The organism is Salmonella sp. SAL4457 (assembly GCF_046548235.1).
In the GTDB taxonomy this organism is placed as follows: domain Bacteria; phylum Pseudomonadota; class Gammaproteobacteria; order Enterobacterales; family Enterobacteriaceae; genus Salmonella; species Salmonella enterica.
Genome location: NZ_JBGDZO010000005.1, coordinates 237,604 through 352,946 on the forward strand (window position 1 = coordinate 237,604; position 115,343 = coordinate 352,946).

Below are 115,343 nucleotides of genomic sequence, written 5' to 3' on the forward strand. Positions count from 1 at the left end.
TTCCACTCGCGCCTCCGACCAGGGGCCGAACGCCGGTAAGTGGGATAACAGCCCGGTGATGGAAGAAATTCTTGCGCTGCGCCATGAACTGGCGCAACTGCTGGGCTTCGAAAATTATGCCCATGAATCGCTGGCCACCAAAATGGCGGAAAATCCGCAGCAGGTGCTCGATTTCTTAACCGATCTGGCGAAACGCGCCCGTCCGCAGGGGGAAAAAGAGCTGGCCCAGCTGAGCGCCTTCGCCAAAGCCGAATTTGGCGTTGAGGAACTGCAACCGTGGGATATCGCGTACTACAGTGAAAAGCAAAAACAGCACCTGTACAGCATCAGCGATGAGCAGCTACGTCCGTACTTCCCGGAAAACAAAGCCGTGAATGGCCTGTTTGAAGTGGTGAAACGTATTTACGGCATCACTGCCAAAGAGCGTACTGACGTTGATGTCTGGCACCCGGAAGTGCGTTTCTTTGAACTGTATGACGAAAATAACGAGCTGCGCGGCAGCTTCTACCTTGACCTGTACGCGCGCGAACACAAACGCGGCGGGGCGTGGATGGACGACTGTGTCGGCCAGATGCGTAAGGCGGACGGCACATTGCAAAAGCCGGTCGCTTATCTGACCTGTAATTTCAACCGTCCGGTGAACGGTAAACCCGCTCTGTTTACCCATGACGAAGTGATCACCCTGTTCCACGAGTTTGGTCATGGCCTGCATCATATGCTGACCCGCATTGAGACCGCCGGGGTCTCCGGTATCAGCGGCGTGCCGTGGGACGCCGTCGAACTGCCAAGCCAGTTTATGGAAAACTGGTGCTGGGAGCCGGAAGCGCTGGCGTTTATCTCCGGCCACTATGAAACCGGCGAGCCGTTGCCGAAGGAACTGCTGGATAAAATGCTGGCGGCGAAAAACTATCAGGCGGCGCTGTTTATTCTGCGTCAGCTGGAGTTCGGTCTGTTTGATTTCCGTCTGCATGCGGAATTTAACCCGCAGCAAGGAGCGAAAATTCTTGAGACGCTCTTTGAAATCAAAAAACAGGTCGCCGTGGTGCCGTCACCGACATGGGGCCGCTTCCCACATGCGTTCAGCCATATCTTTGCTGGCGGCTATGCGGCAGGCTACTACAGCTATCTGTGGGCCGACGTACTGGCGGCGGACGCTTATTCCCGCTTTGAGGAGGAAGGCATTTTCAACCGTGAGACCGGTCAGTCGTTCCTTGATAACATCCTGACTCGCGGTGGTTCTGAAGAGCCGATGGAACTCTTTAAACGCTTCCGTGGCCGTGAACCACAGCTGGACGCGATGCTGGAGCATTACGGGATTAAAGGCTGATTTTACGTGCAAATCTGCTTAATGGATGAAACGGGCGCCACAGACGGCGCCTTATCTGTTCTGGCTGCCCGCTGGGGACTGGAGCATGACGAAGACAACCCGATGGCGCTGGTATTGACGCCGCAACATCTGGAGCTGCGCAAGCGCGACGAACCGAAGCTCGGCGGCATTTTCGTCGATTTTGTCGGCGGCGCGATGGCGCACCGGCGTAAGTTCGGCGGCGGGCGCGGCGAAGCGGTGGCGAAAGCCGTCGGTATCAAAGGCGATTATCTGCCGGATGTGGTTGATGCCACGGCCGGACTGGGGCGCGATGCGTTTGTGCTGGCATCCGTCGGTTGCCGCGTGCGGATGCTGGAGCGTAATCCGGTGGTCGCCGCGTTGCTCGAAGACGGCCTGACGCGCGGCTACGCCGATGCGGGCATTGGCGGCTGGCTTCAGGAGCGTTTGCAGCTGATTCATGCTTCCAGCCTGACGGCGTTGACCGATATCACGCCGCGCCCGCAGGTGGTCTACCTCGATCCGATGTTTCCTCACCGGCAGAAAAGCGCGCTGGTGAAGAAAGAGATGCGGGTGTTTCAGTCGTTGGTGGGGCCGGATCTCGACGCCGACGGACTGCTGGAACCGGCGCGTCAGTTGGCGACCAAACGCGTGGTGGTCAAACGTCCCGATTATGCGCCGCCGCTGGCGGATGTCGCGACGCCCAACGCCATCGTTACCAAAGGGCATCGGTTTGATATTTATGCCGGAACCCCTCTGACGGAGTAACGGATTGCCCGATGGCGCTACGCTTATCGGGCCTACGATTCTCAATTATTTGTAGGCCGGATAAGGCGTAAGCCGCATCCGGCACTGAGTATTACTGTTCGGTACCTGGCGTATTAATCATTCGGTTTAACCACGGCACCATAATGGCCATCACCACGGTGACCGCCAGCGTTACCAGACCAATTTTGCTAAAGACGCCGGTATAAATTGGCAGCGTCTGCAACGGATCGGTGATGTTTTCCGGTACGGCAGTGAAGGTCGCCACATAACCGCCGAGCAGGAAGGCGGCGGCCTGGGTCAGGAACCACATTCCCAGAATAAAACCCATCAGATGCTGCGGCACCAGAGCGGCGACCATTGCCAGCCCCAGCGCGCTAATCAGCAGCTCGCCCAGACTCTGGAACAGATACACCAGCACGATAAACCACGGCGACGTCAATCCTTGCGCATCGGCAAACCACATCCCGGCGGCGGCGGCGGTCAGAAAACCCAGCGCGCAGAGGAACATACCGAGCGTAAACTTCATCGGCATAGTCAGATCTTTGCCTTTGCTACCCAGTCGGGTGTAAATCGCTGCCAGTACCGGACTGGCGACGACCACCCAGAATGGGTTCAGCGCCTGAAAACTCACCGGGTTAATGGCGAATCCAAGAATTTCATGATGCACGTTATTAATCGCAAAGAAGTTCAGCGAGGTAGGCATCTGCGCATACAGAATGTAAAACAGCACGGCTTCAATCATCAGAATAAACGCCACGAACATTTTATTGCGGCCGGTTTTATCCAGACGAAACGCTTCGCGAAAGAAGAAAATAGTGACGACGATAGAAAGGACGATGAGCACCAGATTGGCAATCTTAACGTTGTGCATCAGCCAGGCGCAGAGGAAAATCATGACGACGGTGCCGAGTAGTACCAGCAGCAAATTGCGAAAACGTAGCGGTTTATGATCCGGTTCAGAACCGATATTTTTCACCATGCCACGGCAGGCGAAGTACACCAGAAGCGCAACAATTAAACCAGCGCCGCACAGATTATAGGTCACCGCATAGCCAAATTTATCGGCAATCACCGGCGCCAGCGATAGCGATAACAAAGAACCGATGTTAATCGACATATAAAACAGGGTGAAAGCGCCATCCAGCCGGGGATCTTTAGGCTGATAGCATTTAGAGAGCAGGCTAGCGGGATTGGCTTTAAATAACCCGTTGCCCACGGCAATCGTACCCAGTGCGATAAAAATCAGATCGGGATTTAATAGCGACATGCCGGTCATAAAATAGCCAATCGCCAGCACAATCGCGCCCAGGACCAGGGTGCGTTTAGTCCCTAACAGATGGTCGCCAACATAGCCGCCGATGGAGATCAGGCCATAAACCAGCGCCGCAAAAGCGCCAAAGGTAATAAAGGCCTGCTCCTGAGAAAAACCCAATTGTTTAACGAAAAAGACCGCCAGGATGCCCTGGACGCCGTAATAGCCAAATCGTTCCCATAATTCTACAAAAAAGATCATGAAGAATGGACGAGGTTGCTGCAGCAAGCCCGTAGGTGCAGTTGTATTCATATTCCTTCGCCTTTTAATGCCATCCCGAAACGTATGAGCGCGTATATCAAAACGCGCCGAAAAGACTTACCCTGATATAGACTGCGGTTATTAGCCTGATCAATAGGTTATTATACAAATGATACGCAAACTAATTAGTGGATCACACTAATTATGTTTGGTGTGATGGAATGATGTACTGAGTACTGCGAAGAAGGGGGGATAAACAAAACGCCCACATAAGCGGGCGTTGTTGTTGATAGCCGGAATTTGCCTGATGGTTCAGGCCAACCTGATTGACTATAGACCAGACGCGGTCTTAGCCGCCAGCCGGTACGGCAAGTATTACTCTTCTTCGTCGCGTAGCGGCACAATCAGCATGTCAACGTGAACGGTGTTGATCAGCTGGCGCGCAGAAGACATCAGTTTGCTCCAGAAGTCCTGGTGATGACCGCAAACGACCAGATCCATATCGTATTTCTTGATGGCATCAACCAGCACCTGGCCCAAATCGCCGCTACCGCTCAGGGTTTCAGTGATAGGGTAGCCAGCGTTGGTAGACAGCTCGGTCAGCGCGTGGTGGGTTTCTTCGGAGATACGTTTCTGCATATCGCCCAGATTGACGTCAATCAGACCGGTGTACAGGTCAGAATAGTTCACATCAACGTGGATGAGGGAGATTTTCGCGTTGTAGGGGCGCGCCATAGAGACCGCTTTTTCAACCAGAACTTTACTTTCCGGGGAGAGATCAACTGCGATAAGAATGTGTTTATAAGCCATAGTGTTACTCCTTCCATAAGTTGTCGATGACCATTGAGCTACTGGCGTTTCTTATGCCGCCGCGTCACCCGCGTCCTGCGAACTCTATGCGCGGGGCTAGCTCAGCCGTTTACCATAACTATCCTTACATTATAGCGACCAGGATAATCCGTCAATCTGCCTTGCTTGCCAGTTAGTTAAACAAAATTTTCAGGGAATTGCATTGATAGTGATTAACCTTCTGGTAAAAAAATTAACTGATCTCCTACAATGTGTATAAGAGCCGTTCGAATGCGGAGCGCTAATATGGACGGCTTTCGTAGTACTCTTTCACTGATTGTCTGGCAGGGTATCGGGGAGCGGTAGTCCCGGAGAGGAACTCCGTGGGCGGGTCGCCGGGGAGGAGATATGATAAGCACCGTCTCACTATTCTGGGCTTTATGTGTCGTTTGCATTGTTAATATGGCGCGCTATTTCTCATCGCTACGCGCACTGTTAGTGGTACTTCGTGGTTGCGATCCTTTGCTCTATCAATATGTCGATGGCGGCGGCTTCTTTACCACGCATGGTCAGCCCAACAAACAGGTGCGCCTGGTATGGTATATCTACGCTCAGCGCTATCGCGATCATCATGATGAAGAATTTATTCGCCGTTGTGAACGCGTGCGCCGCCAGTTTCTGCTGACCAGCGCGTTATGCGGTTTGGTGGTGGTGAGCTTGATTGCGCTCATGATTTGGCACTGAATGAAAAAAGCGGGCCAGTTTCCTGACCCGCTCATGTTAGATAAGCCTCCCGGATGACAGGCCTGTGTTGCTTCATCCTGACAGGCCGGATTAGCGACAGCGCTATCCGGCCCATTTGGCTTAAATAATCTTCAGGGAAAGCCAGTACAGCACGCCGGAAAGAATAATCGCCGCCGGTAACGTAAATACCCAGGCCATCAGAATGCTGGTCACGGTTTTACGCTGCAACCCGCCGCCATCAACGACCATGGTTCCCGCCACTGAAGAGGAGAGTACGTGAGTGGTAGAAACTGGCATACCGGTGTAGCTGGCAAGACCGATAGAGACTGCCGCCGTCATCTGTGCCGACATTCCCTGCGCATACGTCATGCCTTTTTTACCAATTTTCTCGCCGATAGTGGTCGCCACGCGACGCCAGCCGATCATCGTACCAATACCCAGCGCCAACGCCACTGCCATAATGATCCACACTGGCGCATACTCAATGGTGCTTAACATATCGGTCTTCAGCTTTTTCAGCAGGCGCTGGTCATCGCTGCTTACGCCAGGCAATTTCACGACTTTGTCGGTCGTGTCGGAAATGCACAGCATAATGCGACGCAACTGACTACGCTGTTCAACGCTTAACTTGTCGTAGCTTTCCACGTTTGCCAGCATCCCTTTCGCACGGTTAAGCGCGTTAATGGTGTTAGCCGGATGGCAGTGGAATTCAGTCGGTTCAGTCGCGCCCGGTTCCGGAGACGGAATCAGTTGGTCAACGCCGGTGACGGCTTTCAGCAGGTCAGGACGCTGCTCAAAGTACGTTTCGACATTGTTGATAGCATCGCGCGTACGGGTGATTTCGTAGCTGGAGGCATTCATATTGACCACGAAACCCGCAGGCGCGACGCCAATCAGCACCAGCATGACCAGGCCAATGCCTTTCTGACCATCGTTCGCGCCATGCGAAAACGCCACGCCGATAGCGGAGAGGATTAGCGCGATACGCGTCCAGAACGGCGGCTTTTTCTTGCCGTCTTTCTTTTCACGTTCGGCTGGCGTCAGGTGGATACGGGCGCGTTTCTTAGTACCGCTCCAGTAGCGGCGCAGCAAGAAAATCAGACCGCCGGCGAATACCAGACCGACAATAGGGGAGATAATGAGTGAACCGAAAATATTGATAACTTTCGGGATGTTAAGCGCATCCACCACTGACGTGCCGGTCATCATCGCATTGGTTAAACCGATGCCGATAATGGCGCCAATCAGCGTATGGGAACTGGACGCCGGCAACCCGAAATACCAGGTACCGAGGTTCCAGATAATCGCCGCCAGCAACATGGAAAAGACCATAGCGAGGCCGTGCGCGGAACCCATGTTGAGCAGGAGATCCGTCGGTAGCATATGCACAATGGCATACGCCACGCTGAGACCCCCCAGCAAAACGCCAAAAAAGTTAAACACCGCCGCCATGACAACCGCCAGCTGCGAACGCATCGCACGGGTGTAAATCACGGTTGCGACTGCATTGGCTGTGTCATGGAAGCCGTTAATCGCTTCGTAGAACAGCACAAAAGCCAGAGCAAGCAATAATAAAAGCCCGGTATGTAAATCCAGGCCAGCAAACAAATGTAGCATAGGACGTTACGCCATTTTGAGGACATGAACGCGGCGCATTATCAGTGACTTTGGCGGCGCGGGCAAAGTGAAATATAGACTTTTTTTGATGTACTTCGTGCTTTGTTTGATATCACTAAAGAATTATCTTATATATTTCAGATAAATACCATTTTCAGGCGCTTTTCGCGCTGGTGCGACCACTGAGGAAACTTTACAATTCCCGCCCGAATTTGAGAGAGGAAGGCGACGTGGAAAGGTTTGATGCCGTTATTATAGGCGCTGGCGCAGCGGGCATGTTTTGCGCCGCGCAGGCAGGACAGGCGGGTAGCCGCGTGCTGCTCATCGATAATGGCAAGAAGCCAGGACGTAAAATCCTCATGTCCGGTGGTGGACGCTGCAACTTTACTAATCTTTATGTTGAGCCTGCTGCGTATTTGAGCCAGAACCCCCATTTTTGCAAATCAGCATTAGCCCGCTATACCCAGTGGGACTTTATCGATCTGGTCGGCAGGTATGGGATAGCCTGGCATGAGAAAACGCTGGGACAGCTTTTTTGCGATGATTCCGCCCAACGCATTGTCGATATGCTGGTTGCCGAGTGCGACAAAGGCGGCGTAACGATGCGCCTGCGTAGCGAGGTATTGAGCGTCGAGCGTGATGAGTCGGGTTTCATACTGGCGTTGAACGGCGAGACGGTGACTACGCAAAAGTTGGTGATTGCCAGCGGCGGCCTGTCGATGCCGGGGCTTGGCGCATCACCGTTTGGCTATAAAATCGCCGAACAGTTTGGTCTCAAGGTGTTGCCGACGCGCGCCGGGCTGGTGCCCTTTACGCTACATAAGCCGCTGTTAGAACAGCTCCAGACGCTGTCTGGCGTCTCTGTGCCCTGCGTGATTACCGCCCGCAATGGCACGGTATTTCGGGAAAACCTACTTTTTACCCATCGTGGGCTGTCCGGCCCCGCCGTTTTACAGATTTCCAGCTACTGGCAACCGGGCGAGTTAGTGAGCATTAACTTATTGCCGGACCTCTCGCTGGAAGATGTTCTCAATGAACAGCGTAACGCGCACCCGAACCAGAGTCTGAAGAACACGCTGGCGATGCATCTGCCGAAACGGTTGGTGGAGTGTTTACAACAGTTGGGGCACATCCCGGATGTATCGCTCGGACAGTTGAACGTTCGTGACCAGCAGGCGTTGGTTGACACGCTTACGGCCTGGCAAGTGCAGCCTAACGGCACCGAAGGCTATCGGACAGCGGAAGTGACGCTGGGCGGCGTGGATACAAACGAACTATCATCGCGGACTATGGAAGCGCGCCGCGTGCCGGGTCTCTATTTTATCGGCGAAGTGATGGACGTCACCGGCTGGTTGGGCGGCTATAACTTCCAGTGGGCGTGGTCGAGCGCCTGGGCCTGCGCGCAGGATTTGGCGGCAAAACGCTAAGTACCATTACAAACAATAAGCGAATAGACATCCCGGACAGAGGTGTTAGTATCGATTTATAGCAGTTATGAGTATGCGTGTTTCATTTACGGCCAGGAACGCTGATGATGACAACATTACTCCCTCTTTTCCGGGTACCTACATCATTCACTCCCTTTGACGGCGAGCGCTTCATCGGCGTCTGTTCGTCGTCTGGCCCCTTTTCTTTTTTCATTCTTATCCCGAATGGAAACCCCCGCTGAGCGCACGCCCGGCGGACTTTGTGACACGCATGGTTAGACAACAGGGATTACGGCGGGTCGATTATGGACAAAATGAAGCGTCATCTGGTGTGGTGGGGAGCGGGGATTCTTGTGGCGGTGGCCGCGATAGCCTGGTGGATGCTGCGCCCTGCGGGAATACCGGAGGGGTTTGCCGCCAGCAACGGCAGAATTGAAGCCACCGAAGTGGATATTGCCACTAAGATTGCCGGGCGTATTGATACCATCCTCGTTTCGGAAGGGCAGTTCGTTCGTCAGGGCGAGGTGCTGGCGAAAATGGATACCCGCGTATTGCAGGAGCAGCGGCTGGAGGCGATTGCGCAGATTAAAGAGGCCGAGAGCGCAGTTGCCGCCGCCCGCGCCTTGCTGGAGCAACGCCAGAGTGAAATGCGCGCCGCGCAGTCGGTCGTCAAACAGCGGGAAGCTGAGCTGGACTCCGTCTCTAAACGTCACGTGCGTTCTCGCTCGCTGTCGCAGCGTGGCGCGGTATCTGTACAACAGTTAGATGACGATCGCGCGGCGGCGGAAAGCGCGCGCGCCGCCCTGGAGACCGCCAAAGCGCAGGTATCTGCGGCAAAAGCGGCGATTGAAGCGGCGCGTACCAGTATTATCCAGGCGCAAACGCGCGTGGAAGCGGCGCAGGCGACCGAGCGGCGTATTGTCGCCGACATCGACGACAGCGAATTAAAAGCGCCGCGCGATGGACGCGTGCAGTACCGCGTTGCGGAGCCGGGCGAAGTGTTATCGGCTGGCGGCCGGGTGTTGAACATGGTCGATCTCAGCGATGTTTATATGACATTTTTCCTGCCGACCGAACAGGCGGGGTTGTTGAAGATCGGCGGCGAAGCGCGACTGGTGCTGGACGCCGCGCCGGATCTGCGTATTCCGGCGACGATCAGTTTTGTCGCCAGCGTGGCGCAGTTCACGCCCAAAACCGTGGAAACCCACGATGAACGACTGAAGCTGATGTTCCGCGTCAAAGCGCGTATTCCGCCAGAGCTACTGCGACAGCATCTGGAATATGTCAAAACCGGTTTGCCGGGAATGGCCTGGGTTCGTCTGGATGAGCGCGTGCCCTGGCCTGACGCTCTAAGCGTGAGGCTGTCGCAATGACGTCGCTGAAGCTGGTGCCTGTTCCTCCCGTGGCGCAGCTTGAGGGGGTGAGCCAGCATTACGGAAAAACAGCCGCGCTGAACAATATCACGCTGGACATTCCCGCCCGTAGTATGGTCGGGCTGATTGGTCCGGACGGGGTGGGTAAGTCGAGCCTGCTGTCGCTGATTTCTGGCGCGCGGGTGATTGAGCAAGGGAACGTTATCGTCCTGGGCGGCGATATGCGCGATGCGAAACATCGCCGCGACGTCTGTCCGCGCATCGCCTGGATGCCGCAGGGGCTGGGGAAAAACCTTTATCACACGCTATCGGTTTATGAGAACGTCGATTTTTTCGCTCGTCTCTTTGGTCATGACAAAGCTGAACGCGAAGCGCGTATTACCGAGCTGCTGAACAGCACCGGCCTGGCGCCGTTTCGTGACCGTCCTGCCGGGAAGCTGTCCGGTGGGATGAAACAAAAGCTGGGGTTGTGCTGTGCGCTGATTCATGACCCGGAATTGCTGATTCTTGATGAGCCTACCACCGGCGTGGACCCGCTCTCCCGCGCTCAGTTCTGGGACTTAATCGACAGTATCCGCCAACGGCAGACCAATATGAGCGTGTTGGTCGCAACGGCCTATATGGAAGAGGCGGAGCGTTTTGACTGGCTGGTGGCGATGAATGCGGGCGAGATACTGGCAACCGGCAGCGCGCAGCAACTGCGGGCAAAAACCCATAGCGCGACGCTGGAACAGGCGTTTATCGCCCTGTTGCCAGAAGCGCAGCGCCAGGCGCATAAGCCAGTGGTGATCCCGCCGTATCACGCTGAGCAGGAAGAGATTGCCATTGAGGCGAAAGATCTGACCATGCGCTTCGGTAAGTTCGTCGCGGTTGACCATGTTAATTTCCGCATTCCGCGCGGCGAGATTTTTGGCTTCCTCGGTTCAAACGGTTGCGGCAAATCGACCACCATGAAAATGCTGACCGGTCTGCTTCCCGCCAGCGAAGGCCAGGCCTGGCTATTTGGCCAGCCGGTAGACCCGAACGACATCGATACCCGTCGCCGGGTTGGGTATATGTCGCAGGCTTTTTCGCTCTATAACGAACTCACCGTGCGGCAGAATCTGGAACTTCATGCCCGCCTGTTTCATATTCCGCCAGCGGAGATCCCGGCGCGCGTCGCGCAGATGATCGAACGCTTTATGCTAACGGAGGTGGAAGATACGCTCCCCGCTTCGTTACCGCTCGGTATCCGCCAGCGTTTATCGCTGGCGGTAGCGGTGATCCATCGCCCGGAAATGCTGATTCTTGATGAGCCAACGTCCGGCGTTGATCCGGTCGCCAGGGATATGTTCTGGCAGCTTATGGTCGATCTTTCGCGTCAGGATAAGGTGACGATTTTTATCTCGACCCATTTTATGAACGAAGCGGAACGTTGCGACCGAATGTCATTGATGCACGCCGGTAAAGTGCTCGCCAGCGGTACGCCGCAGGAATTGGTGCAACAGCGGGGCGCGGCCAATCTGGAGGCGGCGTTTATTTCCTGGCTACAGGAAGCTGCGGGAGCGGCGCCTGAAACCCCAATACCGCCATCCCAGACGCCCGCCGCGTCAGGTAAACCGTCGCGGCAGGGATTGAGCTTCCGGCGCTTGTTCAGCTACAGTCGCCGCGAAGCGCTGGAGCTACGCCGCGATCCGGTACGCTCGACGCTGGCGCTGCTGGGAACGGTAATTCTGATGCTGATTATGGGCTATGGCATCAGTATGGACGTGGAGAACCTGCGTTTTGCCGTACTCGACCGCGATCAAACCGTCAGCAGCCAGGCATGGTCGCTCAATCTGGCGGGATCGCGCTATTTTATCGAACAGCCGCCGCTCGCCAGCTATGACGAGCTTGACCGGCGGATGCGTTCGGGAGAGTTGGCGGTTGCCATTGAGATCCCGCCTAATTTTGGCCGCGATATTGCTCGCGGTACGCCAGCGCAGATTGGCGTCTGGGTGGATGGCGCTATGCCCAGCCGCGCCGAGACGGTGAAGGGGTACGTTCAGGCGATGCACCAAAGCTGGCTGCAGGAGGCGGCGAGTCGTCAGCCGAACCCGGTTAAACAGACCGGGCTGCTCAACATTGAAACGCGCTATCGTTATAACCCGGATGTGAAAAGTCTGCCCGCTATCGTTCCGGCGGTCATTCCGCTGCTGCTCATGATGATCCCGTCAATGCTTAGCGCCCTGAGCGTGGTGCGGGAGAAAGAGCTGGGGTCGATGATTAATCTGTACGTAACGCCGACGACACGCAGCGAATTTTTGCTGGGTAAACAACTGCCGTATATCGCGCTGGGTATGCTGAACTTCTTGCTACTGTGCGCGTTGTCGGTCTTTGTGTTCGGCGTGCCGCTGAAAGGCAGCTTTCTCACGCTTACCCTCGCGGCGCTGCTTTACGTCATCATCGCCACCGGTCTGGGGCTGCTGATCTCCACGTTTATGAAGAGCCAAATCGCCGCTATTTTTGGGACGTCGATTATTACCCTCATTCCGGCAACACAATTTTCCGGCATGATCGATCCGGTGGCTTCGCTGGAAGGACCGGGAAGATGGATCGGCGAGATCTACCCGACCAGCCATTTTCTGACGATCGCACGCGGGACGTTTTCCAAAGCGTTGGATCTGTCCGATCTCTGGCCGTTATTTATGCCGTTACTGATTGCCGTCCCGGTGGTGATGGGTCTGAGCATTCTGCTGCTGAAAAAACAGGAGGGGTAATGCACGGATTACGTAATATTTATAACCTCGGCGTCAAAGAACTGCGCAGTCTGCTGGGCGACAAAGCGATGCTGTCGCTGATCGTCTTCGCCTTTACGATTTCGGTTTACTCCTCCGCTACCGTCCTGCCCGGTTCGTTGCATCTTGCCCCTATCGCCATCGCCGATATGGATCAGTCGCAGTTGTCGAACCGTATTGTGAATAGTTTTTACCGCCCGTGGTTTCTGCCGCCGGAGATGATTACGGCAACGGAAATGGATGCCGGACTGGATGCCGGACGCTATACCTTTGCGGTCAATATTCCGCCGAATTTCCAGCGTGATGTGCTGGCCGGACGTCAGCCTGATATTCAGGTTAACGTCGATGCGACGCGCATGAGCCAGGCGTTTACCGGCAACAGTTATATCCAGAATATTATTAGCGGCGAGGTCAACAGCTTTGTGGCGCGCGCGCGGGGAGATAACGTTCAGCCGGTGTCGCTGGAGATTCGGATGCGCTTTAACCCAAATCTGGACCCGGCGTGGTTTGGCGGCGTGATGGCGATTATCAACAACATTACCATGCTGGCGATAGTGCTGACCGGATCGGCGCTGATCCGCGAGCGAGAACACGGCACGGTAGAGCATCTGTTGGTGATGCCGGTCACGCCCTTTGAGATCATGATGGCAAAAGTGTGGTCGATGGGGCTGGTCGTGCTGGTGGTTTCCGGTTTGTCTTTGATGCTGATGGTGAAAGGCGTACTTGGCGTACCGATTGAAGGATCGATCCCATTGTTTATGTTGGGCGTGGCGCTGAGCCTGTTCGCCACCACTTCAATTGGGATTTTTATGGGCACCATCGCCCGTTCGATGCCGCAACTGGGGTTATTAATGATTCTGGTACTGTTACCGCTACAAATGCTTTCCGGCGGTTCCACGCCGCGCGAAAGTATGCCGCAGGCGGTGCAGGATATTATGCTGACCATGCCGACGACGCATTTTGTCAGTCTTGCCCAGGCTATTCTTTATCGCGGCGCAGGTTTGAGTATCGTCTGGCCGCAGTTCCTGACCCTGCTGGCGATAGGCGGCGTGTTCTTCCTGATAGCGCTGTTACGCTTCAGAAAAACGATTGGCACAATGGCGTAAACATTATTGCCGGATGGCGGCTGCGCCTCATCCGGCCTACAAACGACGACGTGCGAACGTAGGCCGGGCAAGCGAGGCCCCCCCGGCAAGGCGCTGGGGCGTTAGTCTTCTTTCGGCAAACACTGCAAGTGGCCGTGGCGCACGCCGCGCTGGGCGATAACATCATCGGCAAAATGCTGTACGTCGCCCATATCGCCCTTCAGAACGGCGATCTCCAGACAGTCATCGTGGTTGATATGGACGTGCAGCGTGGCGACGGATAAATCATGATGATGATGCTGGGTGGAGACGATGCGGCTGGCTAAATCCCGTTTCTCATGTTCATAAACATATGAAAGTACCGCGAAACCCTGTGTGCCGTGTTCTTGGGTGGCCTCCTGCGCCAGAGCGCCGCGCAGAATATCACGGATCGCTTCGGAGCGATTGTTATAGCCGCGTCGCTGGCTCAGGCTGTCCAGCGTTTCCAGTAAATCGTCATCGAGGGTGATGGTGACACGTTGCATCTGACTTAAACCTTTTGGTATGGCGCGTCGGCGCATGGGAAGCTCCGCATTTTGTAACACACGTCCGCCGCCAGAGGGAAAATTAATGTGTCATAACGCTTTTGTTATCGTCTGCGGCGTCAGCGTAAACGGTGTGGGGGTACAGACTGCCAGACTGAGCGTATCGAGCTGACACTGGCTGACCGACAAGGCAGAGGGCAACGTGCTGTCCACGCTGACGATTTGCCAGGCGCTGCCGCCGCGTTGTTTTACGATGGCTTCTTTACGCGTCCAGATACGCCAGAATGCCGCCAGTTGTTGCTCCGGACGTTCCGCTTCCATTTCAGCATGTTCGCCGAGGCTGAATACCGCATTTGCCAGCGAACGCCAGTTATCGCGCGGGCGGATCACTTCAATATCGCAGCCGACTTCACCTTCGTCGCTAAGCAACAGAGCAATAGTGTCGCCGCTATGGCTGAGGTTAAACCACAGCGGCGTTCCGGCGGAAAAAGCCGGTTTACCCTGTTCGCCATACACCATCTCCGGTAGCGGCGAGAGCGCACGGGAAAGCAGCACGCACCCGGCCAGCCAGCTTGCCCGGCGAACGCCCTGCGGCGCCTGAGCGATTAACGCGTCGGGCAATTGACCTGCGCTTAATGTTGACACTTTTCCCAGAACGACCTGGTACATATCAGGACCAACGTTGCCTATGAAGAAGAGGAGATTGTAGCATCTGTCGCCTCATCCCGGTAAACGGCTTTTCGGTCGGCCTGGCCCCAGTAAGATCGCCAGTTTGCTGCCGCCTTTAGTGGTTTCCATCCAGATTTTGCAGACGCTGGTCAAAGGAACGGACAAGAGCATCCCGACCGGGCCTAATAGCCATCCCCAGACCAGTAACGAAAGAAATACCACCAGCGTGGACATTCCCAGACGATGGCCCATCATGCGTGGCTCCATAATGTTGCCAATCACCATATGGACCACCAAAAAGAGCGCGCCGACCAGTACGCACTCGTAAAAACCGTTAAATAACAGCGCCTGAATCATGGGGGGAACGGCGGAAATCACCGAGCCGATATTAGGAACGTAATTGAGCAAAAAGGCCAGTACGCCCCACATTAGCGCAAACTGAATACCCATTAACGCCAGCCCCAGCCAGATAATCGCGCCCGTCCATAAACTGAGCAGCGTTTTCAGCGCCAGATAATGCGAGACGCCTTTCAGGGCGCGGTGCAGGCCGGCAATATGAATTTGTGGATTGTTTAGCGCGAAACGTAATTTATAAGGCACGTGGCGCACCTCAAATAGCATAAAAACCACGGTCATCACCAGCAGCACAATGCTTGCCATCGCGCCCGATACGCCGGTCATTAATGTTGTGGTGAAGAGCATGATTTTATCGGAATCCATCCCGCGGAGCATACGTTCCGGCGACATATGTAAATTCAGGAAGGGCATTAACTCCTGAAGGTGTAAGACTTTACGCGTCAGCTCCTTGCTGTATTTAGGCAGCATAGCGATAAATTCATTAAGCGATGCGGCAAGTACACCCACCAGCGCGGTAAGCACGATCAGCATGACGACCACCACGATAGTAATCGCCAGTGGTCGCTTCACGCCCCGACGAATAAACCAGGTCACTAATGGATTAAGAACAATGGCGAAAAAGAGCGCCAGCAAGAGTTGTACAATAATATCCGCCGCGGCATGAATCCCGGCGAGAATAATAACCAGGGAGGCCAGTTTCAGCAGAATATGCATACCCGTTTTGTCGGGTTGAGCGGTTGCCATGAAGTTTTCCTTGTTGTGTTTTTTTCTAAGTGTAGCGGCTGCCCTGATACCGATAATCTGAATCTCACTACTGATTTTCACCGCGCGCCATGATAGAAAAGAAAACATGTTGTAAAAATGCGGTGATACTCATGCCCGAACCCGTCGCTGAACCGGCGCTAAACGGATTGCGCCTCAATCTGCGTATTGTCTCCATTGTGATGTTTAACTTTGCCAGCTACCTGACTATCGGCCTGCCGCTCGCCGTCTTGCCCGGCTATGTGCATGATGCGATGGGATTCAGCGCGTTCTGGGCGGGGCTTATTATCAGCCTGCAATACTTCGCCACTCTGTTAAGCCGTCCCCATGCCGGACGGTATGCGGATGTATTAGGGCCGAAAAAAATCGTTGTCTTTGGCTTATGCGGCTGTTTTTTAAGCGGACTCGGCTACCTGCTGGCGGATATCGCCAGCGCCTGGCCGATGATCAGTTTGTTGCTACTGGGGCTGGGTCGCGTGATTTTGGGGATTGGGCAAAGTTTTGCCGGCACCGGTTCGACACTGTGGGGCGTCGGCGTCGTCGGGTCGTTGCATATTGGTCGGGTTATCTCCTGGAACGGTATCGTCACCTACGGCGCAATGGCGATGGGCGCGCCGCTGGGCGTGCTGTGTTATGCCTGGGGCGGGTTACAGGGACTGGCGCTAACGGTGATGGGCGTGGCGCTGTTCGCGATACTGTTAGCGCTTCCACGTCCGTCGGTGAAGGCGAACAAAGGCAAGCCGCTACCGTTTCGCGCGGTGCTGGGGCGTGTCTGGCTGTATGGTATGGCGTTGGCGCTGGCCTCGGCAGGGTTTGGCGTCATCGCGACGTTTATTACCTTATTTTATGATGCTAAAGGCTGGGATGGCGCCGCCTTTGCGCTCACGTTATTTAGCGTCGCGTTTGTCGGCACGCGTTTGCTGTTCCCTAACGGCATCAATCGCTTAGGCGGGTTAAATGTCGCCATGATCTGCTTTGGCGTGGAGATTATTGGTCTGTTACTGGTGGGGACGGCAGCCATGCCGTGGATGGCAAAAATCGGCGTTTTACTCACGGGGATGGGGTTTTCGCTGGTCTTTCCGGCGCTGGGCGTGGTGGCCGTCAAAGCCGTGCCGCCGCAGAACCAGGGTGCGGCGCTGGCGACCTATACCGTCTTTATGGATATGTCTTTGGGGGTTACCGGGCCGCTGGCAGGGCTGGTGATGACCTGGGCGGGCGTGCCGGTGATTTATCTGGCGGCGGCCGGGCTGGTAGCGATGGCGCTATTGCTGACCTGGCGCTTAAAAAAACGGCCTCCGTCTGCACTGCCGGAGGCCGCACCATCGTCGTAAAGGTTACTTAATAACCAACGTATTGATGATGTTTTCAGCCGTGGTTTGCGCTTTTTGCTGATTGTCCGCAGGCAGCGTGACCTGAATCGTCAGCAATTGGTTATCCACTTTGCCCAGCACGATGGAGGAGTACGCCGTCTGGCCCTTCGCGGAGATAATGCTGTCCAGTTGTTGCAACGTATGGCCTTTGAGCTCAATAGACTTATTGGTGACGACCTGAAGCTGCGGGTCGCGGTTACGCTGTTGCTCAAGCAGGCGGTTCGCCAGCACCGGCAACGCTTCATCGGTATTATCGCCGACGATAACAATCACCGCTTTCTGGCCCGTCGGGTCAGAATAAACGTGCATATTATTCGCCTGGGTGCCCAGCTTACCGCTTTGATCGGTCATATCCGCCGGCAGCGAGAAACTGAGTTTGCCATCCATCAGGCTGATGGGCTGACCGGAGGCCTGGCTTTCCGCGGCGGCGCTTTCTGCCGACGCTTTTGTATCGTTGTTATCACAGGCCGCAAGCCCCATAACCAGCAGGCCAATACCGGCATATTTAACCAAATTGCGCATTGACTTCTTCCTTTCGATAAACGGCCATAACGGCTCATTCGCTCATCTTATCACAACTCGGAAAACGAACCTTTAACTTGCCGGTAATGGGGAAATTTCAGATTTATCTGCCAGCTTTTTCAGCAACATATTCAGTAGAACGCCGTACATCGGCAGGAAGAAAATAATGCTGATGAGCACCTTAAAGCAATAATCCACCAGCGCAATTTCCATCCAGTGCCCGGCCATAAAGGCATCGGGGCTTCGCCAGAACGCAATGAAGAAAAAGGCAAGGGTATCGCTGATATTGCCAAACAGCGTTGAAGCGGTCGGCGCCAGCCACCAGCGACGATTTTGGCGCAGGCGGTTAAACACATGGACATCAAGGATCTGTCCCAGCACGTAGGCCATAAAGCTGGCGGCGGCGATACGGGCGACAAACAGATTAAAGTCCGCCAACGCGGCAAAACCTTGCCAGGCGCCCATATAGAACAGCGATGAAACCACATATGACACCAGCAGCGCAGGGATCATGACGGCGAAGATAATGCGGCGCGCCAGCGGTGCGCCAAAAATACGCACGGTAAGATCGGTGGCGAGAAAAATAAAAGGAAAACTAAACGCGCCCCAGGTCGTGTGGAAACCAAAAATAGTGATGGGGAGCTGCACCAGATAGTTACTGGAAATGATCACCAGTAAATGGAATAGCGATAGCCAGAACAACGCTTTTACGCGCTGTGATTGTGTAAACGGAGTCATATTGTGACCTTTTTGTTGGATGGGGTGAGGGAACCCAATAAAGAACCGCCGCATAATACTGTTTTGCGCTGGCATTGCAATGGCTAATTTTCACGCAATCGTTAACCTGCCTGGCTTACTGACGAAGATGGGCGTAAAATATCGCCGTTTTTCTACCATTGAGACGAAGATGAGCGATCTGTTTTCCTCCCCTGACCATACGCTTGACGCCCTGGGGCTGCGTTGCCCTGAACCAGTAATGATGGTGCGCAAAACGGTGCGCAACATGCAAACTGGCGAAACATTGCTGATTATCGCCGACGATCCGGCGACGACGCGTGATATTCCGGGGTTCTGTACCTTTATGGAACACGATTTGCTGGCGCAAGAGACGGAGGGTCTGCCGTACCGCTATTTATTGCGTAAAGCGCATTAACCGCACGGCAGATAACATTCTGATTAGAAGCTTTCCCAGTTCGCCTGTTCTGCGGCGGGCTGCGGCGTTAAACCTTTGCTTAACGGCGTCGGCGACGCCTCCCGACGAGGCTGTTTCTGGATGCGGAACGCGGCGACCGCCTGACGAAGTTCGTTAGCCTGATCTTCCAGCGCCGCCGCCGCTGCTGCGGATTCCTCTACCAGCGAGGCGTTTTGCTGCGTCACGCTGTCCATTTCCGATACCGCCTGCGCCACCTGCTCAATGCCTTTGCTTTGCTCATCGGAGGCAGAGGCGATTTCGCCCATAATATCGGTCACGCGAGTCACGGCGTTGACGATCTCTTTCATGGTTTCTCCCGCTTCGCGTACCTGCGTAGAGCCGGTATCAATGCGCGACACGGAGTTTTCAATCAGTACTTTGATCTCTTTGGCGGCCTGCGCGCTACGACTGGCCAACGTGCGTACCTCTCCGGCCACGACCGCGAATCCTCGCCCCTGTTCGCCGGCGCGGGCGGCTTCTACCGCGGCGTTCAGCGCCAGGATATTAGTCTGGAAGGCGATACCGTCAATCACGCTGGTGATGTCCACAATTTTTTCCGAGCTTTCGGCGATATCGTTCATGGTGCTCACTACGTTATCCACCACGCGTCCTCCTTTACGCGCGGTTTCTGATGCGGTTTTCGCCAGACCCGTCGCCTGTCGTGCGTTATCGGTGTTTTGCCGTACCGTGGCGGTTAACTGTTCCATGCTGGCGGCGGTCTCCTCCAGCGCCGAGGCCTGCTGTTCGGTACGGGAAGAGAGGTCGCTGCTGCCGGCGGAAATTTCGCCTGCGCCAGTATAGATAGAGTCTGCGTTATCGCGCACCGCGCTGACGGTACGGATTAACGACTGCTGCATCGTTTTGAGACCGGCAGCCAGTTGGCCCATTTCACTGCGTCCTTCGGCCTCTATCTCATGGGTAAGATCGCCGTCGGCGATAGTTTGAATGTGCGCCATAATCCGTTGCAGCGGGCGGAGTAGAACGCGTTGCAGCCCCAGCCAGATAAACGCCAGTACGATGAGCACGATAAGTAGAATTATCCCCAGCGTCCATTGCATCTGGGTAAAACTGCTCTGATTCTGATCGCTGGCTAATTTTATTAATTGCGCATTTTGAGAGAGCCACTTGTCATATACCTGCTCCATGTCATCCTGCGCTTTTTGCGCGTCAAGGTTGCCATAGGCGGCGTAATTATCGGCTTTAAGATAGTGGATAGACTGCTGCAAAACGTCATACATCTGCTTAAAGCTGGCTTCGGCCTGGGCATCCAACGCCGGATCTTTGCCTGCGATCGCTTCGGAGTTCACGTAGTTGTTGAAATGTTTTTCCGCTTCGTTGAGCGACGCGCCAGCGTTGGTTAACAGCGTGTTCATGGCGTCCAGCGAGGCGGGATCGCGCTGATTTTTTAACATGCGTATCGCCACGCGGTTAATGGTGACGCGTGTTTCGATCAATGTCTGAAAACTGCCGCCCAGTTCCTGTTGTTGGTAACTCAGTGCGCTCGCATTCTGGAAATTCAGCCGATCGCTGCTGACGGCGGAATAAAACAGTATTCCTGTCACCAGCAATAAGGCGCTAAATATGCCCAGCGTCGCGATAACGCCGGTGATGACTTTGATATTTTTCATAGTGCCTAACATTCCTTATTTTGTAGACGGTATGATCAATATCGGTTGGATAAAAATTAACCTTACATCAAATCACTCTATTTCTGATTAATGGTTTGATAAGTAATAGAAAATAAATAATTTTCGCGTGAATAATATGTACAAAGAAAGGAATACCGCGGGATAACCCGGCGACACGACGCCGCCGGGCGGGAGAAGATTAGTTTTTACGCAGCAAACGTAGCGCGTTGGCGGTCACCAATACCGTGGCTCCCGTATCCGCCAGGATTGCCAGCCATAGCCCGGTAAAACCCAGTAGCGTCGTCACCAGGAAAATAGCTTTCAGCCCCAGCGCAATGGTGATGTTCTGCCGGATATTCGCGTGGGTAGCGCGCGCCAGCGTAATCATCTGCGCTAACCCGCGCAGACGGTTATGAGTAAGGGCGGCGTCAGCCGTTTCCAGCGCGACGTCAGTACCGCTGCCCATCGCAATTCCGATACTGGCGGCTTTCATCGCGGGCGCATCGTTAATGCCGTCGCCCACCATGGCCAGCGGCGCTTGTTGGTTAAGGGCGGTGACTGCCCGCACCTTGTCTTCCGGCAGTAGCCCGGCTTTAAACGCCAGATCCAGCTCGCCGGCAATCGCTGCCGCCGCCCGTGGGTTATCGCCGGTCAGAATCACACCGTTAACGCCTAACTGATGCAGTTCGCGGATGGCGTCGCGCGCATCGTCACGCAACGTATCCTGGAGGGCGAGGACGCCAAGTACGGTCTCGTTACGCAGCACCAGAACCACCGTCTGCCCGGCGTTTTCCAGTTCGCTAATTTGCCCGGCAAACGCTGCCGTAGGCTGTTTTCCCGCCGCGCAAATCAGAATACGTTCGCCGTTAACCTGCGCTTCAATTCCGGTGCCGGCCAGCGTTCGCTGCGATTCCGCCGTCGGGATCGCCAGATCGCGTGTCTGCGCTTCGCGGACAATAGCCTGCGCCAGCGGGTGCGTAGCGCCTTGTTCTACGGCTGCCGCCAGCGCCAACAGTTCAGCCTCGCTGATACCGCTTGCCGGATGAATCGCCGTCACCCGTGGTTTACCAATGGTCAACGTACCGGTTTTATCAAAGGCGACCTGCGTGATACGGCCCAGTTGCTCCAGCGCTGCGCCGCCTTTAATCAATGCGCCGCGCCGTGCCGCCGCCGCCAGCCCGGAGGTAATGGCCGCGGGCGTGGAGATCACCAGCGCGCACGGGCAACCGATGAGCAGCAGCGTCAGCCCTTTATAAATCCACTCCTGCCAGCCGCCATCGAACATCAGCGGCGGAATAAGCGTCACCAGCAGCGCGATGACCATAATGACTGGCGTATAGATGCGGCTGAAACGGTCAATAAACCGCTCAATGGGCGCACGGCGCTCTTCCGCCTCTTCAATCAGCGTCAGGATACGGTCAATCGCGCTGGCGCCAGGTTCAGATAGCACCTCCAGGGTGACGAGACGGTCAACGCTGGTCGCGCCTGCCGGGACTTTGTCGCCCGTTGCGCGCTCCACCGGGATAGACTCGCCGGTGAGCGCGCTTTCATCAAAGCTGGCGAAACCGGAAACCAGTTTACCGTCGGCGGGTAAACGCCCCCCGGCGGCGACTTCGATAATATCGCCCGGTCGCAGGGTATTAATCGCGACCTCTTCCCGTACGCCGTCGCGCAGACGGGTCGCCGTTTCCGGTTTAAGCGCCATTAACGCGCTGACGCCTTTACGGGCGCGGCTGGCGGCCCATCCTTCCAGGCGCTCGCCGATGAGGAACAGCAGCAATACCATTGCCGCCTCCGCCGTCGCGCCAATAAACAGCGCGCCAATGGCGGCGACGCTCATCAGCGTTTCAATAGCGAACCAACTGCCGCTTTTCATCAGCCGCAGCGCCTGGCGGGCAATAGGATACAGACCGACCAGGGTGGTGGCGATAAAGGCCAGTTGGCCGAACGGGTGGTTAAATTGCTCCAGCCCCCAGCTTATCGCCATCATAATGATCAGCGTAATAAGCGGCAGGTTCTCTTTAAGACGAGATTCAGGCGCGGCGTCGCGCGAATCTTCGCTACGCAAGGTATAACCCGCCTTCTGTACGGCGCGTTCAATTTGCGCGCGGAGGTCGGCGTCGGCATCGACCACTAACTTTTCGGTGGCGAACAGCACTTGCGCCTGGTTGACGCCGCGAATTTGGCGGACCGCATTCTCCACTTTTCGGGCGCAGGCGGCGCAGTCCATGCCGGAGATTTTCCAGGTATAGCGCGTGCCTGCCACGGCAGTAGAAACAGGCGCGCTGGACGCGCAATGTTCTTCGCAGCAGCAGCTATCGGCCTTCTGTATCGCCGGGGCTAATCTGAAGGAGGTAAAGGGCGGGACTTTTTTGCCATCGGTATCAGGGGTCGACATAACGTCCTCCGGTTGATGATAATTTTCTCATTAACCGGAGGATACACTCTGGAGTCGACTCCAGAGTCAAGCGCTATTATTTACAGGTACAGCGAGCGAACGATCAGGAAGTGTCCGGCAAAGTAGCAGGCGGCGGCAATCGCGTTATCCGCCCGGAAACGGCGGCGGTAATGGCTACCCAGCCAGACGATATTGCCGATAAACAGCAGCGTCGCGCCGGTAAAGGCCGAAAGGGCTGGCGCCGTTGGGCGGAAGAACCACAGTTCGCCCGCCAGCCAGACCATGACCAGAGTCATGGCGATAAAAGTACATACCGGCCAGCGTAGCTCCTCCAGTCGCGTCCAGATAACGGCGATAAGCAACGCGCCGACTATCAGTAACGCCAGCGGCAGCGGCCAGAAGAACGACAACGTCATTTGGCTGGCAAAATAAATGGTGTAGAGCAGATGCGATAAGAAAAATGCCCCGACGGCGTACAGCAGGCGTTGACGCGGCAAGAGCGTTAACGCATCGCCGACCAGCGAGGCGCACAGTCCGGCCAACACAAGATAACTGATGGCGTCAAACATCGGCGCTTGCCAGGCCAGTAACAGCAATAGTAATAACGTGACGGGCTTAAAAACCCAGCGTTGCCAGGCTGGCCCGCGATAGGAGGCGTCCACATACAGCCATGCGGACAGGCAGACAGCGATAAACGACCAAAGCATCTTAATTCCTTGAATTCGTTATTTTTTCGCAAACGGTATGCTTGCGGCTCTATTATTCAGTGTAGAGGCCGTGACGGTCAGATGACAACACTATAACGGGCAGGGTATGCTTATTTCCGCATTTTCTGACAGGTTAACAGTATGAGTAAGCCACCGCTTTTCTTCATTATAATCATCGCATTAATCGTAGTTGCCGCGTCGTTTCGCTTCGTTCAGCAACGGCGGGAAAAAGCCGCTAATGAGGCGGCGCCGTTACAGCAAAAGCAGGTCGTGGTCAGCAATAAACGGGAGAAGCCGGTTAACGACCGACGCTCTCGCCAGCAGGAAGTGAGCCCGGCGGGAACCAGTATGCGCTATGAGGCCAGTTTTAAGCCGCTCAATGGCGGTCTGGAAAAAACTTTCCGTTTACAAGCGCAGCAGTACCACGCTTTGACGGTGGGTGATCAAGGTACGCTGAACTATAAGGGAACGCGGTTCGTCGGGTTTGTTAGCCGTACCCCGGATAACGAATAAACCGTCATCCGGCAGCAAACGTTATTTTTTGTTCTTAAACTTCTTCTGCCAGACCAGCAGCTCAAACACGCCGAACAGGAAAATGCGGATTTTTTCTCCCGTCGTCATCTGCGGACCCTCTTTCGGTATCGTTGATTTCAGCAGCGCCAGTTGCATACCGTGCATCAGCGCCATGAACACCAACGCCACGTTGACGAAGATATTGAGCGGGCGCGGGAAGGGATGCACCAGATTAAGAATCAAAAATGCCCACACGAAGAGCATTAATAAGCGGCCCAGATTAATCAACATCATTTTCTCCTTGCGCGTCGCGCTGATACAGACGATAAGCGACCTGTCCGGCCACCTTTTCTCGATACAATGCCCAGTTCGCCGGAACGGGCGGCAGACCGTTTTCCACCTCGCTTTCTACGTAGATTAGCGCGTCGTCGGCCAGCCATCCCTGGGTTTCCAGCAATTGTAACGTCTCTTCCAGCAGCCCTTTACGAAACGGCGGGTCGACAAAGACGACGTGATGCGGCGTCCCCGGCTGGCTGAGGAAGGTCAGAGTATTGGTATTGACGACGCGAGCATTGTTGGCTTTCAGCGTCGCCAGATTTTTTTGCAACTGCTGCGATACGGCGCGATCCATTTCCAGTAACGTTGCCTGGGCCGCATAACGTGATAGCGCTTCCAGACCCAGCGCGCCGCTGCCGGCAAAGCAATCCAGACAATGGGCGTCTACCATTACCGGAGCCAGCCAGTTAAATAACGTTTCGCGCACGCGATCGGTGGTGGGACGCAGACCCGGGCTGTCCGGAACCGGTAATTTACGGCCACGCCATTGCCCGCCAATAATGCGGATTTGGCCGCTGCCAGAGTGAGTCGGTTTTTTCATTTCTCTTGCTCGAACCGCCTGTTGCAAGTTATTCCAGGCGGTGATGTGAATTAAGTTAAGTGATAGACTATTTCATCATTTTTTTAGCTTCCATGTATATAGCGCCGCGAGGGGTGTAGTCGCAGATGGCAAAACAGAAAAAACGTGGCTTCTTTTCCTGGTTGGGCTTCGGTGATAAAGAGCAGAAGCAGGAACAGACCGAAGAACAGCAGATTGTTGAGGAACAACGACCGGTTGAGCCCCCTGTTGAAACGGCGGCAGACGTAGACGCGCAAACGCCCGCGCACAGCAAAGCAGAAACAGAAGCCTTTGCGGAAGAGGTGGTGGACGTTACTGAGAAAGTTCAGGAGAGCGAAAAACCGCAGCCGGTAGAGCCGGAGCCCGCGGCGGCCATTGAGATGGCAGCGCCGCAGATCGCGGTGGAACGCGAGGAATTGCCGCTGCCGGAAGAGGTCAAAGACGAGGCTATCTCGCCGGAAGAGTGGCAGGCCGAAGCGGAAACCGTAGAGGTCATTGCCGCGGTAGAAGAAGAGGGCGAAAACGCGGCGAAATTCACCGACGAAGAGCTGGAAGCGCAGGCGCTGGCCGCTCAGGCGGCGGAAGAGGCGGTGATGGTTGTTCCGCCGGCGGAAGAAGACGAGCCGGTGGAAGCGATCGTTCAGGAGCAGGAAAAACCGACTAAAGAAGGTTTCTTTGCCCGCCTGAAACGCAGTCTGCTGAAAACCAAAGAAAATCTCGGTTCCGGATTTATCAGTCTGTTCCGCGGCAAGAAAATCGACGATGATTTGTTCGAGGAGCTGGAAGAGCAGTTGCTCATCGCTGATGTCGGGGTGGAAACCACGCGTAAGATTATCGCTAATCTGACGGAAGGCGCCAGCCGCAAACAGCTTAAAGATGCCGAGGCGCTGTATGGTCTGTTGAAAGACGAGATGGGCGAGATTCTGGCGAAGGTAGACGAACCGCTTAATATTGAAGGTAAAACGCCTTTTGTTATTCTGATGGTTGGCGTGAACGGCGTGGGTAAAACCACTACTATCGGTAAACTGGCGCGCCAGTTTGAGCAGCAGGGTAAATCAGTGATGCTGGCGGCGGGGGATACTTTCCGCGCGGCGGCGGTCGAACAGCTACAGGTCTGGGGACAGCGTAACAACATTCCGGTTATCGCCCAGCATACCGGCGCGGACTCCGCCTCGGTGATTTTTGACGCTATCCAGGCCGCGAAGGCGCGTAATGTGGATGTGTTAATTGCCGATACGGCAGGGCGTCTGCAGAACAAGTCGCACCTGATGGAAGAGCTGAAAAAAATCGTTCGCGTCATGAAAAAGCTGGACGAAGAAGCGCCACATGAAGTTATGCTGACCATTGACGCCAGCACCGGACAGAACGCGGTAAGCCAGGCCAAACTGTTCCATGAAGCGGTAGGCTTAACCGGTATTACCCTGACCAAGCTGGACGGTACGGCGAAAGGCGGGGTGATTTTCTCGGTAGCTGACCAGTTTGGCATTCCTATCCGTTACATTGGCGTGGGCGAACGTATCGAGGATTTGCGTCCGTTTAAGGCGGACGATTTTATTGAGGCACTTTTTGCCCGAGAGGATTAACAATGATTCGCTTTGAACATGTCAGCAAGGCCTATCTCGGCGGGAGACAAGCGCTGCAGGGAGTGACATTCCATATGCGGCCAGGCGAGATGGCGTTTCTGACCGGCCACTCCGGCGCGGGGAAAAGTACCCTGCTGAAGCTAATCTGTGGGATTGAGCGGCCCAGCGCCGGCAAAATCTTCTTCAGCGGGCATGATATTACGCGCCTGAAAAACCGCGAAGTGCCGTTTTTGCGCCGCCAGATTGGGATGATTTTCCAGGATCACCATCTGCTGATGGATCGCACGGTCTATGACAATGTGGCGATACCGTTAATCATTGCTGGCGCCAGCGGCGATGATATCCGTCGTCGTGTGTCGGCGGCGCTGGATAAGGTTGGACTACTGGACAAAGCGAGAAACTTCCCGATTCAACTCTCCGGAGGCGAACAACAGCGCGTGGGCATCGCCCGCGCGGTGGTCAATAAGCCAGCGGTATTGCTGGCGGATGAACCGACCGGGAACCTGGACGACGCGTTGTCGGAAGGGATTTTACGTCTGTTTGAAGAGTTTAACCGCGTAGGGGTGACGGTACTGATGGCGACGCACGATATTGGACTTATCTCCCGTCGTTCCTATAGGCAGCTCGTCCTGAGCGATGGACATCTGCATGGAGGCCTGGCCAATGAATAGGCGCGACGCGATTAACCAAATCAGGCAGTTCGGCGGACGGCTGGATCGACTGCGTAAGTCTCGCGGCGGAACAGGCGGCGGGCGCAACGCGCCAGGACGCCAGAAGCCGACGCCGAAACCAAACTCACGTAAAACAAATGTCTTTAATGAACAGGTGCGCTATGCCTGGCACGGCGCGCTGCAAGATCTGAAAAGCAAACCGCTGGCGACGTTTCTGACGGTGATGGTGATCGCCATCTCCCTGACGCTGCCCAGCGTCTGTTACATGGTCTATAAGAACGTCAACCAGGCGGCGACTCAGTATTATCCGTCGCCGCAGATCACCGTTTATCTGCAAAAAACGCTGGATGATGACGCGGCGGCGCGGGTTGTTGGGCAGCTTCAGGCCGAGCAGGGCGTTGAGAAGGTCAACTACCTGTCCCGTGAGGACGCGCTGGGAGAATTCCGCAACTGGTCGGGTTTTGGCGGCGCGCTGGATATGCTGGAAGAGAACCCGCTACCGGCGGTGGCGGTGGTGATCCCCAAGCTGGACTTCCAGAGTACCGCCTCGCTTAATACGCTGCGCGACCGTATCTCGCAGATTAACGGCATTGACGAAGTCCGCATGGATGATAGCTGGTTTGCGCGCCTGGCGGCGCTCACCGGGCTGGTGGGCCGCGTGTCGGCGATGATCGGCGTGCTGATGGTCGCGGCGGTCTTTCTCGTTATCGGCAACAGCGTGCGCCTGAGCATTTTTGCCCGTCGCGATACCATTAACGTGCAAAAGCTGATTGGCGCGACCGATGGCTTTATCCTGCGTCCGTTCCTCTATGGCGGCGCGTTGCTCGGTTTTTCCGGCGCGTTTCTTTCACTGATATTGTCTGAAATTTTGGTGATGCGTTTATCATCGGCGGTGACTGAAGTGGCGCAGGTCTTCGGCACGAAGTTTGATCTCAATGGCTTATCGTTCGATGAGTGCCTGTTGCTGCTGCTGGTCTGTTCCATGATTGGCTGGATCGCCGCCTGGCTGGCCACGGTGCAACATTTACGTCACTTTACTCCCGATTGATAAAATCGTGGTATAATCTTTCCCTGCAATGGGCTTCCGTTCGCAGGGAAAGAGTCCCTGTTGTCTCTTCCCCGCGCATCATCTTTATGTCACAAGATTTGTGCAAATTATGCACAGTGTTACATTGAACTTGTGGATAAAATCACTGTCTGATAAAAGAGTGGGTGATATTCTCGTTGCTCATCGGCTTTGGCACGGTTGTTGCTCGCTGACGGTGCCAGGCAATACTGATTGAGAGGATTTGAATGACCAAAGAAATGCAAAATTTAGCTTTAGCCCCTGTTGGCAACCTGGAATCTTATATCCGGGCGGCGAACGCGTGGCCGATGTTATCGGCTGACGAGGAGCGGGCATTGGCTGAAAGGCTGCATTACCAGGGCGATCTGGAAGCAGCTAAAACGCTGATCCTGTCTCACCTGCGCTTTGTTGTTCATATTGCTCGTAACTATGCGGGCTATGGTCTGCCGCAGGCGGATTTGATCCAGGAAGGCAACATCGGCCTGATGAAAGCCGTACGCCGTTTCAACCCGGAAGTAGGCGTGCGTCTGGTCTCCTTCGCCGTACACTGGATTAAAGCAGAAATTCACGAATACGTGCTGCGTAACTGGCGTATCGTTAAAGTCGCAACCACGAAAGCGCAGCGTAAGCTGTTCTTTAATCTGCGTAAAACCAAGCAGCGTCTGGGCTGGTTTAATCAGGATGAGGTTGAAATGGTGGCGCGCGAACTGGGTGTTTCCAGTAAAGACGTGCGTGAGATGGAGTCGCGTATGGCGGCGCAGGACATGACGTTTGACATGTCTTCGGACGATGAGTCCGACAGCCAGCCAATGGCGCCGGTGCTGTATCTGCAGGATAAATCGTCTAACTTTGCCGACGGCATTGAAGACGATAACTGGGAAGAGCAGGCCGCCAACCGACTGACCGATGCGATGCAGGGGCTCGACGAGCGTAGCCAGGATATTATCCGCGCTCGCTGGCTGGACGAAGACAATAAGTCTACGTTGCAGGAGCTGGCCGATCGTTACGGCGTCTCCGCTGAGCGTGTGCGCCAGCTTGAAAAGAACGCCATGAAAAAGCTTCGCGCTGCGATCGAAGCGTAATCTTCGCGAATTGCCAATGAACCCTCGAATGTGAATTCGGGGGTTTTGTTTTTTGTAGGCCGGATAAGGCGTTTACCCTGCCATCCGGCAACACGTTTGCCCGATGGCGCTTCGCTTATCGGGCCTACGGGCCCTTCCTCTCCCCCACCGACACAAATCTGTTATCTGGATGTAAATTTAGCTATTCCAAAATAATAAAAATCGGGTATGTTTTAGCAGAGTATGCTGCTAAAGCACGGGTAGCTAGCCAATAATCGAAATAAAGTGCTGAACAATAACACCACAACACACGTAACAACCAGAATAATGGGGATTATCAGGATGAATATGAAGGGTAAAACGTTATTGGCAGGATGTATCGCCCTGTCATTAAGCCATATGGCATTCGCAGAGGACATTAAAGTCGCGGTTGTCGGCGCGATGTCCGGTCCGGTGGCGCAGTATGGCGACCAGGAATTTACCGGTGCGGAGCAGGCAATTGCCGATATCAATGCGAAAGGCGGTATTAAAGGCGATAAGCTCGTCGCGGTGAAATATGACGACGCCTGCGACCCGAAACAGGCGGTAGCTGTCGCTAACAAAGTGGTGAACGACGGCATCAGGTATGTTATCGGACACTTATGCTCCTCTTCCACACAGCCAGCCTCTGATATCTACGAAGACGAAGGCATCCTGATGATAACCCCGGCGGCGACCGCGCCGGAGCTGACCGCACGCGGCTATAAGCTGGTTTTGCGCACCACCGGTCTGGACTCTGACCAGGGGCCAACGGCGGCAAAGTATATTCTGGAGAAGGTAAAACCGCAGCGCATCGCGATTATCCACGATAAGCAGCAGTACGGCGAAGGGCTGGCGCGCGCGGTGCAGGACGGTCTGAAGAAAGGCGGCGTTAACGTCGTATTCTTTGACGGCATCACCGCCGGCGAAAAAGATTTCTCCACTCTGGTAGCGCGTCTGAAAAAAGAGAATATCGACTTTGTCTACTACGGCGGTTATCACCCGGAAATGGGGCAGATCCTGCGCCAGTCCCGCGCCGCAGGGCTGAAAACCCAGTTTATGGGGCCGGAAGGGGTGGCGAACGTGTCGCTGTCTAACATCGCCGGAGAGTCAGCGGAAGGCTTACTGGTCACCAAACCGAAGAACTACGACCAGGTCCCGGCGAACAAACCGATTGTGGATGCTATCAAAGCCAAGAAACAAGATCCTAGCGGCGCGTTTGTCTGGACCACCTACGCCGCGCTGCAATCGTTGCAGGCGGGTCTGAACCAGTCTGACGATCCGGCGGAAATTGCCAAATACCTGAAAGGCGCCACGGTCGACACCGTAATGGGACCGCTGTCGTGGGATGAGAAAGGCGATCTGAAAGGATTTGAGTTCGGCGTGTTTGACTGGCATGCGAATGGTACGGCGACAGACGCCAAGTGATTTTCCTGGCGCCTTTCGCGCTGCAGGTGCGTTGGCTACGTTATTCAACCCCGGTCACTTACTTATGTAAGCTCCCGGGGATTTCATAACTTGCCGCCTGCCTGCAACGCGAAATTCTTGGAAAATTGCGAGGTGGTTTTTATCTTTTCTCCCGGCATGTAGGCCGGATAAGCGTCAGCGCCATCCGGCTTTCTTTTAGCGCTTCTCCCAGCCGTCATGCTGTGCGGTAAAACCTAACGCCTGCATAAACGCGGCCATCACGCTGCGGTCTTCAACACCGACATCCGCCATCCACCACGACGAGACGTTGGGATTATCGCGGATGACTTCTTCTACCAGGTATTGCCCGACGCCGCGGCGACGGGTGATTTCACGCACGCGTAAGGAATCCAGCGCGCCCTGCGTTCCGCTCAGCGTCACTCTTACGGCGCCCAACAAACGCTCGTTAAACCGCGCGGCATAAATCCGGTGCGTTTCATCTACGCTTAATGAGGAGGCGGAATATTCCGGCCAGATTTTGCCCAGATCGATCTGATCCTGAGCGCTAAAGTGTTCTAAACGAAGAATAGTCAGCTTCATCGACGGCTTGTCCCGATTTCAAAAGATGCGATCAGTGTACCGAAACAGGCAGGCCAGATGCTTTCTCTTTTTTGTGTCATTTACCAGGTTATTAATTTTTTAACAACGATAATTACAGTTTGAAGCATTAGAGAATGGAAAACAGGCAGCATAATTCCCTGAATGCTAGTGAATTATTCCGCTTAATATGCCGTTATTTTATGCTGACAAGCGTGCTTTTTTTTGTTTATCTATAGCGAAAAGCAGAATATTATCTTTTCTTAATAGACTGAAAAATAGAGATTTTAATCTTATTATGCTTTAAATGCTGCGCTAACTCATTAATGAGTCAGTAAAAAGCGCACCATTTATAAAAAGTACAGTCTGCTTTTTAACCAGCAAAAAACAAAACATATAACATCACGAATGGGGATACAGGCACATGAAACGGAAAGCGAAAACAATAATCGCAGGGATTGTTGCATTAGCAGTCTCGCAGGGGGCAATGGCAGATGATATTAAAGTCGCCATAGTCGGGGCGATGTCCGGCCCGGTAGCGCAATGGGGCGATATGGAATTTAACGGCGCGCGCCAGGCCATTAAAGACATCAACGCTAAAGGCGGTATTAAAGGCGATAAGCTGGTCGGCGTAGAGTACGATGATACCTGCGATCCAAAACAGGCGGTGGCGGTGGCCAACAAAATCGTTAACGACGGTATTCAGTACGTTATTGGTCACTTGTGTTCTTCTTCTACTCAGCCAGCATCCGATATCTATGAAGATGAAGGTATTCTGATGATCTCTCCGGGGGCGACTAACCCGGAGCTGACCCAGCGCGGCTATCAGTACATTATGCGTACCGCCGGCCTGGACTCCTCCCAGGGGCCAACGGCCGCGAAATACATCCTGGAAACGGTGAAGCCGCAGCGCATCGCTATCATTCACGATAAACAGCAATACGGCGAAGGACTGGCGCGCTCCGTGCAGGATGGCCTGAAGCAGGGCAATGCCAATATTGTCTTTTTTGATGGTATTACCGCCGGTGAAAAAGATTTCTCCGCCCTGATTGCCCGCTTGCAAAAAGAGAATATCGACTTTGTGTATTACGGCGGCTACTACCCGGAAATGGGGCAGATGCTGCGCCAGGCGCGGGCTAATGGCCTGAAAACGCAATTTATGGGGCCGGAAGGCGTAGGTAACGCGTCGCTGTCCAATATTGCGGGCGGTGCGGCGGAAGGCATGTTGGTGACGATGCCAAAACGTTATGACCAGGACCCGGCGAATAAAGCGATTGTCGAAGCGCTGAAAGCCGACAAGAAAGATCCCAGCGGTCCGTACGTCTGGATCACCTACGCCGCCGTCCAGTCACTGGCGACCGCAATGACGCGTAGCGCCAGCCATGCTCCGCTGGATCTGGTGAAAGATCTTAAAGCTAACGGGGCTGATACCGTTATTGGGCCGCTGAAATGGGATGAAAAAGGCGATCTTAAGGGATTTGAATTTGGCGTCTTCCAGTGGCACGCCGACGGCTCGTCAACCGTCGCGAAGTAATGCCAGAAGATAAGTTATCCCACCGCCCGCACGCCGGGCGGGTTTAAAAAGGTTACCTTATGTCCGAGCAGTTTCTCTATTTCTTGCAGCAGATGTTTAACGGCGTCACGCTGGGGAGCACCTACGCGCTGATTGCTATCGGTTATACGATGGTGTACGGCATTATCGGCATGATCAACTTCGCTCATGGCGAGGTGTATATGATCGGCAGCTACGTCTCTTTTATGATCATCGCCGCGCTAATGATGATGGGAATAGACACCAGTTGGCTCCTGGTGGCCGCCGGATTTATCGGCGCGATTATTATTGCCAGCGCCTACGGCTGGAGTATCGAGCGAGTCGCTTACCGGCCCGTGCGCAACTCCAAGCGCCTGATTGCCCTGATTTCCGCCATCGGGATGTCCATCTTCCTGCAAAACTACGTCAGCCTGACGGAAGGTTCGCGCGACGTGGCGTTACCCAGCCTGTTTAACGGCCAGTGGATTGTGGGCAGCAGCGAAAACTTTTCCGCGTCCATCACCACCATGCAGGCGGTTATCTGGATAGTCACCTTTCTGGCTATGCTGGCGCTCACCATTTTCATTCGCTACTCCCGGATGGGCCGCGCCTGCCGCGCCTGCGCGGAGGATCTAAAAATGGCCAGCCTGCTCGGCATTAATACCGACCGCGTCATTGCGCTAACGTTTGTTATCGGCGCGGCAATGGCGGCGGTGGCGGGCGTGCTACTCGGTCAGTTCTATGGCGTAATTAACCCCTACATCGGTTTTATGGCCGGGATGAAAGCGTTCACCGCGGCGGTGCTGGGCGGTATTGGCAGCATTCCGGGCGCGATGATCGGCGGTCTGATTTTGGGCGTCGCCGAAGCGCTCTCGTCTGCATATTTAAGTACCGAATATAAAGATGTCGTATCGTTCGCTCTGCTGATTCTGGTACTGCTGGTGATGCCGACCGGTATCCTGGGGCGTCCGGAGGTAGAGAAAGTATGAAACCGATGCATATTGCGATGGCTCTGTTCTCTGCGGCGATGTTCTTCGTTCTGGCTGGCGTCTTCATGGGCGTACAACTGGAGCTGGACGGCACCAAACTGGTGGTGGATACCGCCGCCGACATCCGCTGGCAGTGGATCTTTATCGGTACGGCAGTGGTTTTTTTCTTTCAGTTGCTGCGTCCGATGTTCCAGAAAGCGGTGAAGCACGTCTCCGGACCGAAGTTTATTCTGCCGGCGATCGATGGCTCTACCGTTAAGCAAAAGCTGTTTCTGATGGCGCTGTTGGTTATCGCCGTGGCGTGGCCGTTTATGGTGTCGCGCGGTAGCGTGGATATCGCCACTATGACCATGATTTATATCATCCTCGGTCTGGGGCTGAACGTGGTGGTGGGGCTGTCCGGCCTGCTGGTATTGGGCTACGGCGGCTTTTACGCCATCGGCGCTTATACCTTTGCGCTGCTCAACCACTATTATGGTTTGGGTTTCTGGACCTGCCTGCCGCTGGCGGGACTGGTCTCCGCCGCCGCCGGTTTCCTGCTCGGCTTCCCGGTACTGCGCCTGCGCGGCGACTATCTGGCGATTGTGACGCTCGGCTTCGGCGAAATCGTCCGTATCCTGTTGCTCAACAACACGGAAATTACCGGCGGCCCGAACGGCATCAGCCAGATTCCCAAACCGACGCTGTTTGGTCTGGAGTTTAGCCGCAACACCCGCGAAGGCGGCTGGGATACCTTCAGCAATTTCTTTGGCGTGAAGTACGACCCATCCGACCGGGTCATTTTCCTCTATCTGGTGGCCCTGTTGCTGGTGGTCTTGTCGCTGTTTGTCATTAACCGCCTGCTGCGTATGCCGCTGGGCCGGGCGTGGGAAGCGTTGCGTGAAGATGAGATCGCCTGTCGCTCATTAGGTTTAAGCCCGACGCGCATCAAGCTGACCGCTTTTACTATCAGCGCCGCGTTTGCCGGTTTCGCCGGGACGTTGTTTGCCGCCCGCCAGGGCTTTGTCAGCCCGGAATCTTTCACCTTCGCCGAATCCGCCTTCGTGCTGGCGATTGTGGTGCTGGGCGGAATGGGCTCGCAGTTCGCGGTGATCCTGGCGGCGGTTCTGCTGGTGGTGTCGCGCGAGTTGATGCGCGACTTCAACGAATACAGCATGTTGATGCTCGGCGGTTTGATGGTGTTGATGATGATCTGGCGCCCGCAGGGATTGCTGCCGATGACGCGTCCGCAGTTGAAGCTGAAAAGTGGTCAGGCGAAAGGAGAGCAGGCATGAGTCAGCCATTATTAGCGGTTAACGGCCTGATGATGCGCTTTGGCGGTTTGCTGGCGGTCAACAATGTATCGCTGGAATTGCGTGAGCGGGAAATTGTGTCGCTGATTGGCCCTAACGGCGCGGGTAAAACGACGGTGTTTAACTGCCTGACCGGTTTTTATAAGCCGACAGGCGGTACGATCATGTTGCGCGAGCGGCATCTGGAAGGATTGCCGGGCCAGCAGATCGCCCGCATGGGCGTGGTACGTACTTTCCAGCATGTGCGTCTGTTCCGTGAAATGACGGTGATTGAAAACCTGCTGGTGGCGCAGCACCAGCAATTGAAAACGGGCCTCTTTTCCGGCCTGTTGAAAACGCCCGCTTTCCGCCGCGCGCAAAGTGAAGCGCTGGACCGCGCGGCGACCTGGCTTGAGCGTATTGGCCTGCTGGAACATGCCAATCGCCAGGCCAGTAATCTGGCCTACGGCGACCAGCGCCGGCTGGAGATTGCCCGCTGCATGGTGACGCAGCCAGAAATTCTGATGCTCGACGAACCGGCGGCTGGCCTTAACCCGAAAGAGACCAAAGAGCTGGATGAGCTGATTGCCGAACTACGTAACCATCACAACACCACCATATTACTGATTGAACACGATATGAAGCTGGTGATGGGCATTTCCGATCGCATTTACGTGGTGAACCAGGGCACGCCGCTGGCGAACGGCACGCCGGAAGAGATCCGCAACAACCCGGACGTCATCCGCGCTTATCTGGGTGAGGCATAAGATGGAAAAAACGATGTTAACGTTTGAAAAAGTCAGCGCCCACTACGGCAAGATTCAGGCGCTGCACGACGTCAGTCTGCACATCAACCAGGGGGAAATCGTTACCCTGATTGGCGCTAACGGCGCGGGGAAAACGACGCTGCTTGGCACCTTGTGCGGCGATCCGCGCGCCTCCAGCGGACGGGTGGTGTTTGACGGTAAAGACATCACCGACTGGCAGACGGCGAAAATCATGCGTGAAGCGGTGGCGATAGTGCCGGAAGGGCGGCGCGTCTTCTCGCGGATGACGGTAGAAGAGAACCTGGCGATGGGCGGTTTTTTTGCCGAGCGCGATCGGTTTCAGGAGCGTATCAAGTGGGTGTACGAGCTGTTTCCGCGCCTGCATGAGCGCCGTATCCAGCGAGCGGGCACCATGTCCGGCGGCGAACAGCAGATGCTGGCGATTGGCCGCGCGCTGATGAGCCAGCCGAGGCTATTGCTGCTGGATGAACCGTCGCTGGGGCTGGCGCCGATCATCATCCAGCAGATCTTCGACACCATTGAGCAGTTGCGCGAGCAGGGTATGACTATCTTCCTTGTCGAGCAGAACGCCAACCAGGCGCTGAAGCTCGCCGACCGCGGTTATGTGCTGGAAAACGGCCACGTAGTGCTATCCGATACCGGTGATGCGCTGCTGGCGAACGAAGCGGTGCGCAGCGCCTATCTGGGCGGTTAGACTGTGCCAGGGGGAAGCGCGTGCGCCGCCCCCCGGTAACGGCAAGCGGTAAAATTTTTCAAAAGAGCCTGATGGCTCTTTTTTTGTACATGTTTGTTGTACAATAAACATGTACAACTGGGGAGGTGTTTATGCGTACGGTTAACTATAGCGAAGCGCGGCAAAATCTGGCCGAAGTCCTGGAAAGCGCGGTAACGGCGGGCCCTGTCACCATCACGCGTCGTGGGCATAAGTCCGCAGTGATCATCAGCGCCGAGGAGTTTGAGCGTTATCAGACGGCGCGAATGGATGATGAGTTTGCTGCCATTATGGCGGTTCATGGCAATGAGCTCAGGAAGCTGGCGGATAAATGACCCTACAACTTATCTCAGCGGAAGAGATAATTCAGTTTCACGACAGGCTTCTCCGCGTTACGCCTGGTGTAACAGGCATGCCTGATCCTGGCCGCGCGGAAGCGCTAATGTATCGGGTACTCAATCAAATCGAATATGAAGGGGTGACCGACGTGTGGCTGCTGGCGGCAATGCATTTGCTCACTATATCCCGTGGGTATATCTTCAATGATGGTAACAAACGCACCGCCTTATTTATTACGCTGCTGTTTTTAAAGCGTAACGGGATCTCACTCGCTGCGAATCCGGATTTTGTCGATATGACAGTCGATGCGGCGGCAGGGCGGCTTACGCTGGAACAAATTGCCGTTCGCTTACGTGCCTGAGACGTTAATCCCGGCGACGCTCCGCCTGGTTGGGTTACGGCATGTGCGCCGCCCCCGAGAATAATGTCGTACCTATCCGTGCCGTAGCTCCCACTTTTCTTTTCCGGCGCTTTCACTGCCTTGCCATCTCTCTGTCGCCTTACTATCTTTTTTTTGTAATAAAAAAGTTATTTTTCTGTCATTCGAGCATGTCATGTTACCCCCGCGAACATAAAACGCGTGATATCGCGCATCCCGGCACAAAAAGAGAGATAACCGATGATATCGTTACGACATACAGCTTTAGGACTGGCGCTGAGTCTGGCATTTACGGGTCAGGCGTTGGCCGTCACCACTATTCCATTCTGGCATTCAATGGAAGGGGAGTTAGGCAAAGAAGTTGATTCACTGGCGCAACGTTTCAACCAGGCCAATCCGGATTACAAAATCGTTCCGGTCTATAAGGGGAACTATGAACAGAACCTGAGCGCCGGGATCGCGGCATTCCGTACCGGCAACGCGCCGGCAATATTGCAGGTTTATGAGGTTGGGACAGCGACCATGATGGCCTCGAAAGCCATTAAGCCGGTTTATGAAGTGTTTAAAGACGCCGGTATTAACTTTGACGAGTCCCAGTTTGTACCAACCGTTGCAGGCTACTACACCGATGCTAAAAGCGGGCATCTGCTCTCCCAGCCCTTTAACAGCTCCACGCCGGTACTGTACTACAACAAAGACGCCTTTAAGAAAGCCGGTTTAGATCCGGAACAGCCGCCGAAAACCTGGCAGGAGCTGGCTGACTATACCGCGAAACTGAGAGCGGCAGGCATGAAATGCGGTTACGCCAGCGGCTGGCAAGGTTGGATCCAACTGGAAAACTTCAGCGCCTGGAACGGTCTCCCCTTCGCCAGTAAAAACAATGGTTTTGACGGTACAGATGCGGTGCTGGAGTTTAATAAGCCAGAGCAGGTGAAACATATCGCGCTGCTGGAAGAGATGAATAAAAAAGGCGATTTTAGCTATGTTGGGCGTAAGGACGAGTCTACCGAGAAGTTTTATAACGGTGACTGCGCGATGACAACCGCGTCCTCCGGTTCGCTCGCCAATATCCGCCAGTATGCCAAATTTAACTATGGCGTGGGTATGATGCCGTACGACGCTGATATCAAGGGCGCGCCGCAAAACGCCATTATCGGCGGAGCCAGTCTATGGGTCATGCAGGGTAAAGATAAAGAAACCTATACCGGCGTCGCCAAATTCCTCGACTTCCTGGCAAAACCGGAAAACGCTGCTGAATGGCATCAAAAAACCGGCTACCTGCCGATTACCACCGCCGCCTACGAGCTGACCCGCGAGCAGGGTTATTACGATAAAAACCCCGGTGCGGATATCGCCACTCGCCAGATGTTGAATAAGCCGCCGTTACCCTTCACCAAAGGCTTGCGTCTGGGCAATATGCCGCAGATTCGTACCATCGTGGACGAAGAGCTGGAAAGCGTCTGGACCGGGAAGAAAACCCCACAACAGGCGTTGGATACCGCGGTGGATCGCGGGAATCAGTTACTGCGTCGTTTTGAGAAAGCGAGCAAATCTTAAGTGTATAAGTGCCTGATGGCGCTGCGCTTATCAGGCCTACAGCGTTTGTAGGCTGGATAAGGTGCTTGCACCGCCATCCGGCACCTTCCAGGAAAAGAATCTTCATGTCATCATCCCGTCCGGTGTTCCGCTCGCGCTGGCTGCCGTATTTACTGGTTGCTCCGCAGTTGGTTATCACCGTTATTTTCTTTATCTGGCCTGCGGGCGAAGCGCTGTGGTATTCGCTGCAAAGCGTCGATCCGTTTGGTTTTTCCAGCCAATTTGTCGGGCTGGAGAATTTCGTCGCGCTTTTTCACGACAGTTATTATCTCGACGCCTTCTGGACGACGATTAAATTCAGCGCGTTGGTCACGTTTAGCGGCCTGCTGGTCTCATTGTTTTTCGCCGCCCTGGTGGATTACGTGGTGCGCGGCAGCCGTTTTTATCAGACGCTGATGCTGCTGCCCTATGCCGTCGCGCCCGCCGTCGCCGCCGTATTGTGGATTTTCCTGTTTAACCCGGGGCGGGGATTAATCACCCATTTCCTCGGCGAATTCGGCTATGACTGGAACCACGCGCAAAACAGCGGTCAGGCGATGTTCCTGGTGGTATTTGCGTCAGTATGGAAGCAGATTAGTTACAACTTTTTATTCTTCTTTGCCGCGCTGCAATCCATTCCCCGCTCGCTGGTGGAAGCGGCGGCCATTGACGGCGCCGGGCCGATTCGTCGTTTCTTCCGGCTTTCTTTGCCGCTTATTGCGCCGGTCAGTTTCTTCCTGCTGGTGGTCAACCTGGTGTATGCCTTTTTCGACACCTTCCCGGTGATCGACGCCGCGACCGCCGGCGGGCCGGTACAAGCCACCACGACGCTGATTTATAAGATTTATCGCGAAGGGTTTACCGGCCTGGATCTCTCGGCGTCCGCCGCGCAGTCGGTGGTGTTGATGTTCCTCGTCATCATTCTGACGGTGGTGCAGTTCCGCTATGTGGAAAGTAAGGTGCGTTACCAATGATAGAGAATCGTCGCGGGCTGACAATATTCAGCCATACCATGCTGATTCTGGGGATCGCGGTCATTTTGTTTCCGCTGTATGTCGCGTTTGTCGCGGCGACGCTGGACGACCGCGCGGTGTTTGAGACGCCGATGACGCTGCTTCCCGGCACGCAGTTACTGGAGAATATCAAAACTATTTGGGTCAACGGCGTCGGTGTTAATAGCGCGCCATTCTGGCTGATGATGCTTAACAGTTTCATTATGGCGTTCAGCATTACGGTAGGCAAAATCACGGTATCTATGCTTTCCGCATTCGCCATCGTCTGGTTTCGTTTTCCCCTGCGTAACCTGTTCTTCTGGATGATTTTTATCACCCTGATGTTGCCGGTTGAAGTGCGTATCTTCCCGACGGTGGAAGTGATCGCCAACCTGAAAATGCTCGACAGCTATGCCGGTCTGACGCTACCGCTGATGGCGTCCGCTACCGCCACTTTCCTGTTTCGTCAGTTCTTCATGACGCTTCCGGATGAACTGGTGGAGGCGGCCCGTATTGACGGCGCGTCGCCGATGCGCTTTTTCCGCGACATCGTGTTGCCGCTGTCAAAAACCAACCTGGCGGCGTTATTCGTCATCACCTTTATCTACGGCTGGAACCAGTATCTGTGGCCGCTGTTGATTATCACCGACGTGAATCTTGGCACTGCCGTAGCGGGTATCAAAGGGATGATCGCCACTGGCGAAGGTACCACGCAATGGAACCAGGTGATGGCGGCAATGCTGCTGACTCTGATTCCCCCGGTCGTAATTGTGTTAGCCATGCAACGGGCGTTTGTGCGTGGTTTAGTGGACAGTGAGAAATAAAAATGGCTGGTTTAAAACTACAGGCAGTAACCAAAAGCTGGGACGGCAAAACCCAGGTCATTCAACCGCTGACGCTGGACGTGGCGGATGGCGAATTTATCGTGATGGTCGGGCCGTCCGGCTGCGGCAAATCAACGTTGTTGCGGATGGTGGCCGGTCTGGAACGCGTGACCAGCGGCGATATCTGGATTGATCGCAAACGGGTCACCGAGATGGAGCCCAAAGATCGCGGCATCGCGATGGTATTTCAGAACTATGCTCTCTATCCCCATATGAGCGTAGAGGAGAACATGGCGTGGGGACTGAAAATTCGCGGTATGAGCAAAGCGCATATTGAAGAACGTGTGCGGGAGGCGGCGCGCATTCTGGAGCTGGACGGCCTGCTTAAACGCCGTCCACGCGAGCTTTCCGGCGGTCAACGGCAGCGCGTGGCAATGGGGCGCGCGATCGTCCGCGAGCCGGCAGTCTTTTTATTCGACGAACCGCTCTCTAACCTCGACGCCAAGCTGCGCGTGCAGATGCGTCTGGAGTTACAACATCTGCATCGTCGCCTTCGTACCACCTCGCTCTATGTTACTCACGATCAGGTAGAGGCGATGACGCTGGCCCAGCGGGTGATGGTGATGAATAAAGGCGTCGCAGAACAGATTGGCACGCCGGTAGAGGTGTATGAAAAACCGGCCAGTCGCTTCGTGGCGAGCTTTATCGGCAGCCCAGCGATGAATCTGTTGGACGGCGTTATTAGCGCTTCCGGCGACCGTTTCGAATTGCCTGGCGGTCTGGCGTTGCCGATAGGTGCGGACTATCGGGGTCATGCCGGACGTAACATGACGCTGGGTATCCGCCCGGAGCATATTGCGTTAAGCTCGCAGGCGGAAGGCGGCGTGCCGTTAACGGTAGACACGCTGGAGATTCTGGGCGCGGATAATCTGGCGCATGGGCACTGGGGCGATCAGAAACTGGTGGTGCGGTTGGCGCATCAGCAGCGCCCGGCGGCGGGCAGTACGCTATGGCTGCATCTGCCGGAACATCAGCGGCATCTTTTTGATGGCGAAACAGGACAACGTGTATGAGTAACTGGCCTTATCCCCACATTGTCGCCCATCGCGGCGGCGGTAAACTGGCGCCGGAAAACACTCTGGCGGCGATTGACGTGGGCGCGCGATACGGGCACACCATGATTGAGTTTGATGCCAAGCTGTCGAAAGACGGCGAAATTTTCCTGCTGCATGACGATAACCTGGAGCGCACCAGCAATGGTTGGGGCGTGGCGGGCGAGTTGAACTGGCAGGATTTATTGCGTGTGGACGCTGGCGGTTGGTTTAGCGGCGAATTTAAAGGCGAGCCGCTGCCGTTGCTCTCGCAGGTGGCGGAGCGCTGCCGTAAACACGGCATGATGGCGAATATTGAGATCAAACCGACAACGGGGAGCGGAAGGCTAACAGGACGTGTCGTGGCGTTGGCCGCCCGCGAACTGTGGGCCGGGATGACACCGCCGCTGCTTTCTTCCTTTGAGATAGAGGCGCTGGAAGCGGCGCAGGCGGCAGCACCTGAACTGCCGCGCGGGTTACTGCTGGATAAATGGCGTGAAGACTGGCGTGAACTGACGACCCGTCTGGGCTGTGTTTCCCTCCATCTCAACCATAAATTACTCGATGAGACGCGAGTGCAAGAGATTAAAGCCGCGGGTCTGCGGATTCTGGTGTATACCGTCAATCAGCCCCAGCGGGCGGCAGAGCTGCTGCGCTGGGGCGTGGATTGTATCTGCACCGATCGCATTGATGACATCGGCCCTCACTTTCAGTTTTAAGGGCCGTCAGTTTTAAGGGCTGATGGTTTTCAGCGGGATGTCAGGCTGCGGCGTCCCGCTGTCCTGCTGCAACATTGGCTGGGAATGGTTTAGCATCCGGTCCGGATTTCCGCTGCCGCTGAGCATTCCGCCCTGCGTATTGGGCAGCGTTTGCTGACCGAGCATACCGTTGCCCGGCTGTCCCTGCTGAACCCGCTGCGTATTGGCATTCAACTGCGACTGTAGATTTTGCTGCTGGCTGCGCGCCTGCGTTTGCATCTGTTGTTTCAACATACCCTGCTGCTGAATCTGCTGCGTTTGCATCTGCGTCTGCATACGCTGCTGGCTGGGAATCTGATAACCTGGCTGATTAGGATTATTCATAGTGTTAATTGGCTGGGCCAATACAGCAAAGGGTAACAAAGCCGTAATAAGTAGTAAGCGTTTCATTGTCGTCTCCTCCCGATGAGGCCTCTTTTTAAGTGTACCTCTATTTCGCCATGATGATGATTTTTTAAGCGTTGTAGACCAGGATTAAACGGGACATACACCCATTTATCTGGAGAAAAACAACGATGAAACCAACGTTTATGCGCTGGGTGGCGATTGCCGCTCTGCTGGCTGGGGGGACGTTTAGCGCGGTGGCCAATCCTCCCGTCGCGCCGCCAGTCTCCTATGGTGTTGAAGAAGATGTCTTTCATCCTGTACGGGCGACGCAAGGGATGGTGGCCTCGGTGGATGCAATGGCGACGCAGGTTGGCGTGGATATCTTAAAGCAGGGCGGTAATGCCGTGGATGCCGCCGTGGCCGTGGGCTATGCGCTGGCTGTCACGCATCCGCAAGCCGGGAATCTGGGCGGCGGGGGATTTATGCTGCTGCGCACTAAAGATGGCGCTACCACGGCGATCGATTTTCGTGAAATGGCGCCGGCTGCCGCGACCCGTGATATGTTCCTCGACGATCAGGGTAACGCCGATGCGAAAAAGTCGCTGACGTCGCATCTGGCATCCGGTACGCCTGGCACCGTGGCGGGGTTCTCGCTGGCGCTGGAGAAATATGGCACGATGCCGCTGAATAAAGTGGTGCGTCCGGCGATGAAGCTGGCGGAAGAGGGTTTTGTGGTTAACGATGCGCTGGCCAACGACTTAAAAACTTACGGCAGCGAAGTGATCCCCAACCATGAGAACAGCAAAGCCATTTTCTGGAAAGACGGCGAGCCGCTGAAAAAAGGCGATAAGCTGGTCCAGAAGAATCTGGCGAAAAGCCTGGAAATGATTGCCGAAAACGGCCCGGCTGCGTTTTATAAAGGGGCGATTGCCGACCAGATTGCCGGGGAAATGCAGAAGAGCGGCGGTCTGATGACCAAAGAGGATTTAGCCAGCTATAAAGCCGTTGAGCGTACGCCAATCAGCGGTGACTATCGCGGGTATCAGGTTTTCTCCATGCCGCCGCCGTCCTCGGGCGGTATTCACATCGTACAGATCCTTAATATTCTTGAAAACTTCGACATGAAGAAGTACGGCTTTGGCAGCGCCGATGCCATGCAAATCATGGCGGAAGCGGAAAAATACGCCTACGCTGACCGCTCAGAGTATCTGGGCGATCCGGACTTTGTGAAAGTGCCGTGGCAGGCGCTGACCCACAAAGCCTATGCGAAAACGCTGGCCGATCAAATTGATATCAACAAGGCCAAACCTTCCAGCCAGATAAAACCGGGCAAGCTCGCCCCGTATGAAAGCAACCAGACCACCCACTTCTCGGTGGTGGATAAAGACGGCAATGCTGTGGCGGTGACCTATACCCTGAACACCACCTTCGGCACAGGAATTGTGGCGGGAAATACCGGTATTCTGCTGAATAATCAAATGGATGATTTTTCTGCTAAACCCGGTGTACCTAATGTTTATGGCCTGGTGGGCGGCGATGCTAACGCAGTCGAACCAAAAAAACGTCCGCTGTCGTCGATGTCGCCCACTATCGTCGTTAAAGAGGGCAAAACCTGGCTGGTGACCGGCAGTCCTGGCGGGAGTCGAATCATCACTACCGTGCTGCAAATGGTAGTGAACAGCATTGATTTCGGCATGAGTGTCGCCGAAGCGACCAACGCGCCGCGCTTCCATCATCAATGGTTGCCGGACGAACTGCGGGTAGAAAAGGGCTTCAGCCCCGATACGCTAAAGTTGCTGGAACAGAAAGGGCAGAAAGTGGCGCTGAAAGAAGCGATGGGCAGCACCCAAAGTATTATGGTTGGACCGGATGGCGAACTGTATGGCGCGTCTGACCCGCGTTCCGTGGATGATTTAACGGCGGGATACTGATTTTTAATTCCAGGCCCGGTGTCAGACACCGGGCTATTTGCAGATTATGCTGTGAGTAATCGGGCTGGATTATCAATACAAAGCTTGCGCAGAGTATCGTTGTCTACTCCGCGAGCAGCCAGATAGGCGAGGAAGACATTCGGGACAAACCCCCAGCCATTTCCGCCATTTTTCGCCCACATCTGTTTGAGAAAAACATCATGGCTTAAAACGATTTGGTCGGCGTAACCCAGTGCAATCAGATTCGCTACTGCATCTGCGGTCTCCTGAACGCCCGGCGCGACACCTTCTTTTGGGAAGGTGATGTCCAGACCAATCATGTCAAATTCAAGCCATACGCCACGGTCGAGCATTTTACGTTGATAGACGACATCTTTTCCTGAAGGGTCCGAATGCGCCAGCGAGACTTTTGCCGGAGAGACGTTCATTTCTTCCAGCACGATATCCAGCACCTCATCACCCAGTCGCAGCCACCCTGGCATATGGATATTCATCGCCGTATGGGGGTTGTTACATTGTGCCAGAGACGCTGCCCGCAGGCTGTTACGCTCCGCTTGGGTAAACGCGGGAGATACGCCGATTTCACCGATCATGCCAGCGCGAATATCCGTCTCGCCAATACCCTGATTCAGTTCTTTATCAATGAGTGAGGCTAACAGCTCAACAGGTTTATGGATCCGAGTGCTTTCAAATTTCTCCAGATAAGGTCCGGATGACGCAACGATATTCAAACCCGTTTTTAAGGCAACTTCTCGTAGCGCTGAGGCGTCCCGTCCAATGGATTCTGAACCGGTGGCGTCGACAATCGTCCTGCCGCCTAAAGACATAAAGTTATTGATTTCGAAGATAACATCATCAATCTCTTTGCGGTCCATGTTATCGGCGCAGCAGTATGGGTCGTGTTTCAGCCCCCACTGCAGGTCAGCACTGACTTTCTTTCCCACCAGTTGCTGTGAAAAAGCATAATGTGGCTCGTCTACGACCGAAGACAGATCGTTAAACAGATGTTCATGCGGTAGCGTCAGCCCCATATCCGTATGCGCCACCGGGCCTGTTACGGTTTGCAGGAAACCTTTCATTCTGACACCTCCATTCTTTGCGCCATTTTGGATGCTCTGTATTCAGGGATGGTGGTCACAATCGCACCGACTAACGCGAACAGCGTACCGATGATGGTGACCAGGTAGACCGTATTGCCTAATGAAGGGATCAATTCATCAATTAGCACTGAGCCAAGCAGTTGGCCTGCTGTTGACGCTACGCCCAGCATCAATAGCCCTAAGCCTCTCACCAGAATCGCCATTAGCCCGATGGACAGCAGACCCAGCGGACCACCGAGATACATCCACCATGTATCGGGTAACTGAATGGTGACATGGCCTAATGCGATACGTATCGCCAGCGCCGCGCCCAGGACACAAAAGCCGACGATGAAGTTCCATGTAATGGACACCAGCATGGAGCCCGTTGCCTCGGCGACTTTCGCATTCCCCGCAGGCTGCCAGCCAGCGAGTAACCCTGCCAAAAAGGGGAGGATAGCGAGCAGGATAAACGAGGTTGAGTGCCACTGTGGCGACACGACAAAAATGGTGGCGATAACGGCGAACAATGCGCCAGTAATGCGCCATGGCGTAAAATATTTCTTCTCCTCCACACCGATGCCAAAACGGTCGCACAGCAGGCCGGAAAGAAGCAGGGCAGAAATTAATGCCGTTTGAAAGGTGGCAACGCCCAGCGCGCTGGCGGATGCGCCTTCAGAAAATACGACCATCGCCCCGCATAATCCTGCAAACCAATTCCATAGCGGGATTTTTCTCTTTTTAATCAGAGTAGGGATTGAGGCGAATTGCTGGCGTGTTTCTTTGCGCGCAATAATAATAAAAAACATGACGACCAGACCGCTGGCAAACGAGATTACTGCGCAAGCATTACCGTCTTGTAACCAATGTCCTAACTGCCCATTAACGGCAGACTGCATCGGGGAAAGCATACCGGCTAAGATGGTGGCAAGCATCAGTAAGGGGGTTGAGTACTTATTCTTGTTCATACATCAATCCTTATATTTTATAAAAGGAGTAACTTTCGTTACTCCATTGTTTTTTATTTTCTGGCGATGAATTGAAGCGTGTTGACCCACAGGTCGGTATAAAATGGCCATGACATAAACTGCTGGGTTCCCCAGTGTGGGGAGCAGTCACTCATAAAGCAGGCGGTTTTACCCTGTTGGTATTCACCGAACACTAACAATGGGTCATTATTTATTGTTAATACGACATCGGCATCGTCTCTGGCGACGGCCTGGTTATATCCAAGAAATACCGGATAATCTGAGAACCCGTTAACAACAGGATGTTCAGGTGAGACAGCCTCAGCACAGATACCCTCGGGCTTTTCTACCCGGTCATCGCCATCAAGCATAATAACTGGCAGAACCTCAGCAAGAACGGTGTTCTTATAATTGGCTTTTGCCTCAATACCCATAAATGACAGATAACCGCCAATCATGAGTAGTCCACCGCCATTTTTGACGTACTCTTTAATGGACTCCAGAGCGTTTGGTTTTATTTTTAGCTGATAAAATGTCTCGTTTTGCAACAGGAAGGTATTACTACCAATGTCGCTAATAACAATCACATCGTAACGGTTTAATTCGTCAATACTCTCTGGAAAGGCAATTTGTACCGTGTGGGCAGGCATGTAATCAATATCAACGCCGCCTTTCCTCAGGCATTCCAGTAACCATGTAGCGCCTTCTTCATATTTACTGGAGGTGAAACTGTCATAACCTTTTGAATGAATCATATGAATATGCCAGGATTCTCCAATAAAGAGCACCTTTAGTTTTTTCTGCGTATTGTTCATAGTCTGCTCCTTGATTTAGTGAGTAGAGATAGTTTGTTTGTAATGTGAACCCTGAATACGATGAAGAACGGAGTCGTTTTCCGGCATATCAGAGGCATTAGGCGTTTCAACCGCAAGTGAGGCAAATGCGCTGGCGTAGCACAATGCGGATGCCAGTGACTTTCCTTTTGCAAGGCCAGATGCGAGGGCGCCATTGAAAGCGTCACCCGCTCCCGCAGTATTTTTTACAACTGCCGGAAATGCCGGAGAATAGATGAATTGTGTGCCATCATAAGCAAGCGAACCTTTGCTACCTAATGTAATAATGGTATTTTTGACGCCTTTCTGGTGAATAATTTTGGCCGCGCATTTGGCTGATTCGATATCATTAACCGCCATATTGGCCAGCAGGCCTGCTTCCGTTTCATTTGGCGTAATATAGTCAATGTTATCAATGATGGTGTTAACCATGTCATTGTATGGCGCTGGATTGATAATGACCGGTATGTCATTTTTTTGTGCGAGACGAATTGTTTGCTGCAGCGCTTCGTAATTCGTCTCCAGTTGGACAAGAACAATATCTGAATGAACAATGGCTTCTTTCTGAATGGTGATTTCATCAGGGGAAATTGTCATGTTGGCGCCAGGGTAGATAGCGATGACGTTATCTCCGGTATCTCCATTCACCATGATGGTTGCTGTACCTGTTTGTGTTTCTTTGGTCTGGTAGATAACACTTTTATGGATTTTTGATGAGTTTATAAAATTAATGGCGTAATCGCTAAAATGGTCTGAGCCGACTTTAGTAATAAAATGCACATCAGAATCGGCATAGCTTGCTGCTAATGCCTGATTACATCCCTTACCGCCGGGTGAAAAAATAAATTTATCGGCCAGCAATGATTCTCCCGTTGAGGGTAATCTCGGTAGATAACTGATGATATCAACATTGAACGAGCCAATAACACATACATTATTTTTCATGGCAGAGAGACCTTTTTTTATTTTCTGCGCTGATTCATATTTTTCCAGCACATAAGCAATTTCATTTTTTGCGACGTTATCAAGAGAATCAAGGGTAATAAATGCACCACCATGACAGCGAGTAAGATATCCCTGTCCGGCAAGTTCATTGAGATCTGAACGAATAGTTTCCTTTGTTACCTTGAGACTTTTCGCCAGATTTGAAACTTTTACAACTCCCGAAATACTGAGTTCCTTCAATATTCTATGATGGCGTTCAAATTTCATTTTTTACCTCACCGTGGTTAAATTAGTCCCGGGAGGAGTATATTGTTGTGATTGTCACCATAAAGTGATGGCAGAAACCAAAAAAAAACAAAAATGTAATATTAATATTGCTAAAATTACGAAAAAAACGGTGATAAAGCTTAAAGCGGCAATAACCATGAAATTCAGATGGTTATTGTTTTGATATAGGGGAAGTAGGTTGCAATAACTGGAATGTTGTGAAGGTTTGTGACGTTTCGCCCCACAGGGTGGGGCGGGGAAGCGCTATTTCACGCGCGCCATAAAGTACGCATCAACGTACTCACCGTTGCGCAGGCCGTATTTCTTACCGGTGCCTTCGATTTCAAAGCCGTACTTCTTATACACCGCCACGGCGGGCTCGTTATCAACAAACACCGTTAACTCAATACGGTCAACGCGCAGCCAGTTATCGCACATGTCGATCATGGTGCGGATCAGCGCGCTGGCAATGCCACGATTGTGCCACCGGGCATCCACGCAGATACCAAAATCGGCCACGTGGCTGCGGCGAGGGCGTTGGGTGACCTGAATAGAAAGATGGCCAACGACAATATCGTCAATGCAGGCAACCAGTTGTTTAACCCCGGCTTGCTCGGTTAGCCGCGCCTGCCACATTTCGAGGGAAGGATGAGGAACCTGTAGCGTGTTGTGGTACACCTCCGGCTGGGCGTGGATCTGACGAATGGCGTCGTAATCTTTCGGTTCAGCGTGGCGTATCACTATTTCACTCATTCCTTATCTCCTGCAGGGTTAATTGTGTATTTACACTCGCTGAGAAAGAAAATTCCGTCAACCGCATTTTTTTTGCAAAAAGAAGTAGACAACTGCGAATGAGAATGATTATTATTGCCTTGCATTCAGGGGAACCCCTACGGAGAACCTGAAAGCACGACATTGCTCACATTGCTTCCAGTATTATTTTGGCCAGCTTTTGCTGGCTTTTTTTTTGGTTTTGTTTCAGCCTGGCTTACTTGTCATTTTGTCCCCGGGAAGTGTTCGTGCTCCTCACGTACATTTAGTACGCTCCGGGCCCTGCGCGCTTGCCGTGAACAAACTGACCGCGACGCCGACGCCCGATCTTGAGGCATCTGCTTTTGTAGGCCCGAAAAGGCAACGCCGCATCCGGCAAAGAATCCAACATTCAGTCTCCTCACGCTTTGCGCTATGGTGTAGACAATCATCTTCAAAAGGATCGTCTCATGACCTTACACTGCGCATTTATTGGATTTGGCAAAAGTACCACCCGTTACCATCTCCCCTATGTTCTGAATCGGAAAGATACCTGGCATGTCGCGCATATTTTCCGTCGTCACGCTAAACCGGAAGAGCAGGCGCCGCACTATTCACATATTCACTTCACCAGCGATCTGGATGAGGTGTTGGGCGATCCGCAGGTAAAGCTGGTGATCGTCTGTACCCATGCTGACAGCCATTTCGAATACGCTAAACGCGCGCTGGAAGCGGGTAAAAATGTGCTGGTTGAGAAACCTTTCACGCCGACGCTGGCGGAGGCAAAAGTGTTGTTCGACCTGGCGCGAAGCAAAGGACTGACCGTTACGCCGTATCAGAATCGGCGTTTTGATTCCTGTTTTCTCACGGCTAAAAAAGCGATTGAGAGCGGGAAACTGGGCAAGATTGTCGAAATTGAAAGCCATTTCGATTATTACCGCCCGGTAGCAGAAACCAAACCGGGCCTGCCGCAGGACGGCGCTTTCTACGGACTTGGCGTCCACACCATGGATCAAATTATTTCGCTATTTGGCCGCCCGGATCATGTCGCGTATGACATTCGTAGCCTGCGTAATAAAGCGAATCCGGATGACACCTTTGAAGCGCAACTGTTTTATGGCGATTTGAAGGCTATCGTTAAAACCAGCCATCTGGTGAAAATCGACTATCCGAAGTTTATTGTTCACGGCACCAAAGGTTCGTTTGTGAAATACGGTATCGATCAACAAGAAACCAGCCTGAAAGCGAACATTATGCCTGGCGAGCCGGGTTTTGCCGCTGACGAATCCGTCGGTGTGCTGGAGTATGTCAATGACGACGGCGTTACGGTGAAAGAAGAGGTGAAACCGGAAACGGGTGACTATGGTCGCGTCTATGATGCGCTGTACCAGACGTTGACCGTCGGTACGCCTAATTACGTCAAGGAATCTGAAGTTCTTACCAACCTGGAAATCCTCGAACGTGCTTTCGAACAGGCAACGCCTGCGACGATAACCCTCGCTAAATAGCCCTTACAGACTCCTCTGCGCTTATTCATATTTTTTGAACAGAGGAGTCAATTTTCACCCTCTATGATCCCGGACGGAATGAGTCCACACTTATTCCATCGAAAACATCTGGGGGTGAACACAATGATCTACTTACGCAAAGCAAACGACCGCGGTCATGCGAATCATGGCTGGCTTGACTCCTGGCATACCTTTTCTTTTGCCGATTATTACGATCCGAACTTTATGGGGTTCTCGGCGCTGCGTGTGATTAACGACGATGTGATCGACGCAGGCCAGGGTTTCGGCACGCATCCGCATAAAGACATGGAAATTTTGACCTATGTACTGGAAGGCGCTGTAGAACACCAGGACAGTATGGGCAATAAAGAACAGGTTCCGGCAGGTGAATTCCAGATTATGAGCGCCGGGACCGGCGTTCGCCACTCCGAGTACAACCCGAGCAAAACGGATCGTCTGCGGCTGTACCAGATCTGGATCATTCCGCAAGAAACCGGCATCACGCCGCGCTACGAACAGCGTCGCTTCGACGCCGCGCAGGGCAAGCAACTGGTGCTTTCGCCAGATGCTCGCGATGGTTCGCTGAAGGTCCACCAGGATATGGAGCTGTACCGCTGGGCGCTGCTCAAAGATGAGCAGTCGGTGCATCAGATTGCCGCTGAGCGCCGCGTCTGGATCCAGGTGGTAAAAGGTAACGTGACCATTAACGGTACTAAAGCCACCACCAGCGACGGCCTGGCGATTTGGGATGAGCAGGCAATCTCGATTCATGCCGACAGCGACAGCGAAGTGTTGTTGTTTGACTTGCCGCCAGTCTAAAAATACACGTCATCCTTCAAGCTGCATCTGTGTTGGCTTTATTACTCGGCCCATCCATAGGCCTCGCCCCTTCGGGGCCGCTGCGAGCAGCGTTCAAATCTGCTCCCGGCAGATTTGTCGCTCACCCCGGTCGCGTACTTAATGTACGCTCCCGGGGATTTACTGAGGGACATCCTTGTCCCTCACCAGAGGCAACCTTCGGTTGTTCAAATTCGTTCCTGACGAATTTGTCACTGCCTCGCCGCCTTGATGCAACTCGAATGATTTTGTGTATTTCTCACAATAAAAAACTCCTTTTTTTCTCTGCGAAGGTTCACGCACGTCCGTGGTAAACTGGGCAAATCTATCCCTTTTATACCTTTCAGGACGATGAAAAAGAAAAGACCCGTACTTCAGGATGTAGCCGACCGCGTGGGCGTGACCAAAATGACGGTCAGCCGTTTTTTGCGTAATCCGGAGCAGGTCTCCGTCGCGCTGCGGGGTAAAATTGCGGCTGCGCTTGATGAGCTCGGGTACATTCCTAATCGCGCGCCTGACATTCTTTCCAACGCCACCAGCCGCGCCATTGGCGTTCTGCTGCCGTCTTTAACCAACCAGGTCTTTGCGGAAGTGTTACGCGGCATTGAGGCCGTCACCGATGCCCACGGGTATCAGACCATGCTGGCGCACTACGGCTATAAACCGGAGATGGAGCAGGAGCGCCTGGAATCGATGCTCTCCTGGAATATCGACGGCCTGATCCTCACTGAGCGTACCCATACGCCGCGCACCTTAAAAATGATCGAAGTCGCCGGGATTCCGGTGGTGGAACTGATGGACAGCCAGTCGCCGTGTCTCGATATTGCCGTTGGTTTTGACAACTTCGAGGCCGCCCGTCAGATGACCGCCGCGATTATCGCGCGCGGTCATCGTCATATCGCCTATCTGGGGGCGCGCCTCGACGAACGTACTATCATCAAGCAGAAGGGCTATGAACAGGCGATGCGGGACGCCGGTCTGGTTCCTTACAGTGTGATGATGGAGCAATCTTCATCCTACTCTTCCGGTATCGAACTCATGCGCCAGGCGCGACGTGAATACCCACAGCTTGACGGTATTTTTTGCACCAACGATGACCTGGCGGTGGGGGCGGCCTTCGAATGCCAGCGCCTGGGGCTAAAAATCCCGGACGACATGGCGATCGCCGGGTTCCACGGTCATGACATCGGCCAGGTGATGGAACCGCGTCTGGCAAGCGTCCTGACGCCGCGCGAGCGAATGGGCAGCATTGGCGCGGAGCGTCTGTTGGCCCGCATTCGCGGCGAAACGGTCACGCCGAAAATGTTAGATTTAGGTTTCACCTTGTCACCGGGCGGATCTATTTAGTCTGACAACTTTGAAGTAGCTCACACTTATTCACTTTTGGCACGAATGGTCATTGCGTCGTGAATGGTGCGGTTGGACAATGTTACCGATAACAGTTACCCGTAACAAATTTTGCAACTTGTAGAGTGGGGGCCCGCTTTGAGCACGACTAATCATGATCACCACGTTTACGTTCTGATGGGCGTATCAGGCAGCGGTAAATCCGCTGTCGCAAGCGCCGTGGCGCATCAGCTTCATGCCGCGTTTCTGGACGGCGATTTTCTGCATCCGCGCTGCAATATTGAAAAAATGGCTTCCGGCGAGCCGTTGAATGATGATGACCGCAAACCGTGGTTACAGGCGCTGAACGACGCCGCTTTCGCGATGCAGCGTACCAATAAAATCTCGCTGATCGTCTGCTCCGCACTGAAAAAACACTATCGCGACCTGCTGCGCGAGGGAAACCCGAACCTCTCCTTTATCTACCTGAAAGGTGATTTCGACGTCATTGAAAGCCGTCTGAAAGCGCGCAAAGGTCATTTCTTCAAAACCCAAATGCTGGTGACGCAGTTTGAAACGCTGCAAGAGCCGGGTGCCGACGAACGCGATGTTCTGGTGGTGGATATCGACCAGCCGCTGGAAGGCGTCGTGGCGAGCACCATTGAGGTCATCAATAAAGGCAGTACGCTGTGAGTACATTAACACTGGTTTTAACCGCCGTCGGTTCCGTCTTACTGCTGCTGTTTTTGGTGATGAAGGCGCGTATGCACGCCTTCGTCGCGTTAATGGTCGTCTCGATGGGCGCGGGGCTTTTTTCAGGGATGCCGCTTGATAAAATCGCCGCGACCATGGAAAAAGGGATGGGCGGCACGCTGGGATTCCTGGCGATTGTGGTCGCGCTGGGGGCGATGTTCGGCAAGATTCTGCATGAAACCGGCGCGGTCGATCAGATAGCCGTCAAGATGCTTAAATCCTTTGGCCATAACCGCGCGCACTATGCGATTGGCCTGGCCGGGCTGATTTGTGCGCTTCCGCTGTTCTTTGAAGTGGCGATTGTGCTGCTGATAAGTGTGGCATTCTCTATGGCGCGTCATACCGGCACAAACCTGGTGAAGCTGGTCATTCCGCTGTTTGCGGGCGTGGCGGCAGCCGCGGCGTTTTTGTTGCCTGGGCCTGCGCCGATGCTGCTGGCTTCTCAGATGCATGCTGATTTCGGCTGGATGATCCTGATTGGGCTGTGCGCCGCCATTCCTGGCATGATTATCGCCGGGCCGCTGTGGGGGAATTTTATCAGCCGCTACGTTGAGCTGCGTATTCCTGACGACATTACCGAGCCGCATCTGGGTGAAGGTAAAATGCCTTCTTTCGGCTTCAGCCTGTCGCTGATCCTGCTGCCGTTGGTGCTGGTAGGGCTGAAAACGATCGCCGCGCGTTTTGTGCCGGAAGGTTCCACCGCTTACGAATGGTTTGAGTTTATCGGTCACCCCTTCACTGCGATTCTGGTCGCTTGTCTGGTAGCGATTTACGGCCTGGCGATGCGCCAGGGGATGCCGAAAGACAAAGTGATGGAAATCTGCGGCCACGCGCTGCAACCGGCGGGCATTATCCTGCTGGTGATTGGCGCAGGCGGGGTGTTCAAACAGGTACTGGTTGACTCCGGCGTCGGCCCGGCGCTGGGCGAAGCGTTAACCGGTATGGGACTGCCGATTGCCATTACCTGCTTTGTGCTGGCGGCGGCGGTGCGCATCATTCAGGGTTCCGCGACTGTGGCGTGTTTAACCGCGGTTGGTCTGGTGATGCCGGTCATTGAGCAACTGAATTTCTCCGGCGCGCAGATGGCGGCGCTCTCTATCTGTATCGCCGGCGGTTCAATTGTGGTTTCTCATGTTAACGACGCCGGCTTCTGGCTGTTCGGTAAATTTACCGGCGCGACCGAAGCGCAGACGCTGAAGACCTGGACGATGATGGAAACTATCCTCGGCATGGTCGGCGCGATTGTCGGGATGATTGCTTTCCAACTGCTGAGCTGAGTCTTGTTGCTCGGTGGCGCTGTGCTTACCGGGCCTGGAAACGGGCACATATCGACACCGTAAGCCGGGTAAGGCGTAATCGCTACCCGGTTTTTTATTGAGGTGTGCATGGCAATCGCCCAACGACATTTTGCCTCGCCATGTTTCAGTACGCGCATAAAAGCAGGAAAATTTCTACGCTGATCCATAATTAGGATCAATAAAACAGCGACGGAAATGATTCCCTTCCTAACGCAAATTCCCTGATAATCGCCACTGGACTTTCTGCTTGCGCGGTAAGGCAGGATAAGTCGCATTACTGATGGCTTCGCTATCATTGATTAATTTCACTTGCGACTTTGGCTGCTTTTTGTATGGTGAAGGATGCGCCACAGGATACTGGCGCGCATACACAGCACATCTCTTTGCAGGAAAAAAACGCTATGAAAAATGTTGGTTTTATCGGCTGGCGCGGAATGGTCGGCTCTGTTCTCATGCAACGCATGGTAGAGGAGCGCGATTTCGACGCTATTCGCCCTGTTTTCTTTTCTACCTCCCAGTTTGGACAGGCGGCGCCCACCTTCGGCGACACCTCCACCGGCACGCTACAGGACGCTTTTGATCTGGATGCGCTAAAAGCGCTCGATATCATCGTGACCTGCCAGGGCGGCGATTATACCAACGAAATTTATCCAAAGCTGCGCGAAAGCGGATGGCAGGGTTACTGGATTGATGCGGCTTCTACGCTGCGCATGAAAGATGATGCCATTATTATTCTCGACCCGGTCAACCAGGACGTGATTACCGACGGCCTGAACAATGGCGTGAAGACCTTTGTGGGCGGTAACTGTACCGTTAGCCTGATGTTGATGTCGCTGGGCGGTCTCTTTGCCCATAATCTCGTTGACTGGGTATCCGTCGCGACCTATCAGGCCGCCTCCGGCGGCGGCGCGCGCCATATGCGCGAGCTGTTAACCCAGATGGGTCAGTTGTATGGCCATGTCGCCGATGAACTGGCGACGCCGTCTTCCGCAATTCTTGATATTGAACGCAAAGTTACGGCATTGACCCGCAGCGGCGAGCTGCCGGTTGATAACTTTGGCGTACCGCTGGCGGGAAGCCTGATCCCCTGGATCGACAAACAGCTCGATAACGGCCAGAGCCGCGAAGAGTGGAAAGGCCAGGCGGAAACCAACAAGATTCTCAATACTGCCTCTGTGATTCCGGTTGATGGTTTGTGTGTGCGCGTCGGCGCGCTGCGCTGTCACAGCCAGGCGTTCACCATCAAGCTGAAAAAAGAGGTATCCATTCCGACGGTGGAAGAACTGCTGGCGGCACATAATCCGTGGGCGAAAGTGGTGCCGAACGATCGTGATATCACTATGCGCGAATTAACCCCGGCGGCGGTGACCGGCACGTTGACTACGCCGGTTGGTCGTCTGCGTAAGCTGAACATGGGGCCAGAGTTCTTGTCGGCGTTTACCGTAGGCGACCAGTTGTTATGGGGCGCCGCCGAGCCGCTGCGTCGAATGCTGCGCCAGTTGGCGTAGTGGCTATTGCAGCGCTTATCGGGCCTGCGTGTGGTTCTGTAGGCCGGATAAGGCGCGTCAGCGCCGCCATCCGGCGGGGAAATTTGTGTTAAACCAGGGGTGCATCGTCACCCTTTTTTTGCGTAATACAGGAGTAAACGCAGATGTTTCATTTTTATCAGGAGTTAAGCAGAGCATTGGCTATTCTTTAAGGGTAGCTTAATCCCACGGGTATTAAGCCTAACCTGAAGGTAGGACGACGCAGATAGGATGCACAGTGTGCTGCGCCGTTCAGGTCAAAGAAGTGTCACTACCTGATGTTGAATTCAGTGAGATGGAGTGACGCCACAAAACAGGATGACAAACCATGTCCAGTCGTATCGATAGAGACGTGATTAATGCGCTAATTGCAGGACATTTTGCGGACCCTTTTTCCGTACTCGGAATGCACCAGACCCAAGCCGGACTAGAAGTTCGCGCCCTCTTACCTGACGCCACCGACGTATGGGTGATTGAACCCAAAACCGGACGTAAAGTCGGCAAACTGGAATGTCTCGACGCTCGCGGTTTTTTCTGCGGCGTTTTACCCCGACGTAAAAATTTCTTTCGCTATCAGCTCGCCGTGACCTGGCACGGACAGCAGAACCTCATCGACGATCCTTACCGTTTTGGTCCATTAATACAGGAAATGGATGCCTGGCTATTGTCGGAAGGCACCCACCTGCGTCCTTATGAAACGCTGGGCGCGCACGCCGATACGATGGATGGCGTCACCGGCACCCGTTTCTCCGTCTGGGCACCTAATGCTCGTCGCGTTTCGGTTGTCGGGCAATTCAACTATTGGGATGGGCGTCGCCACCCGATGCGTCTGCGCAAAGAGAGCGGTATTTGGGAGCTGTTTATCCCCGGCGCGCATAATGGACAACTGTATAAATTCGAGCTGCTTGATGCGAATGGTAATCTGCGCATTAAAGCCGATCCCTATGCTTTTGAGGCGCAGATGCGTCCGGAAACGGCGTCGATGATTTGCGGACTGCCGGAGAAAGTGACGCCAAGCGAAGAACGACAAAAAGCCAATCAGTTTGATGCGCCGATCTCGATTTATGAGGTGCATTTAGGTTCATGGCGCCGCCATACGGATAACAATTTCTGGCTGAGCTATCGTGAGCTGGCGGATCAGCTTGTGCCTTACGCCAAATGGATGGGCTTTACTCACCTTGAACTCTTGCCGGTCAACGAACATCCGTTTGACGGCAGTTGGGGCTACCAGCCGACCGGACTCTACGCGCCGACCCGCCGCTTTGGTACGCGGGACGACTTCCGCTATTTCATCAATGCGGCCCATGCGGCGGGCCTTAACGTCATTCTCGACTGGGTGCCGGGCCATTTCCCGTCCGATGAATTTAGCCTCGCGGAGTTTGACGGCACCCACCTCTATGAGCACAGCGACCCGCGCGAGGGCTATCACCAGGACTGGAATACGCTGATCTACAACTATGGTCGTCGTGAAGTCAGTAATTATCTGGTGGGCAACGCCCTGTACTGGATGGAGCGTTTTGGGATTGATGCGCTGCGTGTCGATGCGGTGGCCTCTATGATCTACCGCGACTACAGCCGCAAAGAGGGCGAGTGGATACCGAACGAGTTCGGCGGTCGTGAAAACCTGGAAGCCATTGAGTTTCTGCGCAATACCAACCGCATTATTGGCGAGCAGGTGCCCGGCGCGGTCAGCATGGCGGAAGAGTCGACAGACTTCGCTGGCGTGACGCGTCCACCGGAAACGGGCGGCCTGGGGTTCTGGTACAAGTGGAATCTGGGCTGGATGCACGACACGCTGGACTACATGAAGCTGGACCCGGTGTACCGCCAGTATCATCACGACAAGCTGACCTTTGGTATGTTGTACAACCATACCGAAAACTTTGTTCTGCCGCTGTCGCACGATGAGGTGGTTCACGGCAAGAAATCCATTCTCGATCGTATGCCGGGCGATGCGTGGCAAAAATTTGCCAACCTGCGCGCCTATTATGGCTGGATGTGGGCCTTCCCCGGCAAGAAACTGCTGTTTATGGGGAATGAGTTTGCCCAGGGACGCGAGTGGAACCATGACGCCAGCCTCGACTGGCACCTGCTGGAGGGGGGCGATAACTGGCACCACGGGGTTCAGCGTCTGGTGCGCGATCTCAACCACACCTATCGCCACCATAAAGCGTTGCATGAGCTGGATTTCGATGCTTACGGCTTTGAGTGGCTGGTGGTCGATGACAATGAACGCTCGGTACTGATTTTTGTACGCCGTGATAAAGCCGGTAACGAGATCATCGTCGCCAGCAACTTTACGCCCGTGCCTCGCCACGACTACCGCTTTGGCATCAACCAGCCGGGACGCTGGCGTGAAATTCTCAATACTGATTCGATGCATTATCACGGTAGCAACACCGGCAATGGCGGCGTGGTGCACAGCGATGAGATCGAAAGCCATGGCCGTCAGCACTCTCTTAACCTGACGTTACCGCCGTTGGCGACGATCTGGCTGATGCGGGAGGGGGAATGACGCAGCTTGCGATCGGCGAAGCAACGCCGCATGGCGCAACGTATGACGGTCATGGCGTGAATTTCACGCTCTTTTCCGCCCATGCGGAGCGCGTAGAGCTGTGCGTTTTTGATTCCCGAGGGAATGAGCGTCGCTATGACCTGCCAGGACGTCGCGGCGATGTCTGGCATGGTTATCTGGCAGGCGCCAGGCCAGGTTTGCGCTATGGCTACCGCGTACATGGCCCGTGGCAACCAGCGCAGGGGCATCGGTTTAATCCGGCGAAGTTACTGCTTGACCCTTATGCGCGCCGGGTCGAGGGCGAACTAAAAGATCAGCCGCTGTTGCACGGCGGACACGATGAACCGGACTACCGCGATAACGCGGCGGTGGCGCCGAAAAGCGTGGTAATCAGCGACCATTATGACTGGGAAGATGACGCCGCGCCGCGCACGCCGTGGGGAAAAACGGTCATCTATGAAGCACATGTCAAAGGGCTTACCTACCTGCATCCGGAACTCCCCCAGGAGATACGCGGTACCTATAAAGCGCTCGGTCATCCGGTCATGGTGGCGTACTTCAAACAGCTTGGCATTACGGCGCTGGAACTGTTGCCGGTGGCGCAGTTTGCCAGCGAGCCGCGCCTGCAACGTATGGGGCTGACCAATTATTGGGGTTACAACCCGATGGCGATGTTCGCGCTGCATCCCGCCTGGGCCAGTTCGCCCGAGACGGCGCTGGACGAGTTTCGCGATGCGGTGAAAGCGCTGCATCGCGCGGGGATTGAGGTCATTCTGGACATCGTATTAAACCATAGCGCCGAGCTGGATCTGGACGGTCCAACCTTCTCCCTGCGCGGAATTGATAACCGTAGCTATTATTGGATAAGGGACGATGGCGATTATCACAACTGGACGGGGTGCGGCAACACGCTCAATTTAAGCCATCCCGGCGTGGTGGAATACGCGTGCGAGTGTTTGCGCTATTGGGTGGAAACCTGTCATGTCGATGGTTTTCGTTTTGATTTGGCGTCCGTCATGGGGCGCACGCCGACGTTTCGCCAGGATGCGCCGCTGTTCGCCGCGATTAAAGCGTGTCCTGTGTTATCAACGGTCAAGCTGATTGCTGAACCGTGGGATATTGGCGAGGGCGGCTATCAGGTCGGGAATTTTCCGCCACCATTTGCCGAGTGGAACGATCATTTTCGCGATGCGGCCCGCCGATTCTGGTTGCCGCGTAACCTGACGACCGGGGAGTTTGCCTGTCGTTTCGCCGCTTCCAGCGATGTGTTTAAACGCAATGGCCGCGCGCCCGGCGCCTCTGTCAATCTGCTCACGGCGCATGACGGTTTTACGCTCCGGGACTGCGTCTGTTTCAATCAGAAACACAATGAGGCGAACGGTGAGGAAAATCGCGACGGCACCAACAGCAATTACAGCGACAATCATGGTAAAGAAGGATTAGGCGGTCCGCTTGATTTAATGGAGCGGCGGCGCGACAGCATTCATGCCCTGCTGGCGACGCTACTGCTCTCTCAGGGAACGCCGATGCTGCTGGCAGGCGATGAACACGGCCATAGCCAGCACGGCAACAATAACGCCTACTGTCAGGATAATGCCTTAACCTGGCTGGACTGGCAGCAGGCAAATCGTGGGTTAACCACGTTTACCGCCGCGCTGATTCGTTTGCGTCAGCAGATACCGGCTTTAACCGGCAATAGCTGGTGGGAAGAAGGCGATGGCAACGTGCGTTGGCTAAATAAAAATGCGCAACCCTTGAGTGCGGATGAGTGGCAAAACGGGCCTAAGATGATGCAAATTCTGTTGTCGGACCGTTTTCTGATTGCGATAAATGCCACGCTTGAGGTGACAGATATAGTTTTACCCGAAGGGGAATGGCGCGCCGTTCCCCCATTCGCTGGAGAGGATAATCCGGTGATAACGGCGGTCTGGCAGGGACCTGCGCATGGACTGTGTGTGTTCCAGAGAGGATAAAAAAGGAGTTAATCATGGTGAGTTTAGAGAAGAACGATCGTGTAATGTTGGCGCGCCAGCTGCCATTGAAATCTGTTGCCCTAATCCTGGCCGGCGGCCGCGGCACGCGTCTAAAAGATTTAACGAACAAACGCGCCAAACCAGCCGTCCACTTTGGTGGGAAGTTCCGCATCATCGATTTCGCCTTATCTAATTGTCTGAACTCCGGGATTCGCCGTATCGGCGTGATCACTCAGTATCAGTCCCATACGCTGGTGCAGCATATTCAGCGCGGCTGGTCACTGTTTAGCGAAGAGATGAACGAATTTGTCGATCTGCTGCCAGCTCAACAGCGTATGAAGGGCGAAAACTGGTATCGCGGCACGGCAGACGCGGTGACCCAGAACCTGGATATTATTCGTCGCTATAAAGCGGAATATGTCGTCATCCTGGCAGGCGATCATATCTATAAGCAGGACTACTCGCGTATGTTGATCGATCACGTTGAAAAGGGCGCGCGTTGCACGGTGGCCTGTATGCCGGTGCCGATCAAAGAAGCGACGGCGTTCGGCGTGATGGCGGTCGATGAAAGCGACAAGATTATTGATTTTGTCGAAAAACCGGCGAATCCCCCCGCAATGCCTGGTGACGCCAGCAAAGCGCTGGCCAGTATGGGCATTTACGTTTTTGACGCCGATTACCTGTATGAATTGCTGGCGGCAGACGATAAAGATGACGCGTCCAGCCACGATTTCGGTAAAGACATTATCCCCAAAATCACCCGCGAAGGTATGGCTTACGCGCATCCTTTCCCGCTCTCCTGCGTGCAGTCCGATCCACAAGCCGAACCGTACTGGCGCGATGTAGGTACGCTGGAAGCTTACTGGAAGGCGAACCTGGATTTAGCCTCGGTGACGCCGGAGCTGGATATGTATGACCAGAACTGGCCTATCCGTACGCATATGGAATCGCTACCGCCTGCGAAATTCGTGCAGGACCGCTCCGGTAGCCACGGTATGACGCTGAACTCGCTGGTCTCCGGCGGCTGCATTATCTCCGGTTCGGTGGTGGTGCAATCTGTGCTCTTCCCACGGGTGAGAATAAATTCTTTTTGTAATATTGATTCGGCAGTGTTGTTACCTGAGGTTTGGGTAGGGCGCTCCTGCCGTTTACGTCGCTGTGTTATTGACCGTGCCTGTATTATCCCGGAAGGCATGGTGATTGGTGAAAATGCGGAAGAGGACGCTCGTCGTTTCTACCGTTCAGAAGAAGGTATTGTACTGGTCACGCGTGAAATGCTGCGCAAACTGCAGGTCAAACAGGAGCGATAATGCAGGTTTTACATGTATGTTCAGAGATGTTCCCCCTGCTGAAGACTGGGGGGCTGGCGGATGTGATAGGCGCGTTGCCTGCGGCACAAATTGCGGATGGTGTTGATGTTCGCGTTCTGCTTCCAGGGTTTCCCGATATCCGTCGGGGGATACCCGATGCGCATGTGGTGAGCCGCCGCGATACTTTCGCAGGTAAGATATCGCTGCTGTTCGGGCATTATAACGGCGTGGGCATTTATCTGATCGACGCGCCGCATCTGTACGAGCGTCCAGGCAGTCCCTATCACGATACGAATTTATATGCCTATACCGATAACGTGCTGCGCTTTGCCCTGTTAGGGTGGGTCGGCTGTGAAATGGCCTGCGGACTTGATCCATTCTGGCGCCCCGACGTGGTGCACGCCCATGACTGGCACGCCGGGCTGGCGCCCGCCTATCTGGCGGCGCGCGGGCGGCCGGCGAAATCGGTCTTTACCGTACACAACCTGGCCTATCAAGGCATGTTTTATGCAAAGCATATGGATGACATCGAACTGCCGTGGTCATTCTTTAATATGCATGGGCTGGAGTTCAACGGACAACTCTCCTTTTTGAAGGCCGGTTTGTACTATGCCGACCATATTACGGCGGTGAGCCCGACCTATGCGCGTGAAATTACCGAACCGCAGTTTGCTTATGGTATGGAAGGCCTGCTGCGTCAGCGTCATCTGGAAGGGCGCTTGTCCGGCATACTGAACGGCGTGGATGAGAAGATCTGGAATCCGGAATCCGATCTGCTGCTGGCGTCGCGCTACACGCGCGATACCCTGGAAGAGAAGGCGGAAAACAAACGTCAGCTACAAATTGCGATGGGGTTGAAGGTTAACGACAAAGTGCCGCTGTTCGCCGTGGTAAGCCGTCTGACCAACCAGAAAGGTCTGGATCTGGTGCTGGAGGCGTTACCGGGGCTGCTGGAGCAGGGCGGGCAGTTGGCGCTACTCGGCGCGGGCGATCCGGTGCTTCAGGAAGGGTTCCTCGCGGCGGCGGCGGAACACCCAGGGCAGGTTGGCGTACAGATCGGCTATCACGAAGCTTTCTCGCATCGCATTATGGGCGGCGCGGACGTTATTCTGGTGCCCAGTCGTTTCGAACCGTGCGGCTTAACGCAGTTATATGGCTTAAAGTATGGCACGCTGCCTCTGGTGCGGCGTACCGGGGGGTTGGCCGATACGGTCTCCGACAGTTCGCTGGAAAATCTGGCGGACGGTATCGCCAGCGGTTTTGTCTTTGAAGACAGTAATGCCTGGTCGTTGCTACGCGCGATTCGGCGTGCTTTTGTGTTGTGGTCACGGCCTTCGCTTTGGCGGTTTGTACAACGGCAGGCGATGGCGATGGATTTTAGCTGGCAAGTTGCCGCGAAATCATACCGCGAGCTGTACTATCGCTTGAAATAGTCATCCAGGAATCATTTATATGAATGCTCCGTTTACTTATGCATCGCCCACACTCAGCGTTGAGGCGCTTAAGCATTCTATTGCCTATAAGCTGATGTTTACGATTGGTAAAGACCCGGTCATTGCCAATAAACACGAATGGCTGAACGCCACGTTGTTCGCGGTGCGCGATCGTCTGGTGGAGCGCTGGCTGCGTTCTAATCGAGCCCAATTATCGCAGGAAACCCGGCAGGTTTATTACCTGTCGATGGAGTTTTTGATTGGTCGTACTCTCTCTAACGCGCTGCTCTCGCTGGGCATTTATGACGACGTTAAAGGCGCGCTGGAGGCCATGGGCTTAGATCTCGAAGAGCTGATCGATGAAGAGAATGACCCAGGGCTTGGTAACGGCGGCTTAGGACGGCTGGCGGCTTGCTTCCTGGACTCGCTGGCGACGCTAGGATTACCGGGTCGCGGGTATGGCATTCGCTACGATTACGGCATGTTTAAGCAGAATATTGTCGACGGGCGGCAAAAAGAATCTCCGGATTACTGGCTGGAATATGGCAACCCGTGGGAGTTCAAGCGCCACAATACGCGCTATAAGGTGCTTTTTGGCGGTCGCATTCAGCAGGAAGGTAAAAAAGCGCGCTGGATTGAGACGGAAGAGATTCTGGCCGTCGCGTATGATCAGATCATCCCCGGTTACGACACCGACGCCACTAACACACTGCGGCTGTGGAATGCGCAGGCCAGTAGTGAAATCAACCTCGGTAAATTCAACCAGGGCGACTACTTTGCGGCGGTGGAAGATAAAAACCACTCTGAGAACGTTTCACGGGTGCTCTATCCGGACGATTCCACCTATTCCGGACGAGAGCTACGCCTGCGCCAGGAGTATTTTCTGGTCTCGGCGACAGTGCAGGATATCCTGCACCGTCATTATCAACTGCATAAAACCTATGAGAATCTGGCGGATAAAATCGCCATTCACCTCAATGATACGCATCCGGTGCTGTCAATTCCGGAGCTGATGCGCCTGCTGATTGATGAACATAAATTTAGCTGGGACGACGCGTTTGAGGTGTGCTGTCAGGTCTTCTCTTACACCAACCATACGTTGATGAGCGAGGCGCTGGAAACCTGGCCCGTCGATATGCTGGGGAAAATTCTGCCCCGTCACCTGCAGATTATCTTCGAGATTAACGACTATTTCCTGAAAACGTTGCAGGAGCAATATCCCAACGATACCAGCCTGCTTGGACGCGCGTCGATTATTGATGAGTCGAACGGTCGCCGGGTACGGATGGCCTGGCTGGCGGTGGTAGTCAGCCATAAAGTCAACGGCGTTTCTGAACTCCATTCCAACCTGATGGTGCAGTCGCTGTTCGCGGATTTTGCGAAGATTTTCCCGACCCGTTTTTGTAACGTCACGAACGGCGTTACGCCGCGCCGCTGGCTGGCGCTGGCAAATCCGCCGCTTTCTGACGTGCTGGATGAGAATATTGGTCGTACCTGGCGTACCGATCTTAGTCAGCTCAGCGAGCTAAAGCAGCATTGTGATTATCCGCTGGTCAATCATGCGGTGCGTCAGGCGAAGCTGGAAAATAAAAAACGGCTGGCGGTAGTGATAGCGCAGCAGCTTAATGTGGTGGTTAACCCGAAGGCGCTGTTTGACGTGCAGATCAAGCGTATTCACGAGTACAAACGTCAGCTGATGAACGTGCTGCATGTCATTACCCGCTATAACCGCATTAAAGAAAATCCGGAGGCCGACTGGGTGCCGCGGGTGAATATTTTTGCCGGTAAGGCGGCTTCCGCCTATTACATGGCAAAACACATTATTCATCTGATCAACGACGTGGCGAAAGTGATTAACAACGATCCGCAGATTGGCGACAAGCTGAAAGTGGTGTTTATCCCGAACTACAGCGTCAGCCTGGCGCAGGTGATCATTCCCGCTGCCGACCTGTCTGAGCAGATTTCGCTGGCAGGGACAGAAGCTTCCGGCACCAGTAATATGAAATTTGCCCTGAACGGCGCGCTCACCATTGGTACGCTGGATGGCGCGAACGTAGAGATGCAGGAGCATGTCGGCGAGGAGAATATCTTTATCTTCGGTAATACTGCCGAAGAGGTGGAAGCGTTGCGCAGGCAGGGTTATAAGCCTCGCGACTATTATGAAAAAGATGAAGAGCTACATCAGGTACTGACGCAGATTGGTAGCGGCGTCTTTAATCCGGAAGAGCCAGGCCGTTACCGCGATCTGGTAGATTCGCTGATTAACTTTGGCGATCACTATCAGGTGCTGGCGGACTACCGCAGCTACGTGGACTGCCAGGATAAGGTGGATGAGTTGTATCGTCGCCCGGAAGAGTGGACGACGAAAGCGATGCTCAACATTGCCAATATGGGCTACTTCTCATCGGACAGAACCATCAAAGAGTATGCCGAAAATATCTGGCATATTGATCCGGTGCGGTTGTAGCGGTTTAACGCTTGAGAACGGGGCCAAACGGCCCCGTTTTTTATCGTGGTATATTCGGGGGGTATGCCGATATTCGTCTGCTGAATCTGTTAGCGGCACTTGGTCTCTGTCATGGAAAAAGGGTTGAGTACTGGTGTATAGTATTAGCAGAAAAATCCATAATTAATTGATAATAATATGAAAAAGATTACGACATCTATTCCGGCTCTCGATAAAATTATGCGCGTATTTGCTTACCTTCTGGAGTGCGATGGCGCAACGTTTACCCAGATCCATCAAAATTCAGGGATTGCGAAAAGCAGTACCTCATCTTTGCTCAACGGCATGGTGGAGCATGGGTTATTACGCCAGGAAAAAGACAAGTATTATCTGGGGCTACGCCTGTATGAATTAGGTAATAAAGCGGCGGAACAGTATGACATTAAAAAAATCGCGTTACCGATTCTTGAAGAGATTCGCGATAACACCGGCCTGACCTGCCATCTTGGCGTTCTGGAGGGCGATGCCCCCATTTATCTTCTGAAAGTCGAAAGCCCACAGGCTATTGTGATTCGAAGCTGGGAGGGCAAGCGCCTCTCATTACATAGCTCAGGGCTGGGGAAGGTGCTGATTGCATGGCTTAGCGGGGAAGAGCTGGAGGAGTTGCTGCCTCCAGATCAGATATTAACGCGTTTTACGGATACGACGATCACGGATGTGAATATCCTTAAGCAGGAGTTAGCAGGAATTCGCCGTCGCGGCTGGGGTTATGATAATGAAGAAGACTCCCTTGGCGTGCGCTGCATTGCGGTGCCGGTATTCAATACGCAGGGGAAAGTGATCGCCGCCCTGAGCGTATCCGGCGTTACGTTCCAGATCCCCGATGATAAACGCGAGTCGCTTGCTACGCTGATGATGGATGCCAGCCGTAGCCTGACGCGTCTGATGTGCTGAAATAAAAAGACATAGCGGGCAAGAAGCCCGCTTTCGTCATCGCTTAAAGTCCCGCACGCTGTAAGATCTGCTTCAAATTCGAAATATGTTCTTCATTTGCCGGCAAAACGGGGGGCATTACATGAGTTGAAATATCGACTCCGCTAAGCTGAATTGCCTTTTTGATTATCCCGAAGAAAGGTGAATCCAGGCTGTAAATAGTGGAAAGCGCGGACAGCCGGCGCTGTAATCCGAACATTGTCTCATACTCTTTTTCACACCACGCGCGGTAGATCCCGCAGGTTAGCTGCGGCGCAAAGTTCGCTGTCGCTGGGATCCCGCCGTTGCCGCCTAAGATAAGTGTATCCATCATATATTCATCATAGCCGGAGAAAATAACGAAGTCCGGACGCACTGGCCTGACATTATTGATGATTTCACGAATATGGCTGATATTATCAACGGTATCCTTAATGCCGATAATATTGGGGTGATCTTGCGCCAGCCGGGTAATTAAATCAACGCTAAGGTCCTGTCCCGTCAATGCTGGAAAGTTGTAGAGAATCACCGGGCTTTTTATGTTATTAGCCACGGTTTTGAAATGATGATAAATATACTCATCGGTCAATCTGGCATAGTAGGGATTGAGTACCAGCACGGCATCGACTTCGAGTCGGTCGGCATGCTGACCATACTCAATCACTTCCTGCGCGCTGGTGCTGCTAATACCTAATAGTACTGGAATACGGCGGTTAATATGACGGACGCAAAACTCTGCGGTTTCCAGACGCAGCGCATTGGTCATATGGCAAAATTCCCCTCCACTGCCCAGCAGTAATACGCCATTGACCTTGCTTGCAATAAGATGATCCAGCAAGGTTGCCATGCCGACTTTATCTAACTCTCCCTGCGCATTAACAATGGTCGGAACTGGCGGAAATACGCCGTGAAATTTCGTAATCTGAGTCATGTATTGATCCTTAAAACAGGCGAGCCGTAGCCCGCTAGGGATATTATTTAAGCCAGGCTCCGGCCATTAATGATGTTGCATTAGCGGTGAACTGTTTAAAGACGCCGCGACGGTTTGAATAATCAGGTTTCTTCCAGCTTGCTCGACGCTCTTCAAGACAGCGGCGTATTTCCTCTTCTGTTTTAGGCATCCCGTCGATCCCTACAATATTGAGCTTGCGGCCTTTCACATCCATTTCGATTAAATCACCATCTTCCACCAGGGCAATCGGCCCGCCATCAGCGGCTTCTGGCGAGACGTGTCCGACACATGGCCCGCTGGTCGCTCCAGAGAAACGACCGTCGGTAATCAATGCGACTTTTCCGTCGAGGCGTTTGTCATACACGATGGCATCGGTTGTCATCAGCATTTCCGGTGCGCCAGAGCCTTTTGCGCCTTCGTAGCGAATGAAAATGACGTCGCCGGGTTCGATATGGTTATGGATGATGGCCTGCTGAGCGTCTTCTTCGGAGTTAAAGACCCGAGCAGGACCGGTATGGTGGTGCATATCCGGCGCACAGGCCGCGTATTTAATGACCGCTCCTTCAGGCGCGATGTTGCCTTTCAGTACCGCAATCGACCCTTTTTTGGTGGCATTTTCTGGTTTACGGATCACCTCCTCCGGACTGACTTTGTAATTGTTGAGGTAACCGTGGTTGCGGGTAAAGAAGCCAGATTGATGGAGCATTTCCAGGTTGTCGCCGAGCGTACGGCCAGTCACGGTAAGAACATCAAGATCCAGATAATCGCGCAGATACCATTGCACCATTGGCACGCCGCCTGCGAACCACATCATTTCGGTAACGTATTCACCGCTGGGCTGAATATTGGTCAGATAAGGGATTTCATTATTGATCCGATCAAACAGTTCGGGCTTCAGCTCCCATCCGAGTTCATGAGCGATGGCCGGAAGGTGGATCATCGCATTGGTGCTGCCACCAATAGCAGCATGGACTTTGATAGCATTTTCAAACGCCGCAGGAGTCAGGATCTTATGGGTGGTGATATTTTTCTCCGCCAGATATAGCGCCTGGTGGCCTGCGGTTCTGGCAACGCGGCGAATTTCCGCCAGGGTTGATGGCAGCAAAGCGCTGCCTGGCAGGGCCAGCCCCAATGCCTCCGACATGCACTGCATGGTACTGGCCGTTCCCATAAACTGGCAGGCTCCGGCGGTGGGGCAACCGCATTGCTGCATGGCTTCTACTTGCTGAATGCCGATTTCGCCTTTCTTCAACTTAGCAGTGATCCCGCCGAGGTCAGAAGTACTCATATTCGGTGCCGGACGCATAGAACCGCCGGGAATATGCAGCAGCGGCAGGTTCAGGCGTGCGGCGGCAATCAGATGCGCCGGGATAGATTTATCGCAGCTTGAGATCAGAATACCGGCATCATAAGGCACCACTGAGGCATGAATTTCGACCATGTTGGCAATAGCTTCTCGAGATGCCAGGATGTAATTCATCCCATCGTGGCCCTGACCCCAGCCGTCGCAGATATCCGTCACATGGTGACGGACCGCGCGACCGCCGCTTTCATGAACACCCAGCACGGCTTCATCGCCCAGTTGGTTAAGATGGAAACTGCCCGGATGACTTTCACCATAGCAATCATCCACCAGGACCTGCAGTTTATTGACATCTTCTTTGCTGTAATTCATTCCAAGACGCAGGGCGTCGAGCTGCGACCACAGGTCGCGAGCATGTTGACATTTTTGGCTCATTTGGCGATTCCTTCCTGTTTAAGTGACGCACCCGGCGTCGAGGTGTTAGGGGTGTTGCTGCTACCTGCAGGACGAGCGGTAACAGAAGGTAAGCTGAAAAGCAGTCCAACGGCGATAAGCAGGGCGGCAACCAGTACGGTCATTCCTGCTGTTTGCGAGAACGTCACCGTTAACAGCCCGACGAGGTACGGACCGATAAAGCCGCCGATGTTGCCCAGGGCGTTGATCGTGCCGCGCACGCCGCCCAGAACGTTGGGGGCGAAGAGTAATGGCGGCAGCGTCCAGAATGGACCGGCATAGGCTTGCAGGAAGAACCCGCAAATAACCATCATGCCGTAGGCGAGCCAGACGTTATCTTTCAGTAATAAGGAGAGGGCGAGGCAGACCGCGAAACCCAGCAGAGGAATAGCCGTGTAAAGGCGGCGATTCATCGTCTTATCACACCATTTGGCGATGTAATACTGACCGATAATGCACAGAACGTAAGGCGCCGCAGTGAGTACCCCAACGATGGTCATGCCGCTGCCGGTCAGGTGTTTAATCAGATTTGGCATCCATAGCGCGAAGCCATAGAAGCCGACCTGTACGAAGAAATAGATACCGACAAGCTTCCACAGGTTGATGCTTTTTAATACGCCGCGAATGCTGCTTTGCTCTCCGCCAATACTCAACGCGCGATCGGCCAGCAATTTTTGTTCGATCCAGGCGCGCTCTTTCGGATCCAGCCACTTTGCCTGATGCGGGTGATCGGAAACCAAAGGTAGCCAGACAAAGAGCAGTCCCAGAGAGAGCAAGCCTTCGATGATAAACATCTCCCGCCAGCCGTAGGTTTCAATAAGCCAGCCGGAAAGCGGCCCGGTAATAATAGAAGCGACGGCCAGGTTCATCTGGAAATAGGCGATAGCCCTGGCGCGCTCCTCATTTGGGAACCAGTGGCCAATCAGCGCCAGAATGGCGGGATACACAGCACCTTCCGCCACGCCGAGCACAAAGCGGATAATCAACAACTGCGTCGGTGTCTGAACAAAACCGGTCAGCAGGGCAAAGCCCCCCCAGGCGACGATTGTCCAGGCAATTAACTTTTTGGCGCTTAGCCGCTCGGCTATCTGACCGCCGGGAATTTGCAGGAAGATATAACCAATAAAGAAGATCCCGGCGACCAGACCGGCAAAAGAAGCCGTCATGCCTAAATCTTCATCCATGCCGCCTGCGATCCCAATGGCGATATTGGTCCTGTCCATATAGGCCACGATATAAACGAGGATCGTGGCTGGAATAATATGCAGCCAGCGCCCTCGTGTGGTCGGTTTCTCTATTTCAATGCTCATCATTGCATCCCTTTAGTATCAAAAATGTGTTCTGTATATGGAACTACTGTTCTGTATATTGACACTATGCCGACGTATTCATACAGCGTCAATTCCATACTCTAAGGAAGGTTATATTTTGTGATTTGCTTCAAAAATGAACGGAGATAAGGTGAGAAAGAGCGGATAACCCAATGGAAACTGCTCATCGGTCTAATACATCGCCAAAATTGTGCGCTGCCTCACAGGATAAGATTATGCTCTCACCTGGTCATTGTGCGTTCAGAGTAAACAGCATTAAATTCTTGATGTGGAATTTGTGTTCTGTATATTGAACTTTAATGCTTTTTAAGGAGAAACAATGGTTACTACCGCGATCTTTCCGTCACGATATGTTCAGGGTAAAGGAGCGTTGACAACGCATCTCCCGCAGGAATTGGCCGCACTCGGTCATAAGGCGCTGATTTTGCAGGATCCTGTTGTTCACAACACCTACCGGGATACAGTTGCAACAGCACTGCACGGGGTGATTGAATTTGATATCGAAGTGTTCAGTAGCGAGTGCAGTGATGAGGAAATTGCTCGCATCTCCGCACGCGCGCAGGAAATTGGCGCCGATGTGATTGTTGGTATGGGGGGCGGGAAAACCCTGGATACGGCAAAAGCAACCGGCGCCAGCCTGCGGCTGCCTATTGCCGTGGTTCCTACTCTGGCCTCAACGGATGCGCCGTGCAGTTCACTGGTTGTTATCTATACGCCAGAAGGGAAATTCAAACGCTACCTGATGATTCCACGTAACCCGACGCTTGTGCTGGTGGACAGCAGTATTATTGCTGCCGCGCCGGTACGCTTTTTGGTTTCCGGGATAGGCGATGCGTTGGCAACCTGGTTTGAAGCGGAAGATTGCCGCATCAAAGGGGCCGGCAATATGACCACCAGGCCAGGACCGATGACCGCATTTGAGCTGGCGCGCTTTTGCTACACCACCTTAATGCGCTATGGACGCCTGGCGAAACTTGCCTGTGAACAACATCAGGTTACTCCGGCGCTCGAACATGTTATCGAAGCGAATACGCTATTATCCGGGCTCGGTTTTGAAAGCGGTGGGCTGGCGGCGGCGCACGCCATTCATAACGGTCTGACGGTACTGCCCGCCACGCACAAATACTGGCATGGGGAAAAGGTTGCGTTTGGCACGCTGGCAATGCTTATGCTCACCGATAGAGCGCCTGAGCTTATCGAGGAGGTTTATCAATTTTGTGAAGATATAGGCTTGCCCACCACGCTGGCGGATATTGGTCTGGCTGGCGTTAGCGATGATGAACTGCTGGCCGTTGCCAGGGCGTCTTGTCAAACCGGGGAAACGATGCACAACGAGCCGTTTACCATTACGCCGGAGGCTGTGCAGGCGGCATTGCGGGCCGCCGATGCTGTTGGGCAGGCGCGGAAAAAGATCGATCTTGCAGGTTAATGTGAGCCTGTAAATAAAAAACGGCAGCCGGAACTTTCAACTTCTGTCTGCCGCTATCGTGAATGTTTTAACGTCGCGATTTCAGAAAAATGCATGGGTGGGCTCAGGACTACCGGGTTTATACTTCCGTTATCGCAGGGATTAGCGGATAGAAAAATGAAAAATGCTAATTGGCTTTTTTTGTCAATCATAATGGCGTTTATCGGCGTGCCGCTGCTGGTGAACATTATTACGATTATCGTGGGGGGAATGTGGGCGTACATTAGCGTTCTTGAAAATAGTATCCCCGTCGCGCGATCTATTGAGGAGGCGACCATTATCCCGGTAGCGCTTCTGGGCGCGGGGTTAATTTTTCTCTGTGGCCGAATATGGGGAAAGGGAAATGCATCAGAGGTAAATCCAGAATGGCGTGATTGCTGCCTGCTTATGCCCGCTCTGGTGGTGCTGATGGGGTGGGTCATCCTGATGTTTCTCACCGATCTTAATATTCGCGCGATAGGGCGTAAACCCATCGCCCAGGTGGTGCAAACGCTTTGGTTAGTACCCAGCGTAATATCCTTTTTCAACGGCTGGGTATGGGCAGTGTTGCTCATCCCGGTTGGCTCGCAGCTCTGTTTTGCATTAGGGTATGGCGGTGCGCGTTGGGGAGTGCTACGCGGCGGTGCGGGCTACTCTTGTCGTAATCTGCTGGTGATTTGCCTGCTGTTTTTCGGGAGCTGTGCCGTATACCAGTCACATCTTTATGCCGTGAAGTATCCCGCTCCCGAGAGCAGTGAATATCTTTATTTCCGCGATTATCAGGCGCACACATGGGGCAACAAGCTAACCGGGCTGCGCGATGAACCGACACTTCTGCTCACCCAAAATTGGCCGCGGCTCGATGGCGCAACGGCTGGCTTGCCGTTATACGCCTCGGCTTTTTATGCGCTTACGCGCTTTCCGGATGATATCTGCCCTGAAGACTACCTTGAAAACCAGGGAACCATTGAAGCCTATCAAAATATCCTTAACGGCAATGCCGATCTTATTTTTGTCGCCCAGCCTTCCACTGCTCAAAAGCAATTGGCCGAGGCCAGTGGCGTAAAACTGGTTTACACCCCCTTTGCACGTGAAGCGTTTGTGTTTATCGTCAACCAAAACAATCCCGTGTCATCGTTGAGTGATGTACAAATTCGCGGCATTTTTAGCGGAAGAATCACCCACTGGAATGAGGTGGGCGGAGAGGCAATCGACATTAAGCCCTGGCAGCGACCGGAAAACTCTGGCAGCCAAACGGCGATGCTGGCGAAGGTAATGAAAGAAACGAAGCTGATGCCAGCGCAAACAACATCAGTGGCAACCGCGATGGGGGAAATGGTGGATATCGTGGCTGAGTATCGCAATACGCACAACGCCATTGGCTATACCTTTCGTTATTACGCTACGCAGATGCACAGCAATAAAGAGATTAAATTACTGGCGATAAACGATGTTGCGCCGACGGTTGAAAATATTCGTAACGGCAGTTACCCGTACACGGTTGATGTTTATATGGTCACCCGTGAACACCCCACAGCGGAAACACAAAAGCTGGTGGACTGGTTTCTAAGCCCGCAGGGACAACAGTTGGTGCAGGATGTGGGATATGTGCCGCTGTATCCGGCCGCGAAATAAAGGAACTAAATGGAAGATGTTAAATTATATGTGGAACTGGTTGGCGTAGACCCGATCAGCGGCGCTGGTATTCGTATTGCACGGCGTGAATCCACTTCGTGGCATAAAGATATTGTTGCTGAGCTGATTAATCAGGTCCTCCGGTGTGGCGCAGCATTAATCATCGTCGCTGTGCTGACCGCCTGCGATGATCGCCAGGTAAGCTATTTTCCTGATTATGCCGCTATACCCGAGCAATCCGGTATCTGGACCTGGCTACCTGTGTTCTTTCCATCTTCCGCCAGTGAAATAGAAATGACGTTTAACCTGGACAGCAATCTTTTTTATGCTGACTTTAGCGTGGCCGACGGTGATAAACGCGCGCATTTTGAAAGCGTGCTGGGGGAGGAGAGCGTGGTTCATTATGCCAACAGTTCTCATAAAAGCTGGTGTAAAACGGGGAAAACTCTCTGGAATAGCGAAGCGCGGGCAAAACCCTTCTTTATTACCCAAATAAGTGTCGATCGCTACCGTATCACTAATCATATGCCCGGCTGTACAAAACCCGGCGAGTGAATGCGGTATGTGGCGAAAAGGGCGGTATAAACCGCCCCGGATTTTATTACGACGCCAGTGAAAGTTGGTGTTTCTCAACATACGCCGCCAGCCACTGGGTGATGCGGGACTGCTGCTCGGCGGTCAGCCACATGCCTTCTTTGGTGCGACGCCAGATAGCGTCTTCAGTACGGCGCACCCATTCGTGATCCACCAGGTACTTGAGTTCCGCTTCGTAAAACTCATGACCGAAATCTTCGCCTAAATCAAGCAGTGACGTGGCTTCGCCGAGAATCCACTCCGTGTTGCTGCCGTAAGTGCGCGAATAGTGGCGCGCCAGCGATTCCGTCAGGAATGGGTAACGACGACGCAGCTTCGCCGCGTAATCTTCGCGGCTGCCGTCGATGTCGCCGCCGGGCAGTACGCACGTTTTGGTCCATGCCGGCCCGATGCCTGGATAATAAGACGCCAGTTTTTCCATCGCGTGTTCGGCCAGCTTACGGTAGGTCGTGAGCTTACCGCCAAACACGGAAAGCAGCGGCGCTTTGCCGTTTTCATCATGGATATCCAGGGTGTAATCGCGAGTGATCGCCTGCGGTGAGTCGGACTCATCATCGCACAGCGGACGGACGCCGGAGTACGTCCAGACGATGTCATCGCGCCCCAGTTGCTTCTGGAAGTGCGCGTTATAGACCTTCAACAGGTAATTAATTTCGCTCTCTTCAATTTTTACCGCTTTCGGATCGCCTTTATATTCGACATCGGTTGTGCCAATGATCGAAAACTCTTCCATCCACGGAATGACAAAGACGATACGCTTATCTTCGTTTTGCAGAATATACGCCTGCTTCTGATTATGGACGCGCGGCACGACGATATGGCTGCCTTTGATCAGGCGGATGCCATACGGCGACGGCAGGTGCATCCCTTCGTCGAAGAACTGTTTGACCCACGGTCCGGTGGCGTTAACCAGTCCGCGCGCCTGCCAGACATATTTTTTACCGGTGTCGATATCTTCCGCTTCGACAATCCACAGGCCATTTTCCCGACGAGCGGCGGTTGCGCGAGTACGGGTAAGGACTTCGCCGCCTTTACGCACCACCATCTGTGCGTTAGCCAGCACCAGACGCGCATCGTCTACCCAGCAGTCGGAATATTCGAATCCGCGCACGATTTCAGGTTTGAGCGCCGAATCTGCGCCAAACCGCACACCGGTGGAACCGGGTAAGCTGGTACGTTTGCCGAGGTGATCGTACATAAACAGACCGATACGGATCATCCAGGCCGGACGTAAATGCGGGCGGTGCGGCAGACGAAAACGCATCGGGAAGGCGATGTGCGGCGCCATTTTCAACAGCACTTCACGTTCTGCCAGCGCTTCGCTGACCAGACGGAACTCGTAGTGCTCAAGGTAGCGTAAGCCGCCGTGGATAAGTTTCGAACTGGCGGAAGAGGTTGCGCAGGCCAAATCCTGCGCTTCCAGCATGAGTACGGACAAACCGCGTCCGGCGGCATCAGCCGCGATGCCTGCACCGTTAATGCCCCCGCCTATCACGATCAGATCTTTGGTTTCCATGCTGCCCTCTTGCACTTTCGTTAAAGTTCAAAAATGTTCGTTATCGAACATAATAGCAAAGAAACGCGCTATTGGTAACATCGAAAAAACATTTTAGAGTGATATGTATAACATTATGGCGCTAAGCTACTCCGTCAACGTACACTGGGCGATAAAATGCCTTAATTGGCTTCACCGGCAATAATGAAAGAGCGATTCATGGAACAATTTGAATGTATCACTGTAGAAGAGGCGTATCAGAAACTGCACCAGGGCGCGGCGGTGCTGGTCGATATTCGCGATCCGCAAAGTTATGCCATGGGTCATGCGCCGCAGGCGTTTCACTTGACTAACGATACGCTGGGCGCGTTTATGCGTGAGCATGGTTTCGATACCGCCGTGATGGTAATGTGCTATCACGGCAACAGTAGTAAAGGCGCCGCGCAGTATCTGCTCCAGCAAGGCTATGATGCGGTTTACAGCATTGACGGCGGGTTTGAGGCCTGGCATCGCCGTTTCCCTGCCGATGTCGCGAATGGCGCGTAATCCCATAAAGATGCAGCCTCCGACGAGAAGGGTATATATACTGTCTTCTTTTGTATGGACTAAGCGACAGCAATAATGTTGATGATTACTTCCTTTGCGAATCCTCGCGTGGCGCAGGCATTTGTTGATTACATGGCCACCCAGGGCGTCATTCTTACTATTCAGCAACATAATCAAAGCGATATCTGGTTGGCAGATGAATCGCAGGCCGAACGTGTGCGGGGCGAGCTGGCGCGGTTTATAGAAAATCCCGGCGATCCGCGTTATCTGGCGGCTAGCTGGCAGTCCGGGCAGACTAACAGCGGGCTACGCTATCGCCGTTTTCCCTTTCTCGCCACGCTGCGTGAACGAGCCGGCCCTGTTACCTGGATCGTGATGCTCGCCTGCGTGCTGGTCTATATCGCGATGAGTCTCATCGGCGATCAGACGGTGATGGTGTGGCTGGCGTGGCCGTTCGATCCTGTTTTAAAATTTGAAGTCTGGCGCTACTTCACCCATATCTTTATGCACTTCTCACTGATGCATATTCTTTTTAACCTGCTGTGGTGGTGGTATCTCGGCGGGGCGGTAGAGAAGCGCCTGGGCAGCGGTAAATTAATCGTCATTACGGTGATAAGCGCGCTGCTAAGCGGCTATGTACAGCAGAAATTTAGCGGCCCGTGGTTTGGCGGGCTGTCTGGCGTCGTCTATGCGCTGATGGGCTACGTGTGGCTGCGTGGAGAGCGCGATCCGCAAAGCGGAATTTACCTCCAGCGCGGCTTAATTATTTTTGCATTATTGTGGATAGTCGCTGGTTGGTTTGACTGGTTTGGCATGTCTATGGCGAACGGCGCGCACATCGCCGGGCTTATCGTCGGTTTAGCGATGGCCTTTGTTGATACGCTGAATGCGCGAAAACGAACGTGAGGCGTATCCGGCCTGTGGTCGAGATATTTTTCCAGGCCGGGTAGGGCGAATGTCGCTATCCGGCGCAAGGTTGGTTACTTTCAGAGATTATTCATGAAACAAACACAACGGCATGACGCGATCATTGAACTGGTAAAAAAACAGGGGTACGTCAGTACGGAAGAGCTGGTGGAGCATTTTTCTGTCAGCCCGCAAACCATTCGTCGGGATCTTAACGATCTGGCGGAACAGAATATGATTTTGCGCCACCACGGCGGCGCGGCGTTGCCCTCCAGCTCGGTGAACACGCCGTGGCACGATCGTAAGGCGACGCAAACGGAAGAAAAAGAGCGCATCGCTCGCAAAGTCGCGGCCCAGATTCCCAATGGTTCAACGCTGTTTATTGATATCGGCACGACGCCGGAAGCCGTAGCGCACGCCCTGTTAGGGCACAGTAATTTGCGGATCGTGACCAACAATTTGAACGTAGCGAACACGCTAATGGCGAAAGAGGATTTTCGTATTATCCTCGCCGGCGGCGAACTCCGCAGCCGCGACGGCGGCATTATTGGCGAAGCGACGCAGGACTTTATCGCCCAGTTCCGTCTCGATTTCGGCATTCTCGGTATTAGCGGTATTGATAGCGACGGCTCGTTGCTGGAATTTGACTACCATGAGGTACGCACCAAGCGCGCGATTATCGAAAATTCGCGCCACGTGATGCTGGTGGTGGATCACTCTAAATTTGGCCGTAACGCGATGGTAAACATGGGCAGCATTAGTATGGTCGATGCGGTCTACACCGATACCCTGCCGCCGCCGGGCGTGATGCAGGTGTTGACGGAGAACCATATTCAACTGGAGCTGTGTTAATTCTGTAAAACGTCCCACGTCAGCCCAAAACGCGCCAGGTACTTACGCAGCCGGTCAGCGTCATTCACCGTGGCTTTCCCCTGACGGGAAACGTTGAATAGCTGCCGCCCGGCGTCGGAAAGGGTTTTCGCCTGGCGGCAGACCGCAACGACGTTTTCCAGTTGCATACGGTCAAACAGATCCAGCGCCGTTGCGTCAATGCCCGGCAGTCCGTCGAGCGCGGAGGGGCGATGGTCATTCCAGCTATAGCGCAAACGCGCGATTTCATCGTCTACCGTTTCGACCGTGATTCGCCCGTTGTCCGCCAGCGTCGCCATGCGGGTGACGCTGGCGGAGAGTTCGCGGAAGTTACCGCGCCAGGCGGCCTGCGGCGAGGTGGCGAAGATCAGCCAGGCGCGGCGCGCTTCGGTATTAAAACGCACGCTGTCGCCGGTTAGCGCCGCGTGGCGTTCCAGTTCGTAGTCAAGGTTTGGCTCAATATCTTCCTGGCGCTGACGCAGGCCCGGTAGTTCGAAGGTCCAGAGATTAATACGCGCGTACAGGTCTTCGCGGAATGTCCCCTCCGCCACCCGCTGGCGCAGGTCGCGCACCGTGCCGGCAATCAACTGGAAATCGCTGCTGACCTGCTGGTCGCTGCCGAAAGGGTAAAAGCGTTTTTCTTCAATGGCTTTCAGCAACATGGCCTGTTCATCCGCGCCCAGTTCTCCCACTTCGTCAAGAAACAACATGCCGCCGTCGGCGCTGCGCAGCAGCCCTGCACGCTCCTCTCTCGCGCCGGTAAACGCCCCCTTAACGTGGCCGAACAGCGCCGACATCGCCGTGTCGCCGCGCAGGGTGGCGCAGTTCACTTCGACAAACGGGCCGCTGAACTGGTGGCGGGCCAGTTTTAGTTCATAGATGCGACGGGCGAGAAACGACTTGCCCGCGCCGGTCGGGCCATTGAGCAGGATTGGCGAACGGGAGCGTATCGCGACGCGCTCAATTTGCTCAATCATCCGGTTGAAACACGGGTTGCGGGTTGCAATGCCGGACTTCAGGAAGTTGAGCGTCTCCTCCCGCTCCTGGGCGAAGCGGGTGGCGATGTCATTGTAGCGGCTGAGGTCGAGGTCAATAATCGTCACGTCGCCCGTGCTATGCGGTTTATCTTTTTTGCGCGGCGGCGAGGTCTGCGCTAATCGCGCCGGTAGATAGCGCGCCTCCGCCAGCAGGAACCAGCAGATCTGCGCGACGTGGGTGCCGGTGGTGATATGAATCAGATAGTCTTCATCTTCGGGATGAAAGGTATGGCTGCGGGCGAAATCGTGCAGGCAGGCGTAAACCTCTTCGAAGTCCCACGGGTTGCGGATCGCGATTTCTACGCCGACGACTTCCGTTTCCGGCGAGACGCTGGCGATATCCTTCTTTAATCCTTCAAACAGCGAGCAAGAGCGGGCATCGTACAGCAGTTCCAGGCGGTGAACGACCAGCGTCTCCTGCTGGCACAGACACAAAGTAGGGCGCCATTTTTCCCAACGTTGACTGCCGCGTCCTGCATAGTCGAGTACCGTACCGACAAAACCAAAGGCCACCGTTTTTCGCATCTTAGATTTCCTTCTAAAAGACGAGATAATTTTATCGCTTTTTAATGGCTGCCGTGCAGGCATTTTTCTTTCACCTGAACGCTAAGGAAATAAATAACTTAAAAATCAATAGACTATAAAATGATTTATTTTCTGGCACGCTGGTTGCAATAACTCTGGCATGGAGAATAACGGAAATGGGAAAAACAAATGGCTAATCCACTTTTGTTCCGTTCGCTGTTAAGGGACGCGCCGCTGGCCAACGCCAGCAATCAGCAAGGCGCAGCGGCCTTTGCCTTCACCCCGCGCCATAAACTGGCGCAAATGGTGATGACCAGCTGCATGAACGAGACTTTTTATGCCAGCGGCCAGGCGCAGCTAAATGATGTTCTGGCGACGGCGAAAGATCTCGACGATCTGTTTTTAGCGCAACTGGCGATTTATGGCCGCGAACGCGGGATGATGAAGGATATGCCCGCGCTGTTGACCGCCATTCTGGCGGCGCGTGGTTCGGCGCTGCTGCCGGTAGTATTTGCGCGGGTGATCAACAATGGCCGGATGCTGCGTAACTTTGTGCAAATTTTGCGCAGCGGCGTGACCGGGCGGCGCTCGCTGGGGACGCGGCCAAAGAAGCTGGTGCAGCGTTGGTTACAGAACGCCAGCGAAGAGCGTTTATTGCAGGCATCGGTGGGCAATGCGCCGTCGCTGGCGGATATCGTCAAAATGGTGCACCCACGGCCGCAGGCGGCGTGGCAGGAAGCCTTCTTCGCCTGGCTGATTGGTAAGCCGTGCGATAAGGCGCAGCTGCCGGAAAAAACGCGCGCGCTGCTGGCGTTTCGTGAAGGCGACATGGGCGCGGCCTTACCCGATGTGCCGTTTTTACTGCTGACCAACGCGCCGCTGAGTCGCGAACAGTGGGCGCAACTGGCACAGCGGATGAGTTGGCAAACGTTACGGATGAATTTGAATACGCTGGCGCGTCATGACGTGTTTGAGAATGCAACGCTTGCCGCCAGCGTGGCGCAGCGGCTGGCGGACAGGGCGCAGGTGCGCCAGTCCTGGGTTTATCCTTATCAGTTGCTGTCGGCATGGAGCAATCTGCAAAGCAGCGTGCCGCAGGTTATTCGCGAGGCTTTAGCGCAGGCGATGGAGTACGCGCTGGAGAACATTCCGCCGTTTCGCGGCAACGTGGTGGTCTGCCCGGATGTGTCGGGGTCGATGAAGTCGTCGATAACCGGCTATCGCAAGGGGGCGACCAGTAAGATCCGCTGCGTGGACGTTGCCGGGCTGATCGCCGCCGCCGTGCTGCGTAATCATCCGCAGGCCCGCGTGCTGCCGTTTGAATGCGATGTGGTCGACGTGCGGCTTGATGCGCGCCAGTCGGTTATGCACAACGCGCAAAAGCTGGCGGCGGTTGGCGGCGGCGGCACCAACTGCTCCGCGCCGCTGCGTAGGTTGTTGAACGAGCGGGCGCGGGTGGATCTGGTGATTATGGTGTCGGATAACGAATCGTGGGTTGATAAATCGCGCCATGGCTCAACGGCCACCATGGAATGCTGGATCGAACTGAAAAAGCGCAACCCGCAGGCGCGCCTGGTGTGTATCGATCTGCTGCCTTACGGCACCACGCAGGCGGCGGAACGAAGCGATATTTTGAACGTCGGCGGCTTCAGCGACGAGGTGTTTACGGTGATAGATAACTTTGTTAACGATCGCTATGGCAGCGCGCACTGGCTGGAAGAGATTGAAGCCGTGACGCTGTAAAGAGTATTCAGCGCGGCGCGAATGCTGGCCGGGATTACATCTTTCCCGATGCGTATCATCCCGGCTATGAATTTGTCGCGCAACGCTGAAGGCACGAATGCTGGTGGATCTACACCTTGTATGGCCAGACGCAGGTTCGAACCCTGCCGGGGCTTAGCCCTGTAGCTCAACGGTAGAGCGGGTGATTCACCTTAACTTGTCGTGCCACCCTATTTTGGCGAATGCCTGTGGATCTACATTTGTTGCGGGTTCGAGACCCGTCAGAGCCCGGCTCTGTAGCTCAATGGTAGAGCGGTGTATTCACATAAACTTGTCGCCACCCTAATGATTAAAACGAGAAAAAAATGATGAATTACGAATTGATGACCACCCAGAACGCACCGGTAAAAATGTGGACCAAAGGCGTACCGGTAGAAGACGATGCCCGTCAGCAGCTGATCAATACGGCGAAAATGCCGTTTATTTTCAAACATATTGCCGTTATGCCGGATGTGCATTTGGGGAAAGGATCGACCATCGGTAGCGTGATCCCGACGAAAGGGGCGATTATTCCGGCGGCGGTGGGCGTGGATATCGGTTGTGGAATGAACGCGCTGCGTACCAGCTTAACGGCGGCCGATCTGCCGGAAAATCTGGCGGAGCTGCGTAGCGCCATAGAGGCCGCTGTGCCTCACGGGCGTACCACCGGACGCGGGCGTCGCGATGTGGGCGCATGGGGAAACCCGCCCGCCAACGTTGATGAAAAATGGGCGCAGCTGGAAGCGGGATATCAGTGGTTAACGCAAAAATATCCGCGCTTTTTGAATACCAATAGCTATAAGCACCTGGGAACATTGGGAACCGGTAACCACTTTATTGAGATCTGTCTGGATGAAACCGATCGGGTATGGATCATGCTGCACTCCGGTTCGCGCGGGATCGGTAACGCCATCGGCACCTATTTTATCGGCCTGGCGCAGCAAGAAATGCAGGAGCAGTTAGAAACGCTGCCGTCCCGCGATCTGGCGTATTTTAATGAAGGAAGCGAATATTTTGATGATTACCTGAAAGCGGTACACTGGGCGCAGCAATTCGCCAGCCTGAACCGCGAGGCGATGATGGAAAACGCGCTGGCGGCGCTCCAGCGCTGCGTGGAAAAACCGATCGCCCTCGATATGGACGAGATCAACTGCCACCATAACTATGTGCAAAAAGAGCAGCACTTTGGCGAAGAGATCTATGTGACGCGTAAAGGGGCTGTTTCGGCGCGGCGCGGTGAGTTCGGTATCATTCCCGGTTCGATGGGGGCGAAAAGCTTTATCGTGCGCGGGCTGGGTAACGAAGAGTCGTTCTGTTCGTGCAGCCACGGCGCCGGACGTGTGATGAGCCGAACGAAAGCGAAGAAACTGTTTAGCGTTGACGATCAGATTCGCGCCACCGCGCATGTCGAATGCCGTAAAGATGCGGACGTGATCGACGAGATCCCAATGGCGTATAAAGATATTGATGCGGTAATGGCGGCGCAGTCTGACCTGGTGGAAATCATGTACACCCTGCGGCAGGTGGTGTGCGTTAAAGGATAAAAAATGGCAAGGATCATCGCGCTGGATGGCGCACAGGGAGAGGGCGGCGGGCAGATTTTGCGCTCGGCGCTGAGTTTATCAATGATAACCGGCCAGCCGTTTGAAATGAGCGGCATCCGCGCCGGGCGCGCCAAACCGGGGCTGCTACGCCAGCATTTAACGGCGGTGCGGGCGGCGACGGAAATCTGCGGCGCGCAGGTGAACGGCGACGAGCTGGGTTCACAACAGCTGCGTTTTACGCCGGGGCCGATTCGCGGCGGCGAGTACCGTTTTGCGATTGGCAGCGCGGGCAGTTGTATGCTGGTGCTGCAAACCGTCCTGCCCGCGCTGTGGTTTGCTGACGGTTCATCCCGCGTGGAGGTTCACGGCGGGACGCATAATCAGGCCGCGCCCAGCGCTGATTTTATCTGCCGCGTCTGGGAACCGCTGTTGGCGAGGATGGGCATCAGCCAGCGCACCACGCTGATAAAACACGGCTTTTATCCGGCAGGCGGCGGCGCGGCGGCAACGGTCGTCGAACCGGCAGCGTCTTTACGCGGTCTGACGCTGATATCGCGCGGCGAGACGCTGCGCACCACCGCTGAAGCTTTGCTGGCGGCGGTTCCTTACCACGTTGGCGAACGTGAAGTCGCAACGCTGGAAGCCCACTTCCCGCAGGCGGAGAAAAACGTCGTTGCGCTGGAAGGCGGCTGCGGGCCGGGCAACGCGCTGTCGCTGATGATTCAAAGCGAACAACTGACCGAACTGTTCGCCGCGTTCGGCGTTAAAGGCACCAGCGCGGAAGCGGTAGCTAACCAGGTTGCGCATGAAGCGCGGCGCTATCTCGCAAGCCCGGCGGCGGTGGGAGAGCATCTGGCCGACCAGCTGATTTTACCGCTGGCGCTGGCGGGCGAAGGCGCGTTTACCGTGGCACGGGCCTCCGCTCACTTGCTTACCAATATTGCGGTGGTGGAACGGTTTTTGCCGGTCAGATTTTCCTGTGAAGCAACCGAAAGTGGCTATCTTGTCCGGGTAAGCGACTAAGTCATCTTTACGAGCATTGCAAGGCAAACATCCAGGCCCGGTTTGTATGTGTGTCTCAGTTGAGCCACAATTTGAACTGTATAGAGACACAGTACAGGAGACTAATCGATGGCTGCAAATGCGCTTGTTCGTGCCCGTATCGACGAAACGCTGAAGAATCAGGCGGCAGATGTCCTGGCTGAAATGGGGTTAACCATTTCTGATTTGATACGGATTACACTGACTAAAGTTGCGCGTGAAAAGGCATTGCCTTTTGATTTGCGGATACCCAATGAGTTAACGTCCCGAACGATAGAAAATAGCGAAGCTGGCGTTGACATTCATAAAGCCAAAGATGCTGATGATTTGTTTGACCAGTTAGGGATCTGACTATGGGGCAAAGGGAAATTGAATATTCGGGACAGTTCCAGAAAGATGTAAAACGGGCACAAAAGCGTCATAAGGATGTCGGCAAACTTAAAACACTTATGACGCTTCTGATTCACCACCCTTTTCCCCTTCCTGCCATTTATAAAGATCACCCGTTACAAGGTTCATATAGCGGATACCGGGATGCCCATATTGGGCCTGACTGGATTCTTATTGATAAGATAACGGATGAATGCCTGCGATTTGAACGAACAGGAACGCATGCCGATTTATTTTAAAAGCGCCGTTTTTGCCCATATGTTAACCGGTGCTTTCAGGTTTTATGATTAAACAAATTTACACACCAGGACGTTGCCTGTTTTGCCTCAAACCCCGTACCCCATCATCTTCAGCAACTGCTGCGCGTGCTGTACCGCGTCCTGACGGTGCGCGACGCCGAGTTTCTGGTAGAGGTTGCGGATATGCGTCTTAATGGTGGTCGCGGCCACCGCCAGTTCGCCGGCAATCTGTTCGTTGCTGTAACCGGAATAGATAAGCCCTAACACCTGCCATTCACGCTGGGTGAGCGGGCTGGTGCGAATAAGCTCCGGGACATCCGGATGGTTAAGCAGGCGCTCGACGAAGCCTTCGTCAAAATGGGCGAATTTATGCCGGTGATGTTGGTTAATCTCTCGCAGGATGCGCTGCGCGCGATGCTGCTCCATCTCCGGTAGCGTATTAAGCTGGATAAGCTGACGCAATTGTTGCGCCATGGCTTCGCCTTCAATCACAAAATGGCTGATAAATCCGGTGCGGTTGGCAAGCTGTAAGGCATCAAGCAATACGCGCTGGGCGTCGTTTTTCCGCCCGGATTGCCAGTAAAGCTGATTGAGTAACAGCAGATTGCGGTTTAAATCGCTCATTAAGCGCAGGCTACGGGCATTCTCATTTAACTCTTCCAGCACGATTTCCGCAGGCTCGAATTCGCCCAGCAGGATCTGCGCGCGGGCGATATTCCGCCATTGCCCTTGCAGAAAATGGTTATTGGCAAACGCCGGTTTGGGCGTATGACGTAACCAGTTGGCGGCGGATTTTTTGTCGCCGGTTAACTGCCAGTAAATGACACGCACCTTATCGGCGTTAGAGATCCAGTCGCAGTGATAACGGCCATTGCCTAATAAATTTTCCAGTCGGTTAAGCTGACTACGGGCATTATCCAGATCGCCGCGCGCCAGCGAGCACTGCACCAGTAACGTCAGGCACTGCAACTGTTGTTGCGGCTGGAAGGTGGACAGCACAGCGATACCGCTGCGCGCCGAGGCCTCCGCTTCGTCAAGGCGCGCCCACGCCCACAGCAATTGCGCGCGGATACGTACCAGAAACTCATGCATCGGCAGTTGTTCCAGATGTTGCTCTTTGATCAACTGGAAGGCTCTCTCCTGCGTTTCCCATGCGGCCTGCAGGAATCCCTGGGCGAACTGAATTTCACTTTGTTGAATTAAGCTCCACAGCGCGTAATGCCAGACGTCATGATGGCGCGCCATTTGTTCGGTTTGCTGCATCAGCGATAAAGACTGGCTGAGATCGCCTTTACAGTGCAGCACTTCGCCGTGAACGGAGGTCGCGACAATACGGCTATAAAACCAGGCGAGAGGAAGCTCATCCAGCGCCAGTTTCGCCAGCCGCTCAGCCTCTTCCGGATTGCCGTCGTTGATGGCGACCTGGGCGCGCAGCGCGTTAAATTCAGCATGCAGTGTGCCGTCCATGACCCCTTTGATCTCTTGCTCGGCGCGCGCCAGCAGCGTATTCACTTCGCTGTAGCGGTGTTGGCTTTGCATCAGCCAGGCCTGTAACAACACCAGCCGCGGATTTTCCAGCAGGCTTTCCCACGGCAGCGCTTTTAATGACTCTTCCAGCAGCGCCAGTTCACTGTGATTAAACAGCCCCCACGCATGGTTAAGCAGGATATCGCGCAGCATTTGCGCGTCACCCGCCGCCAGCGCATGATGAATAGCTTCGCTGGGAAAACCCTGTTCCATCCAGCTTTCCGCGGCCGCACGGTGGATCTCCGGCAGTTCCGCCGCCAGTTCCCACTGGCAACGCTGGCGCAGAAAGCTACCAAACAACGGGTGATAGCTAAACCACTCGCCCGTGTCGTCCATGCGTTGCAGGAATAACCCCTGGCGCTCAATCTCCTCCAGCCGCATCTGGCCGTTTTCTTCGCCGGTCACGCGCACAATCAACGCGTCATTCATTGAGCGTAAGATCGCGCTTTTAAGTAAAAAATGTCGGGTGCTGACATCCACGTTATCCAGTACTTCGTCCACCAGATAATCAGAAAGGTGGCTGGCATTAATCCCGGCAAGACGGCGGGCGGAGTGATGCGCAGAGGTATGGTTCTGGCGCGCGGAGAGGGCGATCAACTGTAGCGCAGTGGCCCAACCGGCCACATCGTCGCACATACGACTGCTCTCAGCGGCTTCAATGGGCGACGAAAGGCGACGGTCAAAAAATTGCTTTGCTTCCTGATGGTTAAAAGCTAACTGCTGGCTGCCGATTTCCAACAGCTGATCGCGCACGCGCAGATTAGCGATGCCCAGTTGCGGCAAATTACGCGATAACACCACCAGGGTGAAATTTTCCGGCTGATGCCGTAAGAAAAAGCGCATCGCGTCGTGAATCACCGGATTGGTAATCAAATGGTAGTCGTCAATCACCAGATAAAGCGGGCGATGCCACTGCGCCAGTTCAATAAAGAGCTGCGCGAAGAGGGACGTCAGGCTGGCGTACTGACGTTTTTGCGCCATCGCTTCGCTGGTAGAGCAGTGTCCGCCGGTGGCCTGTTGGATAGCGGCAATTAAGTAACTGGCGAATCGCTCTTGCTGGTTATCGCCTTCGTCGAGAGAGTACCAGCCTAATTCATTTTTGCCCGCCGCCCACTGTGAGACAAGCGTGGTTTTCCCATAGCCAGCAGGACTGGTTACCAGGGCGAGCCTGAAATTGTTCGCGCCGGAAAGTTTAGCCAACAGCCGCTCACGAACCACGGTATGGTCGAGACGAACCGGACGACTTAATTTAGACGGAATCAACATAGCAATCACTTCACTGTGGGAAATGGGGGGAACTGCGATTTTTTTTGCGCTTCGTAATTAATAGATATAAGGTCGGCCAGAAAGCATTTTAATGCAAGCTAAGCAGACTTTTTATGTGTCTGAATTTGCACTCTGTCACAATTCTAAATAACGGTATTAAAAAAGTATTCGGCGCGGTTGAAACGAGCGTCAGAGCTGGGCTGAGGTCATATTTCCGTTATTGTAAATAATGTCCTGGACAGGATGCGGATTTAACACAATGGCGATACCAGGCGTTTAATTAATTATGTTAAGTTAGTGAACCTCCCGCTGCTGAATATTTCAGGTAAGAAACTATTTCGGCGTTCATATAATCTTCGAAAATACCCCTTCGCGATTTACTGTTATTTCTGTTTATTCATTTGATTATGCGTAACACTGGGTGTCGTTGACAGGAATCGGCGCGTTTATACAGGGGTAAGTGGCGGCGATCACACTTTTATGCTCATCCCCGCTCCTCCTCCCTCCCTAATCATTGCCGGGAGGAGGAAGGTCAACATCGAGCCTGGCAAACTAGCGATAACGTTGTTTTATTACCCGAGGACGGATTTCCTATGTCACAGCCAACCTTCAATAAAGATCAATTCCAGGCCGCCCTGACGCGTCAGTGGCAGCGTTTCGGTTTACTGTCGGCGTCCGACATGACGCCTCGTCAGTGGTGGCAGGCCGTTAGCGGCGCGCTGGCGGAATTACTGAGCGCGCAACCGGTAGCGCAGCCGACGAAAGGCCAGCGTCATGTGAACTACATTTCGATGGAATTTTTGATTGGCCGCCTGACGGGAAATAACCTGTTAAATCTGGGGTGGTACCAGGACGTTAGCGATGTGCTGAAAGCGCACGATATTAATCTGACCAATCTGCTGGAAGAGGAAGTCGATCCGGCGCTCGGCAACGGTGGTCTGGGACGTCTGGCCGCCTGCTTCCTCGATTCGATGGCCACTGTCGGGCAGTCCGCTACCGGCTATGGTCTGAACTACCAGTATGGGCTGTTCCGTCAGTCATTTGTTGAGGGCAAGCAGGTGGAAGCGCCGGATGACTGGCATCGCGGCAGCTATCCGTGGTTCCGCCACAACGAGGCGCTGGACGTCCAGGTTGGGATCGGCGGTAAAGTCACCAAAGAAGGGCGCTGGGAGCCAGGTTTTGTGATTACAGGCCAGGCCTGGGATCTGCCGGTGTTAGGCTATCGTAACGGTGTCGCGCAACCGCTGCGTTTGTGGCAGGCGACCCACGCCCATCCGTTTGATCTGACCAAATTCAACGACGGCGCTTTCCTGCGGGCGGAACAGCAGGGTATCGATGCGGAAAAACTGACGAAGGTGCTTTATCCCAACGATAACCACACGGCGGGCAAAAAACTGCGCCTGATGCAGCAATACTTCCAGTGCGCCTGCTCGGTAGCGGATATTCTGCGTCGCCATCATCTGGCCGGACGCAAGCTGCATGAGCTGGCGGATTATGAGGTCATTCAGCTAAATGATACCCACCCGACTATTGCCATCCCTGAACTGCTGCGCGTATTGCTGGATGAACACCAGATGAGCTGGGATGACGCCTGGGCTATCACCAGCAAAACCTTCGCCTACACCAACCACACCCTGATGCCGGAAGCGCTGGAGTGCTGGGACGAGAGGTTAATCAAAGCGCTGTTGCCGCGTCATATGCAGATTATCAAGCAGATTAACGATCGCTTTAAGACGCTGGTCGATAAGACCTGGCCTGGCGATAAGCAGGTATGGGCAAAACTGGCGGTGGTGCACGACCGTCAGGTACGCATGGCCAATATGTGCGTGGTCAGCGGCTTTGCGGTCAACGGTGTGGCGGCGCTGCACTCCGATCTGGTGGTGAAAGATCTGTTCCCGGAATATCACCAGCTTTGGCCGAACAAATTCCACAATGTCACCAACGGCATTACGCCGCGTCGCTGGATCAAACAGTGCAATCCGCAGCTTGCGGCGTTGCTGGATAAAACGCTGAAAAAAGAGTGGGCTAACGATCTCGACCAGTTGATCAACCTCGAAAAATACGCTGACGATGCGAAGTTCCGTCAGCAATATCGCGACATCAAGCGGGCGAACAAAGAGCGGCTGGTGAAATTCATCAAGGCCCGTACCGGGATTGAGATTTCAAGCAACGCGATTTTTGATATTCAAATCAAACGTCTGCACGAGTACAAACGTCAGCACCTGAACCTACTGCACATTCTGGCACTGTACAAAGAGATCCGCGAAAACCCGCAGGCCGACCGCGTACCGCGCGTATTCCTGTTTGGCGCGAAGGCGGCGCCGGGCTATTACCTGGCGAAGAACATCATTTTTGCTATCAATAAGGTTGCGGAAGCCATTAATAACGACCCGGCGGTGGGTGATAAGCTGAAGGTGGTTTTCCTGCCGGATTACTGCGTCTCGGCGGCGGAAATGCTCATTCCGGCGGCGGATATTTCCGAGCAAATTTCTACCGCCGGGAAAGAGGCGTCCGGCACCGGCAACATGAAACTGGCGCTGAACGGGGCGTTGACTGTGGGAACGCTGGACGGCGCTAACGTTGAAATCGCTGAGAAGGTGGGTGAAGAGAATATCTTTATCTTTGGCCATACTGTGGAAGAGGTCAAGGCGCTCAAAGCCAAAGGCTACGATCCGGTGAAATGGCGTAAAAAAGACAAAGTGCTGGATGCGGTGCTAAAAGAGCTGGAAAGCGGTCAATACAGCGATGGCGATAAACATGCCTTTGACCAGATGCTGCATAGCCTCGGCAAACAGGGGGGCGATCCGTACCTGGTCATGGCGGACTTCGCCGCTTATGTCGAGGCGCAAAAGCAGGTGGATGCGCTGTATCGTGACCAGGAAGCGTGGACGCGCGCCGCGATCCTCAATACCGCGCGCTGCGGTATGTTCAGTTCCGATCGCTCTATTCGCGATTATCAAGCCCGTATCTGGCAGGCAAAACGCTAAGGGAGCGCGATGGAAAATAAACGTCTCGATAGTGCCGCGCTGGCGGCGGGGATCAGCCCCAGTTACATCAATGCTCATGGCAAACCGCAGTCTATTGGCGCTGAAACCAAGAGACGTTTGCTGGCGGCGATGCACGGCACGACAACAGGACCACAGGCGGTCGTGCCGAATGTGAAGGTTTATACCGCGGGTAAAAAAATGGCGTTGCCGGTAGAGGGGCGCGGTGAGTTTGCCTGGCTGCTGACTACGGAAGAGGGCGTGCATTACAAAGGGCGCGTGACGGGCGGTAAAAAACTTAACCTTCCGGCTACATTGCCGGAGGGCTACCACACCCTGACGTTGACCCAGGATGAACAGCGTACGCACTGCCGGATTATCGTCGCCCCGCCGCGATGCTATGAGCCGCAGGCGCTGCTGGAGGGGAAAAAACTGTGGGGGGCCTGCGTCCAGCTTTATACTCTGCGTTCAGAAAAAAACTGGGGTATTGGCGATTTCGGCGATTTGAAGTCGATGCTGGTCGACGTGGCGACACGCGGCGGCGCGTTTATCGGCCTGAATCCGATCCACGCGCTTTATCCGGCGAATCCGGAGAGCGCCAGTCCCTACAGCCCCTCGTCTCGTCGCTGGCTGAACGTGATATATATCGACGTCAACGCCGTCGAAGATTTCCGCCTGAGCGAAGAGGCGCAGGCATGGTGGCAAATGCCCGCCACACAGCAAAAGCTGCGACAGGCGCGCGATGCGCAATGGGTGGATTACGCTACCGTTACCGCGCTGAAAATCACGGCGCTGCGGATGGCGTGGACGCGCTTTGCCGCTCGCGACGATGCGCAAATGGCGGAGTTTCGTCACTTTATCGCCCGCGAAGGCGAAAGCCTTTACTGGCAGGCGGCATTCGACGCGCTGCATGCGTATCAGGTGAAAGAGGATGAGCAGCGCTGGGGCTGGCCAGCCTGGCCGGAGGCGTACCAGTCGGTAGAGTCTCCCGCTGTAAAACAATTCTGTGAAGCGCACCGCGAAGAGGTGGAGTTTTATCTCTGGCTTCAGTGGCTGGCCTGGCGCCAATTCGCCGCCTGCTGGGATACCTGCCAGAGTTTTAAACTACCGATTGGTCTGTACCGCGATCTGGCGGTTGGCGTAGCGGAAGGCGGCGCGGAAACCTGGTGCGACCGGGAGCTGTACTGCCTGAAAGCATCTGTCGGCGCGCCGCCGGATATCCTCGGCCCGCTCGGTCAGAACTGGGGGCTGCCGCCGATGGACCCGCATATCATTGTCGCCCGGGCGTATGAGCCCTTTATCGACCTGCTGCGCGCCAATATGCAAAACTGCGGCGCGTTGCGCATTGACCATGTCATGTCGTTGCTGCGCCTGTGGTGGATACCGTATGGCGAAACAGCGGATCAGGGGGCTTACGTCCATTATCCGGTAGATGATTTGCTTTCTATTCTGGCGCTGGAGAGCCAACGTCACCGCTGTATGGTGATAGGCGAAGATCTGGGGACGGTGCCAGTTGAGATTGTCGGCAAGCTGCGCGATAGCGGGGTCTATTCTTATAAAGTGCTGTGGTTTGAAAATGACCTTGAGAAAAACTTCCGCGCGCCGGGCGCATATCCGCAACAATCGATGGCTGTCGCCTCGACGCACGATCTCCCCACGCTGCGCGGCTATTGGGAATGCGGTGACCTGACGTTGGGTAAAGCTTTGGGGCTTTATCCGGATGAAGTGATTCTGCGCGGGCTGTATGAGGATCGCGAGCGGGCGAAACAGGGGCTATTGGACGCGCTGCATAAATATGGCTGTCTGCCAAAACGCGCCGGGCATAAGGCATCGTTAATGTCGATGACGCCAACGCTAAATCGCGGACTTCAGCGCTATATCGCCGACAGTAACAGCGGTCTGTTGGGGCTTCAGCCGGAGGACTGGCTGGATATGGCCGATCCGGTTAACGTACCGGGCACCAGCGATCAGTATAAAAACTGGCGGCGGAAGCTCACCGCCACGCTGGAGCAGATGTTTGCCGATGAGGGCGTAAACAAGCTGATTAAGGATTTGGATAAGCGCCGAAAAGCGGCCGCGAAGAAGAAGTAATAAAGCCGGGGATTTCCCCGGCTTTATGATGGTGAGAGCACGTAGGTCTGATAAGCGCAGCGCCATCAGGCAATCCTGGCGCACATTGCTGCCTTATCCGGCCTACAAGCCGCCTCGCTTAAACCACCATACCCAACAGCAGACAGCCGATCAGGCCGCAGACGGAGATGATCGTTTCCAGCATCGACCAGGATTTAATGGTCTCGCCGATAGTCAAATTGAAATACTCTTTGAACAGCCAGAAGCCCGGGTCGTTGACATGAGAGAAAATCACGCTCCCGGAACCGACTGCGATAACCATCAGTTCAGGGCTAACGCCGGTAGTGGCGATCAGCGGCGCCGCAATGCCGCCTGCGGTAATCGCCGCGACAGTCGCAGAGCCCAGCGCGATACGCAGAACCGCCGCGATAGACCACGCCATCAACAGCGGAGAGACATTGGTTTCATGCATCATTGAAGCGATGTATTTATCCACGCCGCTATCGACCAGCACCTGCTTGAATGCGCCGCCGCCGCCGATGATCAGCAGCATCATGGCGATAATTTTGATGGAAGAGACCAGCGTATCGTTAATCTGATCCATTGAACGCCCGCGGTTCAGGCCAAAGGTGAACATCGCAATCAGTACGGCAATTAACGTAGCCATTACCGGGTCGCCCAGGAACTCGGCAACGGGCAGGAAAGCGTGGCCTTTTGGCAGAATCATCTCGGCAATCGCACGCATCGCCATCAGAATAACCGGAACCAGCGACGTCCAGACGCTGACGCCAAAGCCCGGCATCTCTTCTTCCGTAAAAGTTTTCGCGCTGTACAGGCCTTCCGGGATCGGCTTATCGATACCTTTCAGGAAACGGGCGTAAACTGGTCCGGCAAGGATCACGGTCGGGATTGCCAGAATCGTACCAAACAGCAGCGTCTTACCCATATCGGCATGGAAAATCGTGGCGATTGCGGTTGGGCCCGGGTGCGGCGGCAGGAAGCCGTGTGTGACGGAAAGCGCCGCGGCCATCGGCACGCCGACGTACAGTAACGGGATATTCGCTGCTGCGGCAATGGTGAATACCAGCGGCAGCATCAGAACGAAGCCCACTTCATAGAACAGAGCGAAGCCGACGGTAAAGCCGGTTAACACTACGGCCCACTGAATATGCTTTTTACCAAATTTCGCGATCAGGGTAGTGGCGATACGTTGAGCGCCGCCGCAGTCGGCAAGCATTTTGCCCAGCATGGCGCCGAACCCCATAATCAGGGCCAGACTGCCAAGCGTACCGCCGACACCGGCTTTGATGGAGCCGATGACTTTATCCAGCGGCATTCCCTGCATCAACCCGACAGCGAGCGCTACCAGGACAAGGGCGATAAACCCGTTCATTTTGAAGCGGATCATCAGAAGAAGTAACAAGATAACACCGATAGCAACGATGACTAATGGCATGATTTACCTGGCCTTTACTTTGTTATGGGTAACGTCATTGTTTCGACGACAAATTCCTGTTGTTCCCGACGGGAACAGAGTCGCAATAGCACCAATACTGATTACCGTTGAAACGAATGAGCGTAGTCAGATGTTATATGGATGTTAGGTGCCCATAAGAATGATACGGGTAACATATGGGTGTTGAAAATGACCCTGGCAGGCAAAATTTAAATTATGAGACACAGGTCATGTTATCGGTGAAAGGAGAAGGACCATCGTTCTGAGTTGTGGCTGATAGCGCAGGATGGCGGCGTAAACGCCTTATTCGGCCTACGGTGGGGCAGACAAGGCCCGACAGGCGCAAGCGCCATCGGGCATGGATGCGGGGAAAATCTTAGTAGTATGAGTGCTCGCCGCGCTGGTGTTCGGTCAGATCGCGAACCCCTTTCAGTTCCGGGAATTCATTCAGCAACTGTTTCTCGATCCCTTCTTTCAGCGTGACGTCAACCATCGAGCAACCGTTACAACCGCCGCCAAACTGCAGAATTGCATAGCCTTCATCGGTAATTTCCATCAGTGAGACGCGACCGCCGTGGCCCGCCAACTGCGGATTAATCTGCGATTGCAGAGCATATTCCACGCGCTCCATCAGCGGCGCGTCATCGGCCACTTTGCGCATCTTCGCGTTTGGCGCTTTCAATGTGAGTTGAGAACCTAGCTGGTCGGTCACGAAATCAATTTCCGCGTCTTCCAGATAGGGCGCGCTCAGCTCGTCGACATAAGCGGTCAACAGGTCAAATTTCAGTGCAGTATCGGTGGCTTCTACGGCGTCGGGCGGACAATAAGAAACACCGCACTCTGCGTTAGGAGTGCCGGGATTAATGACAAATACGCGGATTTGCGTCCCTTCTTCCTGATTTGCCAGCAGTTTGGCAAAGTGCGCTTGTGCAGCATCGGAAATACGGATCATAGTAATGGCCTAATAGTTGACTATTTTAGTTGGTTATAATACGCCCATCATCGAGGCTCTACAAGGTTCGACACAGGCACCATACCTGGACAGTCGCTGCGCCGTTGCGCAAAAGCAGTTGCGCGATTTCCGCGACGGTACTTCCGGTAGTGACGACATCATCCACAATAACCATATGGAGACCCTGTACCGGCAATTCAAGGCGAAACGCGTTTTTCAAATTGCGTTTCCGTAACCTGGCGCTGAGATGATGTTGTGTTGCGGTCGCCCGTACCCGCGTGATGGTCTGGCTGTCCCACGCGCAGCCCAGCCAGTGCGCTAACGGTTGGCATAACAGATCGCTTTGGTTAAATCCCCGCCGCCAGTGTCGGCGCGACCAGAGCGGAACGCTGACGATTCTGTCGGGAAGCTGCAAGCCAGTGCTGCGGCGCGCCATGAGGACTTCCTGCAACAGTAGACGCGCCAGAGCGGCGGCAATTTCGTTACGGCGGGTAAATTTAAGCTGATGCACCAGTAAACTCAAGGGCGGCGTATAGTTACTGACGCTCACCAGACGCTGCCAGGGCGGCGGTTTTTGCAGGCAGCGACCGCAGGGGAGCGAAGGATGCCTGGCGGGTAATCCACATTGCGGACACACGCTGACGCGCTGGCGGACGGCGCGCGCGCATACGGAACAAATCCCCCAGTGGCTTAACGCCAGCGGCATTCGGCATAGCCAGCATAATCCCGGTACTGTTAGCATAGGTGCATCCTTGTTAGACAAAAGAGAACAGTAACTGATGAATGACATCTGGTGGCAGACCTACGGCGAGGGAAATTGTCATCTTGTGCTGCTGCACGGATGGGGATTGAACGCGGAGGTATGGCATTGCATTCGCGAGGAACTCGGCTCGCATTTTACGCTGCATCTGGTCGACTTGCCGGGCTATGGTCGCAGCTCGGGGTTTGGCGCCATGACGCTTGAAGAGATGACGGCGCAGGTAGCGAAAAACGCGCCGGACCAGGCTATCTGGCTTGGCTGGAGCCTGGGCGGCCTGGTGGCGAGTCAGATGGCGCTCACCCACCCTGAACGCGTCCAGGCGCTGGTGACTGTCGCCTCTTCGCCATGCTTTAGCGCGCGTGAGGGGTGGCCGGGAATAAAACCAGAAATCCTCGGCGGATTCCAGCAGCAGCTTAGCGACGATTTTCAGCGCACGGTGGAGCGTTTTCTGGCGCTGCAAACGTTAGGGACGGAGACGGCGCGTCAGGATGCCCGCACCTTAAAAAGCGTAGTGCTGGCGCAGCCTATGCCGGATGTAGAGGTGCTCAATGGCGGACTGGAAATCTTAAAAACGGTCGATCTACGAGAAGCGCTTAAAAATGTGAACATGCCGTTTTTGCGTTTGTATGGTTATCTGGACGGTCTGGTGCCGCGTAAAATCGCGCCTTTGCTCGATACGTTATGGCCGCACAGTACATCACAGATAATGGCGAAGGCGGCCCATGCGCCGTTTATCTCGCATCCGGCGGCGTTTTGTCAGGCGCTGATGACGCTAAAATCATCGCTGTAACCAGGGCGTTGCCGGGCCCGGACCATTCTGCAAGATTAATGACTTTCAGACGCCAGATCGGCAGGCGCCAGCCCGGTAACCCTAAGCACGGTATCGCGATCGAAACCATCGTTTAGCATGGAGCGGGCAATGCGCAATGCGGCGAGCCGTTGGCCTTCCTGCTTGCCTTGCTGTAACCCGTTACGATGTCCTTCCTGACGTAATCTGTCTGCGATAGTCATGATCTTCTCCTTATGCTGTGGGATACGCATAGCCACCTGGCGGATAAACGTATTGAAGCGCGCGGCGTCGCCAGTGTGCATCATGTAATTAAACAAACTTTGAAGCTGGGTGTCATTAGCGTATCCCTTAACCAGCAGGGCGACCAGCTGTTCGACAAGCCCCATCAGATCGCGCTGGCGGATGTGTTTTTGTATGAGTTCCAGCAGCGCGACCCGTCGGTGTCGCATAATCTCGTCGTCCGGCACGACCGTAATATCGACCAGAGGAAAGGCGGTGGCGTATAGCTTACGCGCCATCACCGGGTCGGCAAATTCATCCAGCCAGCATAATGAGAACGGATACGGGCTGCGGTTTCCGTGATAAAACAGCATTGGCACCACTAACGGCAACGTCTTATGCCCGGCCTCTAGGTGCCGTTGCATTGCAGCCATTGCGTAACGCATCAGCCGAAATGCCATATGCGCGTCCGGCGTACTCTGATGTTCAATAACCACGTAAATGTAACCTTCACCTTCACTTGTTTCCAGCGACCACAGAATATCGGAATAATGGGGGCGTAAATCCTCTTCAATAAAGCTACCGGACTCCAGCTGTAACGTATTCAGATTACAGATTTGACGTAATGTCGTCGGGAGATGGATTTCCAAAAAATCCCGTGCAGTATCGGGGTGGCATAAAAACTGTTTGAATACCGCGTCATGCGGCGTGGATGTTGTTGAGGTCGCCATATCGATCCGTCATCGGTGAAGTTCAATGGCGTGACACTACGCGCAGACCGGGCTGATTGCAGTAGAGGATTAGTGCGCTTGCGAGGCGCGTGGGGAGATAAATGCGCACGGCGGTAACGCTTTCATCTTTGTGGAAGGCATGACGCAAAATTGCCCGGCAGCGTGACGCGTACCGGGCAATATAACGCGGGATAAAGGCCGGATAAGACGCGTTACGTCGCTACCCGGCGAAGGCTAACGCAAGGCCCACCATTCGCGCAGGCAGGCTTTACCTTCCGGACAACTTTTACAGCTGCCTGAAAGGCAGCCGTCCGGTTCTTCCGGGATACGTACCGCTTTACCCATGATCTCCAGTTGATTCAGCATGGCATCGATCATGGGCTGCGGAGCGTGCAGCGTATGGCTGATTTGCGTTGCTTCCATACGCCCCCGCAGCGCCAGTAGATCGCGAACCTGTATCAATGAAGCCATTTTTTACATCCCTTAGTGACAATTGCCCGCAGTGCCCGAACAACAGGAACTGACGTTTTTGCGGGTTGCCAGCAGTTCAATGTCTACACGGCTGCGGGCGCGGCGTAACAGGCTTAACACCACAACGTTAAAGACGATCACTGCCAGAATACAGATCAGGCTGTATGTCGGGTGTTGACTGAAGCTGGTAACCTGGTAGAACAGCGTGGCGAGCGAATAGGCGATATTCAGCCCCCACAGGATGGAGAAGCCCATCCAGCCGCGGCTGGACTCGCGGGCGATAGCGCCCATTACCGAGATACACGGTACGTAAAGCAGGACGAAAATCAGGTAACTGTACGCCGCCGCGGCGCTGCCGAATTTTTGATCCATCACGCCCATCGCGCCGGTCGCCATTTCGCCGTCGCCTTTACTCGCTTCGATCGGGTTAGCCAGTACGCTCAGGCTAAAGGTGTCTTTCAGGCTTTGCCAGGTATCGTCAACCGCGCCCAGCAGTTCATCGCCGAGGTGAAAGTCAGCAGGATTAAACGCTTCGTCCTGAATATTTTCGGCGGTGTAGAGCGTGTTCAGCGTACCGACGACAACTTCTTTCGCCATGGCGCCTGTAAACAGACCCACGGTCGCTTGCCAGTTATCCTCATGGACGCCGATCGGTTTAAAGACTGGTGTGATGACCCGGCTTACAGAGGCGAGGGCGGAGTCATTAATGTTATCGACGATTTTGCCGCTCAGCGAGAAACTGTTAAACGCGCTCAGGAAAATACTCACGATGATAATGACTTTACCGGCGCGTAGTACAAAACCTTTCAGGCGTTGCCAGGTCTGGATGATCAGGCTCTTGATATGCGGGACGTGGTAAACCGGCAGCTCCATCACAAACGGAGAGGCTTCGCCGCGCATAATGGTATGTTTCAGCATCAGGCCGGTTAATACCGCCATGACAATACCCAGCACGTATAGCGAGAAGACCGCCAGCGCGCCGTTTTGCCCGAAGAAGGCGGCGGCAAAGACGGCGAAAATCGCCAGGCGCGCGCCACAGGACATAAACGGCGCCATCATGATGGTCATCAGGCGTTCGCGCGGAGCGTCAAGCGTGCGGGCGCCCATCACGGAAGGTACGTTACAGCCGAAGCCGACAATCAGCGGCACGAAGGATTTACCCGGTAGTCCCAGCGCCTGCATCAGGCGATCCATGACGAAGGCCGCGCGCGCCATATAACCGGAGTCTTCAAGGAAGGAGAGGAACAGGTACATCATCCCGATTTGCGGCACCAGCGGCAGGACGGTATTGATCCCGCCGCCAAGACCTTGCGCCAGGAAGATGGTTAACCAATCCGGGAAGTGCAACGTGTAGCCAATCCATTGAATGCCATGAATAAAGATGGCGACGGAACCGGCATCAAACAGGGGTTGCAACGCGCCGCCGATGTTAATGGCGAGCAGGAACATCAGGTACATCACGAACAAAAAAATCGGTAAGCCGAGGAAGCGGTTCAGGATAATTTTATCGACCGCCCTGGTGAAGCGGCTGGGTTCGGCTGTCAGGGTATTGCTGACCACGTCGCAAATAGCGGCGATACACTGATAACGGGCGTCGGCGATATGCAGCGCCGGGTCGTCCATTTCGTCCTTCAGACGGGCCAGGGAGGTGTCCAGGTTTTGCGCCGCCTCGCCTGCGTAAGCCCGGCTGTAGATATCGCCCTCCAGCATTTGCAGACCCAGCCAGCGGCGCTGTTGTAAAGGCATCTCCTGGGCCATCGCGTCGGCCAGGAAACCCGCTTCGCGCAGCAGCGGCTGGGCATAATGCACCAGTTCGACGTTGTCGTTAGCGTTGTGACGGTCAATGGCCAGTTTCAGCGCCTCGATACCGCGGCCGCGAGTCGATACCAGCGGTACGACAGGGCAACCCAGACGCGTGGACAGAGCGTCGACATCAATACGAACCTGCTGTTTTTCGGCGATATCCAGCATGTTGAGCGCGACAATACAGGGAATACCCAGCTCCAGCAGTTGCAGCGTCAAATAGAGGTTGCGCTCCAGATTGGAGGCGTCCACAACGTTTATCAACAGGTCGGCGTCGCCGCTCAGGATGTAGTGGCAGGCGATCTGTTCGTCGAGAGAGGTTTGTGACGAGATGGTCGTCAGAGAATAGGTGCCGGGTAAATCTACCAGCGTGACCTGGTGGTCAGTTGTCGCGAACTGGCCCTCTTTACGCTCGACGGTGACGCCCGCCCAGTTCCCCACGCGCTGACGCGCGCCGGTGAGTTGGTTAAATAAGGTGGTCTTGCCGGAATTAGGATTACCAATTAAACCAATGGTTAATTTTTTCATTTTTATAGACTCACTGTATTAACAGGAAACCGCTTCCACTTCTATTAACGCCAAATCCTTTTTACGCAAAACCAGACTCACGCGTCGTGTTTCGATATGGATCGGATCGCCTAAGGGCGCGACGCGGACGACATTAAATGAAGAGCCGGGCAACATGCCGAGCGAAAGCAGTTTTTGACGATACGCCGGGCTGATTTCACGCGCAAAGCCGGTGATTTTCCACGCAGTGTCAGGAGTGAATTGCATACGACCTACTTGTTTCTTACTAACTGGATGTATACCTCATGCGGCGCTCAGGGGGGCGGCAGGAGACCCGATGTTTAGCCAACGAAGGAAAGAGTAAATAATCAACAACACAATGATAATGAGAATGGTTTCTATCTTCAACGATTAAAATGTGACGGAATGTACAAATAAGCGATAATTTGCGCCGATGTTGATATGGCTCAACATTTATTTGTCTTTTTGCAAATACCCCTAATGTGCAAATATCCACCGTTTTTAATGTTTAATTAAGGTTTCATCTGTTAATAAAGTGATAATTAATAGTGCGGATAGCAGAAGAAAATTAATTAACAGGTTCTAATGGGTAAGATTTAATTGTTAATTAAAAAAGAAAGGATTGGACGTATTGCAAAATCGCAGGCCGGATAAGAAGTAACCCGGCCTGCGTATTACCCGATTAGCGTTTTTTCCCCATTGCCGCTGCCAGCGCGTCCATCATGGCGCTGTTACCGGCTGGCTGGGCGTCACGACCGCGCGGTTTCGCCGCTTTTGACGCCGGGCGGTTGCCCTGCGCGCGATCGGCGCCGCCGCCGCGGCGAGCGGCGGTTTCGCCGGGCTGTTCGTCCAGACGCATCGTCAGCGCAATACGCTTACGTTGCAGATCCACTTCCAGCACTTTCACCTTCACGATGTCGCCAGCTTTTACCACGGTGTGTGGATCGTCGACGAACTTATTCGAGAGCGAGGAGATATGCACCAGGCCATCCTGATGAACGCCGATATCGACAAACGCGCCGAAATTGGTGACGTTAGTGACCGCCCCTTCCAGAATCATCCCCGGTAGCAGGTCGTTCATGGTTTCAACGCCATCGGCGAATTGCGCGGTTTTAAATTCAGGACGCGGGTCGCGGCCCGGTTTTTCCAGCTCTTTGATGATATCGCTCACGGTCGGCACGCCGAATTTATCGTCGGTAAAATCAGCGGCCTTGAGGTGGCGCAATTCGTTGCTGTTGCCCATCAGATCTTTTAGCGCTTGCTGCGTCGCCGCCAGAATGCGTTCGACAACCGGATAGGCTTCCGGGTGGACGGTGGACGCATCCAGTGGGTTATCGCCGTGGTTAATACGCAGGAAGCCCGCGCACTGCTCAAACGCTTTCGGCCCCAGACGGCTCACCTTCAACAGTTGCTGGCGGTTCTGGAACTGACCGTTCTCATCGCGCCAGGCGACGATGTTTTGCGCCATCATGCGCGTTAAGCCCGCGACGCGGGTCAGCAGCGGCACGGAGGCGGTATTCAAATCGACGCCGACGGCGTTTACGCAGTCTTCGACCACCGCATCCAGTTTACGGGCCAACTGGGTCTGGCTGACATCGTGTTGATATTGGCCGACGCCGATCGATTTCGGATCGATTTTCACCAGTTCCGCCAGCGGATCCTGTAGACGACGCGCGATAGAGACCGCGCCGCGCAGGGAGACGTCGAGATCCGGAAACTCCTGCGCCGCCAGCTCAGAAGCGGAATACACGGACGCCCCCGCTTCGCTGACGATCACTTTCTGCGCCGTCACGTTCGGGAACTGTTTCTGTACGTCGAGATAGAAGCGTTCGGTTTCACGCGAGGCCGTACCGTTGCCAATCGCGACCAGTTCGACGTGGTATTTTTCGCACAACGCGGCGATCACGGTAGCCGCTTTGGCCGCCTGACCGGTATGCGGATAAATGGTATCCGTCGCCACCAGCTTGCCGGTGCCGTCAACGACAGCGACTTTTACGCCGGTACGCAGGCCAGGATCAAGGCCCATCGTGGCGCGCAGGCCTGCGGGGGCTGCCATCAGCAGGTCGTGCAGGTTACGGGCAAACACGTTAATCGCTTCGTCTTCCGCACGTTCGCGCACGGTGCCCATCAGTTCGGTTTCGAGGTGCATTAAAACTTTGATACGCCACGTCCAGCTCACTACGCCTTTGCGCCAGCTATCTGCCGGGGCGTTATTTAGCCGCAGGCCGAGATGGTCCATGATGATTTGCTCGCAGTAGCTCTCTTTCGGCGGCTCATCAAACTGTGGGTCGGCATTGAGCGAAAGTTGCAGAATGCCTTCGTTACGACCACGGAACATGGCCAGCGCACGGTGAGACGGGACGTTAGCAATGGGCTCATGATGGTCGAAATAGTCGCGGAATTTTGCCCCTTCTTCCTCTTTGCCGCTCACGACGGTGGCGACCAGATGGGCGTTCTTCCACAGGTAATCACGTACTTTCGCCAGCAATGCGGCGTCTTCGGCAAAGCGCTCCATCAGAATGTAGCGTGCGCCGTCGAGCGCGGCTTTGGTGTCCGCCACGCCTTTGTCGCCATCAATGTACTTTGCCGCTTCCACGTCAGGATCGTGGGACGGCTCGTTCCAGAGCAGATCGGCCAGCGGCTCAAGGCCGGCTTCAATGGCGATTTGTCCACGGGTACGGCGTTTAGGTTTATAGGGCAGGTAGAGGTCTTCGAGCTCAGTCTTACTTAACGTAGCGTTGATGGCGCCAGCCAGCTCATCGGTCAGTTTGCCTTGTTCGGAAATGGACTTGAGGATAGCCTGACGCCTGTCTTCCAGCTCACGCAGATAGCCCAGACGCGTTTCCAGGTTACGCAACTGCGTGTCATCCAGACCGCCGGTGATTTCTTTACGATAACGTGCGATAAACGGCACGGTGTTCCCTTCGTCAAGCAGGCGAACGGCAGCTTCAACCTGTCCGGCATTTGCCTGGATTTCACCCGCAATAATGCGGCAGAAAGAATCATTCATCATGGGTTAGCTTCGTCTTCAGGATAAAAATCAGGGGATAGTTATACGGATTGGCTGGCAAAAATGCCAGCCATCAGCGGGGGCTTAGGATTCTTCTTGTCTTATTTGACGTATTCGATCGCATTGACGTACCAGTTTGCTTCGCCGACAGGGGTGTTGACCACCGCCAGATCGCCCACTTCTTTTTTCAGTAGCGCCCGCGCCATCGGCGAGTCGATAGAGATGTAATCCTTACGTCCGAAAATTTCATCGTAGCCGACAATGCGGAACTTCAGCGTATCGCCGTCATCATTTTCAATTTCCACCCAGGCGCCGAAGAAGACTTTGCCCTCCTGCTGCGGGGAATAATCCACGATTTTGAGATTTTCCATGCATTTGGTCAGATATCTGACGCGTCTGTCGATCTCACGCAGGCGCTTTTTATTATACTGATAGTCGGCATTCTCGCTGCGGTCGCCCAGACTCGCAGCCCAGGTCACTTTTTTGGTGACCTCCGGGCGCTCTTCACGCCAGAGATAATTGAGCTCTTGTTTGAGTGTTTCGTACCCTTCGCGGGTGATCAGGGGCGTTTTCATCTCGTTGATTTACCTTTGCTGTCGATATTGCGCACACGGGGTATAACGTGATCGTCCCGACAGAATAAATAATGGGGTTGCCGATTAATTGTATATTTAAGCTGCTGTTAAATATGCTTTGTAACAATTTAGCCTGAAATTCATACCAGAATTTGCTGGTGACTCACGTGAGCTTTTTTAAGAATACACACTTACATTTGTTGCGAACCTTTGGGAGTACAGACAATGCAAGAGAATTATAAGATTCTGGTGGTTGATGACGATATGCGTCTGCGGGCGCTACTGGAACGTTATCTGACCGAGCAGGGCTTCCAGGTTCGAAGCGTCGCTAACGCCGAGCAGATGGATCGTCTGCTGACCCGTGAATCTTTCCATCTCATGGTACTGGATTTAATGCTGCCAGGTGAAGATGGTCTGTCGATTTGTCGTCGCCTGCGTAGTCAAAGTAATCCAATGCCGATCATTATGGTCACGGCGAAGGGTGAAGAGGTTGACCGTATCGTCGGGCTGGAAATCGGCGCCGATGACTACATTCCTAAACCGTTTAACCCGCGCGAGCTGTTGGCGCGTATCCGCGCCGTGCTACGTCGTCAGGCAAACGAACTGCCCGGCGCGCCGTCGCAGGAAGAGGCCGTTATCGCGTTCGGTAAGTTCAAACTGAACCTCGGTACGCGCGAGATGTTCCGTGAAGATGAACCGATGCCGCTGACCAGCGGGGAGTTTGCGGTACTGAAAGCGTTAGTCAGCCATCCGCGCGAGCCGCTCTCTCGCGACAAGCTGATGAATCTGGCCCGTGGTCGCGAGTATTCCGCGATGGAACGCTCCATCGACGTCCAGATCTCCCGCCTGCGCCGTATGGTGGAAGAAGATCCGGCGCATCCGCGTTATATTCAGACCGTATGGGGCCTGGGCTACGTCTTCGTACCGGACGGTTCTAAAGCATGAGGCGAATGCGCTTCTCGCCGCGAAGTTCATTTGCCCGCACGCTGTTGCTCATCGTCACCTTGCTGTTCGTCAGCCTGGTGACGACCTACCTGGTGGTGCTGAACTTCGCGATTTTGCCGAGCCTCCAGCAGTTTAATAAGGTTCTGGCTTACGAAGTCCGTATGTTGATGACCGATAAGCTGCAACTGGAGGACGGCACGCAGTTAGTCGTGCCGCCTGCGTTTCGTCGGGAAATCTATCGCGAGCTGGGGATCTCTCTCTACACCAACGAAGCCGCTGAAGAGGCCGGGCTGCGTTGGGCGCAACACTACGAATTCTTAAGCCACCAGATGGCGCAGCAATTAGGCGGCCCGACGGAAGTGCGCGTTGAGGTCAACAAAAGCTCGCCCGTCGTGTGGCTCAAAACCTGGCTGTCGCCCAATATCTGGGTGCGCGTGCCGCTGACTGAAATTCATCAGGGCGATTTTTCTCCGCTTTTCCGTTACACGCTGGCGATCATGCTCCTGGCGATAGGCGGCGCGTGGCTGTTTATTCGTATACAGAATCGACCGTTAGTGGATCTTGAACATGCCGCTTTGCAGGTAGGGAAGGGAATTATTCCGCCGCCGCTGCGTGAATATGGCGCCTCTGAGGTGCGCTCTGTGACCCGGGCGTTTAACCATATGGCAGCCGGCGTGAAACAATTGGCCGATGACCGTACGCTATTGATGGCGGGCGTCAGCCACGACTTGCGCACGCCGCTGACCCGTATTCGTCTGGCGACGGAGATGATGGGCGAGGAAGACGGTTATCTCGCGGAGTCGATCAATAAAGACATCGAAGAGTGTAACGCCATTATCGAACAGTTTATTGACTATCTGCGTACCGGTCAGGAAATGCCAATGGAGATGGCGGATCTCAATTCCGTACTGGGCGAGGTGATTGCGGCGGAAAGCGGCTATGAGCGTGAGATTAACACTGCGCTTCAGGCAGGCAGCATCCAGGTGAAAATGCACCCGCTCTCGATTAAGCGCGCGGTGGCGAATATGGTGGTCAATGCTGCCCGTTATGGCAACGGCTGGATTAAGGTCAGCAGCGGCACCGAGTCGCATCGCGCCTGGTTCCAGGTAGAAGATGACGGGCCGGGCATTAAGCCGGAGCAGCGTAAACATCTGTTCCAGCCTTTTGTACGCGGCGACAGCGCCCGTAGCACCAGCGGTACAGGGCTGGGGCTGGCGATTGTGCAGCGCATTATCGATAACCATAACGGGATGCTGGAGATTGGCACCAGCGAGCGTGGCGGCTTGTCAATTCGCGCCTGGCTACCGGTTCCTGTGGCTCGCGTCCAGGGGACGACAAAAGAGGCATAAGAAAGGGAGGTATTATCCTCCCTTTCTTCTTAACGCTGGATGACGCTGTTCAAAGCCGCCATCCGGCCTGTTCCTTACAGCTTCGGTCCGGCGCTAACCAGCGCTTCGCCTGCCGGGGTATCCGTATACTTCTCGAAGTTCTCAATGAACAGTTTCGCCAGCGCGGTGGCTTTTTCCTGCCATTGTTCCGGCGACGCGTAGGTGTTACGCGGGTCGAGAATGTGGGTATCCACGCCTGGCAGTTCAGTCGGGATCGCCAGATCGAACAGCGGCAGACGGAAGGTTTCCGCGTTATCAAGAGAACCGTTCAGAATGGCGTCGATAATTGCGCGCGTATCTTTGATGGAGATACGTTTGCCGGTGCCATTCCAGCCGGTGTTAACCAGATAAGCCTGCGCGCCTGCTGCCTGCATACGTTTCACCAGCACCTCAGCATACTGCGTCGGGTGCAGCGTCAGGAACGCGGCGCCGAAGCAGGCGGAGAAGGTGGGGGTCGGTTCGGTGACGCCGCGTTCGGTGCCGGCCAGTTTAGCGGTGAAACCTGACAGGAAGTGGTACTGCGTCTGGTTAGCGGTTAAACGGGAAACCGGCGGCAACACGCCGAAGGCGTCCGCCGTCAGGAAGATAACCTTGGTGGCGTGACCTGCTTTGGACACGGGCTTAACGATGTTATCGATATGATAGATCGGGTAAGAGACGCGGGTGTTTTCGGTTTTGGAACCATCGTCGAAATCAACGGTGCCGTCTTCGCGCACGGTGACGTTTTCCAGCAACGCATCACGGCGAATCGCATGATAAATTTCTGGCTCCGCTTCTTTCGACAGTTTGATGGTTTTGGCGTAGCAGCCGCCTTCAAAGTTGAACACGCCGTCGTCATCCCAACCGTGCTCATCATCGCCAATCAGACGACGTTTCGGGTCGGTGGACAGAGTGGTTTTTCCGGTACCGGAAAGGCCGAAGAAGACCGCGACATCGCCTTTTTCACCCACGTTGGCGGAACAGTGCATTGAGGCGATACCTTTGAGCGGCAGCAGGTAGTTCATTACCGAGAACATCCCTTTTTTCATTTCGCCGCCGTACCAGGTGCCGCCAATAAGCTGAATACGTTCAGTCAGGTTGAACGCCACGAAGTTTTCCGAGTTCAGCCCTTGCTCTTTCCACTGCGGGTTGGTGCACTTCGCGCCGTTCATGACAATAAAGTCAGGTTTGAAGCCTACCAGCTCTTCGTCCGTTGGGCGAATGAACATATTTTTAACGAAGTGGGCCTGCCAGGCGACTTCCGTAATAAAGCGCACGGAAAGACGCGTATCGGCATTTGCGCCGCAGAACGCATCAACAATGAATAAGCGTTTACCGGAAAGCTGATGCGTCACCAGACCTTTCAGGTGTTGCCAGGTTTCCTGGGAAAGCGGCTTATTATCGTTTTTACCTTTACCCTTATCGGACCACCACAGCGTATCACGCGTGGTGTCGTCGCGAACAATATACTTATCCTTAGGCGAACGACCGGTAAAAATACCGGTATCAACGGCAACAGCGCCCAGGTTAGTTAACACGCCACGCTCATAGCCTTCCAGACCAGGATTAAGTTCTTCCTGATAAAGGGTGTCGTAGCTGGGATTGTAAACGATATCCTGGACGTCGTTGATACCATAAGCCTTGAGATCTTGCGGGGTTAAATTGTTAACGCGCATATCACTGCTCCTTAGCCAATATATATTACCGAAAATAGTAAGGTTTTTTGAGGTTGGTTAACCGCGACAAGGCTCATAGATTTACGTATCTGGACAAAATCACGATTGACGAAAAACACTGTGACTCCTGTCACGCAGCGGCGGTTATTATGGCAGGAAACCTACTTTTGTTGTGGAAAATGTTCTGAAAACGTTAAAAGGAAGTGTTTTTGACCGACATAATGTGACTGTAATCGCATTCATGTAAGAAAGTTACGTAACACCAACATTAACAATATCGATTCACCTCTCTGCGTTTTTTTCTGAATTATGCATGACGACGTCTGGCGGTGAACAGATGATGCAATAATGCGACTTTCTCATCATTCTGGATAACGACATGGAAAGTGTAGCGCTTTCACGTACTACTCGCTGGGGTATGTTGCTCACCGGTTTGCTGCAGGGCGTTTTGTGCTACCTGCTGATGGCCTGGCTGGTACCACAAAATAGCGACTGGCTGTTCTATGGTATGCCTGCGACGATAGCGTTGTCGTCAATGCTATTGCTTACCGTGGTCTCTTTTAAACAGCGCGCGCTGTGGGGCTGGCTGGGGCTGACCTTTGTGGTCGTGCTGGCAATGAGCGGCTGGCTGAAATGGCAGGTTGAGACGGTGGAGAAATGGCGCCTGGCCGAGCTCCTCTGGCTGTATGGTCTCCGGCTTGTGTTGATGGCGATGCTGGTCTTACCCTGGATGCAATATCAGTTACATTCGCAAACCGGTTCGGCGCGTTATCCCCAGTTTTATCTGCGGTTATGGCATAACGTACTGACATTGTTTATCGTCCTGGTCGCCAACGGACTGTTCTGGCTGGTGCTTCTGCTCTGGAGCGCGCTATTCAGGCTGGTGGGCATCCGCTTTTTCAGCACCCTTTTCTTTGAAAATGAAGCCTTTATTTATGTGACCATCGGCCTGATTACGGCGCTGGCGGTCATTCTCGCCCGCACGCAGTCGCGCCTTGTGGCGGCGGTGCAAAAGCTGCTGACGCTGATCGCGACGGGTTTACTGCCGGTGGTGTCGCTGCTGGCATTGCTGTTTATTGTGACGTTACCCTTTACCGGACTGGAGGCGATTTCTGCGCGTGTTTCCGCTGCGGGGCTGCTATCCACGCTGACGCTGATGCTGCTGCTCCTCGTGGCGATTGTCAATGAACCGCAAAAGCGCGTATTACCCTATCCGCGCGTACTACGCGGCATGATTAGCGCCTCGCTGTGCGTTGCCCCGATATATATGCTGCTGGCGGGCTGGGCGTTATGGGTACGTATTCAGCAATACGGCTGGACGCCGGATCGTCTGTATGGCGCGCTGACGGCGTCTGTCTTGCTGGTATGGTCCTTCGGTTATCTGATCGGTCTGTTACGCCGCGGACGCGACCCTGGTGAGTGGCAAGGCAAGGTGATACTGAGCGTCTCTTTGTTGACGCTGGTGATATTGCTGTTGCTGGCCTCGCCTGTACTTGATGTCTGGCGTATTAGCGTCAACAGCCATATGGCGCGTTACCATAGTGGTAAAATTACTGCGGATCAGATCAGCCTGTATATGCTGGATCACAGCGGCAAACCTGGCCAGGAAGCGCTGAAATCGTTGCGGGATGACGAGGCGTTTACGCAGAACAGAAAGCGCAATCGTGAACTGATGACGTTTTTGCAGAGAAATAAGGTCTCTCCGACGGCGGACGATTTAGCGCGGGTGGTGATGATTGCGCCCGGTAGCCAGAAGCCGGATGCCGCATTTTGGGCGTTTGTCAAAGAGCAGAGCTATTCGGACGATTCCTGCCTTGAACCGGATGCCTGCGTGCTGGTGAGTCAGGATCTTAACGGCGACGGTCAGCCTGAGCAGGTGCTGTATAACTTTATTGTTGCCGAGAGCCAGGTCTACGGCTTAAAAGAGGGGAAATGGACGCAGAAAGCGTTCGCCCGACTGCCGGACGGGTTTTCTAAGACGCAACTGTTGCACGCGATTGCCGGGCATCGGTTAGACTCAGCTCCCAAAGCCTGGCGCGATATCATTGTTGATGGTCAGCGGTTGGATGTGGATTACTACAACGAGTAAGCTTTTTGCCGGATGGCGGCATAAATGCCTTATCCAGCCTACGGAGCGGGATGCTGTAGGCCAGATAAGCGCAGCGCCATCAGGCAATGACGTTGCTGACTACGAGGCGATTAGTGAACCTGTGGATCGGCAGGAGAGGCGTTGTTACGGATCTCCGCGATATCCATCGCATTGAACAGGTAATGATTGCCGCAGTAATCGCAGTGCATATCGATTTCGCCTTCTTCCGCCAGAATGCTGTCCACTTCTTCATCCGGCAATGTTTTCAGCGCGCCCGCGCAACGTTCGCGTGAACAGGTGCATTTGAATTCAACATCTTGCGGATCGTAGAGCGTGACTTCTTCTTCGTGATACAAACGCCACAGCACGTCATTTGCCGGTAACGTCAGCAGCTCTTCGCTTTTAATGGTTTCCGTCAACATAGCCAGATGGTCGAAATCCTCCGCCTGCGCGTTCTGTGCCGGCATCACCTGGAGCAACATTCCACCTGCCGCCGGTTTACCGTCGACATCGCCGGTACGGATAAACAGGCGCGTCGGCAACTGCTCGGAGCGCAGGAAGTAATCTTCCAGGCACGCCGCCAGAGTATCGCCTTCCAGACCCACCACGCCCTGATAGCGTTCACCCTCTTCCGGCGTAATGGTGATCACCAGATAGCCGTTGCCAACCAGCGTTTTGAGATCCGCATTGTCAGGGATATCGCCCTGAACGCGAGCCACGCCGCGCATCTGCTGCTGATTATTGCCATTGATCACCGCCAGGCTTAACGGCCCGTCGCCCTGGAGCTGTACCGTAATGTCACCGGCAAACTTCAGCGTTGCGGTCAGCAGGCTAGTGGCGACCAGCAGTTCGGCCAGTACGGTTTTCACCGGCTGCGGGTAGGTATGATTGTCGAGGATCTGTTGCAAGGTTTCCGAAACGGTCACCAGCTCGCCGCGAACGGCAAAGTTTTCAAACAGATAACGATGTAATTGGTCATGTTGCGGCATAATCATCTCTCTTGCGGGTGACAGTTATTCGCTGTCGCCGTGTTTAAATCGTAACAGGTCGCGGCGCTCTTTCTTGTCCGGTCGCCTGTCCGGATGCGGCATGGTCAGGGCGTTAAGCTTGCGCGCCTGCGCCATTTTTTCGCGTTTTTCCACGCTTTCCGCCGTCTCTTCATACAGAGCGACGGCTTCGCTGGCCGGACGGCGCTGTTCGGTGATGGCTTTAACGATCACCGTCCGTTCGTCATTTCCCTGACGCAGGGTAAGGGTTGCGTTCAGCTCGACGATTTTGCTCGGCTTACTGCGCTGGCCGTTGTAATGCACCTTACCGCCTTCAATCATCTCGCGGGCCAGCGCGCGGGTTTTATAAAAACGCGCGGCCCACAGCCATTTATCCAGTCTGACCTCAACGGAGGACTTTTCTTTCATGGCGTCTCCTTCACATCAGCGAGGGGATCAGACGGCGGTAGTCGTTCAGGGACGGATGGCGCGTATAGTGCTTTTCCGCCAGGCCGGAATCGGGATTCGTCACGCCAAGACAGTAGCGAATACCAAACCGGGCGGCGGCGTCGAGAATCGGTTCGCTGTCATCGATAAACAGCGTTTTCTCTGCGCTTATTCCCGTTTCCTCAGTGACAGCGCGCCATAACCGCTGATCCTCTTTGGGATAACCAAATGTGTGGGTGGAAAGTAATAAATCAAGGTGTGAGGCCAGACCGGTATGCTCCAGCTTCACCGCCAGGTTATGTGGATGCGCATTGGTGAGCAGAATCCGACGTTTTCCGCTGGCTTTTAACGCATTCAGAAACGGTACGGTATCGTCGCGCAAAACGGCGCGCGGCCCTTGCGCCGTCGTCATGGCGCAAATATCCAGACCCAGACGCTCGCTCCAGTAATCCAGACAGTACCAGTTTAGCGTATGCTGTACGGCATGATACTGCTGGCGAATATATTCCTGCGCGTCCTGCGGCGAAATACCCTGCTGCGCGCCGTAGGTTTCCGGTACCAGCTTTTGCCAGAAATAGTTATCGAACGCGAGATCGAGCAGCGTGCCGTCCATATCCAGCAAAACGGTATCCACGTTTTGCCAGTCAATATCAATATGCATGGGGAACTCCAGGGTAACGCAATTTGCGCGACAGGGTAGCATACCCTGTCGCACGGCGGCGCTATCAGATGAGATTTTCCGGAGAGACGGTTAACCTGGGATTGAGGCAGCTTTCATAGTATTCCTGGATATCCGCCATACGGGTACGGTGGCGTTGATAACGTCTGAACGCCTGAATGCCGTTGTAGACCGCGCTCACTATCATTGCCAGCATCAGCAGCGTGGTGCCGAGGTAACGCCACCAGCCGGATTTATCGGGGATACGATGCAGGCTGATATGCTGCGTGCCGTTGGCATCGGTATACACGCTGGTGACAATGCCCTCGGCGCTAAATGGCGTCTGCATGAGCGTTTGCGCCAGACGCTGGAAGGCGCTCCACTGTTCCTGCGCGGGATAGTCATACAGCGGCGTTGACGGCCAGGCCTGATCAACCAGTTCGCTGCCTTCATCGCTGGCGATCAGGAATCCGCCGGGAGCGGGGCTATTCAGCGACTGGGCGGCACGCGCGGTCTCGCGAGAAATAAACGGCGCCGTTGAGGTCGTGACCAGATTTTCCAGCGACTCTGCGCTTACGGGGCGTAGCAGCACGTTGACGCCGTCCAGTTTGCCAGCGTTCGCGCGTTTCACCAGCGCGTTCCAGTCCTTACTGTTACCGAGATTAACCAGCGCATTTTTCAGACGCACGCACTCGTCTTCCGCCGCGCACAAATCAGCGGTTTTCAGAACAATATCGCCAAAGTCATCTAATAATACCATGCCCGATTTTTGGATCGCGGAGCGTAAAGATGCGCTGACGCGCGAGTCGTCTTCGGGTTTTGGATGGAGCTGACGATTTACCGCCTGGCTTAGCGCCATCGCTTTATTCACCAGATCTGATTCCGGCAGCGGTAGCGCAGGCGCGTCATTCCAGATGATTTGCGAGCAATCGAACGGCATAAACGGGGAGTTAGACTGGCCGCTCCAGGTCGCCCCGGAATGAATATTACACATTCCTTTACCGCTCAGGTGCAGCGTATCGCCCACCCGTACGCCAGCCTTTTCAAGCTGTTTTACCGTTGTCGCTTCAATGGTTTGCGCGCCTTTCATCCACGATAGCGTGAACTTGATTGGCATATCCAACGGGATCCAGAACAGCAGCATAAACAACACCAGCAGCGAACCGATAGCAATAACAGTGCTGCGTAACCAGTGCTGCAAGGGAAAGTTTTTCACTTCATCATGCAGGGATAAAAACCGGCCCTGGCGCGCGACATGGCGATCAAGGTAAATATCAATATCCGTTTGTTGCCCAAGATCCTGCGTAATGTAAGGTTGCCAGTGGGCAGGGTAAATAAGGTCGATGATGCCCAGGGAGATATTGTTAATCTGCTCCTGATTATTCTCCCCAAACAGTCCCCAGCGGCGGGGCGTTCCCCGCAGACAGTGAATTTCCCGCAGCGCGCTTTTCGACGGCGGCGCAAAAAGCCCCCAAAGTCCGGCTGCCAGCAGCAGGATAGCGCCGCCTATCATCCACGGTACAAAAACGTCTGGCGTTATCAGACAGAAAAAGAATAACAAAAAGGAGGCGACGATTAACAACGCTTCGCGCAAGCCAGCCGGGCGGCTGAGCGCATATTCTTCGTGGGTCTCCTGACGGATATTCAACAGCTCAATCTGCTCGCTCTCTTCGCCGCGAATCGACGCCTGCGTAGAGGCGGTATTCTGTAGCGCGTAGCCGCGCGACTCCTGCATATACTCTTGCAGCGTATGGCCGTTTAAAGAGATCACCAGCGGCAGCGTATCCGTGAGGATCAGCTCAACGTTGTTTTCATCATTGATGTACTGTTCCCAGAAAGGCGGCAGATGGACTTCGACGGAGTCGAGGTAGTAGCGCCATTTATTAGGATCGTCAGTGGTAATGCCGTAGCGGGTGATGGAGTGGGTCAGTATCACGACACTGTTGCTTTCCGCGTTCAGCGTCAGCGAGATGGGCGCAGCACTGGCGCCTGTCGGCCCCGGAACTTGCTGGATCTGGCTAAGGTTATCGAGATAGTTTTCTACCGCGCTGCGCTCTTCGGGCAACAGTTTACGCGTTTGCGCGTCCTGAAAGGCGCTGATCCACGGTAAACTCCCTCGTCTGGACTTTACCCGGAACCGCCATATTGCCAGTAGAGAGCAGGCCAGCAAAGCAGCTATAAAAATCAGAATGGTGCTCATGCTTTCCCCATCTTACTAAGTCTGTCAGGCGTGGTCAGTCGCACCCTGTCCAATAAACATTTTTCTGTGGTTGGCTATCGGCAAGCGTGGAGTTGAACTTGAGCATTGTAAAGCGCATCCCAGTGAAGGCAAATCATAGCAATACCACCAAAAACGGAATATCAGCAAATTCCTGGAGTTAT

General features: G+C 54.3%; 98 protein-coding genes and 1 pseudogene (1 of these 99 running past the window's edge). 57 read left to right on the forward strand and 42 right to left on the reverse strand.

Annotated features, from left to right (window positions below):
* Together prlC and rsmJ are read left to right on the forward strand one after the other, a co-directional pair.
* Positions 1-1,327: the 3' portion of an oligopeptidase A gene (gene prlC / locus ACLJNW_RS17260; protein ID WP_023204135.1), read on the forward strand. It extends 716 nt beyond the left edge of the window; 1,327 of the gene's 2,043 nt are visible here — the last part of the coding sequence; the start codon falls outside the window, past its left edge; the stop codon is at positions 1,325-1,327.
* 6 nt (positions 1,328-1,333) lie between these two features.
* Positions 1,334-2,092, forward strand: coding sequence for a 16S rRNA (guanine(1516)-N(2))-methyltransferase RsmJ (gene rsmJ / locus ACLJNW_RS17265; RefSeq protein ID WP_023204134.1), 759 nt, complete (start codon positions 1,334-1,336; stop codon positions 2,090-2,092).
* Positions 2,093-2,183: 91 nt separating this feature from the next.
* Here the strand turns inward: rsmJ and dtpB are convergent, their stop codons facing one another.
* Positions 2,184-3,656 carry a dipeptide/tripeptide permease DtpB gene (gene dtpB / locus ACLJNW_RS17270; protein ID WP_001098275.1) on the reverse strand — a complete coding sequence of 491 codons (1,473 nt, stop codon included), beginning with the start codon at positions 3,654-3,656 and terminating at the stop codon, positions 2,184-2,186.
* Positions 3,657-3,980: 324 nt separating this feature from the next.
* Entirely contained in the window at positions 3,981-4,415 is a 435-nt protein-coding gene (gene uspA / locus ACLJNW_RS17275; protein WP_000323565.1) for a universal stress protein UspA, read from the reverse strand.
* Positions 4,416-4,802: 387 nt separating this feature from the next.
* On the opposite strand from uspA, the gene uspB reads away from it, so the two are divergent.
* Positions 4,803-5,138, forward strand: coding sequence for a universal stress protein UspB (gene uspB / locus ACLJNW_RS17280; protein WP_000626193.1), 336 nt, complete (start codon positions 4,803-4,805; stop codon positions 5,136-5,138).
* A 120-nt stretch (positions 5,139-5,258) separates the two neighbouring features.
* Here uspB and pitA read toward each other — a convergent pair whose 3' ends face one another.
* Entirely contained in the window at positions 5,259-6,755 is a 1,497-nt protein-coding gene (gene pitA / locus ACLJNW_RS17285; protein ID WP_000902764.1) for an inorganic phosphate transporter PitA, read from the reverse strand.
* 230 nt (positions 6,756-6,985) lie between these two features.
* Here pitA and ACLJNW_RS17290 point away from each other — a divergent pair, with 230 nt between their 5' ends.
* From ACLJNW_RS17290 to ACLJNW_RS17305, 4 genes are all read left to right on the forward strand, one after another.
* Positions 6,986-8,182 carry an NAD(P)/FAD-dependent oxidoreductase gene (locus tag ACLJNW_RS17290; RefSeq protein WP_024154673.1) on the forward strand — a complete coding sequence of 399 codons (1,197 nt, stop codon included), beginning with the start codon at positions 6,986-6,988 and terminating at the stop codon, positions 8,180-8,182.
* Between the two features lie 305 nt (positions 8,183-8,487).
* Positions 8,488-9,555, forward strand: a complete 1,068-nt coding sequence (locus ACLJNW_RS17295) for an HlyD family secretion protein (protein ID WP_000359836.1) — start codon at positions 8,488-8,490, stop codon at positions 9,553-9,555.
* Positions 9,552-12,293 (forward strand): ribosome-associated ATPase/putative transporter RbbA, encoded by a 2,742-nt coding sequence (rbbA, locus tag ACLJNW_RS17300; RefSeq protein WP_000202482.1) that lies wholly within the window; start codon positions 9,552-9,554, stop codon positions 12,291-12,293. The genes ACLJNW_RS17295 and rbbA overlap by 4 nt, the downstream gene beginning before the upstream one ends.
* Positions 12,293-13,417 (forward strand): ABC transporter permease, encoded by a 1,125-nt coding sequence (locus ACLJNW_RS17305; protein WP_024154674.1) that lies wholly within the window; start codon positions 12,293-12,295, stop codon positions 13,415-13,417. The genes rbbA and ACLJNW_RS17305 overlap by 1 nt, the downstream gene beginning before the upstream one ends.
* Positions 13,418-13,518: 101 nt before the next feature.
* Here ACLJNW_RS17305 and nikR read toward each other — a convergent pair whose 3' ends face one another.
* The 3 genes from nikR to ACLJNW_RS17320 all read right to left on the reverse strand — a co-directional run bounded on the left by nikR (position 13,519) and on the right by ACLJNW_RS17320 (position 15,690).
* Positions 13,519-13,920: a nickel-responsive transcriptional regulator NikR gene (gene nikR, locus ACLJNW_RS17310; RefSeq protein WP_001190057.1), complete on the reverse strand. Its 402-nt coding sequence runs from the start codon at positions 13,918-13,920 to the stop codon at positions 13,519-13,521.
* A gap of 90 nt (positions 13,921-14,010) precedes the next feature.
* Positions 14,011-14,589 carry a 4'-phosphopantetheinyl transferase AcpT gene (gene acpT, locus ACLJNW_RS17315; protein ID WP_023204132.1) on the reverse strand — a complete coding sequence of 193 codons (579 nt, stop codon included), beginning with the start codon at positions 14,587-14,589 and terminating at the stop codon, positions 14,011-14,013.
* 51 nt (positions 14,590-14,640) lie between these two features.
* Complete coding sequence (locus tag ACLJNW_RS17320) at positions 14,641-15,690, reverse strand: AI-2E family transporter (RefSeq protein ID WP_000179589.1); 1,050 nt, start codon at positions 15,688-15,690, stop codon at positions 14,641-14,643.
* 89 nt (positions 15,691-15,779) lie between these two features.
* Between ACLJNW_RS17320 and ACLJNW_RS17325 the strand changes: the two genes are divergently transcribed.
* A complete protein-coding gene (locus ACLJNW_RS17325; RefSeq protein WP_077909645.1) occupies positions 15,780-17,039 on the forward strand; it encodes an MFS transporter in 1,260 nt (419 codons plus the stop codon).
* Between the two features lie 3 nt (positions 17,040-17,042).
* Here ACLJNW_RS17325 and ACLJNW_RS17330 read toward each other — a convergent pair whose 3' ends face one another.
* Both ACLJNW_RS17330 and ACLJNW_RS17335 read right to left on the reverse strand, forming a co-directional pair.
* A complete protein-coding gene (locus ACLJNW_RS17330) occupies positions 17,043-17,600 on the reverse strand; it encodes a DcrB family lipoprotein (RefSeq protein WP_021000870.1) in 558 nt (185 codons plus the stop codon).
* A gap of 72 nt (positions 17,601-17,672) precedes the next feature.
* Positions 17,673-18,338 (reverse strand): 7-cyano-7-deazaguanine/7-aminomethyl-7-deazaguanine transporter, encoded by a 666-nt coding sequence (locus tag ACLJNW_RS17335; RefSeq protein WP_024154675.1) that lies wholly within the window; start codon positions 18,336-18,338, stop codon positions 17,673-17,675.
* Between the two features lie 169 nt (positions 18,339-18,507).
* Between ACLJNW_RS17335 and tusA the strand changes: the two genes are divergently transcribed.
* Complete coding sequence (tusA, locus tag ACLJNW_RS17340) at positions 18,508-18,753, forward strand: sulfurtransferase TusA (RefSeq protein ID WP_001541054.1); 246 nt, start codon at positions 18,508-18,510, stop codon at positions 18,751-18,753.
* A gap of 23 nt (positions 18,754-18,776) precedes the next feature.
* Here tusA and tcp read toward each other — a convergent pair whose 3' ends face one another.
* The 3 genes from tcp to ACLJNW_RS17355 all read right to left on the reverse strand — a co-directional run bounded on the left by tcp (position 18,777) and on the right by ACLJNW_RS17355 (position 23,525).
* The gene (tcp, locus tag ACLJNW_RS17345; RefSeq protein ID WP_000789670.1) at positions 18,777-20,420 is read right to left on the reverse strand and encodes a methyl-accepting chemotaxis citrate transducer; all 1,644 of its coding nucleotides are present in this window, start codon (positions 20,418-20,420) and stop codon (positions 18,777-18,779) included.
* A 199-nt stretch (positions 20,421-20,619) separates the two neighbouring features.
* On the reverse strand, positions 20,620-22,818 hold the full coding sequence (gene zntA, locus ACLJNW_RS17350; RefSeq protein ID WP_023204131.1) for a Zn(II)/Cd(II)/Pb(II) translocating P-type ATPase ZntA: 2,199 nt from the start codon (positions 22,816-22,818) through the stop codon (positions 20,620-20,622).
* 80 nt (positions 22,819-22,898) lie between these two features.
* Positions 22,899-23,525 carry a lysoplasmalogenase gene (locus ACLJNW_RS17355; RefSeq protein WP_000964735.1) on the reverse strand — a complete coding sequence of 209 codons (627 nt, stop codon included), beginning with the start codon at positions 23,523-23,525 and terminating at the stop codon, positions 22,899-22,901.
* A 141-nt stretch (positions 23,526-23,666) separates the two neighbouring features.
* Here ACLJNW_RS17355 and ACLJNW_RS17360 point away from each other — a divergent pair, with 141 nt between their 5' ends.
* Complete coding sequence (locus ACLJNW_RS17360) at positions 23,667-24,038, forward strand: DUF2500 domain-containing protein (protein ID WP_024154676.1); 372 nt, start codon at positions 23,667-23,669, stop codon at positions 24,036-24,038.
* A gap of 21 nt (positions 24,039-24,059) precedes the next feature.
* Here ACLJNW_RS17360 and ACLJNW_RS17365 read toward each other — a convergent pair whose 3' ends face one another.
* Together ACLJNW_RS17365 and rsmD are read right to left on the reverse strand one after the other, a co-directional pair.
* Positions 24,060-24,329: a DUF1145 family protein gene (locus tag ACLJNW_RS17365; protein WP_000906759.1), complete on the reverse strand. Its 270-nt coding sequence runs from the start codon at positions 24,327-24,329 to the stop codon at positions 24,060-24,062.
* Entirely contained in the window at positions 24,319-24,915 is a 597-nt protein-coding gene (rsmD, locus tag ACLJNW_RS17370) for a 16S rRNA (guanine(966)-N(2))-methyltransferase (RefSeq protein WP_000743277.1), read from the reverse strand. Before rsmD ends, ACLJNW_RS17365 begins: the two co-directional genes overlap by 11 nt.
* Before the next feature lie 125 nt (positions 24,916-25,040).
* Here rsmD and ftsY point away from each other — a divergent pair, with 125 nt between their 5' ends.
* From ftsY to livJ, 5 genes are all read left to right on the forward strand, one after another.
* Positions 25,041-26,516: a signal recognition particle-docking protein FtsY gene (ftsY, locus tag ACLJNW_RS17375; RefSeq protein ID WP_001118683.1), complete on the forward strand. Its 1,476-nt coding sequence runs from the start codon at positions 25,041-25,043 to the stop codon at positions 26,514-26,516.
* Positions 26,517-26,518: 2 nt separating this feature from the next.
* On the forward strand, positions 26,519-27,187 hold the full coding sequence (ftsE, locus tag ACLJNW_RS17380) for a cell division ATP-binding protein FtsE (protein WP_000617729.1): 669 nt from the start codon (positions 26,519-26,521) through the stop codon (positions 27,185-27,187).
* Complete coding sequence (gene ftsX / locus ACLJNW_RS17385) at positions 27,180-28,235, forward strand: permease-like cell division protein FtsX (RefSeq protein ID WP_001081707.1); 1,056 nt, start codon at positions 27,180-27,182, stop codon at positions 28,233-28,235. The genes ftsE and ftsX overlap by 8 nt, the downstream gene beginning before the upstream one ends.
* A 245-nt stretch (positions 28,236-28,480) precedes the next feature.
* Positions 28,481-29,335, forward strand: a complete 855-nt coding sequence (rpoH, locus tag ACLJNW_RS17390; protein WP_000159621.1) for an RNA polymerase sigma factor RpoH — start codon at positions 28,481-28,483, stop codon at positions 29,333-29,335.
* A gap of 321 nt (positions 29,336-29,656) precedes the next feature.
* Complete coding sequence (livJ, locus tag ACLJNW_RS17395; protein WP_001676601.1) at positions 29,657-30,760, forward strand: branched chain amino acid ABC transporter substrate-binding protein LivJ; 1,104 nt, start codon at positions 29,657-29,659, stop codon at positions 30,758-30,760.
* 83 nt (positions 30,761-30,843) lie between these two features.
* Here livJ and ACLJNW_RS17400 read toward each other — a convergent pair whose 3' ends face one another.
* Both ACLJNW_RS17400 and panM read right to left on the reverse strand, forming a co-directional pair.
* Positions 30,844-30,978 (reverse strand): hypothetical protein, encoded by a 135-nt coding sequence (locus tag ACLJNW_RS17400; RefSeq protein ID WP_001517957.1) that lies wholly within the window; start codon positions 30,976-30,978, stop codon positions 30,844-30,846.
* A complete protein-coding gene (gene panM, locus ACLJNW_RS17405) occupies positions 30,956-31,339 on the reverse strand; it encodes an aspartate 1-decarboxylase autocleavage activator PanM (RefSeq protein ID WP_000778873.1) in 384 nt (127 codons plus the stop codon). Before panM ends, ACLJNW_RS17400 begins: the two co-directional genes overlap by 23 nt.
* 421 nt (positions 31,340-31,760) lie before the next feature.
* On the opposite strand from panM, the gene livK reads away from it, so the two are divergent.
* The 12 genes from livK (at position 31,761) to ugpQ (ending at position 42,546) form a co-directional block, all read left to right on the forward strand.
* Entirely contained in the window at positions 31,761-32,870 is a 1,110-nt protein-coding gene (gene livK, locus ACLJNW_RS17410; RefSeq protein WP_023204129.1) for a high-affinity branched-chain amino acid ABC transporter substrate-binding protein LivK, read from the forward strand.
* A 59-nt stretch (positions 32,871-32,929) separates the two neighbouring features.
* A complete protein-coding gene (gene livH / locus ACLJNW_RS17415; protein ID WP_000003007.1) occupies positions 32,930-33,856 on the forward strand; it encodes a high-affinity branched-chain amino acid ABC transporter permease LivH in 927 nt (308 codons plus the stop codon).
* A complete protein-coding gene (livM, locus tag ACLJNW_RS17420; RefSeq protein ID WP_000803764.1) occupies positions 33,853-35,130 on the forward strand; it encodes a branched chain amino acid ABC transporter permease LivM in 1,278 nt (425 codons plus the stop codon). Before livH ends, livM begins: the two co-directional genes overlap by 4 nt.
* The gene (gene livG, locus ACLJNW_RS17425) at positions 35,127-35,894 is read left to right on the forward strand and encodes a high-affinity branched-chain amino acid ABC transporter ATP-binding protein LivG (protein ID WP_000082080.1); all 768 of its coding nucleotides are present in this window, start codon (positions 35,127-35,129) and stop codon (positions 35,892-35,894) included. Before livM ends, livG begins: the two co-directional genes overlap by 4 nt.
* 1 nt (position 35,895) lies before the next feature.
* Positions 35,896-36,609 carry a high-affinity branched-chain amino acid ABC transporter ATP-binding protein LivF gene (gene livF / locus ACLJNW_RS17430; protein ID WP_000416114.1) on the forward strand — a complete coding sequence of 238 codons (714 nt, stop codon included), beginning with the start codon at positions 35,896-35,898 and terminating at the stop codon, positions 36,607-36,609.
* Positions 36,610-36,740: 131 nt separating this feature from the next.
* Positions 36,741-36,962 carry a type II toxin-antitoxin system Phd/YefM family antitoxin gene (locus ACLJNW_RS17435; protein ID WP_001535398.1) on the forward strand — a complete coding sequence of 74 codons (222 nt, stop codon included), beginning with the start codon at positions 36,741-36,743 and terminating at the stop codon, positions 36,960-36,962.
* On the forward strand, positions 36,959-37,327 hold the full coding sequence (locus tag ACLJNW_RS17440; RefSeq protein ID WP_000174966.1) for a type II toxin-antitoxin system death-on-curing family toxin: 369 nt from the start codon (positions 36,959-36,961) through the stop codon (positions 37,325-37,327). Before ACLJNW_RS17435 ends, ACLJNW_RS17440 begins: the two co-directional genes overlap by 4 nt.
* A 258-nt stretch (positions 37,328-37,585) precedes the next feature.
* On the forward strand, positions 37,586-38,902 hold the full coding sequence (ugpB, locus tag ACLJNW_RS17445) for a sn-glycerol-3-phosphate ABC transporter substrate-binding protein UgpB (protein WP_000624747.1): 1,317 nt from the start codon (positions 37,586-37,588) through the stop codon (positions 38,900-38,902).
* A gap of 104 nt (positions 38,903-39,006) precedes the next feature.
* Positions 39,007-39,894 carry a sn-glycerol-3-phosphate ABC transporter permease UgpA gene (gene ugpA / locus ACLJNW_RS17450; RefSeq protein ID WP_000099303.1) on the forward strand — a complete coding sequence of 296 codons (888 nt, stop codon included), beginning with the start codon at positions 39,007-39,009 and terminating at the stop codon, positions 39,892-39,894.
* Entirely contained in the window at positions 39,891-40,736 is an 846-nt protein-coding gene (ugpE, locus tag ACLJNW_RS17455) for a sn-glycerol-3-phosphate ABC transporter permease UgpE (protein WP_000572196.1), read from the forward strand. The genes ugpA and ugpE overlap by 4 nt, the downstream gene beginning before the upstream one ends.
* Before the next feature lie 2 nt (positions 40,737-40,738).
* Positions 40,739-41,809, forward strand: coding sequence for a sn-glycerol-3-phosphate import ATP-binding protein UgpC (locus ACLJNW_RS17460; protein WP_023204127.1), 1,071 nt, complete (start codon positions 40,739-40,741; stop codon positions 41,807-41,809).
* Positions 41,806-42,546 (forward strand): glycerophosphodiester phosphodiesterase, encoded by a 741-nt coding sequence (ugpQ, locus tag ACLJNW_RS17465; protein ID WP_000073548.1) that lies wholly within the window; start codon positions 41,806-41,808, stop codon positions 42,544-42,546. The genes ACLJNW_RS17460 and ugpQ overlap by 4 nt, the downstream gene beginning before the upstream one ends.
* 12 nt (positions 42,547-42,558) lie before the next feature.
* On the opposite strand, the gene ACLJNW_RS17470 is transcribed toward ugpQ, so the two are convergent.
* Complete coding sequence (locus ACLJNW_RS17470; RefSeq protein WP_000826041.1) at positions 42,559-42,975, reverse strand: DUF2756 family protein; 417 nt, start codon at positions 42,973-42,975, stop codon at positions 42,559-42,561.
* Positions 42,976-43,100: 125 nt separating this feature from the next.
* Between ACLJNW_RS17470 and ggt the strand changes: the two genes are divergently transcribed.
* Positions 43,101-44,843: a gamma-glutamyltransferase gene (gene ggt, locus ACLJNW_RS17475; RefSeq protein WP_023204126.1), complete on the forward strand. Its 1,743-nt coding sequence runs from the start codon at positions 43,101-43,103 to the stop codon at positions 44,841-44,843.
* Positions 44,844-44,887: 44 nt separating this feature from the next.
* Here ggt and ACLJNW_RS17480 read toward each other — a convergent pair whose 3' ends face one another.
* The 5 genes from ACLJNW_RS17480 to yhhY form a co-directional block, all read right to left on the reverse strand.
* Positions 44,888-45,922, reverse strand: a complete 1,035-nt coding sequence (locus ACLJNW_RS17480; RefSeq protein WP_000675710.1) for a phosphotriesterase — start codon at positions 45,920-45,922, stop codon at positions 44,888-44,890.
* Positions 45,919-46,890 (reverse strand): DMT family transporter, encoded by a 972-nt coding sequence (locus ACLJNW_RS17485; protein WP_001038949.1) that lies wholly within the window; start codon positions 46,888-46,890, stop codon positions 45,919-45,921. The genes ACLJNW_RS17480 and ACLJNW_RS17485 overlap by 4 nt, the downstream gene beginning before the upstream one ends.
* Positions 46,891-46,943: 53 nt before the next feature.
* Positions 46,944-47,705, reverse strand: a complete 762-nt coding sequence (locus ACLJNW_RS17490; protein WP_001066509.1) for a glutamine amidotransferase — start codon at positions 47,703-47,705, stop codon at positions 46,944-46,946.
* A gap of 15 nt (positions 47,706-47,720) precedes the next feature.
* Entirely contained in the window at positions 47,721-48,935 is a 1,215-nt protein-coding gene (locus ACLJNW_RS17495) for a PfkB family carbohydrate kinase (RefSeq protein WP_000667440.1), read from the reverse strand.
* A gap of 264 nt (positions 48,936-49,199) precedes the next feature.
* Positions 49,200-49,688, reverse strand: coding sequence for an N-acetyltransferase (yhhY, locus tag ACLJNW_RS17500; RefSeq protein WP_001290278.1), 489 nt, complete (start codon positions 49,686-49,688; stop codon positions 49,200-49,202).
* Between the two features lie 467 nt (positions 49,689-50,155).
* On the opposite strand from yhhY, the gene ACLJNW_RS17505 reads away from it, so the two are divergent.
* From ACLJNW_RS17505 to gntU, 5 genes are all read left to right on the forward strand, one after another.
* Complete coding sequence (locus ACLJNW_RS17505; RefSeq protein ID WP_000172384.1) at positions 50,156-51,193, forward strand: oxidoreductase; 1,038 nt, start codon at positions 50,156-50,158, stop codon at positions 51,191-51,193.
* A gap of 123 nt (positions 51,194-51,316) precedes the next feature.
* A complete protein-coding gene (locus ACLJNW_RS17510; RefSeq protein WP_000639789.1) occupies positions 51,317-52,012 on the forward strand; it encodes a pirin family protein in 696 nt (231 codons plus the stop codon).
* A gap of 369 nt (positions 52,013-52,381) precedes the next feature.
* The gene (gene gntR, locus ACLJNW_RS17515; RefSeq protein ID WP_000730239.1) at positions 52,382-53,377 is read left to right on the forward strand and encodes a gluconate operon transcriptional repressor GntR; all 996 of its coding nucleotides are present in this window, start codon (positions 52,382-52,384) and stop codon (positions 53,375-53,377) included.
* A gap of 138 nt (positions 53,378-53,515) precedes the next feature.
* Positions 53,516-54,049 carry a gluconokinase gene (gntK, locus tag ACLJNW_RS17520; protein WP_000108342.1) on the forward strand — a complete coding sequence of 178 codons (534 nt, stop codon included), beginning with the start codon at positions 53,516-53,518 and terminating at the stop codon, positions 54,047-54,049.
* Complete coding sequence (gene gntU / locus ACLJNW_RS17525) at positions 54,046-55,386, forward strand: gluconate transporter (RefSeq protein WP_023204124.1); 1,341 nt, start codon at positions 54,046-54,048, stop codon at positions 55,384-55,386. The genes gntK and gntU overlap by 4 nt, the downstream gene beginning before the upstream one ends.
* Here gntU and ACLJNW_RS17530 read toward each other — a convergent pair.
* A pseudogene (locus tag ACLJNW_RS17530) lies at positions 55,309-55,682 on the reverse strand (MarC family protein); the annotation flags it as partial. The gene gntU and the pseudogene ACLJNW_RS17530 sit on opposite strands and share 78 nt — an antisense overlap.
* A 126-nt stretch (positions 55,683-55,808) precedes the next feature.
* Here ACLJNW_RS17530 and asd point away from each other — a divergent pair.
* From asd to ACLJNW_RS17565, 7 genes are all read left to right on the forward strand, one after another.
* Entirely contained in the window at positions 55,809-56,915 is a 1,107-nt protein-coding gene (asd, locus tag ACLJNW_RS17535; protein WP_000799940.1) for an aspartate-semialdehyde dehydrogenase, read from the forward strand.
* A gap of 346 nt (positions 56,916-57,261) precedes the next feature.
* The gene (gene glgB, locus ACLJNW_RS17540) at positions 57,262-59,448 is read left to right on the forward strand and encodes a 1,4-alpha-glucan branching enzyme (protein ID WP_000098548.1); all 2,187 of its coding nucleotides are present in this window, start codon (positions 57,262-57,264) and stop codon (positions 59,446-59,448) included.
* Complete coding sequence (glgX, locus tag ACLJNW_RS17545) at positions 59,445-61,421, forward strand: glycogen debranching protein GlgX (RefSeq protein WP_023204123.1); 1,977 nt, start codon at positions 59,445-59,447, stop codon at positions 61,419-61,421. Before glgB ends, glgX begins: the two co-directional genes overlap by 4 nt.
* A 14-nt stretch (positions 61,422-61,435) precedes the next feature.
* The gene (glgC, locus tag ACLJNW_RS17550) at positions 61,436-62,731 is read left to right on the forward strand and encodes a glucose-1-phosphate adenylyltransferase (RefSeq protein WP_000253994.1); all 1,296 of its coding nucleotides are present in this window, start codon (positions 61,436-61,438) and stop codon (positions 62,729-62,731) included.
* Entirely contained in the window at positions 62,731-64,164 is a 1,434-nt protein-coding gene (gene glgA, locus ACLJNW_RS17555; protein ID WP_001197669.1) for a glycogen synthase GlgA, read from the forward strand. The genes glgC and glgA overlap by 1 nt, the downstream gene beginning before the upstream one ends.
* A 19-nt stretch (positions 64,165-64,183) precedes the next feature.
* Entirely contained in the window at positions 64,184-66,631 is a 2,448-nt protein-coding gene (glgP, locus tag ACLJNW_RS17560) for a glycogen phosphorylase (protein WP_000993424.1), read from the forward strand.
* A 177-nt stretch (positions 66,632-66,808) separates the two neighbouring features.
* Positions 66,809-67,564 carry an IclR family transcriptional regulator gene (locus ACLJNW_RS17565; protein WP_000724553.1) on the forward strand — a complete coding sequence of 252 codons (756 nt, stop codon included), beginning with the start codon at positions 66,809-66,811 and terminating at the stop codon, positions 67,562-67,564.
* Between the two features lie 43 nt (positions 67,565-67,607).
* Here ACLJNW_RS17565 and ACLJNW_RS17570 read toward each other — a convergent pair whose 3' ends face one another.
* The 3 genes from ACLJNW_RS17570 to ACLJNW_RS17580 are packed head-to-tail and all read right to left on the reverse strand — an operon-like array spanning position 67,608 to position 71,603.
* On the reverse strand, positions 67,608-68,513 hold the full coding sequence (locus tag ACLJNW_RS17570; protein WP_000192191.1) for a dihydrodipicolinate synthase family protein: 906 nt from the start codon (positions 68,511-68,513) through the stop codon (positions 67,608-67,610).
* 43 nt (positions 68,514-68,556) lie between these two features.
* Positions 68,557-70,272, reverse strand: coding sequence for a dihydroxy-acid dehydratase (ilvD, locus tag ACLJNW_RS17575; RefSeq protein ID WP_000078494.1), 1,716 nt, complete (start codon positions 70,270-70,272; stop codon positions 68,557-68,559).
* On the reverse strand, positions 70,269-71,603 hold the full coding sequence (locus ACLJNW_RS17580; protein ID WP_001518078.1) for an MFS transporter: 1,335 nt from the start codon (positions 71,601-71,603) through the stop codon (positions 70,269-70,271). The genes ilvD and ACLJNW_RS17580 overlap by 4 nt, the downstream gene beginning before the upstream one ends.
* Before the next feature lie 337 nt (positions 71,604-71,940).
* Between ACLJNW_RS17580 and ACLJNW_RS17585 the strand changes: the two genes are divergently transcribed.
* The 3 genes from ACLJNW_RS17585 (at position 71,941) to ACLJNW_RS17595 (ending at position 75,258) form a co-directional block, all read left to right on the forward strand.
* Complete coding sequence (locus tag ACLJNW_RS17585) at positions 71,941-73,050, forward strand: glycerol dehydrogenase (protein ID WP_000258840.1); 1,110 nt, start codon at positions 71,941-71,943, stop codon at positions 73,048-73,050.
* Positions 73,051-73,143: 93 nt separating this feature from the next.
* The gene (locus ACLJNW_RS17590) at positions 73,144-74,703 is read left to right on the forward strand and encodes a PstS family phosphate ABC transporter substrate-binding protein (protein WP_077910367.1); all 1,560 of its coding nucleotides are present in this window, start codon (positions 73,144-73,146) and stop codon (positions 74,701-74,703) included.
* Between the two features lie 9 nt (positions 74,704-74,712).
* Positions 74,713-75,258, forward strand: coding sequence for a hypothetical protein (locus ACLJNW_RS17595; protein ID WP_023204121.1), 546 nt, complete (start codon positions 74,713-74,715; stop codon positions 75,256-75,258).
* Positions 75,259-75,304: 46 nt separating this feature from the next.
* Here ACLJNW_RS17595 and glpD read toward each other — a convergent pair whose 3' ends face one another.
* Positions 75,305-76,813 (reverse strand): glycerol-3-phosphate dehydrogenase, encoded by a 1,509-nt coding sequence (gene glpD, locus ACLJNW_RS17600; RefSeq protein WP_023204120.1) that lies wholly within the window; start codon positions 76,811-76,813, stop codon positions 75,305-75,307.
* A 198-nt stretch (positions 76,814-77,011) separates the two neighbouring features.
* On the opposite strand from glpD, the gene glpE reads away from it, so the two are divergent.
* The 3 genes from glpE (at position 77,012) to ACLJNW_RS17615 (ending at position 79,096) form a co-directional block, all read left to right on the forward strand.
* A complete protein-coding gene (gene glpE / locus ACLJNW_RS17605) occupies positions 77,012-77,338 on the forward strand; it encodes a thiosulfate sulfurtransferase GlpE (RefSeq protein ID WP_000434523.1) in 327 nt (108 codons plus the stop codon).
* A gap of 75 nt (positions 77,339-77,413) precedes the next feature.
* Positions 77,414-78,244 carry a rhomboid family intramembrane serine protease GlpG gene (gene glpG / locus ACLJNW_RS17610; protein WP_000928699.1) on the forward strand — a complete coding sequence of 277 codons (831 nt, stop codon included), beginning with the start codon at positions 77,414-77,416 and terminating at the stop codon, positions 78,242-78,244.
* Between the two features lie 93 nt (positions 78,245-78,337).
* Complete coding sequence (locus tag ACLJNW_RS17615; protein ID WP_000815085.1) at positions 78,338-79,096, forward strand: DeoR/GlpR family transcriptional regulator; 759 nt, start codon at positions 78,338-78,340, stop codon at positions 79,094-79,096.
* On the opposite strand, the gene rtcR is transcribed toward ACLJNW_RS17615, so the two are convergent.
* Positions 79,093-80,676, reverse strand: a complete 1,584-nt coding sequence (rtcR, locus tag ACLJNW_RS17620) for an RNA repair transcriptional activator RtcR (protein ID WP_023204118.1) — start codon at positions 80,674-80,676, stop codon at positions 79,093-79,095. The genes ACLJNW_RS17615 and rtcR overlap by 4 nt on opposite strands.
* A gap of 189 nt (positions 80,677-80,865) precedes the next feature.
* Here rtcR and ACLJNW_RS17625 point away from each other — a divergent pair, with 189 nt between their 5' ends.
* The 5 genes from ACLJNW_RS17625 (at position 80,866) to ACLJNW_RS17645 (ending at position 85,651) form a co-directional block, all read left to right on the forward strand.
* Positions 80,866-82,419 carry a vWA domain-containing protein gene (locus ACLJNW_RS17625; protein ID WP_024154677.1) on the forward strand — a complete coding sequence of 518 codons (1,554 nt, stop codon included), beginning with the start codon at positions 80,866-80,868 and terminating at the stop codon, positions 82,417-82,419.
* Positions 82,420-82,766: 347 nt separating this feature from the next.
* Positions 82,767-83,981 (forward strand): RNA-splicing ligase RtcB, encoded by a 1,215-nt coding sequence (rtcB, locus tag ACLJNW_RS17630; protein WP_001105531.1) that lies wholly within the window; start codon positions 82,767-82,769, stop codon positions 83,979-83,981.
* A 3-nt stretch (positions 83,982-83,984) separates the two neighbouring features.
* Positions 83,985-85,004 carry an RNA 3'-terminal phosphate cyclase gene (gene rtcA / locus ACLJNW_RS17635; RefSeq protein WP_000101027.1) on the forward strand — a complete coding sequence of 340 codons (1,020 nt, stop codon included), beginning with the start codon at positions 83,985-83,987 and terminating at the stop codon, positions 85,002-85,004.
* A gap of 108 nt (positions 85,005-85,112) precedes the next feature.
* Complete coding sequence (locus ACLJNW_RS17640; RefSeq protein ID WP_000729714.1) at positions 85,113-85,373, forward strand: type II toxin-antitoxin system RelB/DinJ family antitoxin; 261 nt, start codon at positions 85,113-85,115, stop codon at positions 85,371-85,373.
* Between the two features lie 2 nt (positions 85,374-85,375).
* Positions 85,376-85,651 (forward strand): type II toxin-antitoxin system YafQ family toxin, encoded by a 276-nt coding sequence (locus ACLJNW_RS17645; protein WP_001626961.1) that lies wholly within the window; start codon positions 85,376-85,378, stop codon positions 85,649-85,651.
* 87 nt (positions 85,652-85,738) lie between these two features.
* Here the strand turns inward: ACLJNW_RS17645 and malT are convergent, their stop codons facing one another.
* Positions 85,739-88,444, reverse strand: a complete 2,706-nt coding sequence (gene malT / locus ACLJNW_RS17650) for an HTH-type transcriptional regulator MalT (protein WP_000907030.1) — start codon at positions 88,442-88,444, stop codon at positions 85,739-85,741.
* A gap of 593 nt (positions 88,445-89,037) precedes the next feature.
* Between malT and malP the strand changes: the two genes are divergently transcribed.
* Together malP and malQ are read left to right on the forward strand one after the other, a co-directional pair.
* Positions 89,038-91,431, forward strand: a complete 2,394-nt coding sequence (gene malP, locus ACLJNW_RS17655) for a maltodextrin phosphorylase (protein ID WP_000082262.1) — start codon at positions 89,038-89,040, stop codon at positions 91,429-91,431.
* 9 nt (positions 91,432-91,440) lie between these two features.
* Entirely contained in the window at positions 91,441-93,519 is a 2,079-nt protein-coding gene (gene malQ / locus ACLJNW_RS17660; RefSeq protein WP_000428719.1) for a 4-alpha-glucanotransferase, read from the forward strand.
* A 118-nt stretch (positions 93,520-93,637) separates the two neighbouring features.
* Here the strand turns inward: malQ and gntT are convergent, their stop codons facing one another.
* From gntT to gntX, 3 genes are all read right to left on the reverse strand, one after another.
* Positions 93,638-94,954, reverse strand: coding sequence for a gluconate transporter (gntT, locus tag ACLJNW_RS17665; RefSeq protein WP_001131737.1), 1,317 nt, complete (start codon positions 94,952-94,954; stop codon positions 93,638-93,640).
* Positions 94,955-95,330: 376 nt separating this feature from the next.
* A complete protein-coding gene (nfuA, locus tag ACLJNW_RS17670; protein WP_000619387.1) occupies positions 95,331-95,906 on the reverse strand; it encodes a Fe-S biogenesis protein NfuA in 576 nt (191 codons plus the stop codon).
* A gap of 58 nt (positions 95,907-95,964) precedes the next feature.
* Positions 95,965-96,648 (reverse strand): DNA utilization protein GntX, encoded by a 684-nt coding sequence (gene gntX, locus ACLJNW_RS17675; RefSeq protein WP_000958742.1) that lies wholly within the window; start codon positions 96,646-96,648, stop codon positions 95,965-95,967.
* A gap of 37 nt (positions 96,649-96,685) precedes the next feature.
* On the opposite strand from gntX, the gene bioH reads away from it, so the two are divergent.
* Complete coding sequence (gene bioH, locus ACLJNW_RS17680; protein ID WP_000998145.1) at positions 96,686-97,456, forward strand: pimeloyl-ACP methyl ester esterase BioH; 771 nt, start codon at positions 96,686-96,688, stop codon at positions 97,454-97,456.
* 35 nt (positions 97,457-97,491) lie between these two features.
* Here the strand turns inward: bioH and ACLJNW_RS17685 are convergent, their stop codons facing one another.
* The 6 genes from ACLJNW_RS17685 to greB all read right to left on the reverse strand — a co-directional run bounded on the left by ACLJNW_RS17685 (position 97,492) and on the right by greB (position 104,793).
* On the reverse strand, positions 97,492-98,406 hold the full coding sequence (locus ACLJNW_RS17685; RefSeq protein ID WP_023204115.1) for an Rpn family recombination-promoting nuclease/putative transposase: 915 nt from the start codon (positions 98,404-98,406) through the stop codon (positions 97,492-97,494).
* 234 nt (positions 98,407-98,640) lie between these two features.
* Positions 98,641-98,877 (reverse strand): [Fe-S]-dependent transcriptional repressor FeoC, encoded by a 237-nt coding sequence (feoC, locus tag ACLJNW_RS17690; RefSeq protein ID WP_000157589.1) that lies wholly within the window; start codon positions 98,875-98,877, stop codon positions 98,641-98,643.
* Between the two features lie 12 nt (positions 98,878-98,889).
* Entirely contained in the window at positions 98,890-101,208 is a 2,319-nt protein-coding gene (gene feoB / locus ACLJNW_RS17695; RefSeq protein WP_000736983.1) for a Fe(2+) transporter permease subunit FeoB, read from the reverse strand.
* 18 nt (positions 101,209-101,226) lie between these two features.
* On the reverse strand, positions 101,227-101,454 hold the full coding sequence (gene feoA / locus ACLJNW_RS17700; protein ID WP_001160955.1) for a ferrous iron transporter A: 228 nt from the start codon (positions 101,452-101,454) through the stop codon (positions 101,227-101,229).
* A gap of 436 nt (positions 101,455-101,890) precedes the next feature.
* A complete protein-coding gene (locus ACLJNW_RS17705) occupies positions 101,891-104,221 on the reverse strand; it encodes a Tex family protein (protein WP_000980659.1) in 2,331 nt (776 codons plus the stop codon).
* Positions 104,222-104,319: 98 nt separating this feature from the next.
* Positions 104,320-104,793 carry a transcription elongation factor GreB gene (gene greB, locus ACLJNW_RS17710; protein WP_000856695.1) on the reverse strand — a complete coding sequence of 158 codons (474 nt, stop codon included), beginning with the start codon at positions 104,791-104,793 and terminating at the stop codon, positions 104,320-104,322.
* Between the two features lie 225 nt (positions 104,794-105,018).
* On the opposite strand from greB, the gene ompR reads away from it, so the two are divergent.
* Both ompR and envZ read left to right on the forward strand, forming a co-directional pair.
* The gene (gene ompR, locus ACLJNW_RS17715; RefSeq protein ID WP_001157751.1) at positions 105,019-105,738 is read left to right on the forward strand and encodes a two-component system response regulator OmpR; all 720 of its coding nucleotides are present in this window, start codon (positions 105,019-105,021) and stop codon (positions 105,736-105,738) included.
* Positions 105,735-107,087 carry a two-component system sensor histidine kinase EnvZ gene (envZ, locus tag ACLJNW_RS17720; RefSeq protein WP_001253818.1) on the forward strand — a complete coding sequence of 451 codons (1,353 nt, stop codon included), beginning with the start codon at positions 105,735-105,737 and terminating at the stop codon, positions 107,085-107,087. The genes ompR and envZ overlap by 4 nt, the downstream gene beginning before the upstream one ends.
* Before the next feature lie 74 nt (positions 107,088-107,161).
* Here envZ and pckA read toward each other — a convergent pair whose 3' ends face one another.
* Positions 107,162-108,781 carry a phosphoenolpyruvate carboxykinase (ATP) gene (gene pckA, locus ACLJNW_RS17725; protein WP_001265689.1) on the reverse strand — a complete coding sequence of 540 codons (1,620 nt, stop codon included), beginning with the start codon at positions 108,779-108,781 and terminating at the stop codon, positions 107,162-107,164.
* A 379-nt stretch (positions 108,782-109,160) separates the two neighbouring features.
* Between pckA and ACLJNW_RS17730 the strand changes: the two genes are divergently transcribed.
* Positions 109,161-110,870, forward strand: a complete 1,710-nt coding sequence (locus tag ACLJNW_RS17730) for a DUF4153 domain-containing protein (protein WP_023204114.1) — start codon at positions 109,161-109,163, stop codon at positions 110,868-110,870.
* Positions 110,871-110,980: 110 nt separating this feature from the next.
* On the opposite strand, the gene hslO is transcribed toward ACLJNW_RS17730, so the two are convergent.
* The 4 genes from hslO to igaA form a co-directional block, all read right to left on the reverse strand.
* A complete protein-coding gene (gene hslO / locus ACLJNW_RS17735) occupies positions 110,981-111,859 on the reverse strand; it encodes an Hsp33 family molecular chaperone HslO (RefSeq protein WP_001135571.1) in 879 nt (292 codons plus the stop codon).
* Between the two features lie 24 nt (positions 111,860-111,883).
* Positions 111,884-112,285 carry a ribosome-associated heat shock protein Hsp15 gene (gene hslR, locus ACLJNW_RS17740; protein ID WP_000660721.1) on the reverse strand — a complete coding sequence of 134 codons (402 nt, stop codon included), beginning with the start codon at positions 112,283-112,285 and terminating at the stop codon, positions 111,884-111,886.
* 10 nt (positions 112,286-112,295) lie between these two features.
* Positions 112,296-112,964: a GMP/IMP nucleotidase gene (gene yrfG / locus ACLJNW_RS17745; protein WP_001520508.1), complete on the reverse strand. Its 669-nt coding sequence runs from the start codon at positions 112,962-112,964 to the stop codon at positions 112,296-112,298.
* 64 nt (positions 112,965-113,028) lie between these two features.
* Complete coding sequence (gene igaA, locus ACLJNW_RS17750; RefSeq protein ID WP_000104092.1) at positions 113,029-115,161, reverse strand: intracellular growth attenuator protein IgaA; 2,133 nt, start codon at positions 115,159-115,161, stop codon at positions 113,029-113,031.
* Positions 115,162-115,343 lie beyond the last annotated feature (182 nt).

Excerpts from the sequence above, each read along its gene's own strand:
- dtpB (WP_001098275.1), bottom strand. The coding sequence starts at position 3,656 with ATGAATACAACTGCACCTACGGGCTTGCTGCAGCAACCTCGTCCATTC.
- uspA (WP_000323565.1), bottom strand. The coding sequence starts at position 4,415 with ATGGCTTATAAACACATTCTTATCGCAGTTGATCTCTCCCCGGAAAGT.
- uspB (WP_000626193.1), top strand. The coding sequence starts at position 4,803 with ATGATAAGCACCGTCTCACTATTCTGGGCTTTATGTGTCGTTTGCATT.
- pitA (WP_000902764.1), bottom strand. The coding sequence starts at position 6,755 with ATGCTACATTTGTTTGCTGGCCTGGATTTACATACCGGGCTTTTATTA.
- ACLJNW_RS17295 (WP_000359836.1), top strand. The coding sequence starts at position 8,488 with ATGGACAAAATGAAGCGTCATCTGGTGTGGTGGGGAGCGGGGATTCTT.
- rbbA (WP_000202482.1), top strand. The coding sequence starts at position 9,552 with ATGACGTCGCTGAAGCTGGTGCCTGTTCCTCCCGTGGCGCAGCTTGAG.
- ACLJNW_RS17305 (WP_024154674.1), top strand. The coding sequence starts at position 12,293 with ATGCACGGATTACGTAATATTTATAACCTCGGCGTCAAAGAACTGCGC.
- nikR (WP_001190057.1), bottom strand. The coding sequence starts at position 13,920 with ATGCAACGTGTCACCATCACCCTCGATGACGATTTACTGGAAACGCTG.
- acpT (WP_023204132.1), bottom strand. The coding sequence starts at position 14,589 with ATGTACCAGGTCGTTCTGGGAAAAGTGTCAACATTAAGCGCAGGTCAA.
- ACLJNW_RS17320 (WP_000179589.1), bottom strand. The coding sequence starts at position 15,690 with ATGGCAACCGCTCAACCCGACAAAACGGGTATGCATATTCTGCTGAAA.
- ACLJNW_RS17325 (WP_077909645.1), top strand. The coding sequence starts at position 15,780 with ATGATAGAAAAGAAAACATGTTGTAAAAATGCGGTGATACTCATGCCC.
- ACLJNW_RS17330 (WP_021000870.1), bottom strand. The coding sequence starts at position 17,600 with ATGCGCAATTTGGTTAAATATGCCGGTATTGGCCTGCTGGTTATGGGG.
- ACLJNW_RS17335 (WP_024154675.1), bottom strand. The coding sequence starts at position 18,338 with ATGACTCCGTTTACACAATCACAGCGCGTAAAAGCGTTGTTCTGGCTA.
- tusA (WP_001541054.1), top strand. The coding sequence starts at position 18,508 with ATGAGCGATCTGTTTTCCTCCCCTGACCATACGCTTGACGCCCTGGGG.
- tcp (WP_000789670.1), bottom strand. The coding sequence starts at position 20,420 with ATGAAAAATATCAAAGTCATCACCGGCGTTATCGCGACGCTGGGCATA.
- zntA (WP_023204131.1), bottom strand. The coding sequence starts at position 22,818 with ATGTCGACCCCTGATACCGATGGCAAAAAAGTCCCGCCCTTTACCTCC.
- ACLJNW_RS17355 (WP_000964735.1), bottom strand. The coding sequence starts at position 23,525 with ATGCTTTGGTCGTTTATCGCTGTCTGCCTGTCCGCATGGCTGTATGTG.
- ACLJNW_RS17360 (WP_024154676.1), top strand. The coding sequence starts at position 23,667 with ATGAGTAAGCCACCGCTTTTCTTCATTATAATCATCGCATTAATCGTA.
- ACLJNW_RS17365 (WP_000906759.1), bottom strand. The coding sequence starts at position 24,329 with ATGTTGATTAATCTGGGCCGCTTATTAATGCTCTTCGTGTGGGCATTT.
- rsmD (WP_000743277.1), bottom strand. The coding sequence starts at position 24,915 with ATGAAAAAACCGACTCACTCTGGCAGCGGCCAAATCCGCATTATTGGC.
- ftsY (WP_001118683.1), top strand. The coding sequence starts at position 25,041 with ATGGCAAAACAGAAAAAACGTGGCTTCTTTTCCTGGTTGGGCTTCGGT.
- ftsE (WP_000617729.1), top strand. The coding sequence starts at position 26,519 with ATGATTCGCTTTGAACATGTCAGCAAGGCCTATCTCGGCGGGAGACAA.
- ftsX (WP_001081707.1), top strand. The coding sequence starts at position 27,180 with ATGAATAGGCGCGACGCGATTAACCAAATCAGGCAGTTCGGCGGACGG.
- rpoH (WP_000159621.1), top strand. The coding sequence starts at position 28,481 with ATGACCAAAGAAATGCAAAATTTAGCTTTAGCCCCTGTTGGCAACCTG.
- livJ (WP_001676601.1), top strand. The coding sequence starts at position 29,657 with ATGAATATGAAGGGTAAAACGTTATTGGCAGGATGTATCGCCCTGTCA.
- ACLJNW_RS17400 (WP_001517957.1), bottom strand. The coding sequence starts at position 30,978 with ATGACGGCTGGGAGAAGCGCTAAAAGAAAGCCGGATGGCGCTGACGCT.
- panM (WP_000778873.1), bottom strand. The coding sequence starts at position 31,339 with ATGAAGCTGACTATTCTTCGTTTAGAACACTTTAGCGCTCAGGATCAG.
- livK (WP_023204129.1), top strand. The coding sequence starts at position 31,761 with ATGAAACGGAAAGCGAAAACAATAATCGCAGGGATTGTTGCATTAGCA.
- livH (WP_000003007.1), top strand. The coding sequence starts at position 32,930 with ATGTCCGAGCAGTTTCTCTATTTCTTGCAGCAGATGTTTAACGGCGTC.
- livM (WP_000803764.1), top strand. The coding sequence starts at position 33,853 with ATGAAACCGATGCATATTGCGATGGCTCTGTTCTCTGCGGCGATGTTC.
- livG (WP_000082080.1), top strand. The coding sequence starts at position 35,127 with ATGAGTCAGCCATTATTAGCGGTTAACGGCCTGATGATGCGCTTTGGC.
- livF (WP_000416114.1), top strand. The coding sequence starts at position 35,896 with ATGGAAAAAACGATGTTAACGTTTGAAAAAGTCAGCGCCCACTACGGC.
- ACLJNW_RS17435 (WP_001535398.1), top strand. The coding sequence starts at position 36,741 with ATGCGTACGGTTAACTATAGCGAAGCGCGGCAAAATCTGGCCGAAGTC.
- ACLJNW_RS17440 (WP_000174966.1), top strand. The coding sequence starts at position 36,959 with ATGACCCTACAACTTATCTCAGCGGAAGAGATAATTCAGTTTCACGAC.
- ugpB (WP_000624747.1), top strand. The coding sequence starts at position 37,586 with ATGATATCGTTACGACATACAGCTTTAGGACTGGCGCTGAGTCTGGCA.
- ugpA (WP_000099303.1), top strand. The coding sequence starts at position 39,007 with ATGTCATCATCCCGTCCGGTGTTCCGCTCGCGCTGGCTGCCGTATTTA.
- ugpE (WP_000572196.1), top strand. The coding sequence starts at position 39,891 with ATGATAGAGAATCGTCGCGGGCTGACAATATTCAGCCATACCATGCTG.
- ACLJNW_RS17460 (WP_023204127.1), top strand. The coding sequence starts at position 40,739 with ATGGCTGGTTTAAAACTACAGGCAGTAACCAAAAGCTGGGACGGCAAA.
- ugpQ (WP_000073548.1), top strand. The coding sequence starts at position 41,806 with ATGAGTAACTGGCCTTATCCCCACATTGTCGCCCATCGCGGCGGCGGT.
- ACLJNW_RS17470 (WP_000826041.1), bottom strand. The coding sequence starts at position 42,975 with ATGAAACGCTTACTACTTATTACGGCTTTGTTACCCTTTGCTGTATTG.
- ggt (WP_023204126.1), top strand. The coding sequence starts at position 43,101 with ATGAAACCAACGTTTATGCGCTGGGTGGCGATTGCCGCTCTGCTGGCT.
- ACLJNW_RS17480 (WP_000675710.1), bottom strand. The coding sequence starts at position 45,922 with ATGAAAGGTTTCCTGCAAACCGTAACAGGCCCGGTGGCGCATACGGAT.
- ACLJNW_RS17485 (WP_001038949.1), bottom strand. The coding sequence starts at position 46,890 with ATGAACAAGAATAAGTACTCAACCCCCTTACTGATGCTTGCCACCATC.
- ACLJNW_RS17490 (WP_001066509.1), bottom strand. The coding sequence starts at position 47,705 with ATGAACAATACGCAGAAAAAACTAAAGGTGCTCTTTATTGGAGAATCC.
- ACLJNW_RS17495 (WP_000667440.1), bottom strand. The coding sequence starts at position 48,935 with ATGAAATTTGAACGCCATCATAGAATATTGAAGGAACTCAGTATTTCG.
- yhhY (WP_001290278.1), bottom strand. The coding sequence starts at position 49,688 with ATGAGTGAAATAGTGATACGCCACGCTGAACCGAAAGATTACGACGCC.
- ACLJNW_RS17505 (WP_000172384.1), top strand. The coding sequence starts at position 50,156 with ATGACCTTACACTGCGCATTTATTGGATTTGGCAAAAGTACCACCCGT.
- ACLJNW_RS17510 (WP_000639789.1), top strand. The coding sequence starts at position 51,317 with ATGATCTACTTACGCAAAGCAAACGACCGCGGTCATGCGAATCATGGC.
- gntR (WP_000730239.1), top strand. The coding sequence starts at position 52,382 with ATGAAAAAGAAAAGACCCGTACTTCAGGATGTAGCCGACCGCGTGGGC.
- asd (WP_000799940.1), top strand. The coding sequence starts at position 55,809 with ATGAAAAATGTTGGTTTTATCGGCTGGCGCGGAATGGTCGGCTCTGTT.
- glgB (WP_000098548.1), top strand. The coding sequence starts at position 57,262 with ATGTCCAGTCGTATCGATAGAGACGTGATTAATGCGCTAATTGCAGGA.
- glgX (WP_023204123.1), top strand. The coding sequence starts at position 59,445 with ATGACGCAGCTTGCGATCGGCGAAGCAACGCCGCATGGCGCAACGTAT.
- glgC (WP_000253994.1), top strand. The coding sequence starts at position 61,436 with ATGGTGAGTTTAGAGAAGAACGATCGTGTAATGTTGGCGCGCCAGCTG.
- glgA (WP_001197669.1), top strand. The coding sequence starts at position 62,731 with ATGCAGGTTTTACATGTATGTTCAGAGATGTTCCCCCTGCTGAAGACT.
- glgP (WP_000993424.1), top strand. The coding sequence starts at position 64,184 with ATGAATGCTCCGTTTACTTATGCATCGCCCACACTCAGCGTTGAGGCG.
- ACLJNW_RS17565 (WP_000724553.1), top strand. The coding sequence starts at position 66,809 with ATGAAAAAGATTACGACATCTATTCCGGCTCTCGATAAAATTATGCGC.
- ACLJNW_RS17570 (WP_000192191.1), bottom strand. The coding sequence starts at position 68,513 with ATGACTCAGATTACGAAATTTCACGGCGTATTTCCGCCAGTTCCGACC.
- ilvD (WP_000078494.1), bottom strand. The coding sequence starts at position 70,272 with ATGAGCCAAAAATGTCAACATGCTCGCGACCTGTGGTCGCAGCTCGAC.
- ACLJNW_RS17580 (WP_001518078.1), bottom strand. The coding sequence starts at position 71,603 with ATGATGAGCATTGAAATAGAGAAACCGACCACACGAGGGCGCTGGCTG.
- ACLJNW_RS17585 (WP_000258840.1), top strand. The coding sequence starts at position 71,941 with ATGGTTACTACCGCGATCTTTCCGTCACGATATGTTCAGGGTAAAGGA.
- ACLJNW_RS17590 (WP_077910367.1), top strand. The coding sequence starts at position 73,144 with ATGGGTGGGCTCAGGACTACCGGGTTTATACTTCCGTTATCGCAGGGA.
- ACLJNW_RS17595 (WP_023204121.1), top strand. The coding sequence starts at position 74,713 with ATGGAAGATGTTAAATTATATGTGGAACTGGTTGGCGTAGACCCGATC.
- glpD (WP_023204120.1), bottom strand. The coding sequence starts at position 76,813 with ATGGAAACCAAAGATCTGATCGTGATAGGCGGGGGCATTAACGGTGCA.
- glpE (WP_000434523.1), top strand. The coding sequence starts at position 77,012 with ATGGAACAATTTGAATGTATCACTGTAGAAGAGGCGTATCAGAAACTG.
- glpG (WP_000928699.1), top strand. The coding sequence starts at position 77,414 with ATGTTGATGATTACTTCCTTTGCGAATCCTCGCGTGGCGCAGGCATTT.
- ACLJNW_RS17615 (WP_000815085.1), top strand. The coding sequence starts at position 78,338 with ATGAAACAAACACAACGGCATGACGCGATCATTGAACTGGTAAAAAAA.
- rtcR (WP_023204118.1), bottom strand. The coding sequence starts at position 80,676 with ATGCGAAAAACGGTGGCCTTTGGTTTTGTCGGTACGGTACTCGACTAT.
- ACLJNW_RS17625 (WP_024154677.1), top strand. The coding sequence starts at position 80,866 with ATGGCTAATCCACTTTTGTTCCGTTCGCTGTTAAGGGACGCGCCGCTG.
- rtcB (WP_001105531.1), top strand. The coding sequence starts at position 82,767 with ATGAATTACGAATTGATGACCACCCAGAACGCACCGGTAAAAATGTGG.
- rtcA (WP_000101027.1), top strand. The coding sequence starts at position 83,985 with ATGGCAAGGATCATCGCGCTGGATGGCGCACAGGGAGAGGGCGGCGGG.
- ACLJNW_RS17640 (WP_000729714.1), top strand. The coding sequence starts at position 85,113 with ATGGCTGCAAATGCGCTTGTTCGTGCCCGTATCGACGAAACGCTGAAG.
- ACLJNW_RS17645 (WP_001626961.1), top strand. The coding sequence starts at position 85,376 with ATGGGGCAAAGGGAAATTGAATATTCGGGACAGTTCCAGAAAGATGTA.
- malT (WP_000907030.1), bottom strand. The coding sequence starts at position 88,444 with ATGTTGATTCCGTCTAAATTAAGTCGTCCGGTTCGTCTCGACCATACC.
- malP (WP_000082262.1), top strand. The coding sequence starts at position 89,038 with ATGTCACAGCCAACCTTCAATAAAGATCAATTCCAGGCCGCCCTGACG.
- malQ (WP_000428719.1), top strand. The coding sequence starts at position 91,441 with ATGGAAAATAAACGTCTCGATAGTGCCGCGCTGGCGGCGGGGATCAGC.
- gntT (WP_001131737.1), bottom strand. The coding sequence starts at position 94,954 with ATGCCATTAGTCATCGTTGCTATCGGTGTTATCTTGTTACTTCTTCTG.
- nfuA (WP_000619387.1), bottom strand. The coding sequence starts at position 95,906 with ATGATCCGTATTTCCGATGCTGCACAAGCGCACTTTGCCAAACTGCTG.
- gntX (WP_000958742.1), bottom strand. The coding sequence starts at position 96,648 with ATGCTAACAGTACCGGGATTATGCTGGCTATGCCGAATGCCGCTGGCG.
- bioH (WP_000998145.1), top strand. The coding sequence starts at position 96,686 with ATGAATGACATCTGGTGGCAGACCTACGGCGAGGGAAATTGTCATCTT.
- ACLJNW_RS17685 (WP_023204115.1), bottom strand. The coding sequence starts at position 98,406 with ATGGCGACCTCAACAACATCCACGCCGCATGACGCGGTATTCAAACAG.
- feoC (WP_000157589.1), bottom strand. The coding sequence starts at position 98,877 with ATGGCTTCATTGATACAGGTTCGCGATCTACTGGCGCTGCGGGGGCGT.
- feoB (WP_000736983.1), bottom strand. The coding sequence starts at position 101,208 with ATGAAAAAATTAACCATTGGTTTAATTGGTAATCCTAATTCCGGCAAG.
- feoA (WP_001160955.1), bottom strand. The coding sequence starts at position 101,454 with ATGCAATTCACTCCTGACACTGCGTGGAAAATCACCGGCTTTGCGCGT.
- ACLJNW_RS17705 (WP_000980659.1), bottom strand. The coding sequence starts at position 104,221 with ATGATGAATGATTCTTTCTGCCGCATTATTGCGGGTGAAATCCAGGCA.
- greB (WP_000856695.1), bottom strand. The coding sequence starts at position 104,793 with ATGAAAACGCCCCTGATCACCCGCGAAGGGTACGAAACACTCAAACAA.
- ompR (WP_001157751.1), top strand. The coding sequence starts at position 105,019 with ATGCAAGAGAATTATAAGATTCTGGTGGTTGATGACGATATGCGTCTG.
- envZ (WP_001253818.1), top strand. The coding sequence starts at position 105,735 with ATGAGGCGAATGCGCTTCTCGCCGCGAAGTTCATTTGCCCGCACGCTG.
- pckA (WP_001265689.1), bottom strand. The coding sequence starts at position 108,781 with ATGCGCGTTAACAATTTAACCCCGCAAGATCTCAAGGCTTATGGTATC.
- ACLJNW_RS17730 (WP_023204114.1), top strand. The coding sequence starts at position 109,161 with ATGGAAAGTGTAGCGCTTTCACGTACTACTCGCTGGGGTATGTTGCTC.
- hslO (WP_001135571.1), bottom strand. The coding sequence starts at position 111,859 with ATGCCGCAACATGACCAATTACATCGTTATCTGTTTGAAAACTTTGCC.
- hslR (WP_000660721.1), bottom strand. The coding sequence starts at position 112,285 with ATGAAAGAAAAGTCCTCCGTTGAGGTCAGACTGGATAAATGGCTGTGG.
- yrfG (WP_001520508.1), bottom strand. The coding sequence starts at position 112,964 with ATGCATATTGATATTGACTGGCAAAACGTGGATACCGTTTTGCTGGAT.
- igaA (WP_000104092.1), bottom strand. The coding sequence starts at position 115,161 with ATGAGCACCATTCTGATTTTTATAGCTGCTTTGCTGGCCTGCTCTCTA.